Source organism: Pseudomonas sp. TMP9, assembly GCF_037943105.1.
GTDB lineage: Bacteria > Pseudomonadota > Gammaproteobacteria > Pseudomonadales > Pseudomonadaceae > Aquipseudomonas.
Genome location: NZ_CP149803.1, coordinates 3,520,604 through 3,633,993, shown reverse-complemented (window position 1 = coordinate 3,633,993; position 113,390 = coordinate 3,520,604). Strand labels below are relative to the sequence as shown.

Genomic DNA, 113,390 nt, shown 5'->3' with positions numbered 1-113,390 from the left:
CATCAACGCTGAAGACCCGAAGAACAACTTCCTGCCCAGCTTCGGCAAGATCACCCGCTACTACGCACCCGGCGGGCCCGGCGTGCGCACCGACACGGCGATCTACACCGGCTACACCATCCCGCCTTACTACGACTCGATGTGCCTGAAACTGGTGGTCTGGGCGCTAACCTGGGAAGAGGCCCTGGCCCGTGGCTTGCGCGCCTTGGATGACATGCGTGTGCAAGGGGTGAAAACCACCGCCGCGTATTATCAGGAAATTTTGCGCAACCCGGAGTTTCGCAGCGGTCAGTTCAACACCAGTTTTGTCGAGGCGCACCCTGAGTTGACCGAGTACTCGATTAAGCGCAACCCGTCGCACCTGGCCATCGCCATCGCCACCGCCATTGCCGCCCACGCCGGGCTATAACCATTCGTAGCCCGGAGCGATCCGGAGTGCTGCGGCCCGGAATGCATCCGGCAACAGGAGAGCAGAGAACATGAGCACGCCCGCTTCTAACAAAAAGATCACCGTCACCGACACCATCCTGCGCGATGCCCACCAGTCGATTATTGCCACGCGCATGCGCCTAGATGACATGCTGCCGATCTGCGCCAAGCTGGATCAGGTCGGTTACTGGTCACTGGAAGTCTGGGGCGGCGCAACCTTCGATGCCTGCATTCGCTTCCTCAAAGAAGACCCGTGGGAGCGCCTGCGCGCACTTAAGGCCGGCCTGCCCAACACCCGCTTGCAGATGCTTCTGCGCGGGCAGAACTTACTCGGCTATCGCCATTACAGCGATGACGTGGTGCGTGCTTTTGTGGCCAAGGCGGCGGTGAATGGCATCGACGTGTTCCGTATTTTTGATGCGATGAACGATGTGCGTAATCTGCGGGTGTCGATCGAGGCGGTGAAGGCCGCCGGCAAACATGCCCAGGGCACCATTGCCTACACCACAAGTCCGGTGCACACCGTCGCAGCGTTTGTGACGCAGGCCAAGGCCATGCAGGCCATGGGCATCGACTCCATCGCAATCAAGGACATGGCCGGCTTACTGACGCCCTATGCGGCGGCTGATTTGGTCAAAGCGCTGAAAGCGGAAGTGGATTTACCGGTATTTATTCACAGCCACGACACCGCCGGCATGGGCTCGATGTGTCAGCTCAAGGCGATTGAGGCTGGTGCCGACCATATCGACACGGCGATCTCCAGCTTCGCGTGGGGCACCAGCCATCCGGGTACCGAGTCGATGGTTGCTGCGCTTAAAGGCAGCCCGTATGACACAGGTCTGGACTTGGCGCTGATCCAAGAAATCGGTCTGTACTTCCATGCCGTGCGCAAGAAGTACCACCAGTTTGAAAGCGAATTCACTGCCGTCGATACCCGCGTGCAAGTTAATCAGGTGCCGGGTGGGATGATGTCCAACCTGGCCAACCAGCTCAAAGAGCAGGGCGCCCTGAGCCGTATCAATGAAGTGTTTGCGGAAATCCCTCGGGTACGCGAAGACCTCGGCTTCCCGCCGCTGGTCACGCCGACCTCGCAAATTGTCGGCACCCAGGCGGTGTTTAACGTGCTTGCCGGTGAGCGCTACAAAACCATCACCAACGAAGTGAAGCTTTACCTGCAGGGCCGTTATGGCTTGGCACCGGGCAAGATCAACGAGCAACTGCGCAAGCAAGCGATCGGCAGCGAGGACGTGATTGAAGTACGCCCGGCGGACCTGCTCAAACCGGAAATGGCCAAATTGCGCGAGGAAATCGGCAGCCTGGCTTCATGCGAAGAAGACGTGCTGACCTACGCCATGTTCCCTGACATCGGGCGCAAGTTCCTAGAAGAACGCAGCGCCGGCAACCTCACCCCAGAAGCCCTGTTACCGATCCCCGAAGCCGGTGGCGTAGCGCCAGTCAGCGGCGAAGGTGTGCCCACCGAGTTTGTGATTGATGTGCACGGCGAAAGCTACCGTGTGGATATCACCGGCGTTGGTGTGAAGAGCGACGGTAAGCGTCACTTTTACCTGTCCATCGACGGCATGCCGGAAGAAGTGGTGTTCGAGCCGCTGAATGATTTTGTCGCCGGCAGTTCGGGTAAACGCAAACAAGCCAGCGCACCGGGCGATGTCAGCACCAGCATGCCGGGCAATATCGTCGAAGTGCTGGTCAAGGTGGGCGATACGGTCAGGGCCGGTCAGGCGGTGCTGATCAGCGAGGCCATGAAGATGGAAACTGAAATCCAGGCACCGATTGCCGGCAGCGTGACAGCCGTGCACGTGGCCAAAGGCGACCGGGTTAACCCGGGTGATGTGCTGGTAGAAATCGAAGGCTGACCTCATACCTCCTCAGCGCGGCGTGCGTTGAGGGCGTTTTGCCCCGGACGGTTGAACAGGCATTCTTCCGCGTTTCGGGGCTTTTTATTCTGCGTGCGACCTGTTTTCAAAGATGCCCTCGCGCCGTAAACAGGAGCACAGGCCAAGCGGTACCACTGCCGAGCATTTACCCTAGCGAGGTGCAAGGCTGTGGTCTATGGTCGTGTCCGCGTTGCCTAAAGGGCTATTCAACGCAGCGTGCAGCGGGCTGCGGCTTTTTTGTGTGGCGAAGATGTGACGCGCCGGGCGTCTTAAGCTCAGAAATTATCAATGTGTGAGGTATGCGGTGAGTGTGGATCCGGTTGTGCTGTTTTTTGTCTTCGGGCTGACGGCTGGGCTGTTGAAAAGCGAGCTGAAACTGCCGCCGGCCTTGTATGAAACCCTGTCGATCATGTTGCTGCTGGCCATTGGTCTGCACGGCGGCGTGGAGCTGGCTGAGCAGGCCAGCTGGCAACTGCTCGGCCAGGCGGGGCTGGTGCTGCTCTTGGGCGTGCTGCTGCCGCTGATAGCCTTTGCCGTATTGCGCGGTTTGGGCTTTGACCGCGTCAACGCTGCGGCCGTGGCCGCGCATTATGGCTCGGTCAGCGCCGGTACCTTTGCCGTGGTGGTGGCCTATATGCTGGCCAAAGGCATCGAGTTCGAGAGCTATATGCCGCTGTTTGTGGCGATTCTGGAAATCCCTGCCATTTTGGTCGGCATCCTGCTGGCCAAGGGCATGGCGCGGGATACTGACTGGGGCGAACTGAGCCGGGAAATCTTTCTTGGCAAAAGCATCATGCTCCTGCTCGGCGGCCTGATCATCGGTGCGATTGCTGGTAAAGAGGGCATCAAACCACTTGAGCCGCTGTACACCAGCATGTTCAAGCCGGTGCTGGCGTTCTTTCTGCTGGAAATGGGCCTGATTGCCTCCAGCCAACTCGGCGCGCTGAAACAGTTTGGTGTGCGCCTGATCGGCTTCGCCTTGCTGATGCCATTGCTGGGCGCCCTGATTGGCGCCTTGCTTGGGCGTTTTATGGGCCTATCGCTGGGTGGGACCGCCGTGCTGGCGACGCTTGCCGCATCGGCCTCGTATATCGCCGTACCGGCGGCGTTGCGTCTGGCCTTGCCACAAGCCAACCCGTCGCTGTCGCTAACGGCCTCGTTGGGCATCACCTTTCCCTTCAACATTCTGCTCGGCATCCCGCTGTACCTGATGCTGGCCGAACAGCTCATTGCCTGGGGGCTCTGATATGAACGCACACATGCGTACCCTGCTGACGGTGATTTGTGAAGCCGCGCTGGAGAAAAAACTGGTGGCAGACTTACAGGTGCTCGGTGCGCCTGGCTGGACCATCTCCGACGCCCGTGGCCGCGGTGGCCGCGGCGTGCGCAGCGCCGGCTGGGACGCCGAAGGCAATATTCGCCTAGAGATCATCTGCACCCGCGACATCGCCGAACGCATCGCCGCCCACCTGCAAGCACGCTACTACGCCAACTTCGCCATGGTTTGCTACCTGGCCCAAGTGGAAGTGCTGCGCCCGGAGAAGTTCTAAACGGACAGACACCTCTCCAGCATCCCGGATTGCGCCGAGGCTTATCCGGGCTACGGTGAGTAATTGATGCAGCCCGAACAAGCGCCAGCGCAGTCCGGGGCATTCCCAACAAGGAGGTTGGCATGGTCAATTACCGACGTGCGCGTGTGGCCGGTGGCACTTACTTCTTCACGTTGACCTTGAAGGATCGCCGAAGCGATCTGTTGGTGCGGCGTATCGACCTGCTGCGTGAGGCGTTGCGCCATGTGAAACAACGTCGGCCATTCACCTTGCATGCGGTGGTGGTTATGCCTGACCACCTGCACCTGTTGCTGCAATTGCCTGAAGCAGACACTAATTACTCCGCCCGCCTAAGGGATTTCAAAGCCTTGTTCGTGAAAGCTTTACGTGCCGCTGGCGAACCCATCAAGCCGGGTCTAAGAGGCGCTGCGGGTATCTGGCAGGCGCGTTTCTGGGAGCATGTGATTCGTGATGAGTGCGACCTTGCGGCCCATATCAATTACATCCATTTCAACCCGGTCAAGCATGGGCATGTACAGCGCGTTATGGATTGGCCTTACTCAAGCTTTCACCGTTTTGTGCGTCAAGGAGTCCTGCCCGCTAATTGGGCGGGCTGCGAGGGGCTTGAATTAGCGGGTGACGATTGAGCTGCAATCCCGGATTGCGCCGAGGCTTATCCGGGCTACGGCGAGTAATTCACGTAGCCCGAACAAGCGCCAGCGCAGCCCGGGATAGTTATCTGGCTGGATGCGATGTTTAAGCGCAGCCACCGCGATGCTTCGGCCTCGACGCTGTCCCGGATTGCGCCAGGGCTTATCCGGGCTACGGTGAGTAATTGATGTAGCCCGAACAAGCGCCAGCGCAGTCCGGGATAGTTGTCTTTCTGGTCGCGATGGTTGTGCGCAGCTACCGCGATGCTTCGGCCTCGACGCTTCCCTTATTGCGCCAGGGCTTATCCGGGCTACGGTGAGTAATTGATGTAGCCCGAACAAGCGCCAGCGCAGTCCGGGATAGTTGTCTGTCTGGTCGCGATGGTTGTGCGCAGCCACCGCGATGCTTCGGCCTCGATGCTTCCCGGATTGCGCCGAGGCTGATCCGGGCTACGGTGAGTAATTGATGTAGCCCGAACAAGTGCCAGCGCAGTCCGGGGTAGTTATCTGGCCGGGCGTGACCCAAGCGATAGCCGTGCGGTGGCTAGGTGGCTAGGTGGCTAGGCGGCAAGCGGCGTAGGCTCTTTTTCTGGCCTTTAGATCAATGCCTAGGTCGGTTCAGAACACTTTACGGTATTGCACAAACCCCGAGCGCTCGGCGATGCGTTCATACAGCAGCATGGCGCGGCTGTTGCTTTCGTGGGTCAGCCAGTAAGTCCGTGAGCAGCCTTGTTCCTTGGCGTGCTGATAGACATGCTCAATCAGCTTGCGGCCAGCACCGCTGCTGCGAATGTCCTTGGCGATAAACAAGTCCTGCAGGTAGCAGTAATCGCCGGGCGTCCACGTTGAGCGGTGGTAAATCCAGTGCACTAAGCCAATGGCTTTACCCTCGTGCCATGCCAGCGCCGCGTGCATCGGCTCAGTTGGGTTGAGGAAGCGCTGCCACGTAATGTCGCTGGTGGCGGCGGCAATCTCGGTCATATAAAAGCGCTGATAGCTCTGCCATAGCGGCAGCCAAGCGGCATGATCGGCGTCGGTGATGGGGCGGATTTCAACAGCAATGCGAATCGACATGCGGGCACCTCTCTGACGGGGTAAAGCCCTTACAGCCTAGCTGTAAGTGCACAGGCTTCAATCGGCGCGTTCACCGCAAACATCCAAGGCAAACCAGTGTTCCACCTCGGCTTGGCTCAAGCCTGCACTGAGCAGGGCGAATAACTTACCCAGCGCTGCTTCTCGGGTCATGCCGCCGGCGGAAATCAGCCCGGCGCTGGCCAGTTGGCTGCCGGCCGCATACACGCCGAACTCGACATGGCCGTGCAGGCACTGGCTGATCGCCGCCAACACCACGCCGCGATCATGTGCAACCTTAAGTACGTGTATCAACTCAGCGTCATCCGCCGGGCCTGTGCCGCTGCCATAGCATTCCAGCAGCAGACCTTGCACGCCGCTGTCGAGCAAGGCGCGTAGATGATTGGCTTGGATGCCGGGGTAAAACGGCAGCACGGCCAGATTGACCGGCTGGCGTGGCTGGCGGTAGTCGATGCTGGCCGGGATGCGCTCTGCGCGTGGGCTCTGGCGCAGGCGCGGCAATACCGCGAATGCGTCGAAGGCATCAGTGCGCAGCTTGCTGACCCGCGCGCCATGCAGCAGCGCCCCGTTGAAATACAGGTGCACGCCCGGCGCAATGCCAGCCTGCAGCGTGCGCATGGCACCAAACAGGTTGCTCCAGGCATCGCTGCCCTCGGCACCGGCGGGCAGCATCGAGCCGCTCAGAACGACCGGCACGGGCAAACCCAGCAGCAGGAAGCTCAAAGCCGCCGCGCTGTAAGCCAAGGTATCAGTGCCGTGCAGCAGCAGCACGCCGTCGCAGCCGTCCTGCTCGATGCCAGCGCGAATCGCCGACACCATCGCCAACCAGTTGTGCTGGTTCATGTTGGCGCTGTCGATAGGCGGCAGCAGCTCGGCGAAGACCCACTCAGGCAATGGCTGAGCATCCAGCGCCTGCTGGCTGCGCAGGCGCGCCTCGAAGCCAGATGCCGGGGCCAAGCCTTTGGCGCTCATCTGCATGCCGACAGTGCCGCCGGTATAGAGCACCAGGAGTTTTCTACAACTCATCAGGATCTCCGTTGCTATTGTTCTTATATGAAAACAGGGGGCCAAGCCCCCTGTTTATTGCAGCGGTTGCAGCGGTTTAACGTTGGTGCACGCTGTTGCCAATTTCCGCATGGTTCGCCGGGGCATTGTGTGCGTTAGCTGCCCAGACGGCTGGATCGAGGTCCAAGTCAGCGAAGTTCTTCGCATCCAGTACCGGCGATACAACGCCTGCTTTGATCTGGTTGTCGTAATCGCGCATCAGACGTAAACCGACCTTAAACAGCAGCACCAAGGCCACTAGGTTGGTAATCGCCAGCAGGCCCATGGTCACGTCGGCAAAGGCGAACACGGTGCCCAAATCCTGCACCGAGCCCCAGAGTACCAGAGCCACTACCAGCACGCGGTAAACCATCACCGGCGCACGTTTCTGGCTGAAGAAGCCCAGCGCATTCTCGCCCAGGTAGTAGTTGTAAATCAGCGTGGTGAAAACAAACAGCAACAGCGCAACGGTGACGAACACTCGGCCCCATTCGCCGACCACACTGGCCACGGCGGTTTGGGTTAGCACCACGCCGGCCATGTCCATACCCGGCTGGTAAACGCCGGACAACAGAATGATCAACGCAGTGCAGCTGCACAGGATGATGGTGTCGATAAACACGCTGAGCGACTGCACGATGCCCTGTGCCACCGGGTGCTTAACCTCGGCCACGGCGGCGACGTTCGGCGCACTGCCCAAGCCGGCTTCGTTGGAAAACAGGCCGCGTTTCACTCCCATCAGGATCGCCGCGCCAATACCGCCGGCAAAGGCAGGTTCCAGGCCAAAGGCGCTGTTGAAGATCAACGCCAGCGTAGCGGGTACAGCCTCAACGTTGCTGCCGATCACGAACAACGCCATGGCGATATAGGAAAACGCCATGACCGGCACCAGCACGTCAGCGAACTTAGCGATGCGCTTGATGCCGCCGAAGATGATCAAGCCCATCACCCCAGTCAGGATCAGGCCGCTGACATAAGTCGGCAGGCCGAAAGTGTCGTGCAGCGAGCTGGCCACGGTAAATGACTGCACGGCGTTAAAGCCGAAGCCGAAGGTCACCAGCAGCAGAATCGACACCACAATGCCTAACCAGCGCTGACCGAGGCCGTGCTGAATGTAAAAGGCCGGGCCGCCACGGTAGGTGCCGTCGGCTTCGCGGCGCTTATACAGTTGCGCCAAGGAACACTCAAAATAGCTGGTGGCCATGCCGACCAACGCCACGACCCACATCCAGAAAATCGCACCGGGGCCACCGAGCATGATCGCCACCGACACGCCGGCAATATTGCCAGCACCCACACGACCTGCCACCGAGAGCATTAATGCTTGGAACGAACTGAGCTGGCCGGGCTGGCGCTGAAAGGCCTCGGCGAAGATACGGAACATGCTGCCGAAATAGCGGAACTGGACGAAACGTGAGGCGATGGTGAAGTACAGACCAAGGCCGATCAGCATTACGATCAGCAGCTTGCTCCAGATCAAGTCATTGAGAATATCGAGCATGGCGGTGCAGTCTCTCTTGTTGTTCTGTGAGGGAAATAGTGCGGGGGCCGAATAGTTGAGCAGACGCGCCTGCCGTGCAATTACGCAGGTGGCGGCGAATTGATGCGAGTTGATGCTAGAATCGCGTCGCTCGCATCATCAGGAACGGCGCCATGTCTGACTACTTAGGCCTTAACCTCAAGCTGTTGTGCAGCCACTACCGCTCAATCGCCGAGGTGTGCCGCAAGCTGGCGATCAACCGTGCGCAGTTCAATAAATACCTCAGCGGGCAAAGCCGGCCGACGGCCTACAACCTCAAGCGCATCTGTGATTTTTTCGGCGTTGAGGCCTATGAGCTAAGCCTGCCGGATGAGCAGTTTGCCGACTTAGTCGGTGCGCGCAGTGGCAGCCAAGAAACGCGAGCCGTCGCTGATCCGTTGTTGGAGTTATTGCAGCCGTTGGGTGAGTTCTCCAGCAGCCTGTCGCGCTACTGCGGTTACTACTTTGAATACTCCAACTGCATGTCGGTGCCTGGGCAGATTTTGCTGTCGCTGGTGCAGGTGCGCGAGGAGCGCGGCAGCTTTTTGTTTGAGCGCCAAGAACGCCAAGAACCTTCGCGTGCGGCCAGCGGCAAGGCCGAAGACTGGGTGCGCTGCCGCTATTTGGGTGCGGCGTTTTACCTGCAAGACCGGCTGTTTCTCATCGACTACGAGTCGCTGACCGGCAACGAGATGACCCAGACCATCCTCATCCCCAGCTACAAGAGCCGCATCACCCGCCTCAATGGCTTGAAAACCGGGGTGTCCAGTGGCGACCTGCGCACGCCCGCCTGCACTCGGGTGGTCTGGGAGTTTCTCGGCAGCGAGATCAACCGGGTCAATGCCTACCGCCAGGTGATGCTCTACAGCCCGGACGACCCACGCATCGACGCCGACATCCGTCAGCGCTTGGCGGGTGCGCAGATCCGCAACGGGTTGTTTGAAATTGAGTAAGGCTGTCTAGCTGCTCTCGCCTTGCACGCGTTATTCGTGGGGCACGTTTTTATCCAGCAGGTCACTGCCCCGGTCAGCTCGAATTTCGGCATCGACTTTCTGCTCCAAGTGGTTGTCAGGGGTTACATCCAGCACGGTGTCGCCGCGTTGAATGCGCGGTGCGTGTTCGGCGGCTTTGCTTTCACCGGGGCTTGGCTGAGGCGGCTGGGCTTTACCGTCCAGTGCGGTGAACAGCGCGGTATTGACCGCGGTGTCGAAGCGCAGCCGGTAAATCGGTTCAGGCAGGGTAAAACCTTGGGTTTCTAGGGCTTGCATGGCGGCGTGAATAGCTAAGCTGCGGGCTTTGGCGAAATTGGTTTCGCGTTGATCGATCCACGCATAAAAGGTCAGCACGATGTTGGAGTCGCCCACGGTGTTGATCAAGGCGTCGGGTTCAGGATCGCTAAGGATAAAGTCCAGGGAGCACAGGGCGTCTAATCCGGCTTTCATCCCGGCCACGGGGTCGTCCGCCGCATCAACACCGAGGTCGAACTCAAAACGTCGTTGCGGGTTGGTGGAGTAGTTAAGGATGATGCCCTTGAACACGGCGGCGTTGGGAATGCGCATGTGGTTGCCGTCGAGGGTCATCAGAATGGTGGCGCGTGAGGTCAGGCGTACCACGATGCCTTCGATGTCGTTGATGATCACGTGATCCTTGGCGCGAAACGGCTGGCGCAGGCTAAGCATGACGCTGGAAATGTAGTTTTCCACCGCGTCGCGCACGGCAAAGCCGATGGCCAGGCCGACCACCCCGGCGCCGCCGAGCAGGGTGGTGATCACCGCCGCAGCCCCCAGCAGGTTAAGGGCCAGAATAATCCCCAGCAACACCATGGTCACCCGTGTTGCCTGGGCCAGCAGGTCGGCGAGAAAGGCATTGGCAGCCATTTTCCGCCACAGCCGGGTGCGCCGCGCCAGAAAGTTGCCCAGCACGGTGAAGGCGACCACCAACAGCAGCGCCAGGCCGAGCAAAGGCAGGGCTTTTATGAAATTCACGCTCTGGCTGTGCAAGCGCTTGAGCACGGGACGCAGGTTATCGGCCACGGCCAGCGTGCGGCTTATCTCGTCCGTGACGGTGACCACGCCGGCGAGCCGGCCTGCCAGGCGCAGAGCTTGTTGCGCGGCCAGCTCGTTGGCGGTCTCGCCGCGCAAAATAACCACACCTTCACCCACATACACCGTGACGCTCTGCAGCGGCTCCAGCTCGGCAAAAATATTCTCGATGCGCGCTTGAATCTGCTCATCGCTTACCGACACGGCCGACTCGATCGCCGTGGTGTCGGCCGGGGTCTGCGGTTCGTCTTGGGCGAGTAGGCTGTGGCCCGGTAAACAGGCCAACAGCACGCCGACTGTGAAAACGGCGGTGCGCATGGCATGGGTTAAAAACGTCATCGCAGGCAGCTCCGGTTCAAACGCGGGTCACGCACGCGCGGCAGAGGGCGGTGTGCGCTGTGGTTCGCTTAACAGGGTACAACCTGTGGCCGGCATTGTGGGGGCTTTGCCTGAGCCGGGTATTGGTCCGGCTTACGCCTGCTTAAGCCGCAGGCAAAAAAAGGGATGACCGAAGTCATCCCTGAGGAGGTAGAGGCGCAGAGCCTCCTGGTCGATGTTTAACGCGTGCTCGGCTGTTGCGCGGGCGCCTTGTGCTGCGCCGCCGGTGTACTCAGGGGCAGGGTCTGGCAGTAAACCACCGGCATGCTGGGCCATAGGCGACGGGGCGGGTGAATGGCCAGAAAACCGGGAAGCGAAGGTTGCGTGTGCATGGGGGTTCTCCTGGCTCAGGGCTGCAGTGGGACGAGGCGCGGCGCAATCATGTTTTCCGGGCGCAAGATGTCAGCCAAGGTGACGTCATCCAGCAGCTTTTCCTCGCGCACCAGCTCCAGCACGCTGCGGCCGCTGTCCAGCGCCACTTTGGCGATGCGCGTGGCGTTTTCGTAACCGATGTAGGGGTTGAGGGCGGTAATCAGGCCGATGGAGTTTTCCATCAGTTCGCGGCAACGGGCTTCGTTGGCGGTGATGCCGTCGATGCACAGCTCGCGCAACATATCCATGGCGCGGGTCAGCAGGCGGATCGAGTCGAAAATCTTGTAGGCAATCAGCGGCTCCATGACGTTGAGCTGCAGCTGGCCCCCTTCGGCCGCCATGGTCAGCGCCAGGTCGTTGCCGATCACTTCAAACGCGACTTGGTTGACCGCTTCCGGGATAACCGGGTTGACCTTGCCGGGCATGATCGAGCTGCCTGGCTGGCGCGCCGGCAGGTTGATCTCGTTGATCCCGGTGCGTGGGCCGCTGGAGAGCAGGCGCAGGTCATTGCACATCTTCGACATTTTTACCGCGGTGCGCTTGAGCATGCCGGAGAACAGCACGAACGCGCCCATGTCCGAGGTGGCTTCGATCAGGTCAGCGGCAGGCGTTAGCGGCTGGCCGCTGATGATCGCCAGGCGTTTAACGGCCATCAGTTGGTACTGCGGGTCGGCGTTGATGCCGGTGCCGATGGCGGTGCCGCCTAGGTTCACTTCAGTGAGCAGGGTTGGCGCGAGCAGCTTGAGGTGGTGCAGGTCTTCACCGAGGGTGGTGGCGAAGGCGCGGAACTCCTGACCCAAGGTCATCGGCACCGCGTCTTGCAACTGAGTGCGGCCCATCTTTAATACGTGGCTGAACTCTAAGTGCTTTTTCGACAGCGACTGGATCAGCTTATCCAGTGCGGTCAGCAGGCTGTCGTGGCCCAGCAGCAGGCCAAGGCGAATGGCGGTGGGGTAGGCGTCGTTGGTCGATTGCGCCATGTTCACATCGTTGTTGGGGTGCAGGTGCTGGTAGTCGCCCTTCTCAAAGCCCATGGCTTCGAGGGCGATATTGGCAATCACCTCGTTGGCATTCATGTTGGTCGACGTGCCGGCGCCGCCTTGGATCATGTCGACCACGAACTGATCGTGGAACTCGCCCTGGATGATGCGTGCGCAAGCGGTGCTGATCGCCGTGTGCTTGGCGGCAGACAGGTGGCCCAGCTCGCGGTTGGCGTCGGCGGCGGCCTGCTTGACCATGGCCAATGCAATGACCAGTTTTGGGTAATGTGAAAGCGTGACACCGGACAGGCGGAAGTTCTGCACGGCACGCAGGGTCTGAATGCCGTAATAGGCTTCAGCGGGAACGTCGAGGGTGCCGAGTAGGTCTTTTTCGACGCGCGATGATGCAACAGGGGACATGATGATTACATTCTCGTGGGTGTGCGGAAGATGCCGCGATGTCCCATAGATTAAGGACTGCAGCCATGTTGTGGCCAATGCTGTTAAACGCTGGGTCATGCATAATCGGCATAATGTACGTGTGACGTTGGGCTGCGTCCGGGCGTAACCCACTAGGCGATCGACCGCGTTGCGCCGGTGGTGGGTTACGCCGCGTCTTGAGTCGTGCGGTGTTTAGCAATGGCGGCAAGCGACTAACCCACCCTACGCGCCCCCTACAGGCCGTAGGGTGGATGACGCTTTACCCATCCACCACAACCGAATGCCGGCTGGGCGGTGTATGAAAAGAGCGTCATCCGCCCTACACAACAGGAGTGACGATGAACCTTGAAAGTAAATGGCTAGACGATTTTGTCACTTTGGCTGCCACGCGCAGTTTTTCTCAGGCGGCGCAAAAGCGCTTTGTGACGCAGCCAGCCTTTAGCCGGCGCATTCGCAGCCTAGAAAATGCCTTGGGCCTGACCCTGGTAGACCGCAGCTGCACGCCGGTGGCGTTGACCGACTCCGGTCAGTTGTTTCTGGTCACGGCGCGTAGCATGGTCGAGCAACTCAGCGAGGTGCTGCGTCATCTGCACAACCTTGAAGGCCAGCAGGGCGAAGTGATGCAGATTGCTGCCGCGCATTCGCTGACGCTGGGTTTTTTCCCGGCGTGGATCGCCCGCTTACGTCGCGAGGGGTTGCCGTTAAGCACCCGCTTGGTGGCCACCAACGTCGGTGAGGCGATGCATGCCCTGCGTGAAGGGGCGTGCGACTTGATTCTGGCATATTACGACCCCGATGCCGCCATGCAGATGGACCCGCAAATTTTCCCGTCCCTACATCTGGGCCGCACCGAAATGTTGCCGGTGTGCGCGGTGGATGAACACGGTCAGCCGCTGTTTGATCTAGAGAGCGGGCAAAGTGTGCCGCTGCTGGCCTACAGCGCTGGCGCGTTTCTCGGGCGTTCGGTCAACCTGCTGCTGCGCCAACGCGCCTTACGTTCCACCACGGTGTACGAAACAGCGATGGCTGACAGCCTAAAAAGCATGGCGTTGCAGGGCATGGGCGTTGCCTGGGTGCCGCGCTTGTCGGTGACGGCTGAGCTGGCGCGCGGCGAGCTGATGGTCTGTGGCGGTGAGCAGTGGCAAGTGCCGCTGGAGATTCGCTTATACCGCTGCGCGTTGGTGCGCAAGGCGGCGGTGCGGTTGCTCTGGCGTAAGCTGGAAACCGGCGAGGTCGGCGGCTAAAGCCCTTGGCTGGATATCGCCGGCGCAGCAGACTAGCCACTGCGCCGGTGTGCCATCAGGTGCCGGACTTGATGGTGTTCCATGCCCGCGTGCGCAGACGCTCAATTTTTTGCGGCAGCGGTTGCAGCACATAGAGGGTTTTCTGGGTTTCGGCGGTTGGTGTTAGGCCGGGGTTATCGCGGATTTCTGGACCGACCAGCAGCATGCCGTCTTTATTTGGGTTGGGGTAACCGAGGAAGTCGCTGATCGGCGCCACCACTTTTGGATCGAGTAGGTTGTTCAGGAACTCATGGGCCTCAGCCACGTTTTGTGCGCTTTTCGGGATGGCGAAGGAGTCAAACCACAGGGGGGCACCTTCTTTCGGTAAGCGCCAATCCACCACCACGCCGTTGCCGGCTTCTTTAGCGCGGTTGGCGAACTGGTAGAAACTGCCCGAGTAGCCGATGGCCACGCAGATGTCGCCGTTGGCGATGTCGGTCATGTATTTGGCGGAATGGAAGTAGGCGATGTTGGGGCGGATTTTCAGCATCAGGTCGGTGGCTTTTTTGTAGTCATCCGGGTCGGTGCTGTTGGGGTCGAGACCTAAGTAATGCAGGGCTATTGGCAGAATGTCGCCGGGCGAATCAAGCATGGCCACGCCGCATTGCTTGAGCTTGCTGATGTTTTCTTCTTTGAAGATTAAGTCCCAGCTGTTTACCGGCGCGTCACTACCGAGCACGGCCTTAACCTTGTCCGGGTTAAAACCGATCAACACCGTGCCATACATATAAGGCATGGCGTATTGGTTGCCGGGATCGTTAGCGGTCATCAGTTCCAGCAGGCCGGGGTCGAGGTGTTGCCAGTTGGGCAGCTTGCTCTTGTCCAGTTTCTGGAACACGCCGGCCTTGATCTGCGTATCAAGGAAGGTATTACTCGGCACCACCAAGTCGTAACCTGAGTTGCCGGTAAGCAGCTTGGCTTCGAGCCCCTCGTTGGTGTCGAACACGTCCCAGGTCAGCTTAATGCCCGTGTTGTCGGCAAAGTCTTTGGGCACCGAGGGCAGGATGTAATCCGCCCAGTTGTACACGCGCAACTCACGCTGCTTGTCTGGTACGGGTGGTGCCGTTTGCGCTTGGGCCGCAGTGGCCAGCAGGGTTGCGCCGCAGAGGGCGCTGGTGAGCAGGTGCTTAATTGTTGTCATCGTTTTTCACCTTGATGTGATTGTGCGGTGTGTGTCGGCTAAACAGAGCGATGCCGTGTGCAGCCTGACGGTGCCGCGCGGTGGACAAGCCTTGGCCATGTTCACCCTACAAATGAGCGGCTTCGAATCCTTCCAGTACGTTGACGGCGTTAATGCCGATGGCCTCGACGGCATACCCGCCTTCCATGACAAACAGTGTTGGCTTACCGAGTGCCGCGATCCGCCGGCCCATGGCCAGATAATCCGGGCTGTCGAGTTTGAACTGGGAAATTGGATCATCTTTAAAGGTGTCTACGCCCAGCGACACGACGATGACCTCGGCATCAAATTCGCTAATGCGCTGGCAGGCTTGATCCAGCGCCTCACTCCATACCGCCCACGGGCTGCCCATGGCCAGTGGGTAGTTAAAGTTGCAGCCTTCACCGGCACCGATGCCGCATTCATCGCTGTAGCCAAGGAAGAACGGGAACTCATCAGCCGGGTCGCCGTGGATGGAGGTAAACAGGACATCATTGCGTGAGTAAAAAATATCCTGGGTGCCGTTGCCATGGTGGTAGTCAACATCAAGGATGGCCACGCGGCGTTTGCCTTGATCAAGAAACGCCTGCGCGGCAATGGCGGCGTTGTTCAGGTAGCAATAGCCCCCCATTAGTTCACCGGCAGCGTGATGGCCGGGTGGGCGGCACAGGGCAAACGCGCTGTGCGCGCCTGCAGTGATGGCTGCCTGAGCACTGAGCGCCACCTGCGCGGCGCTGTAAGCCGCCTGCCAAGTGCCAGCAGTAATGGGTGCGCCACCGTCAAAGCTGTAATAGCCGAGTTGGCCGTGTAGGTCGCGGGGGATGACCGCACGCAGGGTCCGCGCCGGCCAAGTAAAGGGCAGCAAGTCACCATGACCGTTCTGCGCCTGCCAGCGCGCCCACGCACCGTGGAAGAAATCCAGATAGGCGGCACTGTGAATGCGCTCAATTGGTGCGCGACCAAAATCGGTGGGCGCTTGCACGTCGCCCAGTTGCCGATCGTTAACCCGCTGCAAAATATGGTCAGCCCGTTGCGGCTTCTCAAAACACGGCAGCAGTTGGCCATCAATCAGCTCGCAGCTGCCGTGATGCAGGTGATGGTCGTCGCTGTAAAAGGTCAGCATGCAAACGGCTCCTAGGGATTTTTGTTCTGTTGACCATTGTTCGCAGTTAACGGGCCGGGTAAGAACGCTGACAACGGCCAAAAGGGGATCGAAGTGGCCAAATTGTGCGGCCAGCACCTAAAGCCTCAACCGTTAGGGGTGCAGCGCAAGGCCTCGCAAACTGTAACAAGCGATGAACCTATCGTTTCAATTGCCTCGAGGGGTGGCACTATGCCTGCCGCCGGGCAGTGCCCTTTTTGCGTGTGTGAGGATGCAGAGCATGTTTGATCAAGCCCGTAGCGTGCTGCGTAAATGGCTGCCTTTGGCCCTTGTTTGCCTTGCCACACCGGCGCTGGCCGAGGTGCAGTGCTCAAACGCCGAGCGCTCGACCTGGATGGATGAATCAGATTTCCGCCAGCAAATGAAAAGTCAGGGTGTGAAAATCACCAAATTCTTGATCACCCCAGGCAATTGCTACGAGATTTACGGGTTCGACAAAGCCGGCAAGAGGGTTGAAATCTATTACAGCCCGGTCGATGCCTCGCCGGTGGCTGAAATTGTCACGGCTGTAGCGGTAAAACCATGATCAAGGCGCGCGCAGTTCCTGCATTACTTAGCGCTGCAGCGGTGGTATTTGCCTTCGCTTGGTACAGCGCGCCGCCGCAACCATTAGCTGCATTTGTGCCGCTAACAAGCCCCCCGCTAGCCGCCACAGAACCGCTATTTGCTGCCCGTTTTGCATCCTCCAATATGCAAGACTTTGTTCATTCTGCATCCATCACTGGCCTCACCGGTGGTAATCAAATGGCCGTCTGGTTCGCCGGTACCCGTGAGGGCTCCGCCGATGTGCAGATTCGCGCTGCACGCTTTGACGCCGCTAAAGGCCAGTGGGGTGCGGAGCGCGTTTTAGCCACCCGCAAAGGCACAGAGCGCGCGGTGGGTAAGCGCATCCGTAAACTGGGTAACCCGGTTATTAGCCTGGCTCCAGACAACCGCCTCTGGCTGTTTTATGTCTCGGTATCGATTGGCGGCTGGGCCGGCAGCGCGGTCAACGCCATGGTTTCTGATGACTTGGGCGAAACCTGGTCAGCGCCATGGCAACTGGTCACCAGTCCTTTTCTCAATATCAGTACGTTGGTGCGCGGCGCGCCGGTGTTTCATGCCGACGGCAGCATCGGCCTGCCGGTGTATCACGAGTTTCTTGGCAAATTTCCGGAGTACCTGCACCTGAGTAAAAACGGTCAGGTGCAAGGCAAATACCGCATTGGTAAGGCCCGCTATTCGCTGCAGCCAAGCGTGGTGCCGCTGGACGAGCACCGCGCCGTGGCGTTGCTGCGGTATGCCGGGGAGACCCATCATCGGGTATTGGCCAGTCGCACCGAGGACAACGGGCGAACGTGGAGCCAACCGCAGCCGTTGGAGCCAAGCAACCCTAACTCATCGGTGTCGGCAGTGGGCCGCCCAGACGGCAGCTTGCTGGTGGCGATGAATGATCTTGAGGACGGACGCTTCCGGCTGACCCTCTACACCACCGACAGTAACCTGGATAACTGGCGCACTTTGGGTGACTTGGATGAGAGCCCCAACCCTTGGGGCGAGCCCATCCCACAAGCGGATTTCCCCGCTGTTATTCGCGAGAAATTCCGCGCCAGTGGCGGTGATCGGTTTGCCGAGCACGAGTCGCTATTCCTTGAGCGGGTCACGGCGCGGATGTGCACCACCAATGGCTGCGACTTCGATTACGAATACCCCTATTTCAGCCGCGACGCGGATGGTAACTACCACCTGGTCTACTCGTGGAACGACATGTTTATCAAACACCTAACCTTCAATGAAGCGTGGCTCGCGGAGCGTCGTCCATGACCGATTTCTGGTTGGCGCACATAGCCTTTGGCCTGCTGGCCTTCTTGCTGCTGGCACGTTTTGGCACTGGCATGCGGCTGCAAAGTGCCAAGTTGCTGCTGTGCCTGTTGCTAAGTCTGGTGCCGTTGCAAGGCATGAGCTTGGCCCTGCAACTGCGCACCTACATGGGTGACCTGTCCATTAGCAGCCTGGTGCTGCTGAGCTGGGTGGCGTTCAGCCGCTTCGGCCTCCCAGCGCTTGCCACTCAAGGCCGTTTGCTCGGGCTGGGGCTGTTTGCTGCCTTGGCGATGTTGCTCTACCCCGCGGCGCTGGGCCTCAGTTACAGCGACCCCTACCAGCTTGGCTTTGAGCCGCGCTCGATGCTGCTGGTCATCGGCCTGCTGTGCGTAATCCTGATTGTGTTGCGCAGCTGGTTCAGTGCATTGGCGCTGGTACTGGCCACCTTGGCGTTTGCCCTGCGGCTCAATGCGTCAGAAAACTACTGGGATTACTTGATAGACCCTTACCTCGCCCTTTACAGCCTCGGCGCACTGGTGGCTGCCGGCCTGCGTTGGCTGCAGGCGCGGCGTCGGCGCCCCTTGTTGGTTGACGCGAGGAGCCGCGCATGAGTTGGCTGAGATCGCGCCGTCTGCATTACCTCGTCGGCCTCACCGTCTTACTCTTTGCCCTGTTCGCCGGCCTGCGCGGGTTGTTTTTGTTGGGCTTCTCTGGGCTGCAGGATGTCACTGATTCAGATGTGCTGCGCACCCTCGGCATTGGCTTGCGATTCGACCTGCGCCTCGCGCTGTTGCTGATGTTGCCGGTTGGCTTGCTGCTGGCTCTGCCGAAATTACGGCTGACGCGGTTTCGCCCGTTTCGCTGGCTGCTGCGTGGCTACCTTGGGTTGGCCATTGCCGGATTAGGCCTGCTGTACATCGTCGATTTTGGCCATTACGCCTACCTCGGTGTGCGCCTGAATGCCACCGTGCTGCGGTTTGCCGGTGATGCGCAAACGTCTGCCGGCATGCTGTGGCAGACCTACCCCGTTATATGGATCACCCTGGCTTGGTTTACCGGCGTGGCGCTGTGGCTGTATGCCCTGCTGCGTTTGGAGCGCGCCACCCTGGATCGCCCGCTGACGCATCCGGTCGGCGTGTTGCCGGCACTGGGTGGCGCGGCGCTGGTCGGCGTGTTGGTGGTATTCGGCCTGCTCGGTCGTGCGGCCGCACTGAACCTAGAGAACCCGGTACCGCTGCGCTGGAGTGATGCTTTTTACAGTGGCAACAGCCAAGTCGCAGCCGTGGGCCTCAACCCAGCGCTGTTCTTGTTTGACACCCTAAAACTTGAGCCCAGCGCTTACGATGAAGCCGCCACTCGCGAGCACTACGAGGCGGTAGCTGATTACTTGGGCGTGACCCAGCGCGACCGTGAAGCGCTGAACTTCTTCCGTGAGCAAGCGCCGCAAGCGCACCGCATCACAGCTGAGCGGCCACCCAATATTGTGTTTGTCATGCTGGAGTCTCTCGGCACCAGCGCTGTGGGGGCCTACGGCAATCCGCTTAACCCAACGCCCAACTTGGATCGCTTAGCCAAGGAGAGCTGGTTCTTCCGTCACTTCTACGTACCCGTCACGGGCACCGCCAAAACGGTGTGGGCGAGCATCACCGGCATACCTGATGTATCGCGTCAGGAGACGGCCACGCGTAACCCGCTGATCGCCCGTCAGCACACCCTAATCAACAACCTTAAGGGTTACGAGAAGTTCTACATGATCGGCGGTAACGCCGGCTGGGCCAACATCAACGGGCTGATCCGCCAAAGCATCGACGATGTGCAACTCTATGAAGAGCGCCATTGGCAATCGCCGCAGGTGGATGTATGGGGCATCTCCGACCTCGACTTCTTTAAAGAGAGCAGCCGCATCCTCGGCGCATTGCCCAAGGACAAGCCCTTCTTTGCTTACTTGCAAACCTCGGGTAACCATCGCCCATTCACCATCCCCACCGACAACGATGGCTTTGAGCCCCTCGATTTGACGCTGGAGCAGGTGCAGCAAGCCGGCTCGCGCAGTGTTGAACAGTACAACGCGGTGCGTTTACTCGACTTCAACATAGGTCGCTTGATGGACCTGGCCAAAGAGCAGGGCTTCTACGACAACAGCATTTTTGTGTTCTTCGGCGACCACAACACCCGCATCAGCCAGATCCCGCACATGGCGCCAGCCTTCGAGCAATTGGGGCTGGAAAGCAACAACGTGCCGCTGTTGATTCACGCACCCAAGTGGCTGCCGCCCCGCGAGTTTGACGAAGCTGTAGGGCTGGCTGATTTAATGCCGACCATGGCAGGCATGCTGGGCTTGGCGTTCACCAACGGTGGTCTGGGACGCGACATCCAACTGCCGGCGCCAGAAGGCGAGCGGGCAGTGCCGCTGGTGCTGCAAGAAGGCAGCTTCCCGGTGATTGGTGCGGTGACCCGCGACTTCCTTTTGCAAATGCAACACGACGGCGCATCGCCGACCCTGCATGACCTGCATTCGGCCACGCCGCGGGACGACGTGGCCGCTGCTCATCCGCAAGAATTTCAGCGGCTGTATGGGCTGAGTCGCGGCCTGCACGAAGCCTCACGTCTGCAGATGTACCGCAACGTACGCCCTGAAGAGTGACGCCAGCCCAGTGGATGACGCATGCGTCATTCATCGGGGTTAAGCCGAATCGCCGTATTGGTGCCGTTTTGTAGGGTGGATGACGCTGTGTTCATCCACCGTTATTCAGCGAGCGGTGCGGGCGAAAATCTCTGATTGCCCTACGCGCGAAAGCGGCTTGGCGGCACACCGCTCCAGCGCTGAAAAGCATGGCGAAAGCTCGCCGTTTCGCTAAAGCCTAAGTGCTCAGCAATCCGGCAGATCGGCCAGTCGGCTTCGCCCAGCAGGGTTTTCGCCCGCTCAAAACGTAGCTCATCGAGCAATTCCTGATAATGCGTACCCAATGCCTGCAGGTGGCGGCGCAGCGTGCGCGGGGAGCAGTGCATCTGCTGCGCCAGTTGCTCCACGCCGGGCGGCGCGGTCAGTTGTTCAGCCAATAACTGGCGTACGCGGCCAAGCCAAGCCTGCCGGGTATTGAACTCACTGTTTTGCTTGCGGCAGCGCGCCAGCATCTCGCGGTGGGTCACCGCATCAGCCAACGGCAGCGGCCGTTGCAACCAGCTGGCGGGGAAGGCGAACGCATTACGCGCCGCGTTAAATTGCAGCGGGCAGGCAAAGTTATGCGGGTAACGGGCGCTGTAAGCAGGTTCGGCATAGCGAAACTGCGCGGCGCTGAGCGGCAGAGGCTGACCGAGCAAATCATCACTGATCAGTTTGAGCGAGGCCAAACACATTTCCAGGTTGAACACCTGCAACTCCGGGCTGTGCTGGTAGTCGCTGGCGCAGACCCAGGCCAGCTCACCTTCGAGGTGCATTGCCAGCTTAAAGTAAGTCCCGAGCAGCGCCGGGTAGTGCAGCATCAGCTGCCAAGCGTCACCAAAGGTGGCACTCGACAGCGCCGCGTAACCGACCATGCCATAGGCCGACACATGCATGCGCCGGCCTAACTCAAGACCCAAGTCACTGCGTAACCGCAGCGCATTGGCGCACACCTGCAACTCTTGGGTACGGGTGATGCGCGTGTCCGCGCAGGCCAAATCAGCCACGGTAATGCCGCTGCCCGCCAGCAAAGGCTCGGTCAGCTCGGGCTGTGCGGCAAAGATTTCGAGAATCTGTGAAACCACATGCAGGGTGGTCAGGTGGGCATGCAACATCGGGGCAACCGCAACAATTTAGACCACCCAAACAACGCAAGAACTATGCCGCGCCCTGCCGATCAGAGGCGCACAGGGCTTAGCCTTGAACGTTATTGAGTTACAGGTTACGCAGTAACTCACAGGCTTGTGCCCAGCTCAGCGCACCTGACGGCGGGGTTGTCTCAAAGACCATGCGATAACGATAGTTGCGCCCTGCCGCCGCTTCCCATTGTTGGCCAAGTTCTATTTTCGCAGCGCTGTCAGAGTTATCGCGGTCACCACCCTTGGTTTCCAGCAGCACGATCACCCCCGATTGCAGGCACAGTATGAAGTCCGGGTAGTGCTTGATCGCCCCATTAAGAGCAAAACCCTTGCCGCTCTGGTTGCGGTGCCACCAACGCACATTGGCGCAATCGGCGAGGAAGTCGCTCATCCGCTCTTCCAAGCCGTTACCGCGCTCTTCCCGTTGATAGAGGCTGTTGTCGGCAGCGTAGGCAGCTTTTTGCCTTGGGCTGATTTCAGTGGGCAGTGCAAAGCTGGCACGCAGCTCAATCTTGCCCAAGCCCAAACCATCGCGGAAACGCTGACGGGCAAACCGCTGCATTTCCTGGCGTACCCGTTGGCGGATGCTCTCCACATAGGCGTGCTGTTGTTCGACCACCTGATCCAGCTCGGCGGGGCTTAGGCGCGCCAGCAGTTTGTCGATGTAAGCGCGTAGGTCGCTGTCGGCCAGTGGCGGCATTTTGCCCAGCCAGTTGTTTACCAAGCCGCTCAACTGCCGGCGTTTGGCGTCACCGTCGAGGTTGCTCAGGTAGTCGCGCAACTTGCGGATTTCCGGCTCTTTCAGGCGGATGCGAGTTGGCTCGTAATCACCGCCGGTTTCACCGATACGCAGCAGATCAAGTTTGACCAGATCACCGCTGGTGGGTGCCAGGGCGAAGTTATTGACGTCGCAGTCGGCGATCTGGAAGCCCGCCAGCAAGGCCTCTTTCTCGAGAAAAACCTGACCATCTTCGCTGCCGAACAGTAGGTTGGCGGGCGCCGCCTGGAAGAATTGCGGTAAGCGCAGGCGCGCCAGTTCATCGGCAAACTGCGCTCTAACGGGGCACACATCCATGGCGGCTCTGACTTCCTGTGCTTGGTAACGACCTTGCAGTGCCGTACTGGCCTGCTCCAGTTCGGCATTGGCTTGCAGGGCAAAGGCCAAGGTGGCCTCCACCGCTGTCGGCTCGGCTGCGCTGCTGTGCAGCGAGATGGCCGCAGCAACTGGCGAATGGCCTTGGGGCGGATTGAACAGTGGCAAATCCGCCTGAGTGACGCCGCTCGGTGGCGCTAACCCAGGGCTAGCGGGCGCTATCAGCTCGTCGGGGGTGCGGAAATCGCGCCGGCTAAAGCCCGCACGATTGAGTCCGGCAACGATGCTTGCCAAGGTCGCGCTGAATACGCTGGAGGCGGTCAGTACATAGCTCATGTTCAGCGGCTCTTGCCCATGTTTACGCACATAGGGTTGGCGCAGAATGCGGCCGAGAATCTGCTCGACATCCACCGGTGCCGAGCGGTCGGCCAGCGTCGCTAGAATATAGGCGAAGGGGCAATCCCAGCCTTCCTTGAGCGCATTGACGGTGATGATAAAGCGCACCGGGCAATCGGCTGCCAACAAGTCGATGCCTTTGAGTTCATCATGCTCGGCGGTTTTCAGCTTGATCCATTCGGCTGGAATGCCGCGCTCCAGCAGGTCAGCTTTGGCTCGCTCGAAACTGCGCGCGCCCTCTTTGCTTTTGCTCTCGGCCTGCACCAGCACGATCGGCCGTATGCGGCAGCCACCTTGGGCTAGTTCGGCATTGGCCTCGGCCTCCAGGCGGGCGCGCAGGTCGATGGCGTGGCTAAGCACCGCGTCTTGGTCCGGCAGGTTACGCACGATCACCGGCAGTTTGACCATGTGCTGATCACGCAGCGCCATGGCATCCACGAAGCTGATGATATTGGCCCCGGCACGCGGCGTAGCGGTCAGCTCTAGAACGAAAGCCGGGTTCAGGTTGCAGAGCATTTCCTGCGACAAGCCGCTGGTGACGTTGTGGCTCTCATCGACTATCACCAGCGGATTCAGCCCGGCCATGGCCGCCACCAGCGAGGCCGGGTCGGTGCCTTCGGCGAGCGCCAGTGCCTGTGCGGCGAAGTCATCCAGCGCGCTGTTTTCTTGGTACAGCTTGCGGTTCTCTTTGTTCGTGGCGCGCAGGCTGTCGTAGCTGAGTATCGTCAGCACCAAGCCATCGCGTACCTCGTCGAGGCTGAACTGGCCACCGGCCAACAGCTCACTCTTGTCCAGCACCGTGACCCGGCCCTCGAACAGCCGGTTAAGGGTTTGCCGATAAGGGTGCTCGGGGTTGCGCAGGGCCGTGAGTACCTGCTGCAAGATCGACAGCGACGGCACCAGCCAGATGCACAACCGCGCATCGCCCTGCCGGCGTTGCAGTTGCTCGAAGATGCAGGCCATAGCGTGCAGGCCAATAAAGGTTTTGCCACCGGCCGTCGGCACCTTGGCGCACACCTGCGGCGCACCGTGACGGGCGGCTTGGTAACCGGGCATTTGCAGCGCGCCCTGAGCGTCCCAGTGAGCGCGGTAGGCCAATACGGCATCGTCGCAGGCCCGCCAGCGTTGCAGATACAGGCGCAAGTCGCTGAGCACCTGGCCTTGATAGGCATTCAGTTCCATGAATTGTGGTTCCTTACAGGCGGCTAATGTCACGCGGGATTTTCTTAAAGCGCAGCTTGTGCTGGCGCATAAAGTCTTCGCCCAGCGCTAATTGGTCGGCATAAAACAGGGTTGGGCCGGGGCTTTGAATCAGTTCGGCGAGCAGCTCGAGATCGAGGCAAGTGATGCGCTGCGGCTCGTAGCAAAAGAACACCTGCTGACCGTTGGCCTCGCCCAACCAGTAGCGATGCCGTGGATTGTCCAGCGCTGCCAGCGCCGCGCGGCTGATGCACTCTTGCCAGGCGATATATTCGCGCACGGCCTGTAGCGCCACGGCGGGGTTGAGTTGCTGCTCGGCATCAAACAACGGCTCGCCGAGGTGCTGATAGACAAAACCGCCGCCCAGCCCGGCCACCGCCTTGGCCCCCTCGCCATATCCGCTTATGACCCGGCGCACGCGCTCGGCGGTCAGGCTTTCGGCGTAGTCCATTACCTCGATCAGGATAAAACGCCGCTGGCCGCCGTCCTGGGCATTCAGTTTTAGTACTGCATGAGCCGTGGTGCCGGAGCCGGCGAAGGAGTCGAGGATGATGGAGTCTTTATCGGAGGCTAGGTGTAAGACGCGCTCAATCAAGCTACTGGGCTTGGGTGTGATAAAAACGTCTTCAGAATTTTCAAAGTCGATAATCGATAGCAGCTCTTTCTTTGCGTCTTGGGTATGGCCAACTTCGCTGTAGGGCCAAAGGGTTTGTGGCACTACGCCCTGTTTAACTGCTGAGAGAAAGCGCTTGAGCCGTGGCATACCGTTGCCATCAGGCCCCCACCATATCCGCTTGTCGGCATCCATTTCCTTCAGCTTTTGTTCAGCGTAACGCCAGTACGTACCTTTTGGCGGGCCGGATATTTCACGACCGCCCGGGCATTGAATGGCGTAGGTCCCAAGGCTGTAATAGTTTCTTGCCGATAGATCACCAGATGTCCATGGACCTCTTGCGTCGTGATCCGGATTTTTATATCGATCATTTTGAGTTTCTGAACGCGGCATAGGATGCGGCGTCCATTGCTCAGCCTTTTTCGCATACACCAACACGAAGTCATGATCTTCCGAGAAATGACGCGCACTATTCTTCGGGGAAAAAACTTTCTGCCAGATGACAGTAGTTACAAAGTTGGCGCGGCCGAATATTTCATCCATCAGCAAGCGCAGCGTCGCCACTTCGTTGTCATCGATGGAAACGAAGATGGCACCATCTTCCGCCAACAAGCGATGCAGCAACTTCAAACGCGGATACATCATGCACAGCCACTTATCGTGGCGGCTCATGTCTTCGCCTTCTTTACCGACCACTTGCCCGAGCCACTTTTTGATGCGCGGGTCGTTGACGTTGTCGTTGTACACCCAGCTCTCATTGCCGGTGTTGTACGGCGGGTCGATATAGATGCACTTCACCTTGCCCTCAAACTCGGGCAGCAGGCTTTTCAGCGCTTCTAGGTTGTCGCCGTGGATGATGCGGTTGGCGCTGCTGTTGTCTGGGCTGCCGACCGGCGCCTGATAGCGATAATCGTCCACCAGCACGCGGTAAGGCACGTCGCGGTGGTGGTGCTTGACCTTGTCTTTCCCTACCCAATGCAGCGTTGGCATGCGGTTGCGCCCTGTCCTGAAATTGCCTGGCGTTCAAAGAACGGCCCTAATATTGCCATAGTGGCAATATTCTAAGGCAAATTGACATGGCGGTTTTGCCTGTATGGCAAGCGACGCGAACAATCGCGCCATGCATATCGGACAAGTTATCTACGCACTGCGGCGGGAAAAGGGGCTCACTCAAGAGGCCCTGGCGCTGGAAGCCGAAACGGCCACCAGCAACCTGTCGCGCATTGAAAAAGGCCAGCGACGCCCTTCCGGTGCGTTACTCGAACGTTTGGCAGAGGCCCTGGGCACCAGCGTTACGGCTATTTATGCAGGTGCCGAAGGTGTGCCACTCACAGCCGCCGAACACGCCCGTCAGGCTGAAACCGAGAGCGCCGATTTCTCCCGCGAGGCGGTGCAATTGCGCCAGGACTTTCGCGACCTCAGCCTGAGCAACAAGCGCCTGACTCTGGAGTTTGTACGTATGCTCGCCCGCCTACAGAAAGCAGACGCTAAAAATTGAGAAGTGCTTGGTGGTCGTAGGCGAGGGCGGAAGCGGTGCGACCTGTCCTTTACCATGCTGCAAGCATTATTGCGGACAGCTCAAAGAGGCGGCCCTCGACCCAGATGCGGGGTGGGGCTGAAATGGCGGTGTGCAGGCTCCATCAGTCCGGAGCCTGCACCTGTTCGGTGCTGTTTAGAACTGCAACACCGTGCGCCCTTCGATCTGGCCGTTGCGCATCTGCTCAAAGATGCCGTTGATGTTGTCCAGCGAGTCGCTGTGCACCGTGGCTTTGACCTTGCCCTCAGCGGCGAACTCCAGCGCTTCTTGTAAGTCGGCGCGAGTGCCGACGATGGAGCCGGTGATGCTGATTGCCTTGAGCACTACATCAAATATCGGTGTGGGGAAGTCGCCCGGCGGCAAGCCGACGAGGGCCACGGTGCCGTGTCGCCGGGCCATGCCGATGGCTTGGCTAAACGCGGAGTTAGACACTGCGGTCACCAGCACACCGTGCGCGCCGCCGATGTCGCGCTGGATCACCTCAACCGGGTTTTCCTTGCGCGCGTTGATGGTCAGGCTGGCCCCGAGCTTGCGCGCCAGTTCCAGCTTGGCATCGTCCACATCCACGGCTGCAACGTGCAAGCCCATGGCTTTTGCGTATTGCACGGCTACGTGGCCAAGCCCGCCGATGCCGGAAATCACCACCCACTGGCCCGGCCTTGCGCCGGTGACTTTCAGGCCTTTGTAAACGGTGAGGCCTGCGCAGAGGATGGGCGCAATTTCCAGGAAGCCGATGTTTTTGGGCAAAATACCGACGTAGTCAGGGTCGGCGATGACGTATTCGGCAAAACCACCGTTGATCGAGTAGCCGGTGTTTTGCTGGGTTTCGCAGAGTGTTTCCCAGCCGGTCAGGCAGTGCTCACAGCAACCGCAGGCGCTGTATAGCCAAGGCACGCCAACCCGGTCGCCTTCTTTTACCCGGGTTACTCCGCTGCCCACGGCGGCCACATAGCCCACGCCTTCGTGGCCGGGGATAAAGGGCAGACTGGGTTTGACCGGCCAATCACCTTCAACGGCGTGTAAATCGGTGTGGCACACCCCGCAGGCTTCGATCTTCACCAGAATTTGTCCCGGCCCCGGTAAGGGCGTGTTTACTTCCTCGATGCGCAGTGGCTCGCCAAAGGCGTGGACCACCGCTGCTTTCATGGTCGTGTTCATGGGCAACTCCTGTTTGATGAACTGTTTGGACCAGCGTGCGGGCCAAAAGTGGCGAAATAGTATTCCGGGGCAATGTTTACGAGGTTTGTCAGGCGCTTGCCGCGCCTGGGTGACAAACGGTTGGCATGGGTGCGCGCCTCCTCGGGCTTTCCGGTATACTGCGCGGCCTTTGGCCGGTCGCACCGGCTGGAAATCGCACACAAGCCACGCCGGGTTTCCCGCGTGGCTTGTTGGTTTTTGCAGCGCCTGCGGGCGCAATTGAGAAGAGGCACTTCGATGAGCGCACTGGTTGGCGTGATCATGGGCTCCAAGTCCGATTGGTCCACCCTTAGCCACACCGCCGATATGCTGGACAAGCTGGGCATTCCGTATGAAGTGAAGGTGGTTTCCGCGCACCGCACCCCGGATTTGCTGTTCCAGTACGCCGAGCAAGCCGACGCGCGTGGCATTCAGGTGATCATCGCCGGTGCTGGCGGCGCGGCGCATTTGCCGGGCATGTGTGCCGCCAAGACGCACCTGCCGGTATTGGGTGTGCCGGTGCAATCGGCCGTGCTCTCGGGCGTTGATTCGCTGTTATCGATTGTGCAAATGCCGGCCGGTATTCCGGTTGCCACGCTGGCTATCGGTAAAGCGGGCGCGGTGAACGCGGCGCTTTTGGCAGCGAGCATTCTCGGCCACCAACACCCGCAGTTCCATGCCGCGCTTAAGCAGTTCCGTCAGGAACAAACCGAAACCGTGCTGGAAAACCCTGACCCGCGTGAGGCCTAACCCATGAAGATCGGCGTGATCGGTGGCGGCCAACTGGGCCGTATGTTGGCTCTGGCAGGCACTCCGCTGGGGATGAATTTCGCGTTCCTCGACCCTGCGCCAGATGCGTGTGCGCAGGCCTTGGGTGAGCACATTCGCGCCGATTACAGCGATCAGGACCACCTGCGCCAGTTGGCGGATGAAGTGGACTTGGTGACCTTCGAATTCGAAAGCGTCCCAGCAGAAACCGTGGCGTTTTTGTCGCAGTTTGTGCCGGTCTACCCGAGCGCTGAAGCCTTGCGCATCGCCCGCGATCGCTGGTTTGAGAAGTCCATGTTCAAGGACCTCGGCATTCCCACCCCAGATTTTGCCGATATCCAGTCGCAAGCCGATTTGGACGCCGCCGTGGCTTCGATTGGCTTGCCGGCGGTGCTGAAGACTCGCACGTTGGGGTACGACGGCAAAGGCCAGAAGGTGCTGCGTAAAGCCGAAGACGTTAGCGGTGCTTTTGCTGAGCTGGGCAGCGTGTCGTGCCTGCTTGAGGGCTTTGTGCCGTTCAGCGGTGAAGTGTCGTTGGTGGCGGTGCGGGCCCGTGATGGTGAAACGCGTTTCTACCCGTTGGTGCATAACCGCCATGACAGCGGTGTGTTGGCGCTGTCGATTGCCAGCACCGATCATCCGTTGCAGGCGCTGGCTGAGGATTATGTCGGTCGGGTGCTGAGCAAGCTCGACTACGTCGGCGTGCTGGCCTTTGAGTTTTTCGAGGTTGATGGCGGCCTTAAAGCCAATGAAATTGCCCCGCGCGTGCACAATTCAGGGCACTGGACGATTGAAGGCGCCGAGTGCAGCCAGTTTGAAAACCACCTGCGCGCTGTCGCGGGTCTGCCGCTAGGCTCGACCGCCAAAATCGGTGAGAGCGCGATGCTCAACTTCCTCGGCGTGGTGCCACCTATTGAGCAGGTAATGGCCATTGATGACTGCCGCTTGCACCATTACGGCAAAGCTTTTAAGGCCGGCCGCAAGGTTGGCCATGCGACCCTGCGCTGCGTCGACCGGGCCACGCTGGATAAGCAGATTGCCGCGGTTGAAGCGCTGATCGCTGCGCGATAAATACAGCCTGCTGCCGCCCGTTTGGCGGCGGCAGATGGAACCTCCTCAGGCGATTACGCTCTTATTGCCGAGCCCCACTGACGCTGACCTGTAATTGACTCGGAGCGATTCGCCATGAATATTCTCGGCATCATCTTTATCGGCCTGATCGTCGGCCTGATTGCCCGTCTTATCAAACCGGGCAAAGACAGCATGGGCTGGATTATGACCATCCTCCTCGGCGTGTGCGGCTCTATCGCCGCCACCTATGGTGGCCAGGCGCTGGGTATTTACGCGGTGGGTGAGTCCGCTGGTTTTATCGGGGCGGTGATTGGCGCTGTGGTGCTGCTGGTTATCTACGGCGCCGTTAAAAAGAGCTGAGAGAGTGTTGCTTCGCCGACCTGTGAGCCCGCCAATGCGCTTCATGCTTTTACCGTTGCTGCCCCTGTTGTTACTCAGCGCCTTAGCGCGGGCCGAGTTGCCAGAAACGGACTGGCTCGAACTTATGCCGCCCGAAGATCGCCAGGCGTTGGAAGACATGCCGGAGATCAGCCATCAGGGCATTGAGCAAGACAGCGCTTTCTACAACCCCGGCGGGCTCAAGCAGCAGGCGCAAAACCTCCCGGCGGTGATGTATTCGACCAAGACCGTTGCCGCGTTTGACGGCAAAGCGATCCGCCTCGGCGGCTACCCGGTGCCGCTGGAAACCGACAGCAAAGGCCGCAGCACGCTGTTCTTCTTGGTGCCCTATCCGGGCGCCTGCATCCACGTACCACCGCCGCCGCCGAACCAGCTGGTGTTGGTGCGCTACCCCAAAGGTATTGAGCTGGAAGACATCTACGCGCCGCTGTGGATCAGCGGCACGCTGCAGGTCGAACAGGTTAACAACGAGCTGGCGGATGCCGCGTATGCCATGCAGGCCGACATTGTTAGGCTGGTCACCGATGAAGACTTCTAAGGCTGCAGTGGTCTCCCACTAAGTCGCGCGCCTTTACTGCCTTATGCCAACCCGCACTCAGCAAGGCGATCAGCTGCGAACTAGGGCTGTTGCACGTTGCCCCAGCTGAGCAGGCGATCGGCCGTGGGCAGTGCGTGCGCGCTATGGCCCAGCAGCAACACGGTGCGGCCCTGTAGCCATGCATCAATGCCCGGTTTGATGCGTTCGCGGGTGGCCAGATCAAGCCCGGAGAAGGGTTCATCGAGTATCACCAGCGGCGCGTTACGCAGCAGTACGCGCGCCAGTGCCAAGCGCCGACCTTCGCCGCCAGAAAGCTGTTTACCGGTTTCGCCCACCCAGGTATTCAGGCCGTTGGCCGTGCCTTCCACTGTGTCGGCGAGGTCGACCATGGCCAGTGCCCACCACAGTTGCTCATCGCTGGCATCGGGCTGGCCGAGCAACAGGTTGTCGGCGATGCTGCCATGCAGCAGTTCGGTTTCTTGGGTCAGGTAAGCCAACTGGCTGCGCCACGCGTCGAGGTCCAGCGTCGGTAACGCCACATCCGCCACGCACACCTCACCGCTGTCGGGGTCGATCAGGCGGGCAGCCAGCGCCGCCAAGGTTGATTTGCCGCAGCCGGAGGGGCCAACCAGCGCCAACCGCTCACCGGGTGCGATGTGCACATTCAGTTGGCGAATACCGGCATGCGCCACGTTTACCGCCTGCCAACTCAGGGCCATGACCGCAGGCACCGGTAGCGGCGTTGTTGCGCGGGGTAAGCGTGCAGCCATCGCCACCTGTTGGTTCAGCCGGGCGGCGGCGGCGCAGGTTGCACCCCACTGGGCGAAGGCGGCGGGTAACGCGCTAAAGGCTTCGTTAAGGCCCATCAGCGCCAAGGCGATCATCACCATCAGCGGCCCGCTGAGCAGCCCCTGCTGGTAGGCGAATACGCCGGCAAACAGGCCGAGTAGGCTGGCCCCCAATACGCCGAATAATCCCAGCGTTTGCAACAGCACCAAACGGCCTTGCAAGCTCAGTTGCTCAGTCAATAACTGTTGGCTGCGGCTAAGCAGGGCGTGCTGATGCACGGTCAGGCTGCCGGCAGCAGACAGCTCAGCCAAGCCTTGCAGTTGCTCGATGCACTGCACGCGCAAACCGTCCAACTGCTCGACACGGTTAGCACTCAAGCGCAAACCGGCGGCGGCCATGCCGGCGGTTACCAGCAGCAACAGCGCCAACAGAAGCAACAGCAACACCAGTGCCAGCATCGGGTGAAACAGCGCGACCAGCCCGCACACCAGCACAATCGCCAGTAAAGCCACGGCCGGTGGGGCCAGCAGGCGCAAGTAGAGCGTATCCAGCGCATCAATATCGGCGGTCAGGCGGTTGAGCCACTGGGCTGCGCGCAGCCGCCCCAGGGTGGCGCCGTCCAGTTGTGCCAAGGCGCTGAAGTGACGTACGCGCAGGTCGGCCAGCAACCCAAGCACGGTGTTGTGGTTAAACACCCGCTCGGCATAGCGCGCCACCGTGCGCGACAGGGCAAAAAAACGGATGCCGCTGCCCGGCACATAAATATCAAAAAACACCTTTTGCCCCGCTGCCCAGAGCAATGCGGTGACGCCGGTGGCGGTAATAAACCACCCTGATAAGGCCAGCAAGCCGATGGCGCTGAGCACAGTTAGCAGCATCAGCAATGCGCCGACTAGCAGGCGACCGCGCCAATGGCGCATATCGCGCAGCCAGGGCAATAACTCAGTCATCGACCAATGCTCCATCGCTCAGGCGTACAACGCGATCAGCCATGTGCATCAGGGCTGGGTGGTGGGTGGCGATGATTACGGTTCGACCGGCCGCAGCCAGCGCCTGTAAGGCTTCGACCACGTCGGCTTCGCTCTCTTCATCCAAGCTGGCGGTGGGTTCATCCAGCAGCACCAAGGCGGCGTCGCTCAGCCACACCCGCGCTAACGCCAAACGCTGCGCTTGGCCGCCGGAAAGTCCGCGACCGCCTTCGTCCAGCAGGCTGTCGAGGCCCTGTGGTTGAGCAGCCAGCAGCTTACTCAAGCCCACCGCCGCCAACGCCCGCTGCATGGCGGCCGCGTCTGCATGCGGCGCCGTGAGGCGCAGGTTATCGGCCCAACTGCCCTTAATCAGAAACGGCCGCTGGCCCATCCAGGCCAGTGCTTGTTCACCGGGTGGCCGGCCAAACAGGCTGATATGGCCGGCATCTGGCTGGATAAAACCGGCTAAGCCATGCAGCAGGCTCGATTTGCCCGACCCGGAAGGGCCGACCAGAGCAACCACTTCACCGGCCTGAATGTTCAGGTTTACGCCACGCAGGATTAAGCCGCGCCCGGCATAGCCAAGCTGCAGATTCTGCACGGTGATGCTTTGGGCGTCGCCGCTTAGCGGTTGCGCGCTTGGCGTAGGTTGCTCAGGGATGCTGCTGCCCAGCGCTTCCAGCTCCGCCAGTGCATCCGCCGCTGCCAGCGCCGCTGCCCGGTCGTGATAATGCTGAGCCAAGCTGCGCAGCGGTTGGAAGAACTCCGGTGCCAGCAGCAGGATAAACAAGCCACTAAACAGGCTCAGCGCAGGCGATGGGCCGTAGCTGATATAGCCGAGCAAGCCAAAGCCGATGTACATGGCCACCACCGCAATGGCCACTGAAGCAAAAAACTCCAGCACTGCCGACGAGAGAAACGCCACCCGCAGCGTCTCCATCGTCACCTTACGGTAAGCCTGAGTGGCCTCTTCGATACGACTGATTGAGCGGCCGACCTGACCAAATAACTGCAAGCTGGTGAGGTTGCGCACCCGGTCGAGAAATTGTCCAGCCATGCGCCCGGCTTGCAGCACGTGGCGCTGACTGATGCGTTCGGCCTGCATGCCCACCAGGGCCATAAAGAGTGGGATCAGTGGCGCGGCTAACAGCAGGAAAATCGCCGCCAGCCAATCGAGATAAATCACCACCGCCAGCATCATCAAGGGCACCAACAGGGCTAACCATTGTTGTGGCAAGTAGCGGGCGTAAAAGCCATCCAGCGCATCCACCTGCTCAACCCACTGGTTGGTCAAACTGGCGCTGGGCAGCTCAGCCAAACGCACCGGCCCAAGCGTGGCCCACAAGGCGCTTAACTCGACCCGCACCTGTTGGCGAATGGTGGCGCTGGCATGCTGGCCGAGGCGCTCTTGCGCGCCTTGGGCCAGCACACGGATAACCACCGCCAGCACCAGCCCGAGCATGACCGGCAAGAGGCTGGCAGGCGATGCTGCGTTGATCAGCAGAGCGTGGATCAACCACGCCATCAAGCCTAATTGGGCAATGATCGCCACCGCCCCCACCAGCCCGGCCGCCACCGCCGCCAACAGCAAAGGCCTTACCGCGCGCTGGCGGCGGGCCAGCCACTGGCGGCTGCGCTGTTTACGCCGTGTGTCAGTGATAGCCTGCACCGACCCTCACTTTGCCGCGGAACACCCAGTACGTCCACGCGGTGTAGGTCAGCACGATGGGGATGACAAACAGCAGGCCCAATAGCAGGAACAATTGCGACTCAGGCGCCGAGGCAGCGTCCCAGATGGTGTGGTTAGGCGGGATGATGTAGGGCCATTTGGTCATCAACAACCCTAGGTAGGTGAAGATAAACAGGCCCATGGTGGCCATAAACGGCATGGCTTCACGACGCTTGAGCAGGCTACGGAAAATCTGCAGCGCGCACAGTCCAGCCAAGATCGGGAAGGCCCAGATCAGGCTAATCGAGGAGAACCAGCGGGCATAGGCATTCGGGTCGACCGAGGGTGTCCAGACGCTGATGGCAACAAACACCACCAACACCGCCGCCAACAGTTTTGGTGCCAGCTTGAAGGCCCAATCCTGAATGTAGCCTTCGGACTTCATGATCAACCACGTGCAACCGAGCAGGGCATAACCGGCCAGCAAGCCGATGCCGGTGAGGACGGTAAAGGGCGTCAGCCAATCCAACGGGCCGCCGACATACACCATGCCCTCGGTGTTGAAGCCTTGGATATACGCGCCGACCACCGCCCCTTGAGCAAAGGAGGCGAGAATCGAGCCGCCCGCGAAGGCCCAGTTCCACAGGTAGCGTGAGGTGTTGGCTTTAAAGCGAAACTCAAAGGCTACACCGCGAAAAATCAGCCCTGCCAGCAGCAGGAATACGCCGATGTACATGGCCGGCAGCAGCACTGAGTAAACCAGCGGGAAAGCCGCCAGCAGCCCAGTACCGCCCAGTACCAGCCAGGTCTCGTTACCGTCCCAGACTGGTGCCACTGAGTTCATCATCACATCGCGGGCCGGCTCGTCTGGGGCGAAGGGGAAGAGAATGCCCACACCCAGATCGAAGCCGTCCATCAACACGTACATGATGATGCCGAAGGCAATAATCCCAGCCCAAATAAGCGAAAGGTCAAAAGGCACCATTTTAATTGCCTCCCTGTTCTAGACGTACATGGGTTGCCGACAGCGGACGTGCTGCCCGCTCCACTTCGTGGGTTTCCTCGGCGCTTAAGTCTTCTTCAAGGCCGTCCTGCAACACGCGGAACAGGTAATACAGACCGGCGCTAAACACGGCGGCGTACACCAGCATGTAACCAATCAGGGTAAACAGCGCCATGCCGCCGGTGAGTGACGGCGTCAGTCCCTGAGCGTGGGTCATCACCCCGTAAATCAGCCATGGCGCACGCCCCGCTTCAGTCACTATCCAACCCGCCAGCACGGCCAGGAAGGGGGTGACGCTCATCCAGCGCATGCCATTTAGGAACCACGGCGTTTGCCAGTAGCGGCCACCGCGGCGCAACACCAGCCCGGTGAGGCCAAAGGCGATCATCAGCAAACCGATGGCAACCATTACCCGGAACGCCCAGAACACGATCCACACGGTTGGCTGCTCTTCACGAGGCACGTCGGTGACGCCCGGTAGCTCGCCCTGCCAATCATGGGTCAGGACAAAGCTAGCCAGATTTGGAATGCCGATTTCAAACCGATTGGCCTGCGCGTCTTGGTCGGGCCAGGCGAACAGCAGCAGCGGTACACCCGAACCACGCTCCCAATTACCCTCCATCGCCGCCACTTTGATCGGTTGGTGTTCAAGGGTGTTGAGGCCGTGGAAGTCGCCCACCACCGCTTGGGTCGGGGCAATAATCATGATCATCCACAGGCTGACCGACAGTGCTTTGCGGTTCAACTCCACTTCACGCTTGCGCAGCAAGTACCAAGCGCTGACGCCGGCCACCACAAATGCGCCGGTGAGGAACGAGGCCAAGCCCATGTGCAGGAAGCGGTAGGGGAAGGAGGGGTTAAACAGCGCCTCTGACCACGAGGTGACATGAATCATGCCGTCGCGCAGCTCCGTGCCTACCGGTGTCTGCATCCAGCTGTTTGCTGAGAGAATCCAGAACGAGGAAATAAAGGTGCCCAGCGCCACCATGCAGGCAGCCAACAGGTGCACGCCCGGCGGTACTTTGTCGCGACCAAACAGCAGCACACCGAGGAACGCCGCTTCAAGGAAGAACGCGGTGATCACTTCATAACTCAGCACTGGGCCGAGGAAGTTTGACGCCGCGTAGGAGAAGTTGCTCCAGTTGGTACCGAACTGGAAGGCCATGACGATGCCCGACACCACCCCCATGCCGAACACCACGGCAAACACCTGCGTCCAGAACTTCGACAGCCTTACCCAAACGAGATCACCCGTTCGGAAAGCCATGGTTTCAAGAAAGGCGATGAATGAGGCCAAGCCGATGGTGAACACCGGGAAGATGGCGTGAAAGCAGACCACAAAGGCAAATTGCAGTCGCGAGAGGAAGAGCGGGTCTAATTCCATCTGAGTCGATCCTGTGTTTCGAACTGACTGAAAAGCCGGCTAAGCGCATGGCTTTTTCGGCAAGATGAAGCTTAACCGAGAACACCCTAGGGGGTATGTGGGCGAAATGCCGCACCGTCGCCATCAACCTTCTTGCTGCCATGTTTTAGACGCTACGTTAGACGGATAAAAAACCGATGATTTGCATGCGAACGTTGAGTGATGACTGCGTTGGGCCAGTAAATACGCAGGTATCAGCCGTGGTTACAGCGCGACGACATGCCTAGCCAGAGGCAACGCCATACACAACCATCTGCATTCGCGCTGGGTGTTTTTCTCAAGTCGAAGCTATACTCCCATGGGTATGTAGGGTACGTGTTTATGTGGAGGCGGTATGCGATTGACTACGGCAGTTCTTTTAGGTTCGTTGAGCACGGCGGCTTATGCCGAAGATTTTCAGGCGCTCAAGGCAGAGGGTGCAGCGCTAATACCGCCTTTCGGGCAGCATTTGATGTCTACCGTCAAGTCTGCGATGGAGTCCGGCGGGCCGGTTAAGGCGGTGGAGGCGTGTCAATTACTGGCCCCGGAGATTGCTGTGCAGCACAGCCAACACCCTTGGAAAGTGGGCCGTACCTCACTCAAGGTACGTAACCCGGCGAACACCGCTGATGCCTGGGAAACGCAGGTGCTTGAACAATTTGCCCAGCGTGCCGCCGCCGGTGAGCCCATCGCTGAACTCAGCCATGCTGAAATAGTCGGCGGCGAGTTTCGCATGATGAAGGCCATTGCCACTGGCGAGCCGTGCTTAGCCTGCCACGGCAAGAACGTTGAGCCGTCTCTGGCGGCGGTGATTGATGTACGCTACCCGCAGGATCAGGCGCGTGGATTTGCCTTGGGTGAATTACGCGGCGCCTTCACTTTGCGCCGAACTGTAGACGTTGAGAATGACTGAACTAACCCAGTTACAACACCGCGATTCCCTGCTCAAGCGTTTGGCCCGCGTCGAGGGCCAGGTGCGTGGCATTCAAGCCATGATCAAGCGCGGCGATGAATGCGAGTCCATCGCCCAGCAATTCAGCGCCGCCCGTAAGGCCTTGGATAAGGCTTATCAGGAAATGCTGATTTGCCTGGCTGAAGAAGCCATTCTCACCCCGGACCACAGTAACCAAGAGAAGCTGGCGCAAGTCAGGGCCATCTTCACCAAGTACACCTGACGGCTAAACAGTTGCGCACGCCAAGGCTGGCAAAGCTTCCGTGACGCTTCACTCTTCGGCTACCAACCCGAGGGGCAGCCCTTGAGGGTCGGGGAAGTGTTTGCCGATTTCTTTCAGCGCGGTGGCCAGCAACTCTTCCACCACCGGGTGGTAAAACGGCATTTGCAGCAGGCTTTGCGCCGTTTCACCGCGCTGGATGGCCCACGCTAATTGATGCGCCACGTGTTCGCCGTCGATGCTGAGAAGCGAGGCGCCTAGCAGTAAACCGCTGGTGCTATCGGCGTAAACGTTCAGCAGGCTGCGTTCACCGCCCACGATGCGCAAACGGCCATTGGCTTCACCCGACGCACTGCCCACGATAATCCGGCTGGGGTCTAGCTCGCTCAAGCGTTTACCAATGGCCGCGACATCGGGTTTAGCGAAGGCGATGGACAGCGAAGTTTTTTGCCGGAAGCGCGTGGGAGTGGTCCGCGATGCGTTATAGCCGGCTATCGCGCCTTCGTCAGCCGCTTCGTGCATCAACGCGCGCTGCCCGTTAGCGTCACCGGCGATGTACACCGGCCAATCGCCCAGCTGCAGCGTGGCCGGTTCGAACAGCGGTTCGCCACGTTCTTGCAGGGTAAAACCGGCCGCCTGCAGATTCAGACCATCGGTGTTCGCGCGCCGGCCGGTTGCCACCAGCAGCAGGTCAACCGTTGCGCAGCGTTCACCTGAGCGCAGCACCAGCCCTTGCTCTGCACGCTCAACGCGGGCGGGTTGGCCGAGCCAAATTGGCATCTCTTGCGAGAAAACCTCGACTGCACGGGCGGCCACCTGTGGGTCATCAATACCGGCCAGGCTTGAACCGCCAGCCGCTGTGACCTCAATGCCGAGCCGGCTGAGCGCCAGACCCATTTCTAGACCCAGCGCGCCCAAACCCAACACTCCGATGCGTGCCGGCAATTCTGCCAGCTCAAACAGCGTGTCCGTGGTGACAATCCGCTCTGCAAACGGGGCCAGCCAGTCGGGGATAAACGGGCGTGAGCCGGTGGCGATAATCACCGCGCCTGCGCGGATGACGTGCTTACCTTCAGCACCTTCAACCTCCAGCAAGGTGGGTTCAAGAAAGCGTGCGCGACCCTCGATCAGCTGTTTGCCCGCCGCGGCGCGGGCCTTGTTAGCGGCGCTGTTAGAGAAGAAATCACGCTGCTCACGCAGGGCCGCCCAAGTGATGGCGTTATCAAGCTGCAGCGCCTCGCTATTCGCCACGCCGATGGCCGGCATGGCCAGACGTGAATGCCACAGATCGGCTGCATGCAGCGCCAACTTGGAGGGCATGCAACCCACTCTGGCGCAGGTGGTGCCGAGCGGGCCGTGGTCGATAAGGACAAAACTTCGCCCGGCTCGCCGCACCTCGCGCAGTGCATAAAGCCCGGCTGTACCGGCACCAATAATCGCAACGTCGACGGTGATTTCTGTGGGCATAACCGGTGAATCCTTTTCGGCGTGAGATGCAGAAAACCGCTGCAGGTACTCAGCTACAGGCAGCGGCTTTACGGACAGTTAAGCGTCCAGCAGTAGGCCAATGTCCCTAATCGAATGCAGGCAGTTGCGGGGTGTCGATGGCTTTGTTAGCGGCGCTCCACGCGTCGAAGCCACCTTCTATCGAAAGCACGTGCAGGTAGCCCATGTCTTTTAATGAGCAGGCAGCCAATGCCGCGCGGCCGCTGGTTTTGCAATAGAGCACTAGCTTCTGGTCGCGTTGCGCCAGCTCGGGTTGATTGCTCAGTTTGAATTCCAGCAGGCCACGGGGGATGTTGATGGCGCCGGGGATGTGCCCAGCGTGAAACTCATCGGTTTCGCGCACGTCGATCAACAGGTCAGCTTCGCTAATGGCAGCGTCGGCGTCCTGCAGGTTAATTTCATGGATACGCGTTTTAGCGGCGGTCACCAAGTCATGGGCAGTTTTCATCAGAATGTCCTTAGGCATGGGGGTGGGTGTTGGCGCGCAGATTGCCCGGCAGTAAGGTTTGCTGAGTAAGCTGCGGCGCTAGCGTTTTCAGGGCCTCGAACTGGCTGATAAACACCTGGCCACCAAAGTGCTGGAGAAAGCTGGAGCGACGCAGCTGATCCATCACTGGGCCTTTAACTTCGGACAGGTGCAATTGAATATTGGCGGTTTTTAGGCGCTCAACAACCGCCTCCAGCGAATCAAGGGCGCTGGCGTCAATCAGGTTGACGCCCGAACACATCAGCACCAAATGGCGCACGTGGGGTCGGTTAGCGATCAGCTCGCTAATCCGATCTTCCAGGTAGCGGGCGTTGGGGAAGTACAGGCTTTCATCGACCCGCAGCGACAGCACGTTGGGCGACTCGATAACGGCAAAGCGCTCGATATTGCGAAAGTGCTCGCTGCCTGGCACCTGGCCGACGACCGCCATGTGCGGCTGGCTGGTGCGCCAGAGAAACAGCAACAGCGAGAGGCCGACGCCGATCAGGATGCCGGCCTCAACGCCAATCAACAGCACACCGATAATCGTCGCGAGTTGCGCGACACCATCAGGACGCGAGTAGCGCCATGTGCGACTCAGCGAGCCGAGATCAACCAAGCTCAGCACCGCGACGATGATTGTGGCGGCCAATACGGCTTGCGGCAGGTTATGCAGCAGCGGGGTCAGCAGCATGACGCTGAGGCCGATACCCACGGCGGTAAACACCCCAGCCATAGGGGTTTGCGCGCCAGCGTCATAGTTGACCACCGAGCGAGAAAAACCACCGGTGACCGGGAAGCCACCGCTAAAGGCTGCGCTAAGGTTGGCTGTACCCAGGCCGAGTAATTCATTATTGGGCTCGATACGTTGGCGGCGTTTTGCCGCGAGCGTCTGGCCCACCGACACCGACTCAACAAACCCCACCAAGCTGATCAGCAACGCGGCGGGCAACAGTTGCATGGCTAACGTGATATCCAGCGTGGGCAGCATCAGCCCCGGTAAACCCTGCGGGATGACCCCGACTACTTTCACCCCGGCGCGCTCCAGCTGCAGCAGCGACACCGCAACAATGGCGGCAATAATCGCCAGCACCGGACCGGCTTTGGCTAAGTTGCCCGCCATTTGCACAGACAGCCCCAGCCGTTGCAGAACAGGTTTTAGGCGCGCCCGCGCCCACCACAGCCAGATAAGGCTGAACACACCGATTAGCACGGTTTGCCAGTGCGCACTCGGCAGCCCTAGCCACAGCTGCGGGATTATCTGCCGCAGGCTCTCACCCGAGGCGCTGATGCCCAACAGGTGCTTAAGCTGACCCACGGCGATAAGGATACCGGAGGCACTGATAAAACCAGACACGACAGGGTGGCTGAGAAAATTCGCTAAAAAGCCCAGCCGCAACATCGCCATGCTACTGAGCAGCAGCCCAGACAGCAGCGCCAGCAGCATCGCCGCGCCGATATACGCTTCGCTGCCCGCAGGGAACAGTGGCGCAAGCGCCGCTGCGGTCATCAGCGACACCACCGCCACTGGGCCTACCGCCAAGGTGCGGCTGGAGCCAAAAATGGCGTAGGCCAGCAGCGGTAAGATGCTCGCATACAGGCCCGTCACCGGCGGCAAACCGGCCAGCATGGCGTAGGCCAGGCTCTGCGGTATTAGCATCAGCGTTACGATCAGCGCGGCTAAGCCGTCTTGGGCCGCGCTGCTGCGGTCATAGCGGCGCCCCCACTCGAGGCAGGGCAGCCAGCGGCTCAGTTTCATTTGGCCTGATCCTTTCCAAAATCACAGGCCGCTGATGCTTGTACGGCAGCGGGTTCATGCTGCAAACGTTTGGGCGCGGCCAGCCATTCACGGCCGTGCAGCATCATGTCGAAGTAGATGCTGGGCATCAGCTTAACTTTCAGTTCCCAAGCCAAGCGGCGCGGTATGGCGGGGTCCAGCGGGAAGGTCGGCAGCAGCTTGCCGCCGTAGCCAAACTCCGCCAGCACCACTTTGCCGCGCTCAACCGTCAGCGGGCATGAGCCGTAACCGTCGTACAGCGCGCGTGGGCCTTTGCCTGCGAGCATGGAGATCACATTTTCCGCGACCACTGGGGCCTGCTTGCGCACAGCTGCAGCCGTTTTAGCGTTGGGTGATGCACACACGTCACCCAAGCTGAAGATATTGCCGAAGCGCGGATGGCGCAGGGTTTCAGCGTCTGCTTCAACCCAGCCTTCGGCATTGGCCAGCGAGCTTTGGCGAATAAACTCAGGCGCGCGTTGGGACGGCACGGCGTGCAGCATGTCGAAGGTTTTTTCGATCGTTTGGCTGTTGCCTGCCGTATCAACCTGTTTAAACCATGCCTTGCGCGCCGGGCCGTCAACCGCCGTCAGGGTAGTGTTGAAGTGAAGCTGGGCGTTGTAGCGTTCGATGTACTTCATCAGCGGCGGAACGAAGGTCGGCACACCAAATAACACCGCACCGGCAGTGCAAAACTCGACATCAATGTCAGGCAATACGCCGTGTTTCTGCCACCAGTCACACGACAGGTACAGCGCCTTCTGCGGCGCGCCGGCGCACTTGATCGGCATTGGCGGCTGGGTAAATAGGGCGCGGCCTTTGCGTAAGTTTTGCACCAGCTGCCAAGTGTAAGGCGCCAGCTCAAATTGGTAGTTGGAGGTGACACCGTTATGCCCCAGCGTCTCTTTGAGGCCTTCGATGGCATCCCAATGCAGGCTTAAACCGGGGCAGACAATCAGGGCGCGGTAGCCAATCCGGTTTCCGTCTTCGAGTACCGCACATTGCTGCTCGGGCTCAAAGCCGGCCACTGCGGCGCGAATCCAGTGCGCACCTTGGGGAATACAACGGGCCATGGGTCGTTCGGTGCGGGCGCGGTCAAAAATACCGGCGCCAACCAGCGTCCAGCCCGGCTGGTAATAGTGATGTTCACTGGGCTCGATTATGGCGATACGTAAGTGCGGATCGCGCCGCAGCAGGCTGGCCGTCACCGCGCAACCCGCGGCACCACCGCCAACTACCACCACGTCATAACGCTGGGTGGGCGGCATACTGCGTTGCGCAGTGGTGGCTGGCGCACTCTGCCAACGCTGCTCTAGGCGTGGGGCTAGGCCGCTGAGGTCATAGCCGTTGTTTTGCGCAGTCTTAAGCAGCGCTTGCGGGTCTAGGTGGTGCGCTTCACTCAGCGCCCACAGTGTGGTGGAGCGTGTGCCGGTGCGGCAGAACGCCAGCACCGGGCCGCGTACGTGGTTGAGCAGCTCGGTAAAAGCCACAACCTGTTCATCGCTAATCTGTCCCGCCGTTACTGGCAGGAAGAAGTATTCAAGGCCACTCGCCAGCGCCGCCGTCTGCATCTCGGCTGAGCTGGGTTGGCCTTCACCTTCTCCGTCGGGGCGGTTATTGATCACGCTGCGAAAGCCGGCAGCGGCCAGGGTGCCCATGTCCGCAGGTTGCAACTGCCCAGCGACGGCGATAAACGGGCTCAGGTGTTTTAGCGCATCCATGGTCAGTACCTCAGAGCACGTCGAGGGGGATTTTCAAGTAGCGCGTACCGTTGTCTTCGGCGGGCGGCAGTTGCCCTGCGCGCATGTTTATTTGCACCGCCGGCAGAATCAGCGTGGGCATGCCCAGCGTCGCATCACGGCTGCTGCGCATGGCGACAAAGCTGGCCTCATCAATGCCTTCATGCACATGGACATTGTGTGCGCGCTCTTCGGCAACAGTGGTTTGGTTGCGGAAATCATCGCGCCCCGGCGCCTTGTAGTCGTGGCACATAAACAGGCGAGTGTTACCCGGTAAGGTGAACAGCTTGCGAATGGATTGGAACAAGGTGCGCGCATCGCCGCCGGGGAAGTCGCAACGCGCCGTGCCGTAATCCGGCATAAACAGGGTGTCACCGACAAAGCCGGCATCGCCGATCAGGTAGGTCATGCAGGCGGGCGTGTGCCCCGGGGTATGCATGGCTTGGGCGGCTATGTTGCCTATTTGGAAGGTGTCGCCATCTTTAAATAGACGGTCGAACTGACGGCCATCGGTGGCGAACTCGGAGCCGGCGTTGAACAACTTGCCGAAGGTGTCTTGCACCACGGTGATGTGTTCACCAATCGCCAACTGGCCACCCAGTTCACGCTGCAGGTAGGGCGCAGCCGAGAGATGGTCGGCATGCACGTGAGTTTCCAGCAGCCAATCCACCTTTAAATCATGCGCTTTAACAAACGCGATCAGCCGATCAGCGCTGGCAAAGGAGGTGCGCCCGGAAGCCGGGTCGTAGTCCAACACTGAATCAATAATGGCGCAGCGTTGGCTACTGGGGTCGGTTACTACGTAGCTGTAGGTGAACGTGGCAGGGTCAAAAAATGCTTCGACGTTGGCGTGCATGACGGTCTCCTCAAGATACCCCGAGGGGTATTTATTTAAGGATCAGTGTAACTATTATTCAGTTCTATCTATAGATTTAAAAAGCATAAGTAGCGACGGCTTTACGCGACCCAGCCAGCCGTTAGATTTAGGCGTTGAGAACAAGGGCGTTATGCCGTGCTTTAGGCGTGGTTAACCCGCTGGATAAAAGCAAGCGGGGCCATTCAGTGCATGAGCGTTGCAGCGCAGAGGCATTTAAAGATGCGTGGGGATGATCAAGCCTTTGCTGCGGTAGGTGTCGATATGCACGCCGAAGGCTCCGCTGCTGTGCACTTCTTGGATGCGATAAGGTTTGCCGCTGGGGTCGCGAGCGGCGCTGGCGAGGTCGATGACGCTTTCCTTGCAAGGCTGTTTCTGTGCGTCCAGCACCCGCAAGATCCTTGGTTTGAGCTTGTTGCCCGGCGGGCAGCCGATGATGATGCCAACGTCGCCGTTGCTCAGTTCGACGATTTCCCCAGGCGGGTAGATGCCGACCATGCGGATAAAACAGCCGACTATGGCCTCATCAAAATGACTCTCGGTGGCGTCAAGCAGGATGCGCAGCGCTTCGAGGCTGGACTTACCTTTGCTGTACACGCGGTCACTGTTGATGGCGTCATAGCTGTCGGCCACAGCAATAATTTTCGCGAAGTAGGGGATTTTGCTGGCAACCAAACCGCGCGGGTAGCCCTTGCCATCTAAGCGCTCGTGGTGCGAGTAGGCGACGTCGACCGTGGCGGGCGTGATCTGTTGGTTGCTCATCAGCAGTTTGCGCCCTTCATCGGCGTGGCTCTGCATGATGCGCAGCTCATCGACGGTGAGTGCGCCAGGCTTGTTGAGGATCTCGTTGGGCACCTTGATCTTGCCAACATCATGGAGCATGCCGCACACACCGATCTGCTCCAGCTGGTAGGTGGGCAGGCCCAACTCTTTGGCCAAGGCAATCGAGAGGATGGACACCCGCAGCGAATGTTCGGCAGTGTATTCGTCGCTGTTCTTGATGCGCGCCAGCCAGAGCATCGCGGCCGGGTTGCGCAAAATGCTGTCAACGCACTCTTTGATCACCGCTTTGACCGCGCTGACGTCCAGCTCCTGCCCCAGTTTGACCGCTTGCAAAATACGCAGGGATTCTTCCCGTGCGCTATGCCAAACGGGGGCGGCTTGGTTAATTTCTAGGTTGAAATCGACCTTGGCAATCACCGGCTGCAGGCTGTTGGGATGGGCGATGTTTTCCGCCAGCTGGTCACCCACGCCGATGGAGCGACGAGCGTCGACCCAGGCGTAACTGCAAACTTCTTGCAGCAGGCGGATTTCCTGCTGCTGGCGAATGCGAAAGCCTTGAAAAAGAAAGGTGGTGTCCGTCCATGGGCGATCCAGCTCCACCACATACATGCCGATGGTCAGCTTAGCTGCCTCGACTTTGATGCGGTCTGTGTCGGCGTTATCGGCCATGGAGATTGTCCTAAGAGCGTTTAAGCGGTGGCCATTAGCTACTACTGATGGGAAGGCGGCAAATTACTTTTGTCTATGGGGCGACGTGGGCTGACGTGGACGTTGGACAGGGCAAGCATAGTCAGATCGCAGTGGCCGTGCGAGTCGGCAGATTGATTTACGCTCGCACCTCCAGCCCCAGGCGTTTAGCCAGGCGGATCAAGTTAGCGCGGTCGATCCCCAGCTCACGGGCGGCAGCAGCCCACTGGTAGTGATGGCGGCTAAGGGCCTGGCTGATCAGCTGTTTTTGATAAGCATCGACGGCTTCGCGCAGCGGCACATGGCTGGGTGGCGCAACTGTGGCCGGCGGCGCTTGGGCAATGCGCATGGCTGCTGGCGGCAGGTCAAGGTGTGCACTGTCGATGCTGAGTATGCGCGGCCGCACACTGTGGCCGGCTAAGGCCTTGAGTGCGGCACGGCTGACCAAGTGCTCCAGTTCGCGCACGTTGCCTGGCCATTGATAGCTTTGCAGGCTGGCCTGCGCAGCGTGGGTCAGGCGCAGGCTACGCAGGCCCAAGCGCGCGCGGTTTTCTTCGAGGAAGTAGCCAGCCAGCAACAGCACATCGCGGCCGCGTTCGCGCAGTGCCGGCACTTTGAGCGGGTAAACACTGAGGCGATGGTAAAGGTCCGCGCGAAAGCGTCCGACGCGCACTTCTTCGGCGAGGTCGCGGTTGCTCGCGGCCAGTACCCGCACATTGACCCGTCGCTCTTGGTCAGCGCCCACGCGTTGCAGTTGGCCGCTTTGCAGTACACGCAGCAGTTTGGCTTGAACGGCGAGCGGCAGTTCGCCGACTTCATCAAGAAACAAACTGCCGCCATCAGCTAGCTCGAATTTGCCCCGGCGCTCGTTGTGCGCGCCAGTAAAGGCGCCGCGCACGTGGCCGAACAGTTCACTCTCCACCAAGTTGTCGGGTAGCGCGGCGCAGTTAAGGCTGATCAACGGTTTGCCGGCGCGCGGTGAGTGGGCGTGCAACGCTTCGGCGACCAACTCTTTGCCCACCCCGGTTTCGCCGCTGATCAGCACATTCAGCTCGCTGTTACCCACCAGGGTGATTTCCTGCAGCAGTTGTTTGTACGCCGCACTCTGGCCGATCAGTTCGCGCGGGCGTTGCTGGCCGGCAGCCTGTTTATAGGCTTCGGCCAGTTGTTGCTGGTCTTCGGCGTTTTGCAGCAGGGCGCTGATCCGTTCGCTGGCCATCACCGTAGCGGCCGCCAGGCTGGCGAAGGCGTGCAGGTTGTCCAAATCAACCTTACCGAAGCTGGCGGGGTCAAGGGCGTCGAGGGTTAACAGGCCCCAGGGTTGCTCCTGCACATACAGCGGGCAACCCAGGCAGTCGTGCACGGGCAGGTGGCCGCGGTGGCCATCGACCAAGCCGTCATAGGGGTCGGGCATGTCGCAGTCGGTGGCAAAACGGGTGGGCCCGCGTTGCGCCAGCAGCGCTTGAAAGCGCGGTTGCTCGCTGAGCTTAAAGCGCCGACCAAGGGTGTCGATGCTTAAGCCCTCGACCGCCAGCGGCACCAGCGTGTCGCCCTCCAGTTTGAGCAGGGCAACGGCGTCACACGGCAGCAGTTGCCGTAACGCCTGCAGCAAGCGCCGGTAGCGCTCGGCTTCCGGCAGCTCACGGGACAGGTCGGCGACCAATGGGATCAGGGCGGTGAGCAGTGGATTTGCTGTCATAAGGACACGTTAGTTGTCATTAAGACTCAAAACGCTCGCTGTCATAAAGACACTAGTATTTTTAAGTCTATGATTTATATGAATAAAATAATTGGCACGCTTCCTGTAATAGTCAGGGTGATATGAACCGAACCGCTGCGCAAGTACAGCGCGTCGCCCGAATGAGGAAGCTTGCATGTTGACCCCCGAACAAACTGCTCTGATTAAAGCCACTGTGCCGTTACTGGAAAGCGGCGGCGAAGCGCTGACACGGCATTTTTATGCGCTGATGCTCGGCGAGTACCCCGAGGTGCGTGTCCTGTTCAACCAGGCGCACCAGGCCAGTGGTGGCCAGCAGCGTGCGCTGGCCAATGCGGTGTTGATGTATGCCCGGCACATCGATCGGCTTGAAGCGCTGGGGCCTTTGGTCGGGCAGATCGTCAATAAGCATGTGTCACTGCAGATCCTGCCTGAGCATTACCCGATTGTGGGCAGCTGCTTGTTGCGTGCTATTCGCGAGGTGCTGGGCGCTGAGATTGCCACCGATGCGGTAATTGACGCTTGGGCGGTGGCCTATGGGCAGCTGGCGGACATCTTGATAGGCGCTGAAGAGGCCGCCTATGTCACTAACGCTAGTGCCGAAGGCGGCTGGCGCGGCGCGCGGGAATTCCGCTTGAGTCGCAAAGTGGTGGAGAGCGAGGAGATCGTCTCACTCTATCTGGCCCCGGTTGACGGTGGCACGGTGGTGGATTTCCAGCCCGGCCAATATATCGGCCTGTGTTTGCTTTTAGACGGTGAAGAGCAGCGCCGCAATTACTCGCTGTCAGCCCTGAGTAATGGCCGTGAATACCGCATCAGCGTTAAGCGCGAAGCGGGCGGCAAGGTGTCGACCTATCTGCACGACCACCTGCATGTCGGTGACAGCTTGGAGCTGTTCGCCCCGGCTGGTGATTTTGTCTTGCGTGAGTCAAACAAGCCGCTGGTGCTGATCAGTGCTGGCGTCGGTATTACGCCGGCGCTGAGCATGCTGGAAGCGGCGCGCGACAGTGGCCGCGCTATCCACTTTATCCACTGTGCGCGGCACGCCGGTGTGCATGCCTTCCGTGATTGGGTCGAGGCGCAGCGCAGCGAACGCCCACACGTGCGCCATTACGTTTGCTACAGCGAGCCTCGCGCCGGTGATGCAGGCGATGGCGAAGGCTTGCTCAGCGTGCAGCACTTGGAGCAATGGCTGCCGGAGCAGCGCGATTTGGATGCGTATTTTCTAGGTCCTAAGCCGTTTATGGCGCAGGTCAAACGGCACCTGCAGCACCTCGGTGTGCCGGCGGCGCAAAGCCATTACGAATTCTTCGGTCCGGCCAGCGCGCTGGACAGCTGAAGTTAATGCGGCAATTGGGGAGGTCACCATGTTGAGCTTATTTTCATGCCCACAGCGGGCCTTGCAACTGGCGCAGCACATGCTTTGGGCTGGGCTAGTGCTGCTGATAAGTGGGGTGCTGGGCGCGTATGTGTTGGCGGCACACCTGAGCATCGGCAGTCAGGTGGCAGCACACAGCCTGACCATCGTCGGCCCGGCATTGCTTAAGTTAAGTTATGTGCTGCGCTTGGCCGCGCAGCAGCATATGCCTAAGCAGTCTATGCCGTGCTGCGTGGCTTAAAGCACGCCGGCTTCGCGCAGGGTGCTGATCTGTTCTGGGCTTAGGCCCAGATGCCGACTCAGCACCTGCTCGGTGTGTTCGCCCAGGAGCGGTGGCGCGTTGCGGTAAGTGACCGGCGTCGCGGATAAACGCAGCGGGCTGGCCACTTGCGGCGTGGTGCTGCCCAAGCTGTTGGGCAGATCAATACGCAGGCCACGCGCCACAACTTGAGGGTCGGCAAATACCTGGGCCAGATCATTGATCGGCCCACACGGCACGCCGGCAGCTTCTAACAGCGCCACCCAGTCGGCGGTGCTTTTAAACACCGTGGCTTGGCGCAGCAACGGGATCAGTTCGGCGCGATGAGCAACGCGGGCTTTGTTGCTGGCAAAGCGTGGGTCGTCAGCCAGCGCCGTAAGGCCGGCCACTTCGCAGAGTTTGCGGAACTGCCCATCGTTACCCACCGCAATGATGAAGTTGCCATCGGCTGAGGGGAAATCCTGATAAGGCACGATATTGGGGTGGGCGTTGCCCAAGCGTTGCGGCGATTCGCCGGTGTTGAGGTAATTCATCGCTTGGTTGGCCAAGCAGGCTACCTGCACATCCAGCAATGCCACATCAATGTGTTGGCCAAGCCCCGATTGCTCACGCTGATTGAGCGCCGCCAGCACGCCGACCGTGGCATACAGGCCGGTGAGAATATCGGTAAGGGCGACGCCGACTTTCATTGGACCGGCACCTTCTTCGCCGTCGGGTTTGCCGGTCAGGCTCATCAGCCCGCCGAGGCCTTGGATCATAAAGTCATAACCGGCGCGTTTAGCGTAAGGACCGTCTTGGCCGAAACCGGTAATGGAGCAGTAGATCAGTCGTGGGTTAAGAGCCTTAAGGGTGTCGTAATCAAGGCCATACGCGGCAAGACCGCCGACCTTAAAATTTTCCAGCAGTACATCGCAGTTCTGCACCAGCTCGCGCACTAAGCGCTGGCCTTCGAGTTGGGTGAAATCCACCGTGACCGATTGTTTGTTGCGGTTGGCGCTCTGGAAGTAGGCCGCCTCGCGCGAGTCATTGCCCGCGGCATCCTTCACGTAGGGCGGGCCCCAGTGACGGGTGTCATCGCCGCTGCCTGGGCGCTCGACTTTAATCACCTCGGCACCTAAATCACCAAAAATCTGCCCCGCCCACGGCCCGGCGAGCACGCGGGACAGGTCGAGAACACGGATGTGCGACAGGGCACCGGGCATGGTGAGCCTCGTAAAGAATGAAAGGGTGTGAATCGGTTTAAGATCGTCGCGAGCGCAGGTCAGGCAAGGCGAAAACAGGTGAGGAAGCGGAGTTGACTGCAGTCAATGAGCATTCCGAACCTGTTTTCAACGCAGCATTACCAAGCGCAGCAGATATTCAACCGATTCTAGAAGAACGCCTGAATGCCGGTCTGCGCACGGCCAAGGATCAGCGCGTGGACGTCGTGGGTGCCTTCATAGGTGTTCACCACTTCCAGATTGACCAGATGACGGGCCACGCCGAACTCGTCGCTGATACCGTTGCCGCCGAGCATGTCGCGGGCCAGACGCGCTACATCCAGCGCTTTGCCGCAGCTGTTGCGCTTCATGATTGAGGTGATTTCCACCGCCGCTGTACCTTCATCCTTCATCCGGCCGAGGCGCAGGCAGCCTTGTAGGGCTAAGGTGATTTCGGTTTGCATGTCGGCCAGCTTCTTCTGAATCAGCTGATTAGCCGCCAAAGGGCGACCAAACTGTTTGCGGTCCAAGGTGTACTGGCGAGCGGTGTGCCAGCAGTCTTCGGCAGCGCCCAGTGCGCCCCAGCTGATGCCATAACGGGCGGAGTTGAGGCAGGTGAACGGGCCTTTCAGGCCGCGTACATCCGGGAAGGAGTTTTCTTCTGGGCAGAACACGTTGTCCATCACGATTTCGCCGGTCACAGAGGCGCGCAAACCAACCTTGCCGTGAATCGTTGGGGTGCTCAGGCCTTGCCAGCCTTTCTCCAGAACGAAACCACGAATCTCACCAGCATCATCTTTGGCCCACACCACAAACACATCGGCAATTGGGCTGTTGGTGATCCACATCTTGGCCCCGGTCAGGCGATAGCCGCCGTCGACCTTCTTAGCACGGGTGATCATGCTGCCTGGGTCGGAGCCATGGTCTGGTTCAGTCAGGCCGAAGCAGCCGATGTATTCGCCGCTGGCCAGTTTGGGCAGATACTTCTGCTTGGTCGCTTCGTTGCCAAATTCGTTGATGGGCACCATTACCAAGGAAGACTGCACGCTCATCATCGAGCGATAGCCGGAGTCGACACGCTCCACTTCACGGGCGATCAGGCCGTAACACACATAGTTCAGGCCGCTGCCGCCGTATTGTTCAGGGATGGTGGCGCCGAGCAGGCCGGTTTCGCCCATCTCGCGGAAAATTTTCGGGTCGGTTTGCTCGTGGCGGAAGGCTTCAATCACCCGTGGCTTGAGCTTGTCAGCCGCGAACTGCTGGGCGCTGTCACGCACCATGCGCTCTTCTTCAGTCAGCTGCTGGTCCAGCAACAGCGGGTCGATCCAGTTGAAGCTTGCCTTGCCGGCCATAAGCGAAACCCTCGGTCAACGTGTGTGGGCTCTTGAAGGAAGAGCGATGGGCTGATCCTAGGCGGCTTCCGCCGGGCCCGCAAACGAGTAATATGCAAGCTGCTGTGCAAAACACTCACTTCGAGATAGTTTTAACCGGCCCATTTACCCGATGAAAGTGAGAGCGCTGCACAGATGCGTCGAAAAATCCCCAGCACCGCGGCCCTAATCGCCTTTGAGTCTGCCGCGCGGCACCAAAGTTTCACCAAGGCTGCGCAGGAGCTGAGTTTGACCCAAGGCGCGATCTGCCGGCAGATCGCCGGGTTGGAGGCCTTCCTTAATATTGAGTTGTTTCGCCGTTCACGGCGTGGCGTGCTGCTCACTGAAGCCGGGCAGTCCTACGCGCGCCGGGTCGCCGGCCAACTCGATGCAGTGGAGCGCGATACCTTGGCGGTGATGGGCCAGCAGGGTGCGATGAGCATCGAGCTGGCAGTGGTGCCAACGTTTGGTACGCAATGGCTGCTACCGCGCCTGAAAGATTTTCAGCGCTTGCACCCGCAAATCACCGTTAACCTGACCAACCGCACGCGACCTTTTTTGTTTGCCGATACTGAGTTCGATGCGGCGGTGCATGTCGGTGATGGCGAATGGTCCGGCACCCAAGCCCATTTGCTGATGGGCGAAAACCCGATGCCGGTGTGCAGCCCGGCGCTGCTCGGCGGGCAAACCGCGCTCAGCGTCGAGCAGATTACCGACCTGCCGCTGCTGCAACAAACCACCCGGCCTTACGCGTGGCGCCAATGGTTTAACGGCCAAGGGTTGAGCACCGCACGGGATATGGCCGGGCCGCGTTATGAGCTGTTCTCGATGCTGGCGCAAGCGGCCATGCACGAGATGGGGGTGGCGCTGATCCCGCCGTTTCTAATCCGCCGTGAGCTGGATGAGGGGCGGCTGGTCATCGCCTTCGATAAGCCTTTACCGGATAACGGCCGCGCTTATTACCTGATCGTGCCGGAGCGTAAGGTGGAGTCGGCGGCGCTCGCTGCGTTTCGTGACTGGTTGGTGAGCGAGGCGGCGCAGTACCGCGATCAATAAGCACTAATTCGCAACAGGCGCTCTGCGCCGGGGCTAAATCTAGGCATAAGTACCAACAGGGCCGCGCGGCTGCGCTGGTTTACCCGTTAGGTAGTGACGGTATTCATTAACTACACAGAATAACGGCTCAAAAAGCCGCAAACGCCTATAGGCTCTAGTGTGTAGGCTATTTTTTACAGCGCGTTCGCAACCTTCTACACATCAGACGATTCGATCAGCCGTCATCCACCTTGCGTATGGCTTTTCTCTCTACAAGGGCCGGGAATCAAGGCTTAGGCCAGAAAGCACGGGGCTTGTGGTCGGTATGAAAAGTAGTCATGGCCCTATAACTTGTAGTAATGCAATTTTCTTACTCCATAACTTCTTGAATGGTCTGCCGTTCGCCTGCAAAATGCCGCGCCCGCCACTTTGGCGCGGGATTGTGCTGATCCTCCCTAATGCCCGCGCGCCATCCGCAGCGCGCCGGTTCACCAAAAAGATCACGCAGGAGAATTGAAGTGCACATCGGTGTCCCTCTCGAAACCCATGCTGGTGAGACGCGCGTTGCCGCAACTCCCGAAACCATCAAGAAGCTGATTGGCCAAGGTCATCAGGTGACTGTACAGAGCGGTGCTGGCGTTAGCGCCAGCATTCCAGACAGCGCCTATGAAGCGGCCGGCGCTGCCATTGGCAGCGACACGGCGGCATTTGCGGCCGATCTGGTGCTGAAAGTGGTTGCCCCAAGCGACGCTGAATTGGCCCATATGAAGGCGGGTGCGGTATTGGTTGGCATGCTCAGCCCGTTCTGCAACGAAACCATCGCGCGCCTGAACAGCCGTGGCATCACCGCGTTTGCCTTGGAGGCCGCGCCGCGCACCTCCCGCGCGCAGAGCCTGGATGTGCTCAGCTCACAAGCCAACATCGCCGGCTATAAGTCTGTGCTGCTGGCCGCGCATCACTACCCGCGCTTTATGCCGATGCTGATGACCGCCGCCGGTACTGTTAAGGCGGCGCGCATCCTGATTTTGGGTGCCGGTGTGGCCGGTTTGCAGGCCATCGCTACTGCCAAACGCCTGGGTGCGGTGATCGAGGCCTCGGACGTGCGTCCGGCGGTTAAAGAGCAGATCGAATCGCTCGGCGCCAAGTTCGTCGATGTGCCGTTCGAGACCGATGAAGAGCGCGAATGCGCCCAAGGCGTGGGCGGCTACGCTCGGCCAATGCCGGCTTCGTGGATGGAGCGTCAGGCCAAGGCCGTGCACGAGAAGGCCAAGCAGGCCGATATCGTCATCACCACCGCTCTGATCCCCGGCCGCAAAGCGCCAACCTTGCTGCATGCCGCCACCGTGGCGGAAATGAAGCCTGGCTCGGTGATCATTGACCTCGCGGCGGCACAAGGCGGCAACTGCCCGCTGACTGAAGCCGAGCAGGTGGTGATCAAGCATGGCGTGACCATCGTCGGCCACAGCAACCTGGCGGCCATGGTGCCAGCCGATGCGTCGGCGCTGTACGCACGCAATTTGCTGGACTTCCTCAAGCTGGTTATCGACGGCGAAGGCAAGTTCCACCTCAACCTTGAAGACGACATCGTCGCCGCGTGCCTGATGTGCCGTGACGGCAACGTCGTGCGCACCAACGGCTAAGGGGAGTAACGCACATGGATATGATTTCCGACGGCATCTACAACCTGATCATTTTTGCGCTGGCCATTTACGTGGGCTACCACGTGGTCTGGAACGTGACACCGGCTCTGCACACGCCACTGATGGCGGTGACTAACGCGATTTCCGCCATCGTCATCGTCGGCGCCATGCTGGCTGCCGCGTTGACCGTCACCCCGCTGGGTAAAACCATGGGTACGCTGGCCGTTGCGCTGGCGGCGGTCAACGTCTTTGGTGGCTTCTTGGTCACCCGCCGCATGCTGGAAATGTTCAAGAAAAAAGCGCCGAAAGTCGCGGCTTCCAAGGGAGAGAAGAACTGATGAGCATGAATCTGATCACGGTTCTCTACCTCGTTGCCTCGATCTGTTTTATTCAGGCGCTTAAAGGCCTGTCGCACCCAACTACCTCCCGTCGCGGCAACTTGTTCGGCATGCTCGGCATGGGCTTGGCGGTACTGACCACCGTTGGCTTGATCTACAAGCTCGGCGCTGAGCTGGCCACGGCCGGTATCGGTTACGTGATTGTCGGCTTGCTAGTCGGCGGCACGGTCGGCACGGTGATGGCTAAACGCGTCGAAATGACCAAGATGCCCGAGCTGGTTGCCTTTATGCACAGCATGATTGGCTTGGCCGCGGTGTTTATCGCCATTGCCGCCGTGGTTGAGCCGCAGTCCTTGGGTATTGTTGCAGCGTTGGGTGATGCCATCCCTGCTGGCAACCGTCTGGAGTTGTTCCTCGGTGCAGCTATCGGCGCCATCACCTTCTCCGGTTCGGTGATCGCTTTCGGCAAACTGTCGGGCAAGTACAAGTTCCGCCTGTTCCAAGGCGCACCGGTACAGTTCAAGGGCCAGCACTGGATCAACCTGGCCATTGGCTTGGCGATTCTTGGTCTCGGCCTGATGTACACCTTCACTGGTGACCTTACCGCGTTCGCCATCTTGGTCGCGCTGGCTTTCGTGATTGGCGTGCTGATCATCATCCCGATTGGCGGTGCCGACATGCCGGTGGTGGTGTCGATGCTCAACAGCTACTCAGGCTGGGCGGCGGCCGGTATCGGCTTCTCGCTGAATAACTCGATGCTGATTATCGCCGGCTCCTTGGTGGGCTCGAGCGGCGCGATCCTCTCGTACATCATGTGTAAGGCGATGAACCGCTCGTTCTTCAACGTGATCCTCGGTGGTTTCGGTGGTGCTCCGGCAGAAGCTGGCCCAGCGGGCGCGCAGGAGGCGCGGCCGGTTAAATCCGGTTCAGCCGATGACGCTGCGTTCCTGCTGACCAACGCCGACACCGTGATCATCGTCCCGGGTTACGGCCTGGCAGTGGCCCGTGCCCAGCACGCGCTGATGGAGCTGGTTGAGAAGTTGACTCACCGTGGCGTCACCGTAAAGTACGCCATCCACCCGGTTGCCGGTCGTATGCCAGGGCATATGAACGTATTGCTGGCTGAGGCCGAAGTGCCTTACGAGCAAGTGTTCGAGATGGACGACATCAACTCCGAGTTCGGCCAAGCCGACGTGGTATTGGTGCTGGGTGCCAACGACGTGGTCAACCCGGCCGCGAAGACCGATCCAAAGTCGGTGATCGCCGGCATGCCTATTCTGGATGCTTACAAAGCCAAGACCGTGATCGTCAACAAGCGCTCGATGGCCAGCGGTTACGCCGGCCTAGACAATGAACTGTTCTACATGGATAAGACCATGATGGTCTTCGGCGACGCCAAGAAAGTCATCGAAGATATGGTTAAAGCGGTCGATTAATAATCGCAGCGACGCTGTTGAAAAAGCCCGGCTTTTAGAAGTCGGGCTTTTTTCTGTCCTCTCGATCAGGAAAAGGTCTCGTTCGAGGAAAAATCTGAGAAACAGGTCAACTATGATTGCGGTGCAATCTGTAACTGTACCTGAATAAAATCACTGCCATTAAGCAATTTACTAAGCTGTTTTACCTGCATAAATACATATTTTAGGCTAAAGCACTTATAGCCAGTACAGCTGATAGAAAAAATACCGAACAGTTACAAAGCAAGCTATCTATTTTGGCTGTAATTTCATCCAGCTGTGGCTATGGTGAATCGGGAGCAGTGGGGATAATTATACAAAGCAATACACCACTGACCCGCCACAAGCGGAAGGATGAACACCATGGAACGTACCCTCAGTTCCGATCTGTTTTTTGATCACAGCCAAGCCACCGGCTCCAGCACTCTGCCGCTGCGTATGTTTACCTCTGTTCTGCAATGGCAGCGTCGCATTGTGAGTCGTCGCCAGCTTGCCCGCTTAGACTCCCGCCTGCTCGCGGACGCCGGTATCAGCGAAGCCCAGCGTCAGACCGAATTGAGCAAGCCTTTCTGGCGTTAATTACCACCAGACACCGATTTCTGCTCCTCCCTTTATGGGATTTTTTGAAGCTCCAGCGCCCTGCGTTGGGGCTTTCTTTTTGTGGGCGGCAGAAAGGTATCCGTCCAGGGTTTAGCCAAACAGCCTGCTGGGCTCTAAGCGGTACAGTGGGCATAAAAAGTTAATGTGCCATAACAATTTTGAGCTGCTGTTTCTGGCATCAGCGCACCCTAAAAGTGCTCTTTTCGGTCTTTCATGGGTGATTGCGCCACAGAGCGTGGGAGTAGTCACTGCGGTGCAGCGACATGCCGGGCTGGAAATACTGCTTGGGTGTTGAGCCACTCGGCAACCATCCTGCAAGGCCAGGGTCTACACTGGCCTTGCCTGATGTCGATCTTTTCTGGAGTAAGAACATGAATGCAATGAAGACTGTTGCCTTTGCAGCAACCTTGGCGTTTGCCAGTACGGCGGGTGCCACTAGTTTTGTGGTGACCACCGATTCGGTCGTCGGTGCAGTGGCTGCGACCTCAGACGCGAGTTCCGATGCGTCTTCGTCTTTTACTGATGACAAGGTCGTAATGGCCGCACGCGATGACGCGGCCGCCTTTGTTGCCAGCCAAGGCAGCATTCGCGGGGCGCGCTTAGAGGCTGCGCTACAGCATATTCGTCAGCAGATTCCATCGCTGCGTAACGATGATATGCAGCTAGCGGCGGCTATTCTCAGCCTCTAATGTCTGTACTTCTGACGCAGGCAGGTTTTGCCTGAGCACCTCGGCACCCCCTCGCGCTAGAATGTGGCCTAGGCAACCTCATCGGGTTGATCGCTGTTTTTGGAGATACGTATGCGTCCTGTTTTACTCAGCGCTGTAGTCGCGGCGGTTCTTTTTAGTGCCACTGTTCACGCGCAGACCCTTGTTGCGACCAGTAATATCATTGTGCGCGCGCTGGATCGCACCTTCGATTTCTCTTCGGACACCACCACCTCGATTCGTGATTCGAAAATCGTCTTGGCAGCACGCGATGACGCGGCAAGTTTCGTCGCGACCGAGGGACAAATCCGTGGTGCGCAACTGGAAGCAGCCATTACTGTCATCCGCAGCCATGTTGCTGAAGCGCAAGGCGTCTCCGACCTAGTATTGGCCGAAGCTATCTTGGCGCTGTGAGCTGGTCACGTGTCTGGCTATTGGCGCTGGCGCTGCTGGCCAGCACCAGCAGCCAGGCCGAATTGCGCCTGCACTTGCACCACGCTGCGCTCAGCGTTAGCGAGCGCCAAGCCAGCCAGCTCCTGTTGGAAGATGCCCTTGCCGCCTTGCCGCCGCGTTTCAAACACCAGCTTGATCGCCGCGTAAGCGTGCGTTGGCGCGATTTGCCGGCGCAGGTCTATGGCCGTGCGGGACGCTTCAGTGGGATTGAGCTGAATGCCTCGCTGCTACCGGCGCTGAGCGATGGCAGCAGCGCCACAACCCCTACGCAACGTCCTCATGGCACTGTGCGCCGCGAGTTGCTGGCAACCGTTCTGCACGAGCTTACCCATCTGTATGACCGTGCCCAGCTTTGGTCACAAGCAGATAAACAACAGCAACACCAGTGTCGCCAACGCGAGCAGAGCCTAGGTGCTGTGGGCCTTCCGGACCATTGCCGCGGCCAGACGGCGCGGCGTTTCAGCTTAAGCGATGACCCACAGTGGCTTGACCTTGCCGGCTGGCCACAACAGGTCGGTCGACGGGGTGCGCGTGAGCGGGAGAACCACCAGGTCGAGCGCAGCCCAGACCGTTATGAGCTGAGCAACCCGCGCGAGTTTCTCGCGGTGAATATGGAGTACTTCCTTCTCGACCCCAGCTACGCTTGTCGCCGGCCCTCGTTGGCGCGCTACCTGAGCGCGCATTTTGCCTGGGCACCGCCGAACCAGCAGCCTTGCGCCGAAGGTTTGGCCTACCTCAATGCCGGGCGCGACTTCGCTCGCCAGCCGCTGGGCCGCATTGATCCGCGGCGGGTCTACCAAGTGGATTACCTGCTGGCCGAGGCCAACGACGCGCTGGCCAGTCGCTGGGGCCATAGCATGCTGCGTTTGGTGATCTGCGCGCCGGGTCGACCGTTGGGGCCTGCCTGCCGGCTGGATCTACAAGAGCATCTGGTGCTGTCTTACCGTGCCTTTGTTGGCGACGTGCAGCTGTCCAGTTGGGATGGGTTGACGGGTGTTTATCCCTCGCGGCTGTTTGTTTTGCCGTTGGCTCAGGTGATCGAGGAATACACCAAGGTTGAATTACGCAGCCTGGCCTCGGTGCCGCTCAAACTGGATCGCACGCAGCTTGAACAACTGGTTACCCGCGCCGTCGAGCAGCACTGGAGTTATGACGGCGATTATTGGTTTATCTCCAATAACTGCGCGGTGGAAACCCTCAAGCTGCTGCGCAGTGGCAGCCAACATCCTAGCCTGCATGCGCTCGACAGCATCATGCCTAATGGTTTACTGGACACCTTGGTGGCCCGCGACCTGGCCGACCACAGTGTGCTGGACGATGCCGCTGAGGCGCTGCGCCTGGGTTATCGCTTTGACTCGTTTCGTGATCGCTACCAGGCCATGTTCAGCGTGTTGCAGGCGCATTTGCCGATTGAGCAGGTACAGGTTGAGGACTGGCTAAATCTGCCGGCTGAACAGCGCCAGCCGTGGTTCGCTCGCGCTGATCTGCGCACCAGCGCTGCTCTGCTGCTGCTCGAGCAGGCAGCGCTTCGCCGGCAATTATTACTGGCGCAGGATGAACTCAAGCGTCGCTATTTGAGCGGCCGTGATGACGGTGACCCAACGCTGGGCAAGGCGGGTGGCGCGCTGCAGCAGATACTCGCTAACAGTGGTTTTCTCAGTCGTCCAGCCGAGTTGCTTGAGGGCGGTTATGGTCTGCCGCAGCGTGCCGAATGGCAGCGTCTGGAAAGCGAAAGCCAAACGCGTCAGCAGCAACTGCGGCAGTTCAGCGACAACCTCGACCACGAAGTGCGTACCCTGTTGGAGCCCGCGCGCTTGGCCGAATTGCAGGTTGCAGAAGCTAATTTGGCGCAGCTGGGCCAGCATCTGCGTGCTTTGCACAAAGCCGCAGGCGGTCTGCAACTGCCCTAGCTGGGCCTCTTAATATCACTGGCGAGCTTGCGCCGCACATTACGGCTGACCAAGATGGCGGCTTGCTTGTGGCCGGAGGTTGCTGTGCTTGAGTTGTTATTGGCCTTGTGGCCACTGTTTGCCCTGATTGTGGCGGGCTATTACCTGCGCCGCTGGGCATTCCCCAGTGAAGCGTTTTGGCCCGGCGCTGAGCGGCTCAATTACTTTATTTTGTTCCCGGCGCTGCTGTTTAGCAGCTTGGCCAAAGCGCCGTTGGACAACCCTGCGTTGCCGCGCTTGGCGTTGGCGGTCTTGCTGGCGCTGGGTATTGCCTGGCTGGCGTTACTGCTGATACGGCGTTTACGTGGTTGGCCGGCGGGGCGTTTCGGGGCCTTCACGCAGGGTGTTTTGCGTTTCAACACCTACCTTGGTTTAGCCGCTGTAGGCAGCCTGTTTGGTCAGCCCGGGCTGACATTGGCGGCGTTGCTGCTGGCTTTGATGGTGCCGACGGTGAATGTGCTGTCGGTCTGGTCGCTGACAGCCGAGCGTAGCGTCAGCGCACGCAGCCTGTTGTTACCCATCGCCAAGAACCCGTTGATCCTTGCCTGCCTAGGCGGCGCGCTGGTTAATTTCAGTGGTTTTGGCTTGCCGGGCGGCACTGATCGTTTACTCAGTTTGTTGGCCGCCGCCAGCCTGCCGCTGGGTTTGCTGTGTGTTGGCGCTGCCTTAAAACCTGAACAGCTCGGTGGAGAGGTGCCAGCGTTAGTCAGCAACAGCTTGCTGCGCTTGCTGGCCATGCCGCTGCTGGCGTGGGCAGTTGCCTACGGCCTGCAGTTGCCAGCCATGGAACGGACTGTGCTGGTGTTGTTCTTTGCTTTGCCGACGGCCCCAACGGCTTATGTGCTGACCCGCCAACTGGGTGGTGACAGTCATTTGATGGCGGGGATTATCACGCTGCAAACCTTGCTGGCGGCAGCTAGCTTGCCACTGCTGTTACTGCTAGTCGCGGCCTGACTTAAGCGTTGACGGGCGTTTTATCCAGCTGCAACTCGACCCCAAGCTGACACGGCAGACACGACCAACGTTGCCGTGCAGCTTCGGTCTGCGGGCTGTCCAGGCGCTCGCGGCAGGCCTGCACTCAATTCCGGGTAAAACGGGCAGGTCGCATGCCGTGGACGGCGTGGTATGCCGTTTCATCGAGCTGATCAGATTGACCATCGTGGTATCCAGCGCAATCAACAGTGCGCCGAGGTGGATGATAGACCGGTCATTCATCTCTTCAACTAAACGATGGGCCCAATAGGCCTCATCCCTCCAACCCCCCATAGCCAGTCATCAGCTAAGACCTAATTGTCATAATTATCAGGTAGTTATGCGTGATGGTTATATGCATGCGTGATCCTCTTGTTCTGCCTCGCGCCATCCGTGCGCTCAGGTGGTTAGCGCAGGGCGTTGCTCATTTTGGTTTTCGCGTTGCCAGGTGCAAGTCCGTGTCTATACTCGAACTCGCAAGGCAGTACCTGATAACTCCGAAGCAGCTGCGGCGCTGACCGTTCACACAACGATGTTCACCTGTGTGAGGGCAAGCCGCTGACCGATTCGGCGGGATAACAAGAATAATTAAGGGGAACCCGCAATGATGCGACATCCACGAGTCTGGATGGGCCTCCTGTTGTGGTTGGTATTCAGCACGGCGCACGCCAGCTGGGGCTTCAACATGACACCCGGTGCCACCGAGGTCAGCCGTTCAGTATTTGATTTGCACATGACCATTTTCTGGATCTGCGTCGTCATTGGCGTGATCGTGTTTGGTGCCATGTTCTGGTCGATGCTCGTCCACCGCCGCTCCACCGGTCATAAACCGGCACACTTCCATGAAAGCACCACAGTCGAGATCCTCTGGACGGTGGTGCCGTTGGCCATCCTGATCGTCATGGCAGTACCTGCCACCAAGGTGCTGATCGACATATATGACAGCTCCGAATCTGAGTTGGATATTCAGATAACGGGCTACCAGTGGAAGTGGCACTACAAATACCTGGGTGAAGATGTCGAGTTCTTCAGCAACCTGACCACCCCCAAAGAGCAAATTAATAACAAGGCGACCAAAGGCGAGCACTACTTGCTTGAGGTCGATGAGCCCTTAGTGGTGCCGGTTGGCACTAAGGTGCGCTTTCTGATCACTGCTGCCGATGTGATTCACTCCTGGTGGGTCCCGGCTCTGGCGGTGAAGAAGGACGCCATTCCTGGGTTTATCAACGAATCATGGACGCGTATCGACGAGCCCGGCATCTACCGGGGTCAGTGCACCGAGCTGTGCGGCAAGGATCATGGTTTTATGCCTGTGGTGGTCGAGGCCAAGTCGAAAGAGGACTACGCCACCTGGCTGGCTGAGCGCAAGCAACTGGCCGCTGCCGAAAAGGAACTCACCAGTAAAGAATGGACCATGGATGAGCTGATGGTGCGGGGCGAGAAAGCCTACAACACCGCCTGCGCAGCCTGCCATCAGCCAAGCGGTGAAGGCCTGCCGCCGATGTTCCCGGCGCTGAAAGGCTCTGCCATCGCCAAGGGGCCTGCTAAAGGTCATATCGATGTCGTGATCAATGGCAAGCCAGGCACCTCGATGGCCGCCTTCGGTAAGCAACTCTCGGAAGTCGACATCGCCGCGATCATCACCTACGAACGTAATGCCTGGGGCAATGCGGTAGGGGACATGGTTACGCCGAAAGACATCCTCGCGTTCAAACAGGCTCAGGAGTAAGGACATGAGTGCAGTGATCGATCCGGGCCATGCTGGCCACGGTCATGCCGGACATGACCATCACCACGGCCCAGCCAAAGGCCTGATGCGTTGGGTGTTGACCACCAACCATAAAGACATCGGCACCATGTATCTGTGGTTCAGCTTCGCCATGTTTTTGCTCGGCGGCAGTATGGCCATGGTGATCCGTGCTGAGTTGTTCCAGCCGGGCCTGCAGATTGTGCAGCCGGAATTCTTTAACCAAATGACCACCATGCACGGCCTGATCATGGTGTTTGGTGCGGTGATGCCGGCTTTTGTTGGCCTGGCCAACTGGATGATCCCGCTGATGATTGGCGCGCCGGATATGGCCCTGCCGCGCATGAACAACTTCAGCTTTTGGCTCTTGCCTGCCGCATTTGGTCTGTTGATCAGCACCTTATTTATGGAAGGCGGCGGGCCGAACTTCGGTTGGACTTTTTACGCACCGTTATCGACCACCTACGGACCCGAAAGCACCACCTTCTTTATCTTCGCTGTGCACCTGATGGGCATCAGTTCGATCATGGGTGCGATCAACGTAGTCGCCACCATCCTTAATCTGCGCGCGCCCGGCATGACCTTGATGAAGATGCCGTTGTTCGTCTGGACATGGCTGATCACTGCCTTTTTGTTGATTGCGGTGATGCCAGTGCTGGCAGGTTGCGTGACCATGATGCTGATGGATATTCACTTTGGCACCAGCTTCTTCAGTGCTGCTGGCGGTGGTGACCCGGTGTTGTTCCAGCATGTGTTCTGGTTCTTCGGCCACCCCGAGGTGTACATCATGATCTTGCCGGCATTCGGCGCGGTCAGTGCAATCATCCCAGCCTTTGCGCGTAAGCCCCTGTTCGGCTACACCTCGATGGTATATGCAACGGCGTCCATCGCCTTCTTGTCGTTTATCGTCTGGGCGCACCATATGTTTACCGTCGGCATACCGCTGACCGGCGAGCTGTTCTTTATGTATGCCACGTTGCTAATCGCCGTGCCTACTGGAGTCAAGGTATTCAACTGGGCGACCACCATGTGGCGCGGCTCAATGACCTTCGAAACGCCCATGTTGTTTGCAGTAGCGTTCGTCATTCTGTTCACCATTGGCGGGTTTTCCGGTTTGATGCTGGCCATCGCTCCGGCAGACTTCCAGTACCACGACACCTACTTTGTGGTGGCGCACTTCCACTACGTGCTGGTGCCAGGGGCGATTTTCGGCATCTTTGCGTCGGCCTATTTCTGGTTGCCGAAGTGGACCGGCCATATGTACGACGAAACCCTCGGCAAACTGCATTTTTGGATGAGTTTTGTCGGCATGAACCTAGCGTTTTTCCCGATGCACTTTGTTGGGTTGGCTGGCATGCCACGGCGTATTCCCGACTACAACATGATGTTCGCCAACTTCAACATGATCTCGAGCATTGGCGCCTTTATGTTCGGCGCTACCCAGTTGCTGTTCCTGTTTATCGTCATCAAATGCATCCGTGGCGGTAAACCTGCTGCCGCCAAACCTTGGGATGGTGCAGAAGGGCTGGAGTGGAGTGTGCCGTCGCCAGCGCCCTATCACACCTTCACAACACCACCCGATATGAGTGATGAGCACGAGCACCGTAAAGGACTGGCTCATGACTGAGGAGCGCCTGACTCGCCGCTTGGTTATCCGCCTGTCATTCGTGGTGGTGGGTATGTTTGCCTTCGGCTTCGCCTTGGTGCCGATCTATGACGTGATGTGCCAAGCCTTTGGTATTAACGGCAAGACAGCCGGCGCCTATGAAGCAGGCCTACAAACTACCGATGAGTCGCGCCAAGTGCGGGTGCAGTTTCTCGCTACGAACTCCGCCGAGATGGTCTGGGAGTTCGGCCCCCAAGCGGACGAAGTGGTGGTGCATCCAGGCGACAGCACGCAAATGCTGTTTGTAGCTTACAACCCTACAGACAAGCCGATGACCGCTCAGGCAATCCCCAGCGTGGCCCCGTCGAAAGCGGCGGCTTACTTCCACAAAACCGAATGCTTTTGCTTTACCCAGCAGGTACTGCAACCTGGCGAGCGTGTCGAAATGCCAGTGCGCTTTATCGTCGATAGAGATCTACCGGCGGATGTTCGTCACCTGACCTTGGCTTACACCTTGTTTGATGTCACCGCGAGCAAACCGCCGGTGGCGCAAGTGACCCTTACTCGGGCGTCTCAATAAGGAGAACAATAAATGTCGAGTCCCGACGTTCACGAGAACTACTACGTTCCGAGCCAGAGCAAGTGGCCCATTATCGCGACCTTGGGCATGCTTATTTCGGTTTACGGCGTAGGCACCTGGTTCAACGACATGAAGGCTGATCGAGCCGACTCTAATGGCCCGCTGATCTTTTTTATCGGCGGTTTATTTCTCGCTTATATGCTGTTTGGTTGGTTCGGTAATGTGATTAAAGAGAGTCGCTCCGGCCTGTATAGCCCGCAAATGGATCGCTCATTCCGCTGGGGTATGAGCTGGTTTATTTTCTCCGAAGTGATGTTTTTTGCGGCTTTCTTCGGGGTGCTGTTTTACGTGCGCACGTGGGCTGGGCCATGGCTGGGTGGCGAAGGCGATAAGGGTATTGCCAACATGCTTTGGCCGGGCTTCGAATACAGCTGGCCGCTGCTCAATACCCCGGACCCTAAACTTTTCCCGGCGCCGAGTGGCACCATCAGCGCGTGGGGCTTGCCGCTGATCAACACTATTTTGCTGGTGACCTCTAGCGTCACGCTGACCTTCGCCCACCACGCGCTGCGCAAAAACCACCGTAAGCCGCTGACGCTATGGCTGGCGCTGACAGTGATTCTGGGTATCGCTTTTCTGGTGTTACAGGTTGAGGAATACATCCATGCCTATACCGAGCTGGGCCTGACCCTTGGCTCGGGCATCTACGGCGCTACCTTCTTTATGCTTACCGGCTTTCACGGTGCCCACGTCACGCTGGGTACGTTGATGCTGGGGGTCATACTGGTTCGGGTAATCCGCGGCCACTTTAGCCCCGAGCAGCATTTCGGTTTCGAGGCGGCGGCCTGGTATTGGCACTTTGTGGATGTGGTGTGGATCGGCTTGTTCGTGTTCGTCTATGTGATTTAACGGCGCTACCAGGTTACGTGTGAAACCAGTTGGCCGCTGAAAAAGCCCCAGGTAATCAGGGCTACAGTCAGGCCGGTCAAGGTCACGCGGACCGTCAGTGCATTGACTACCCGAGAGGTTTGGCCTTCATCCTTAACTAAAAAGAACAGACCACTGAATAGGCTGGCCACAGTGGCCAGTAGCAGCAGGACGATCGCGGCCTTGAGCATGCGTAACTTCCATAAGTAGTGATGGGGAAAGGCAAATGCGCTTCAGCTGCAGTATAGCCAGCTTGTTCAGAGCACCAAGGCGGGTGATATGAAAACCTTCCGGCCTGGCCTGCTGCCCAGCGTGCTGGTCCTGCTGCTGTTCCCCTGTTTAATCACTTTGGGCTTTTGGCAATTGGCGCGGGCGGAAGAAAAGCGCTTGCTAGTGATCACTCACCACGCCCAGCAGTTATCCACGCCAATCAGCATTGATGAGCTGGAGCAGCATTCCAACCCCGCTTATAAGCGCGTGCACGTGCAAGGTTTCTTCGATGTGGGCCACACCCTGCTGCTGGATAACCGCACCCGTGACGGCAAAGTAGGCGTCGAGGTGCTGCAACCCTTTTATGACCAAGCCAGCGGTCTGTGGCTGTTGCTCAACCGTGGTTGGTTGCCATGGCCGGATCGGCGTATTCCACCTTCGTTTGCCACCCCAGATACGCCACTGCGCTTGCAGGCCACGGTGTATGTGCCGCTCGGTGAGGGGTTTCAGCTCCAGGCTGCAGAACCTGCAAGTGGCTGGCCACGGCTGATCAGCGAGGTCAAGCCAGATGCCCTTTGGCAGCAACTGGGGCGCGGCGGCCTGAGCTATGAGGTACGCCTTGAACCAGGCCCGGCATCATTTCAGAGCGACTGGCCGATTATCGCCATGAGCCCTGATAAGCACCTTGGCTATGCCGTGCAGTGGTTCGCTTTGGCGGCAGCCTTACTCGGTTTGTTTATCTATTTAGGTTTATTCAACGCGCGGGAGACTCGCCATGAACCCAGCCATCACATTGCCTGACGTGTCGTCCAGCCAGCGAAGCAGGGGGCGTTTGCAGCTGATCCTGATTTTAGCTGTGGTCATCGGCCCGATGATTCTCGCCACGGCCATGTACCAGTGGCGTTTTTGGGTGCCGGAAACACGCAGTTATCACGGCGAACTGATCGGCACCGGGCAGAGCCGGGCTGATCTCGGCGTAATCGGTGCCGACGAACAACGCTGGCAATTACTGGTCACCGTGCCGCAGGTTTGTGACGCCGGCTGCAAAGAGTTGGTGTTTCTCGCCCGTCAGGTGCACATCGGTCTGAATCGTGACGTTAGCCGTGCGGCGCATGGGCTGGCCATTGCCCAACCCTTGAGTGATGACTACGACGCCCAGCTGCGCCGTGAATACCCGCAGTTAGCGCGCTATCAGTTGCAGCTGGAGGCCTATGCTAAAACTGCAAGCCAGGTAGAAGGCGCGCAACTGTGGATCGTCGACCCACGAGGCAACTTGGTGCTGCGTTATGACGCGACCAGCAAGGGTAAGTCGATTCTTAATGACCTGCGGCACCTGCTGAAAATCTCGCAAATTGATTAATGCGGCCAGTTGTTAAGGACTGATGATGAGCAAACCCGGTTACCGCCTCGCGCTGTTCGCCACCCTACTCGCTGTGGTTGTGGTGCTACTGGGCGCCTATACCCGTTTGACCCATGCCGGTTTAGGCTGCCCGGATTGGCCTGGGTGCTACGGCTTTATCGGCGTACCGATGAGCGAGCATAAGCAAACACTGGCCGAAGTTCGCTTTCCTGAAGCGCCAGTGGAGGTCGCTAAAGGCTGGTATGAAATGATCCATCGCTATTTTGCCGGTGCGCTCGGTCTGGTGATTCTCGGCTTGGCCGTGCAGGCGGTGCGCCGTCGTCATGAGCACGTGCAGCCACTAAAACTGCCGCTGCTTTTGCTGGGTTTGGTGACCCTGCAGGCCGCCTTTGGTATGTGGACGGTAACCCTCAAGCTGTGGCCGCAAGTGGTGACGGCGCACCTGCTCGGCGGGTTCGCCACCCTCAGCCTGCTATTTCTGCTGACCTTGCGTTTGTCCGGTGCGGTGCCGGCGTTACCGAAGCTGCCCGGACGAGTACGCAGTTTGGCGGTGGTGGCACTGTTGGCGGTAATCGGGCAGATCGCCCTTGGTGGGTGGGTCAGTAGCAACTATGCAGCGGTGGCCTGCGTCGACTTGCCGACCTGCCATGGCGAATGGTGGCCGGCGATGGACTTTGCCAACGGTTTTCACCTGACCCAACACATCGGCCCTAATTACCTAGGCGGCCAACTCGACAGCGATGCACGCACCGCCATTCATATGACCCATCGCTTAGGCGCAGTAATCGTGACCCTCGTGCTGTTGCTGCTAGCCTGGCAACTTAAACGCCACGGCTTGTCGCGGCTCGCCGGTTTGCTGGTGCTGGCACTGGGTGTACAGATCAGCCTAGGCATCAGCAATGTAGTGTTTCATCTGCCGCTACTGGTGGCTGTGGCGCATAACCTGGGCGGTGCAGCCCTGTTGTTAAGCCTGGTTCTGATCAATTATCAGCTACGTAGCGCGGCATCCCTGGTATCACCGGCAGCACACGTGCACGCTGGCTTTGCTGTGTTGCCGAGCAAATAACAAAAACAATCGAGGAGAGACCGTATGGCTACTCTAGCGCGCGAACAACATGCCCACGCCAGCTGGCGCGATTATTTGGAGCTGACCAAGCCACGGGTGGTGGTGCTGATGCTGATCACCTCGCTGGTCGGCATGTTTCTCGCCACCCGCGCTGGGGTGGCGTGGCAGGTCCTGATTTTCGGCAACCTGGGTATCGGCTTGTGCGCCGGTGCGGCGGCGGCGGTTAACCATGTGGTGGACCGGCGCATCGACTCGATCATGGCCCGCACCCTTAAACGCCCGGTGACCTCGGGGCGGATTTCACCCACTGCCGCGTTGGGCTTTGCCCTGTTGCTGGCAGTCGCAGGGATGGCGCTGCTGCTGACCTTTACCAACGAGCTGGCGGCGTGGCTGACCTTGGCCTCTTTGCTCGGTTATGCGGTGCTCTACACCGGCTTTCTAAAGCGCGCTACCCCGCAGAACATCGTCATTGGCGGCCTTGCTGGCGCGGCGCCGCCGCTGCTGGGATGGGTCGCGGTAACGGGCCATGTGAGTGCAGAGCCGTTGCTGCTGGTGTTGATCATCTTTGCGTGGACGCCGCCCCATTTCTGGGCGCTGGCCATTCACCGCAAGGAGGAGTACGCCAAAGCCAATATTCCGATGCTGCCGGTCACCCATGGCGAGCATTACACCAAAGTCCATATCCTGCTTTACACCTTGATGATGTTCGCCGTGACGTTGCTGCCCTATGCCATTCATATGAGCGGGCTGCTTTATTTGGTCTGCGCGGTGGTCTTGGGCGGGCGCTTCCTGCATTGGGCAGTGGTGCTGTACCGTGACAGCAAACCTCATGCAGCGATCAACACGTTCAAATACAGCATCTGGTATCTTTTCGCGCTGTTCATCGCGCTGCTGGTGGACCACTACTTGCTGCTCAATATCTGAGGCCCCATGACCCGAACCCACACCACCGTTTTTGTTCTCATTGCCATCGTTGCGTTGGTATTGGGTCTGACCGTTAACAAAGTGCTGAATAACAAAAGCCAAGGTGACCCTACCGTGTTGCTGGATGCTGGCATCGTCTTGCTGCCGCAAAGCCGCAGTCTGCCAGCATTGAGTTTGCTCGATCAGGATGGCCAGGCCGTGGCGGTTGATCAACTCACGGGGCAGTGGAGCTTGTTGTTCTTCGGCTACACCTTCTGCCCGGACATTTGCCCCGCGACCCTCGCTCAACTGCGTCAGTTGCAGGGTCAGCTTCCAGCGCAAACCTTGGCCAAGCTGCGTATCGTCTTGGTCACGGTTGATCCAGGCCGCGACACACCGGAACAATTGAAGAAGTACCTAGACTATTTCGACGCCGGCTTTATCGGCTGGACGGGTGAGCAAGCGACCATTCAGAAGCTGGCGAACAGCGTTAGCATTCCGTTTATCCCGGCGGACACCAGCAAGGAAAATTACACCGTCGACCACAGCGGCAACTTGGTGTTGATCGGCCCTGACGGCAAGCAACATGGCTTTATCCGCGCGCCCATTAATAACGACAAGCTCGCGGCACAGCTGCCTGGGTTGTTCGACAGGGCAAATTGATTGCCCAAGCCGGCGGCTATCGCTTTAGCTAGGCATCCAACATCTTCTCGCCATAAACGACAAACCCCGCACAGGGCGGGGTTTGGCAGTGGGTGCAGCGGCGCTGTTGGTTAGAACGCCGGCACGACGGCACCTTGGTACTTCTCTTGAATAAACGCCTTCACTTCAGCACTGTTGAGCGCTTTGGCCAGCTTCTGCATGGCGGCGCTGTCTTTGTTGTCAGCGCGGGCGACCAGCTGGTTGACGTACGGCGAGTCATTGCCTTCGATCACCAGCGCATCCTTGATGGGGTTGAGCTTGGCTTCTAGGGCGTAATTGGTATTGATCAACGCCAGGTCAACCTGGGTCAACACGCGCGGCAGGGTGGCCGCTTCCAGTTCACGCACCTTGATGGCTTTCGGGTTCTCAAGGATGTCTTTTGGCGTTGCGAGGATGCCCGCTTCCGGCTTGAGGGTGATCACCCCGGCCTTCTGCAGCAGCAGCAGGGCACGGCCACCGTTGGTGGCGTCGTTGGGGATCACCACGTTGGCGCCTTGCGGCAGGTCGGCCAAGCTCTTGTGTTGGCTGGAGTAAGCGCCGAAGGGCTCGACGTGCACACCGACAACGCTGACCAGTTTCGTGCCACGGCTCTTGTTGAACTCATCTAGGTACGGCTGGTGCTGAAAGAAGTTGGCGTCCAGGCGCTTTTCAGCCACCTGTACGTTCGGCTGCACATAGTCGGTAAAGACTTTGATGTCCAGCTCAACGCCTTCTTTGGCCAGAGCCGGTTTAATAAATTCGAGAATTTCCGCATGCGGTACCGCAGTTGCCGCGATGCTCAGGCTTTCGGCTTGAGCGGAAAAAGCGGCCAGGGCCGCGATTGCAACAATCAGTTTTTTCATCATAAAGCGCCTTGTGGGATTGGTTTTGGCGGCGGGTAGCCGCGCTGCGTAAAACTATTTCCTAGAAAAGTGCACCACCAGCTTGTCGCCGGCGGTTTGTAGAACCTGTACCAGCACCAACAGCAGAATGACCGTCACCGCCATCACGTCTGGCTGGTAGCGCTGGTAGCCATAACGCACTGCCAAATCGCCGAGCCCGCCACCGCCAATCAGGCCGCTCATGGCCGTGTAAGACACCAGCGTAATGGCCGTGACGGTGATAGCTGCAATGATGCCGGGCAACGCTTCGGGCAGCAGCGCGTTGACGACGATCTGCCGGGTGGTGGCGCCCATGGCTTGGGTGGCTTCGATAATGCCGCGGTCCACTTCACGCAGCGCCGTTTCCACCAGGCGCGCGAAGAATGGCGTGGCGCCGACCACCAGCGGCGGAATGGCGCCAGCAACACCGAGCGAGGTGCCGGTGACGATCACGGTGAAGGGAATCATCACAATCAACAGGATCACAAACGGCACTGAGCGCAGGATGTTCACCAGCAGCGACAACACGCCATACAGCGCCGTTTGCTCAAACATCTGCCGTGGGCTGGTGAGAAACAGCAGCACGCCCAGCGGTAACCCCAGCAGCACGGTAAACACAATGGATCCACCGAGCATGCTCAGGGTGTCTAGGCTGGCATAGCCGATTTCCGCCCAATCGACATTCGGTAGCAGGCGAGTCAGTAAGGCGTCCATCAGCGCAGCACCTCCAAGTGCACGTCGGCGGCTGCAAAGCGCGCCAGTGCGGCGTCCATGTCGCCGCCGGTCAGAGCCAAGGTTAACTGGCCATAAGGGGTGTCTTTGATACGGTCGATGCGCCCGGCGAGGATGCTGTAATCCACGCCCGTTTCCCTAGCAACAGTGCCCAGCAGCGGCGCGTAGGTGGCGTCGCCCTGAAACGTCAGGCGCAGGATGCGTCCAGCAACATGGGCAAAATCATCGCGCTGCTCGTTTTCTGCAACCTGCTCATCTTCTTGCACAAAGCGTTTGGTAGTGGCGTGTTGCGGGTGCAAAAACACCTCGGCCACCGAGCCGCACTCAACGATGAAGCCAGCATCCATCACCGCTACGCGGTCGCACACGCGGCGAATTACATCCATTTCATGGGTGATCAGCACGATGGTCAGGTTCAGTTCGCGGTTGATCTCAGCCAGCAGTTGCAGCACCGAGGCGGTGGTCTGTGGGTCAAGGGCGCTGGTGGCTTCGTCACAAAGCAAAATCTTCGGCTCGGTGGCCAGGGCGCGGGCAATGCCCACCCGCTGTTTCTGCCCGCCGGAGAGCTGCGCCGGGTATTTGTTGGCATGCTCTTGCAGGCCAACGCGCGCCAACAACTCAGCGACGCGCGCCTCGATGGCGCTGCGTGATAGCTCACCCGCAAGCTTCAGCGGCAAGGCGACGTTGTCGGCCACCGTCTTGGAGGAGAGCAGGTTGAAATGCTGAAAGATCATCCCGACCCGTTGACGGAAGCGCCGCAAACCGGCCGCGTCGAGTGCGGTAACGTCTTCGCCGTCAACGTCTATACGTCCGCCGGTGGGCTCTTCTAAGCGATTGATCAAGCGCAGCAGGGTGCTCTTGCCGGCACCGGAGTGGCCGATGATGCCGAACACTTCACCGCGGTCGATGTGCAGATCGCTTGGCTGTAAAGCGGGAATGTCCTGACCACTGACGCGATACGCCTTGTGGACCTGATGAAAATTGATCACGCGCTAAACCTTTTGGGTTTCAGGGTTGCCGGGTAGGCATTAACGGCCGACTAGTCTACTCGGCACTGCTTAGGTCGCAAAAATCTTTATAGACCTATACTTATAGCTAAATTGTATTAAGTGCTGGGCTGTTGAGCCGGGGCACACGCGCGCTCGTGCAAGCGGCTACTGGGCTTAACGAGCCGGACTGAGTACCAGCTGCGGTACTTGCGCGGGTTTAACCACATGGCTGATGCGCGGGCTGAAACCTGGGTCTAAGCGTTTGATGCGCGCATTAAGCAGCGAGGCAACCCACGGAAAGTCTTTGGCTTGACGCACGTCGATGCGCACGGCGCAGCGGAACGCCACTACATCGGCCGCGACCGCATCGAGCAAGCTGCGCAGGCGTTGATTGTCCTGGTTGTCCAGCATCGGCAGGCTGATGACGCTGCTCGCCGCTGACGGGTCAATTAGCTTGGCCTTTGGCTCAGTTGGAGCCGGCGTCGGTGTTTCAGCCTGTGGAGTATTGGCCAGTTGAGCGGCCTCAGTTGCAGTCGCTCGGCGTTCAGCCGCCAGGCGCACTTGCCGAACTTGCTCTAAGCGCGTGGCCTCGCTGCGAGCGGCGGCCAATTGCTCGGCTTGGCGCTGCTGTTCTGCGGCGGCCAGTTCGGTTTCTCGCGCCTGGGCGATAGCACCATCTAGGCCGGTGGTCAGCGCAGGCGCCTGCGGCATTAGGTTGCGCGCACGGCTGAGGGCTTTGGTGGCGCTGTTCAAATCACCGTTTTGCAGGGCTTTTTGCCCTTGCTGCAGGTGCGCTTCGGCGAGTTGACGCTGGAATTGCTCTAGGCGCGTATCGCCTACAGCGCGTTGTTGCAGGGTGTTCAGCTGGTTTTCGGCGCCAATTAAGTCACCGCTGATGAGGCTTTGATCGAGTTGGCGAAAGGCGCTGACCAAGTCATCCACCGGCAGGTTGGCCGGCTGTGGCGCGCTCTGGCAGCCGGCTAACAACAGAACCAGCGTCAGGGTAAAACCACGGAAAGCGAACGATTTCATTGCTGCGCGTCTCGGATTGTGCAAAAAACGCGCAAGCTTACACTGCGCCCGGCGGCATCACCAACAGTTCAAGCGGTGCGGCGGGGCAGGGCGAAGCTCAGCAAAAATAGACCGGCGGCCGTCACCACAATCGAGGGGCCGGCCGGTGTGTCTTGGAACCACGACAAACTCAGCCCGCCACACACCGCGACAATGCCCAGCAGGCTGGCACCCAGCGCCATCTGCTCGGGAGTGCGCGCATGGCGTTGGGCCGCTGCCGCAGGGATGATCAGCAAGGAGGTAATCAGCAGCACGCCGACAATTTTCATCGCCACGGCAATCACCACCGCGATCAGCAGCATCAGGCTCAAACGAATCGCCGCCACCGGCAGGCCTTCGACCTTGGCCAGTTCCTCGTGCACGGTAATCGCCAACAAGGGCCGCCACAGCAGCGCCAGCAGTACCAGTACCAGCGCGCTGCCGCCGACGATCCAGGCTAAATCAGTTGGGCCAACGGCCAGCAAATCGCCGAACAGATAACCCATCAAATCGATGCGCACATCCTGCATAAAACTCAGTACCACCAAGCCTAGGGACAAGGTGCTGTGCGCCAAGATGCCCAGCAGCGTGTCGGCGGCCAGTGGTTGGCGGCTTTGCAGGGTCACCAGCAATACTGCAAGCAGTACGCAGCCAACCGTCACCGCCAGCATCGGGTTGACGTCCAGCATCAAGCCCAGCGCCACGCCGAGCAGCGCCGCATGCGACAGGGTGTCCCCAAAGTAAGCCATACGCCGCCACACCACGAACGAACCGAGCGGGCCAGCCACTATCGCAAGGGCCAAGCCGGCGAGCAGGGCGTTGAGGAGGAAATCAGCCATGGGTGCAGTCGTCCCCGTGGATGTGTGGTTTGACGCGGCCTTTGATGCTCAGGCCGGCTGCGTTTTCGCTGATCACCGCGCCGTGCAAATCGTGCTCATGGTCGTGGCGATGGGTGTAGATGGCCAGGCTCTGGGCGTCCTGGCCGAACAGTTCGACGAAGGCGGGATCAAAACTGACCTGCTCAGGATGCCCAGAGCAGCACACATGGCGATTCAGGCAAACCACCTGATCGGTGGTGCTCATGACCAAGTGCAGGTCGTGCGAGACCATCAGCACACCGCAGCCATAGCGGTCGCGCAATTGGGTAATCAGCCGGTACAGCTCGGCTTGGCCGGCGACGTCGACACCCTGCACCGGCTCATCCAGCACCAGCAATTCGGGTTCGCGCAGCAAGGCACGGGCCAACAGCACCCGCTGCAACTCACCGCCGGAGATGCTTTGCAGCGGGCTGTCGATCACCTGAGTGGCACCCACTTCAGTCAATGCAGCCAGCGCACGCCGGCGATCAACCCCCGGCACCAAGCGCAGAAAGCGCAGCACCGAGAGCGGCAAGGTGGCATCGACGTGGAGTTTTTGCGGCATATAGCCGATGCGCAACTTGGCTTTGCGCCAAACGCTGCCGCTGTTTGGCTTGAGCAGGCCCAGCACAACCCGCACCAAGGTGGTTTTGCCAGCGCCGTTAGGGCCGATCAGGGTAACAATCTCGCCCGGGTTTACGCTCAGCTGCACATCCTGCAGCACCTGCTGGCCGGCGAAGGTCACGCTCACCCCATCGAGACGGATCAGCGCATCACTCATGCCGGCTCCCGGCAGCCAGCACACAGGCCGACCACTTCCACCATTTGGCTTTCCACGGCAAAACCGACCTCAGCTGCCGCATTGACGATGGCATTGCTGATTGTCGTCTGCTCCAATTCAATGGCCGCGTTGCAGCCTTGGCAGATCAGAAACTGGCCTTGGTGAGCGTGCTCTGGGTGGCTACAGCCAACAAAGGCGTTAAGCGAGGCGATGCGGTGCACCAAACCGTTTTCCAAGAGGAAATCCAGCGCGCGATACACCGTGGGAGGCGCTGCGCGACGACCGTCGGCCTCGCTCAATACGCCAAGAATGTCATACGCGCCCAATGGCTTGTGGCTCTGCCAAACCAGTTCCAGCACGCGTTTGCGCAGGACTGTCAGGCGCAAGCCTTGGCGCGTGCAGATACTTTCAGCTTCAGCCAGGGCATGGCTGACGCAGTGAGAATGGTCATGCGGGCGGGAGGCCAGAGGTGCTTGGGTCATGGGCGACGACGAATTATGCGAGAGACGTTATTATATTACCTGTTCCTTTACGGTTGAGTGCTCCTTGTGCCGCGTCTTTTTCCGACTTTATCGCTGTTGATCAGTATTTTTTTAGTGAGCTTCGCCGCCCGTGCGCAGCCTCAAGACCCCGTGCGCGTGCTGACCAGCATCAAGCCGCTGCAACTGATTGCGGCTGCCGTGCAAGACGGCGTTGGACAGCCAGGCGTGCTGCTGCCACCGGGGGCGTCGCCGCATCATTACGCGCTGCGGCCCTCCGATGTACGCCGCGTGCGCGATGCCGACCTGCTTTACTGGATTGGCCCTGACCTCGAGAGTTTCTTGCCGCGCGTCTTGGCCGGCCGCGACAAAACCAGCGTGGCGGTGCAGGGTTTGCCGGGCTTGAGCTTGCGTCATTTCGGCGACAGCCGCGCGCCAGCCGCCGAGCATAAGGATGATCACACCGATGAGCATGATCACGCGCATCGCTCCGGCAGTTTGGACGCGCACCTGTGGTTATTGCCGGCCAATGCCAACGTAATCGCCGATAAAATGGCTGCTGATTTAGCCCTGGCTGACCCGACTAATGCTGCGCGTTATCAGGCCAATGCCAAGGCTTTTGCCGGCCGCCTCAACGCACTCGACCAGCGACTGACAGCCCAGTTAAGCGGCCTGAGTGGAAAACCCTATTTTGTTTTCCACGAAGCTTATGACTACTTTGAATCCGCTTACGGTCTGAGTCACGCCGGTGTACTCAGTGTGCTCGGTGAGGTGCAGCCAGGTGCGCAGCATGTGGCGGCCATGCGTGAACGCCTGCAGCAAGCCGGGCCGACCTGCCTGTTCAGCGAACCCCCGTTTCGCCCGCGCCTGGCGCAAACCCTCAGCGCCGGGCTACCGGTCACCCTGGCCGAACTGGACGCCATGGGCGCAGACCTAACAGTCGATGCGCAAGGGTATGAAACTCTGCTGACTAACCTTGCTGATGAACTGGCGGGCTGTTTGCAAGCGCTGAAATAGCCCGCGCTGATCAGAACGCGAATGGCAGCGCCAGCCCAACGTGCTGGCGCTGGGCTAGGCGGCGCTGAAACTCGTCTGGATCGTGGATCAGCACTTCTTGCCCGGCGAATGACTCGGCCGCGATCAGCCGCGACAGCCAGAAACGCACGCAGGCGATACGCAGCATGGCGGGCCACAGCTCGGCCTCTGTCGCCGTGAAGGGCCGCAAGTTGGCGTACGCGCCCAGCAGTGCTTGCGCGCGTTTGCTGTCGAGGCTGCCGTCCTCCTGCGAGCACCAGTCATTCAGGGTAATCGCCAGGTCGTAAAGCATCGGGCCCGAGCAGGCGTTATAAAAGTCGATCACGCCGGCCAGATGGTTGCCGTCAAACAGCACGTTGTCGCGGAACAAATCACCATGCAGGTTGGCTTGCGGCAGGGCGAAGATGCGCGGCTTTAGCGCGTGGATCTCCGCCAGCGCATCGCTTAACAAGGGCAGTTGTTCATCGGGCAGTTGCAAGGCCAGGCTTGGCCCTTCGGTCAGCATCCAGTCCAAGCCGCGATCACTTTTGCGCGGCAGCGGCTGCGCCCGCGTCGCCAGGTGGATACGCGCCAACAGAGCGCCCACTTCTTGGCAGTGATGCGAATTAGCCTCGGCTATGTGCTTGCCGCACAGGCGCGGCTGCAACAGCGCGGGTTTCTCCGCCAGGCTGCGCAATGCTTCACCGCGTGCAGTACGCAGGGCGTAAGGCACCGGCAAGCCGGCGTTATGCAGCACGTCGAGCAGTTCAATAAAGAACGGCAGATCGGCACTCGGGCCGCGCTCAATCAGGGTGAGTACGAACTCGCCCTGTTCTAGGCTGACAAAGAAATTGCTGTTCTCGCTGCCAGCGGCAATGCCCTGAAAGTCGAGTAAGCGACCCAAGCCGTATGGCGCGAGGAATTCTTCGAGCTCATGACGTTCAAGCGGAGTGAACACGGACATCGCAGAACTGCCTTATTTACCAGCTGAAAATTTCCCAGGCCGGAATCAACATATCCGGGCTGTCCGAACGGACGAAGTTGCCATCGCTGCCATCGGCGCGCACCAGAAAGTACGGCACGCCGCCTTTGGGGGTGACCTTAACGGCGTAGAGAAAACCATTAACTCGGTATTCTTGGATTGTACGGTCACCGTCCTGGCGAATGGTTACATCTGGGTCAGCCGAGACGGGATCTTCAGCATGAACAGCCAGGGCAGTGAATGCCAGCAGGCTGGCCAGCAACAGGCGGTTGAGTGTGCGCATGGTAACCTTGTCCTTTTGATTTTAATGGTGCGGCCATTCTACCGCCGCCCCCGCCGAAAAGGTTGATCCTGCTCATGAGCCAAACTCCCTTAGTCCTGGTTGACGGTTCGTCTTACCTTTACCGCGCCTTTCATGCCCTGCCGCCGTTGACCACCTCCAAGGGCTTGCCCACCGGTGCGGTAAAAGGTGTGCTGAATATGCTCAAGAGCCTGCGCAAGCAGTATCCGGGCAGCCCGTTTGCCGTGGTGTTTGATGCCAAGGGCGGGACGTTTCGCGATGAGATGTATGCCGAGTACAAAGCTAATCGGCCGTCGATGCCAGACGATCTGCGCGTACAGGTAGAGCCGTTGCACGCCAGCGTTAAGGCCATGGGTTATCCGCTGCTGTGCGTTGACGGCGTCGAAGCCGATGACGTGATTGGCACGCTCGCCCGGCAATGCGCCAGCGAGGACCGCGATGTGGTGATTTCCACCGGCGATAAGGACATGGCTCAGCTGGTTTGCCCGCACGTTACCTTGGTCAATACCATGACCGGCAGTGTTTATGACATCGAGGGCGTGAAAACGAAATTTGGGGTCGGGCCTGAGCTGATCATCGATTATTTAGCGCTGATGGGTGACAAGGTCGACAACATTCCGGGTGTTCCGGGTGTTGGCGAAAAGACCGCGCTGGGCTTGCTGGTCGGTATCGGCGGCGGGCTGGATGTGGTTTATGCCAACCTTGATAAGGTGCCGGAGTTGCCAATCCGTGGGGCCAAAACCCTGGCGGCCAAGCTGGCTGAGCACCGCGACATGGCTTACCTGTCTTATGCCCTGGCGACTATTAAGTTGGATGTGCCGCTGAATATTGCCATCGAGTCGCTGCACCCAGGTGAGATGGACGTGCCGGCGTTGCTTGAGCTGTACGCTGAGCTGGAGTTTAAAAGTTGGCGTGATGATTTGCTGCGCAGCCATTCGCCTGCAGTGGCCAAGCCTGCTGCAAAGCCGGCGGCTGATGACCTGTTTGCGCTGGCCCCCAGCGAAAGCGCTGCGGCAAAGCCCGCTGCAGTTGCGCGGCCTGCTGAATCAGCAGTTGCTGAGCCTGCTGTTGCCGCCACTGCGGGTGACTACCAGTGCATCCTTGAGCAGGGGCAATTCGATGCTTGGCTGGAGAAGCTGAACAACGCCGAATTGATCGCCTTTGACACCGAGACCACCGGTTTGGACGCCCAGCAGGCGCAGTTGGTTGGTTTATCGTTTGCGATCAAGGCGGGGGAGGCGGTTTATATCCCCGTCGCCCATTCTTATATGGGTGTGCCCACGCAACTCGACCGCGATGCGGTGTTGCGGGCGTTGAAGCCGATTTTGCAAGACCCAAATAAGGCTAAGGTCGGCCAGCACGCCAAGTACGACATCAATATTCTCGCCAATGCCAGCACGCCGATCCACGTGCAGGGGGTGAAGTTCGACACCATGCTCGAATCCTATGTGCTCGATTCCATCGCCACTCGGCACAACATGGACAGCTTGGCGCTGAAGTACTTGGATCACAGCACCATCCGCTTTGAGGACATTGCGGGCAAAGGCGCCAAGCAGCTGACCTTCGACCAGATTGATTTGGCCCAAGCCGCCCCCTATGCCGCCGAAGACGCTGATATCACCCTGCGCCTGCACCAGCATTTATGGGCCAAGCTGCAAGCCGAACCCAGCCTGGCTGAAGTGCTGTGCGAAATTGAAATGCCGCTGGTGCCGGTGCTGGCACGCATCGAACGGCAAGGCGCGCTGGTGGATGCCAACCTGCTCGGCCTGCAAAGCAACGAGCTTGGCGAAAAGCTGGTGGCGCTGGAGCGCCAAGCGTTTGAGATGGCCGGTGAGGAATTCAACTTGGCTTCACCCAAGCAGCTTGGGGTGATTCTTTATGAGAAACTCGGGTTGCCGGTGATCAGCAAGACCGCCAAAGGTCAGGCGTCCACCGCCGAGGCGGTGTTGGCGGAGCTGGCCGAACAGGATTATGAGCTGCCCAAGGTGTTGATGCAGTATCGCTCCCTGAGCAAACTGAAAAGCACCTACACCGACCGCCTGCCAGAGCAGATCAACCCGCGTACCGGGCGCATTCACACCAGCTATCACCAAGCGGTGGCGGCGACCGGGCGGTTGTCATCGACCGACCCGAACCTGCAGAACATTCCAATCCGCACCGCTGAAGGTCGGCGCATTCGTCAGGCATTTGTCGCGCCCCAAGGCTACAAGCTGCTGGCGGCGGATTATTCGCAGATCGAGCTGCGCATCATGGCCCACTTGGCCAAGGACGAAAGCCTGCTGGATGCTTTCCGCCATGGTCGTGATGTGCATAAAGCCACTGCTGCTGAGGTATTTGGTGTAGCGCTGGAGGCGGTGAGTGGTGATCAGCGTCGCAGCGCCAAGGCGATCAACTTTGGCCTGATTTATGGCATGAGCGCCTTCGGTTTGGCCAAGCAAATTGGCTGCGACCGCAAGCAGGCACAGGCGTATATCGACGTGTATTTCGCTCGCTACCCCGGCGTGCTGGCCTATATGGAGCGCACCCGTGAGCAAGCCTCCGAGCAAGGTTATGTCGAAACGTTATTCGGCCGCCGGTTGTACTTGCCAGATATTCACGCGAAGAATCAGGCGCTGCGTAAAGGCGCCGAGCGAACCGCGATCAACGCACCGATGCAAGGCACGGCGGCGGACATCATCAAGCGCGCGATGGTGGCGGTGGATAACTGGCTGAGTGAATCCGCTCTGGATGCCAAGGTCATCTTGCAGGTGCACGATGAACTGGTGCTGGAGGTGCGCGAGGATCTGGTTGAGCAGGTCCGCGAGCAGATCAAATCGCTGATGAGCAGTGCCGCCAGTCTCGATGTACCGCTGTTGGTGGAAGTGGGCGTGGGCAACAATTGGGATGAAGCCCACTGATGCAGGGATTCGCGGTCGCACGAGACCCTGTGCGGTTAGCGCTTGGGCCTGAAGCTCACCGGCAAAGGCTCCGGCGAGCGGATTAATTTTCTCGCGGGCCTGAACTTTGTTTCGCGTCGACCACTCAGAGTTTATGAATGGCCTAGACAACCATTCGTTGCTCCTTGTGTGTTAAGTGTTGGCAAATTCTGAGCCCCGCCCTAGCGGTTCAGATGTTGAACCCCGAACTTCCCTCCCCATAGAAGTTTGGGGTTTTTTTTGCGCCATTTTTAGCCTGTATTTGTGAGGTCTTCACTGCGAGCCGTTAAAAGTAGCCGCGCCTTCGAGAGCGCGGCATGCTTTAGGCTTGAGTTTCTTGATCATCCGGCAGGGCAAACTCACCCAGTTGCATCCACTCGGCCAGCACGGCTTGGGCGTCTTCAATGCCCATGCGCTTGGGGGCGGAGAACAGTTGAATGCTGACGCGGTCGCCCCAGCGTGCCTCAATCGTCTTGCGGACTTCCAACAAGACGGTTTTGGCAGCGCCAAAGGCCAGTTTGTCGGCTTTGGTTAGGAGGATGTGCATGGGCATTTCGCTGGCAGCCGTCCAGTCCAGCATCAGCACGTCGAACTCGGTCAGCGGCTTGCGGATGTCCATCATCAACATCAGCCCGCGCAGGCATTCACGGCTACCTAAGTAGGCTTCTAGGTGCTTTTGCCAATGCAGTTTCAGCGGTATTGGCACCTTGGCGTAACCGTAACCTGGCAGGTCGACCAAGCGCCGCTCTTCGTCCAATTTGAAGAAGTTGAGCAGCTGAGTACGCCCTGGGGTCTTCGAGGTGCGTGCCAGGCTGGCGTGGGTCAAAGTGTTGAGGGCGCTGGATTTGCCGGCGTTGGAGCGCCCGGCAAAGGCTACTTCATGGCCGAAATCTTCCGGGCATTGGTCGACCTTAGCGGCGCTTATAAAAAAAGTGGCTTGCTGGCACAGGCCGATAATTGGGTTTTTAGCTTGCATCTGGGTATCCGTGAGGGCGAGCGTAGAGTGGCGTTGCAGGCGCGATGCCCTTGCGACAATTGCGCACAGCCTGCCTATCGGTGCGAAGTGCGGCAAGCTGCGTCGTTTCCGTTTCAATGGCGTCAGTATATAATGGCGTAGAATTTGTGTGCGCTTTCTACCCGCAGCCGGATAAGTGTCCACGGGAACGATTCAGATAATCTGCCTAAAGAAGCAGTACGTTCCCCCCCTGAGAGGTCTGTTTGATGGAAAAACTACTAATTGCAAGCGCTGCACTTCTGTTGTCGTTGAGTGCTCATGCAGCGCAAGACCCGGAAGCCGTGTACGCGCGCTCCTGTGGCGTATGCCACAACGGACAGTTGCCGATGGCGCCTAAGCGTGGCGATAAAGCTGCTTGGGAGCCACGTTTAGCCAAGGGTATGGACGCGCTGGTACTCAGCGTTAACAACGGTCTGAATGCCATGCCGCCTCGCGGTTTGTGTATGGATTGCACGGCCGAGGACTACCAAGCGGTCATCACGTTGATGACCGAGTAAGTTCGGCTTATAAACTCTTTCTCTTAGTCGCAAATTGGATTAGCTGATGAACAAAGTACTCGTGAGTCTGCTGTTGACCCTGAGCATGACCAGCCTGGCACAGGCTGCAGGCAATGCCGAAGCCGGTCAGGGTAAGGTCATTGTATGTGGTGCCTGTCACAGTCCTGACGGTAACAGTGCAGTCCCAACCTTCCCGAAACTGGCTGGGCAGGGCGAACGTTACTTGCTCAAGCAGTTGTATGACATCAAGACCGGCGCACGTCCTATTGTGGAAATGACCGGCTTGCTGGACAACATGAGCGACCAAGACCTAAAAGATATCTCCGCTTACTACGCCAGCCAGAAAATGACTGTTGGTGCTGCCGATCCGAAACTCGCCGCCCGTGGGGCTGAGCTGTTCCGTGGCGGCAAGCTGGAAGAAGGCATGCCGGCTTGTATCGGTTGCCATGCACCTAATGGTGCCGGCCTAGCGGCTGCGGGTTACCCAAAACTGGGTGGCCAGCACGCGGCGTACATCGCTAAGCAGTTGACTGACTTCCGCGAAGGCAACCGCACCAATGACGGCGACAGCATGATCATGCGCTCGATCGCTGCCAAGCTCAGCAACAAGGATATGGAAGCAGTAGCCAGCTATATCCAAGGTCTGCATTGATCCGTTAATACAGCGACATTGCGTAATGAAATAGGGTGGCCCAGGCCGCCCTTTTTCGTTGTGGGGATCGTTACAATGCACGGAACCCCTATTTGCCTCGCGGGTCGAACTCAGTTCGCCAACACGTCCCGGTTTTAGCCAAGGAGTAACGCATGCGTAACCTGATTCTCAGTGCCACTCTCGTCACCGCCAGCCTGTTTGGCCTGAGCGCCCATGCCGAGCCGATTGAAGCAGGCAAGCAATATGTTGAACTGAACAACCCAGTCGCGGTGTCCAAGCCTGGCAAGATCGAAGTGGTCGAGCTGTTCTGGTATGGCTGCGGCCATTGCTACAAGTTTGAAGAAACCATCAACCCATGGGTTGAAACCTTGCCTGACGATGTCAATTTCGTGCGCATCCCGGCCATGTTTGGCGGCATGTGGAACGTCCATGGCCAGCTGTTTATTACCCTTGAGGCCATGAAGGTCGAGCATAAGGTACACACGGCGGTATTCGACGCCATCCATGTGCAGGGTAAGAAGCTCGCCACGCCAGAGGAAATGGCTGACTTCTTAGTTATAGAAGGCATCGACAAAGAAGCCTTTCTCAAGACCTATAACTCTTTTGGCGTGAAGAGCCAGCTGGAAAAAGCTAAGAAGTTGGGCATGGCTTACCAGATCACCGGCGTGCCGGTCATTATCGTGGGCGGCAAATACCGGTTCGATATCGGTAGCTCCGGTGGCCCTCAGCAAGCGCTGCAAGTGGCTGATCATCTGATCGCCAAAGAACGCGCCGCGCAGTAATCGGCCCGCGCGGATAACGCGTAAATGCTCAGGCGCTGGCCGGCAAAGCGCACGATGGACCTGTGCGATGCGCGGGTCAATTCGGGATGCGTTCCAGCCAATGACTGGCCGCAAAACGGCAGCCTGCGCCTGCTCAGTTTTAATATCCAGGTGGGTATCAGCACCCAGCGCTACCACCATTATTTGACGCGTAGCTGGCAGCATTTGCTGCCGCATGCGGGGCGCAGCGGTAATCTGCAACGGATTGGCGATCTGCTCGGTGATTTTGACCTGGTTGCGCTGCAGGAAGTCGACGGCGGCAGCCTGCGTTCAGGCTACATCAATCAGGTTGAGCACCTGGCTCATCTAGGTGCCTTCCCCTACTGGTACCAGCAACTCAATCGCAACCTCGGCCGCTTAGCGCAGCACAGTAATGGTGTGCTCAGCCGGTTGCGCCCCAGCCTGCTGGAAAACCATCCGCTGCCTGGTCCGCCCGGTCGCGGTGCGATGTTGCTGCGTATTGGTGAAGGCCCAGATGCACTGGCGGTGGTGATGATGCACCTGTCATTGGGCGCGCGCACCCGCACCCGGCAGCTGGCCTATATCCGTGAGCTGTTAAGCGACTATCGGCATCACGTGCTGATGGGCGACATGAACACCCATGCCAATGATCTGTTGCTGCATTCACCGCTACGGGATCTTGATTTGTATGCACCGCAAATTGAGGCGACGTTTCCCAGTTGGCGGCCGCAGCGCTGCCTCGACCATATATTGCTCAGTTCGGGCTTAGCCTTGGAGCGCTGTGAGGTGTTGTCGCAGCCGATTTCTGATCACCTGCCGGTAGCGGTACAAATTCGCTTACCCACTTCACTGTTTACCCCCGCAACGCCTATGCTGATCGAGCCTTAAACGTGGATCGCGACTATGACCGATGACGCCCAGCGCTGGAAAAACAAATACCTAGAAAGCCTGGAACAGCAAGAAAAGCTCGAGCGCCGCTGGGATGCCCGGCTCGACCTGCTCAGGCGCGGGCTGGTACGCAGTTCGCTGGCGGCGGAGGGCAGCGACAAATCGGTCGACCAGTGCATGCAGGAACTGCGCGATATTCTGCGCCGTGACGATATCGACGTCGGCCTGTCGGCATTGATTCCGCGGTTAGAGCGAGCGGTGCTGGATTCGGAGAAGAGTCGTCAGGATCGGCTTGACCTGAACGTTTCCGGCGTTACCAGCCTGACGGATCAACTACTTGCCCTTGAACCGCCGCGCGAGGTGCGCAAAGCCCTCAAGCAGTTTGCCAAGCACATCGAAGAGCGTGCTAGCCAACCGCGAGAGTTGCCGTTACTGCTCTCTGAGTTAAGCCGTTTGCAGCAGCAGGCGTTAGCGGCGTTGGATTGCGAGGCGGCTGCGATACGCCCTGGTTTGCTGCAGCGTTTATTTGGTAGCAAAGAAGCTGGCACCAGCCAACCTGAAAGTGAGCTCGCGTCGGCCGAAAAGGCCGCAGCGCCAGCATCCGGTGCCCTTGCAGCAACACAAGCGAGCAGCCCGTTAGCTGTTATTGCAACGTTACCGAACCCTATTCATGAAGCGCCTATCGCTGCGCCACCAGTAATAGCCGCGTTGAATGCTGGAGCAGAACAGCAGCCAGTGACGCAACCAATCAGCCCGCAACCCACCCCCACTGTGCAGGTCGAGCTGCAAGAAGCATTACCCACAACCACTTCAGCACCGCTTGAGTCCTCTTTGCCTCTGCCTTCGGTGACACCCGCGCTCACACCCGCTGACGGTGATCCCGCTTACGCATTGCCAGAAGTGCCCGAGCCGGGTTATAGCGCTGTGGCAACGCATATTAGCGACAGCTTGATGGGTTTGCTTGATGAGCTGACGCTGCCGGAGCGGCACCAACCCCAAGGCGAAGCGCTGCGTCAGCGCGTGCAGGGCGGCTTGAACTGGTATGAACTAGTCTCGGTGCTGGATGACTTGGCGGTGCTGGTGCTGGCGGTGACCGATAACGGCCAGCGCGAGTTTGCCAGTTACCTCAAGCAGCTCAATGAGCGGTTGGAAGGATTTCTCGGCACCCTGAGCGAGGCGCATGAAGGCTATAACGAATCTGTTGAGAGCGCCCGTAGCTTTAATCAAGAGCTGCGTGAGCAGGTCAGTGGCTTGCAGGCCAGCGTGCAAGAAGCAGTGGACCTGCCGACCCTAAAACAATCACTGGAAGCACGTTTGGATGGTCTGCTCAGCACCGTCAGCGCCAATCAAAAACTGCGTGATGGCCATGAAGAGCAAGTGGGGCAGCGCCTGCAAAGCCTGACTCAAAAAGTTGCCGACATGGAGCAGGAAGCACAAGTGTTCCGCGATCACCTAGAAGAGCAGCGGCAGAAGGCGCTGCTCGACCCGCTCACTGGGCTGCCCAATCGAGCGGGTTGGAGCGAGCGGTTGGAGTTGGAGGTGGCGCGCTGGAAGCGCTATGGCGGCGAGTTGCTGCTGGCGGTGCTGGACATCGACCACTTCAAGCGCATCAATGATGGGTACGGCCACTTAGCCGGCGACAAAGTGCTGAAGATCATCGCGGGTGAATTGGCCAAGCGCCTGCGCAAAACTGATTTTATCGCCCGTTTTGGCGGCGAAGAGTTCGTTCTGCTCATTCCTTCCACGCCTTTGGAAGGTGGTCATCAGCTGCTGCAGACCATCTTGCAAGGGGTTGAGCAGTGCCCGTTTCACTTTCGTGGTGAGCGCGTGACCATCACCATCTCGGCCGGACTGACGGCCTTTGCTCAAGATGAAAGCAGTGAGCAGGTCTTCGAACGAGCCGACCAGGCGTTATACCGAGCCAAGGGCGGTGGGCGTAACCAAGTCGTCGTCAGTTGACCCCGCCCTGTTCAGGCTACCGCGTGCAGGTAAGGCTTCCAACTGTCCGGGATTTTATTCAGCTGTGGGTAACCGATGCTGCGTAAATGCCCGCCCGCAAGCAAGAACGGTGTATGCCGGAGTCCCTGTGGAACATCGCGCAGCTCTGGTAGCCATAGGCTCACGTAGTGGGCGTCTGGGTCATACGCGCGGGCTTGGCGCAGGGCATTAAACACCCGGTTTTGCCTGGGATCATTGCCTACACCGGCTAGATAAGCCCAGTTGCCCCAATTGCTGGCCGGGTCGTAGTCGATCAAGTGTTCCTCAAACCAGGCCGCGCCATGGCGCCAATCCTGTTGCAGATCATTGATTAAGTAGCTGGCCACCACCTGCCGGCCACGGTTAGACATAAAGCCGGTGGCAGCTAATTCACGCATATTGGCATCCACCAGCGGCATGCCGGTGAGGCCGCGTGACCATTCCTGAAAGCGTTGGTCCACCTGCAGCGGTGCATATTCGTGAGCCTGCAGGCCACCGGCTTTGAACAGCGCGCTGCCATGACGCAATAAGGTCCAGCGAAAGAAGTCTCGCCAGAGCATTTCAACCCACAGCCATTCGGTCGAATCATTGCGTTTGAATTGTGCCTCATGGCGACGTAGTTCGGCGATTACGCGGCGTGCAGAGAGGCTACCGTTGGCCAACCACGGTGAGAATTTTGACGAATACTCACTGCCGATCATGCCATTGCGAGTGTCTTTGTATTGGCGCACGCCTTGGCTTTGCCACAAATAATCACGCAGGCGGGCGAGGGCGGCAGGCTCACCACCGGAAAACGGGAAAGCGCTGGCGGGCACGCTGAGCGGCTCACCCAGGCCCAGTTGCGACAGCGTCGGCAACGGTTGCAGTAAAGCCAGTGCGCCCTCGGGCAGGCAGGGTAAATGATCGGGGGCTTGGCGCGGCTGGAACACCTGCACGCGCTTCTCAATCAGGGTGCGGAAGCGGCTGAATACATGGGGTATTTGATCGAGGCTAAAGGGCAGGTCTTCGCTGCGCAGCAAGTGATTGGCAGGTGCTTGTTGCAGCACAACGTGACCGAGGCTGGTGGCGACGCGGGCTATCTGAGCCTGCTCGTCAGGCGCGATTTCTTCTAACGTCAGCACGCGATCGAGCTTAAGTTGCGCCACCAGCTGTGGAATGACCTGCTCCGGTGTGCCGATGTGGACCAGCAGCCGCGAGCCGCGCTGGCGCAGTTGGCTGTCCAGCGCCATCAGGCTTTCCAGCAAAAAGCGCATGCGCTGCACGCCCATGCGGCGCATGCCGAATGGGTTAAGTTGCAGCTGGACGGGGTCCAGCACATACACCGGCAACAAGCATTCAGCTGCTAGGCCTGCCTGCAGCGCAAGGTGATCATCAAGGCGAAGATCCTGTTTGAACCACAGCAGTGCGCGCATGATGGAGGCTCCGGATCAATACAAGAGTTATACAAGTAGGTGTTGGTGTACAACATAAGTCTAGCAGTATCACATGCAGCCTGCCCATGCCGCCGGCTCGCCTGATGCTTTTGGCCGATCAAAGGCGTTTTCTCCTGCGGGAGGCACTAAACTCTGCCGGTCTGCTAAGGAGTCACTATGGAAATTTTCGGCATTGCCGCGTTGATCTTTCTGGTCACCGACCCATTCGGCAACATCGCCATCTTTATTGCCGCGCTGAAAAACGTACCGACCAAACGCCGTTTATGGATAGCCGGACGTGAGCTGTTGTTTGCTCTGGCCTTGTTGCTCTTGTTCCTGACCTTCGGCGACAAAGTGCTCAGCGCCCTCGGCTTGTCACGGGAGGCCACGGCCATTGCCGGCGGCATCATCCTGTTTGTGATCGCCATGCGCCTGATCTTCCCTGGTCCGCAAGGCGTGCTGGGCGATGTGCCGGATGGCGAGCCGATGTTGGTGCCGCTGGCCACCCCGGCAGTGGCCGGGCCTTCGGCGCTGGCGGTGTTGATGACCTTACGTAACACCCACGAAGGGCCGCTTTGGGAGCTCTACGTCGCGGTGCTGCTGGCCTGGGCGGCCACTGCATTTATTCTGTTGCAGGCCTCGTTTCTGCAGCGTTTTCTTGGCCCCCGCGGCTTAACCGCAGTGGAGCGACTGATGGGCATGCTGTTGATCATGCTCAGCGTCGACATGCTGTTGGATAACCTGCAAAGCGTGTTGCATATCAGCCCATGAAATTTTTTTACCTAAGCATGTTCGCCCTGCTGCTGGTCGGTTGCAGCAGTGGCCCACGGTTCGATGACAGCTACACCGCCATCGGCCAGAATAGCCGCGTGCAGTACATCGTGTTGCACTACACCTCCACCGATTTAGCGCGTTCGCTGCACCTGCTTACTGAAGAGGAAGTCAGCAGCCATTATTTGATTGGCGAGACGCCGGCGACTATTTATCGCTTGGTTGATGAGAATCGCCGCGCTTGGCATGCCGGTGACAGCCAATGGCAGGGCCGCACCTGGCTGAATGGCACCACCATTGGCATTGAGCTGGTTAATCAGGGCTTTTCTGACACACCCACGGGCCGCCAGTGGCAGCCGTTCGCCCCTGCGCAGATCGATGCGCTGATCGTCTTGCTTAAAGACATCATGCAACGTCATCAGCTGGCGCCTGGCAGCATCCTTGCCCACAGCGACATTGCCCCGCAGCGCAAGGTTGACCCAGGCCCATTATTCCCTTGGCAGCGTCTGGCCGATGCTGGCCTGGTGCCGTGGCCGGACCCGACCGAGGTGGCGCGTCAACAGGCGCTGTTCAGTGCCAGCCTGCCGACGGTGCACTGGTTTCAAGAACAGCTGCTGCGCCACGGCTATGCAGTGCCCGTGCATGGTGAGTTGGACCTGGCCACGCGTAACGTGATCGCCGCTCTGCAGATGAAGTACCGCCCGGCCCGCTATGACGGTGAACCGGACGCCGAGACGGCGGCCTTGCTCATGGTGCTTAACCGCTAGGCGTAACCCACTCACACCGGCAATGCGACATAGAACTGTGCGCCTTGGCCGACGCGTGAGTGCACGCCGATTTGCCCGCCATGCAGCTGGACGATTTCTTTGCACAGGGCCAGGCCAAGCCCGGCGCCACCTTTCTTGCGGCTGATTTGCACAAAGGGTTCAAAGATCCGTGTTTGCTGGCTGTAAGGAATGCCATCGCCATTGTCGGCCACGCTAAGCACCACCCGCTGGTCTTGATGCCGCGCCTGCAGGCGGATTTGCCCACCGAGCGGGCAGTGGCGCAGGGCGTTGGCGATCAGGTTATCCAGCACTCGCTCAATCTGCAGCCGGTCAATCTGTATGTCCGGCAGTTCGTTGTGCACCTCGCACTCCAAGCCCACCATTAACTCTGCTGCTTGCCCGCTAAAGCGCTGCTGAGTTTGCAGCAGCAGGGGCTCTAGCGCGCAGGCGGACAACTCCAAAGTTTGCAGGCCGTTCTGGTAGCGGGAGAAATTTAGCAGGTCGTTGATCAGCTTTAGCAGGCGGTGCATTTCTTCATCCACGGTATTCAGCAGATCCGTTTCGCGCGATTCGGCGGCGAACTGCACACGCTCCTGCAGCAGTGAAAACGCCATTAGCATGCCAGTGACCGGGGTGCGCAGCTCATGCGAGGCGCGCAGCACAAACTCGCTGCGCACGCGCTCAAAGGCGCGTTGCTCAGTCACATCGCGCAGCACCATTACGGCGCACATTAAGCGCCCCTCGCTGTGGCTCACCCCGGACAGGCTGTACGCCAACAAACGGTTTTCGCCGTCGATCTGCACCTGCAGATCAGGCAGGGTTTCGTCGATATTTGCACCCTGCAAAATATGCCGCACCTGATCAGCTAAGTCAGCGCGCTGCAGAGCCACATCCAAGGTTTGCCCGAGCTGTTCCTGGCCCCAGTCCAGCTGGCGTTGCGCCACCGGGTTAACGTGCTCAACGCGGCCGGCGCAATCGAAGATCAGCAAGCCATCATCAATGCTATCGAGTACCGCCTGTAGGCGCCGCTGCTCAGCCTGCAACGCCGCCATATCACTGTTTTTAAATTCACGTAAGGATTCGGCCATCAGGCCGAACCGCTGGCTCAGGGCCGATATTTCCGCTACCGGGGTCAGGGGCAGAGTGACTTGAAAATCACCCTGGCCGATCTGGTCGGCGGCCTGTGCCAGCGCCTCAATTGGCCGGCCAAAACGTTGGGCGATGCTGTTGGCGGTGACAAAGCCAATCACCAGCACGGCCAGGCCGATCAGCCCGATCAGCCCGGCGATCAACCACGCGCGTTCGCGGGTGCGCACCTCCTCCAACTCCACGGCATCGATATAGCGACTTTGCAGGGCGTTGAGGCGATTGCGCAGGTCATCGATGGCGCTGCCGAAGCGGTCATTATTGAGCAACTCGCTGCGTACATTCGTTGGGTTGGCCAGCAGGTCATCGAAGGTGGCGTAGCTGCGCTCGACCTCAGCAATCGTTTGGTGGTCGCTTTCATCGGTGGCGCTTTCGGCGGCGCGTTGCAGCCAATAGTTGAATTGCTGATCGGAGATTTTCAGCGCCTCGCGGTCGAGGTTTTCAGCGAGCAGCAAACTCACCTGCTTACCCAGCTCCTGACGCAAGCCTAGGCTTGCATCAATAATCTGCAGGTTGCGCGTCATCGCTTGGCTCTGCACTTGAGTCAGCTGCAGCACGCTGAACATGCCCAAGAGCAACCCGACCAAGGCGACGGTCACCAGCGCACTGCTGCTGATAAACAGTCGGCTGCGCAAGTTCATAAGCTGAGCTGCTTGCGTTTGCGGTACAGGGTTGAGGCATCAATACCAAGGGTTTTTGCCGCTTGGTCGAGGCTCTCGCTGCTGGCCATCACCGCGCTGATGTGGGCTCTTTCCAGTGCTTCCAAGCTCAGCAGATCACCGACTTGCGGCGCATTCAGGCCGGCCTGCGGGCACAAGCCTAAATGGCTGGGCTGGACGTGCTCCTCAGTGCAGATGATGCTGGCGCGCTCGATCACATTGCGCAGCTCACGGATATTGCCCGGCCAGGCGTAGCTGAGCAGCGCGTCGCGCGCTTCATCACTGAACTGGCGCGCTGGGCGTGTGTAATCCACTACAAAGCGCGCGAGGAAGCGCTCGGCTAAATCAACAATATCCTCGCGGCGCTCGCGCAGGGGCGGCAGGGTCAGGGTGATGACGTTCAGGCGATAGAGCAGGTCTTCGCGAAAGCGCCCGTCTTGGACCATCTCACCCAGATTCAGGTTAGTGGCCGCAAGGATGCGCACATCGGCCTGACGCGTCACCGGGTCGCCAATACGTTCGTATTCTTTGTCTTGGATAAAGCGCAGCAGCTTGGGCTGCAAGATCAGCGGGAAGTCGCCAATTTCATCGAGGAACAATGTGCCGCCATCGGCCTGGTTAACCCGGCCCAAGGTGCTTTCACTGGCGCCAGTAAATGCGCCGCGGTTATGCCCGAACAACTCACTTTCCATCAGCTCGGCAGTCAACGACGGGCAGTTGATGGTGATGCAGGATTTTTTTGCGCGCTTGCTCCAACGATGAATAGCTTGCGCCAACTCGCCCTTGCCGGTGCCGGACTCGCCGAGAATCAGAATATTGGCATCGGTGTCAGCCACCTGTTTGGCCGTTTGCAGCACTGCCATCAATGCTGGGCTCTGTGAGTCGAGGCCGTCGCCGGGTTTGCGCACGTACCCTTCTAAACGCTCCAAGCGCTCGCTTAACTGACGGGCTTCCAGCTGTTTGGCAGCGGCCAAGCGCAGCAGTTCGGGGCTGCAAGGTTTAACCAAATAATCTGCAGCGCCCGCTTGGATGGCATCAACCGCACTGTCGACCGCTGAGTGCGCGGTGACGATGACCACACGCATCCATGGCGCTTGTAAGCGCATCTGCGCCAGCACCTCCAAGCCATCATCCGCGCCCAAACGCAGGTCGAGAAAGCACAGGTCGAACACGTGGCGCAGCAATAGGCTATCGGCTTGGGTTGCGCTATTAGCGGTGCTGACATGGTAGCCCGCGTCTTCTAGGCAATAACGGAAGGTACGCAGGATTGCGGGTTCGTCATCGACCAGCAGGATACGTCCGAGGCTGTGTTCCTCTGTGCGTGTGTGCATGTGCATCTCCTTGAGCCATTCGGCAGTACGTCGTGCTCAAGGTTAGTCCACGTTGTGTCGTGCAAGTTGCACGGCTGCTTTGTACAGACCATGCAAGCTGCACGTCCAGAGTGGTTCTGATTATTGGTTAACTAATTGATATGTATAGGTTAATTTTAATTTTAAAGGCTGGCATGGTGCTTGCGATGTAAGGGTAGGTGCGGCGAAAACAGCCGCTTGAGCACTATCCATTGGAGGAACTGCCATGCACACATTTAAAAAGCTGACCTTGGCCATGGCGACAGCCGGCTTGATCGGTCTGACGCCCATCAGTGCGTTTGCCGCTGAAAGCTCTACCCGCAGCGACCTCACCGAAGCGCGCCAAGAAGGCTCAATCTGGACTGCATTTGCGCTCAACCGCCACCTCAACCCCTTCACCATTGATGTGGACGTGGAAAGCGGTAGCGCCAAGCTGACCGGTAAGGTTGAAACCGATGTGGAGCGCGACCTGGCTGAACAAATTGCGCTGGGCATCGAGGGGGTCACCAAGGTGGATAACCAGCTGACCCTCGACCCTGACTTTGAAGCCAAAGCCGGCAGCGAGCCATCCATGTCGCAGCGTTTTGATGACGCGACGCTGGTGGCCACGGTGAAATCCAAACTGCTGTGGAACAGCAATACCGAAGGCCTGGATATTGATGTCAGTGCGGTCAACGGCATGGTCAGCCTCAACGGCAGCGCGCAAACCGCCGAGGCCAAGGAGCTGGCCGGTCGACTGGCGGCCAACACGGACGGTGTGCGTGAGGTGAATAACCTGCTCAGCGTCAGCGCTGGCAACACCGCTGCCGCCAAAGCGCAGAACGCAGCGGATGACACCGGTGTGGCGATCAGTGATGCCTGGATCAGCAGCAAGGTGAAATCCAGCCTGATCTACAGCCGCAACCTTGATGGCTTGGACATCACGGTGGAAACCGTGAAGGGCATGGTCAGCCTGAGCGGCAATGTATTGAGCGACGCTGAAAAGCAGCTGGCCGTAGAAACGGCCCGCAATATCCGTGGCGTTCGCGGTGTAGATGCTGACGCGCTGCGCATCAAAAGCTAAGCCATTCGGGCTGCCTGTTACCCAGTGCAGCCTACTTTTAAGGCGGTTATCGCCGCTGTTACAGCCAGAGGAGAGTCACCATGACTGACAAAATCCAGCAACTGAACGAGCTAATCGAAATCACTCGTGATGGTCAGCGCTTTTATCAGCACGCCCACGATGAAGTGAAAGATGTGCGCCTAAAAGTGCTGTTCCGCGACATGTCGCAGAGCAAGAAAGAGCTGATCAGTGCCTTGGCCGTAAAGGTCAGCGCTAACAATGAAAAGCCAGCGGATGGCGGCACCATGGTGGGCAAGCTGCGTCAGGTATACGCCGACACTAAGGCCGCCTTGGTCAGCGATGAAGCGGCCACGTACGTGGCGCAGTTGGAGGAGGCCGAAGATCGCATCCTGCACGCGTTTGAAGATGTACTGAAAGACGCTGATCCGGATGTGCAGGCGCTGCTTGCCCTGCAAATGCCGACTGTGCGCGCCAACCATGACCGCATGCGTGACCTCAAGCAGTCTATGCAATAAGGCATCAGGGGCGCGGCGTGTGCTGTGCTCCTCACCTGCTGCACGTCGTGCCGCCGTTTCATCGCAAAGGGTTTTTTACCCAAGGAGAATCACCATGTTGAGTTGGGCTATTACCTTTTTGATTATTGCCATCATCGCCGCGGTACTGGGCTTTGGCGGCATCGCTGGCACCGCCACCGGGATCGCGAAAATCCTATTCTTGGTGTTTTTGGTGCTGTTTATTGTCTCGTTCATCATGGGCCGTCGCCCAAAGGTGTAGGAGCGCACAGCATGCATTGTGTTAAGACGCTGCTTGTCGCCCTGATGCTGGGCGGCAGTGCGGCGGCTTTGGCCGCCGACAACCCACAGCCTTTGGCTGTTGAACCTGCTTACGCACCCGTTTTGACCCAAGGATGGCCCGCCATCCGTCACGTTGAACATGCGTGGCCGCAGTGGATGCGCAACCTGACGGGTACGGTGCTGGTGCTTGAGCAAGAGCGACCTTGGGCAGGGATGTGCGCACAACTGCAATGCGCCCGGGTGCCGGGGCTTAACTCCTACTCGCCGTCTTTTGCTGACGACTATGAACACGCTGCGCAACAGCCTAATGGCTTAGCGCAGGTCCGCCACACTTCGTTGCCGCGGTCTGCTCAGCCTGACGCCGCCACAGCGCAGCGGTTTAGTTTTTAGCTTTAGCTGCATTGCCTGAGCACGGTAGAGCGTGCAGGCTGCCGAAACACCGCGTCGCTCTGCTGCAAGCGTTTCTCATGCACTGAACATTCCTCGCCCGGCCCCGCACTGCGTGGTTTTTACGGCGCCCGACTTTCTCTATTCATCTCATCTCATCTCATCTTCTCTTCTCAGCGAATGCCTGGCTTGGGCAGCGCGACCTGTCGCTTCTTAATTTATCCACACGCGCATTCGTGCCAAAGACTCAGCCAGATGCACCTGCGTAACACCGCCGTGCAAGTTGCACGGTGAAAAGCTGGCGATCATGCAGCATGCACGTATTAACATTTGCAGATTCGCAGTAAGTAACTGAAATATAACAATTTTAAAGTTATTAAAAGCTGGCACGAGCCCTGCAATAACCCTAATAAGGTTGCTCCGGCAGCCCGCTAAAACGGTTGAGGGCGTATTTAAGCGCCTTCGTTCTACAGCAGCACAGCCGTTGCAGTTCGATTTATATAAGGAGAATCACCATGTTGAGTTGGGCTATTACCTTTCTGATTATTGCCATCATCGCCGCCGTATTGGGCTTCGGTGGTATCGCTGGCACCGCCACCGGGATCGCGAAAATTCTGTTCCTGGTGTTTCTGGTGCTGTTCATCGTCTCGTTCATCATGGGCCGTCGCCCCAAAGGCTAAGGAGCTGTCATGCGTGCTCTCAAGACTCTGCTGGCAGCCTGGGTGCTAAGCGGCAGCGCGGCAGCTCTAGCGGCCGATACCGATGCGCAATTCCACCTCAATGAATTGCTCTCCAGCGACGTGGCATACCAAGAAACGTGGCAAGAACTGCTGGAAGGCGAGAGCCGCCTGCCGGATTGGGTGATGAACCTGAGCGGCGTCGCCAGCCCGATGCAGGGTTTAGAAGATGATGGCGATAACTACTTGGTGGGCGAGCTATGCCCAGCGCAAAACTGCTTTGATCAGCGCCTGTACGTCGCATTCACGTGGGACAAAGACAACGCTTACGCACTGTATGTGCAACTGCCGGCCGGTTTGCCAGCCGATCGCGCGCCCAGCCAGCACGCCACGCTGCGTTGGTTAGGCGAGCCGGATGAAGCGGTCCAACAGTTGCTGCTTGAGCAACTGCAGAAAGACCCGAACTGGTATTGATGACTGCTGCAACGCTCCTTGGGCGGCCTTGAGCTGCCCCTTTACACCCCAGCTTCACCAGCCGCGCTATCATCCAGCCCATTAACAGGGGGATCGGTATGCTCAACGGCTTGTGGCTGGGTTTTTTTGTGGTGGCGGCGATTGCCGGCCTGTCGCGCTGGTTGCTGGGCGATGACCCCACCGTGTTTGCCGCGATGGTCGAAAGTCTGTTCGCCATGGCCAAGCTGTCGGTTGAGGTGATGGTATTGCTGTTCGGCACCCTGACGCTTTGGCTGGGCTTGCTGCGCATCGCTGAGAAAGCTGGATTGGTCGACGCCTTAGCGCGGGTCCTCGGCCCGCTGTTTGCGCGCTTGATGCCCGAGGTGCCACGCGGCCATCCAGCACTCGGTTTTATCACCATGAACTTCGCGGCCAATGGCCTTGGCCTTGACAACGCGGCTACGCCAATCGGCCTAAAAGCCATGCGGGCGCTGCAGGAGCTCAACCCCAGCAGCACTGTGGCGAGTAATGCACAAATCCTCTTTTTAGTGCTGAACGCCTCGTCGCTGACCCTGTTGCCCGTGACCATTTTTATGTACCGCGCGCAGCAAGGTGCGGCGGACCCAACCTTGGTGTTTCTGCCCATTCTGCTGGCCACCAGTGCATCGACCTTGGTCGGCTTGCTTTCGGTCGCGATTATGCAGCGCCTGCGCTTGTGGGACCCGGTGGTATTGGCGTACCTGATCCCTGGTGCGTTGGCGTTAGGGGCGTTTATGGCGCTGCTGGCGACTATGTCAGCCACGGCATTGGCGGCACTTTCCTCGCTGGCCGGTAACCTCACACTGTTCGGTATTGTGCTGATGTTTTTGCTAGTCGGCGCGCTGAAAAAAGTCGCGGTGTATGAGGAATTTATTGAAGGCGCGAAGGAAGGCTTTGATGTAGCCAAAAGCCTGCTGCCCTATCTGGTCGCCATGCTCTGCGCGATTGGCGTGCTGCGTGCCTCCGGCGCATTAGCCTTTGGCCTCGACGGGATTCGCTGGCTGGTTGAGTGGGTCGGGTGGGACACGCGCTTTGTCGAAGCCTTGCCCACGGCCATGGTCAAGCCGTTTTCTGGCAGCGCAGCGCGCGCCATGATGATCGAAACCATGCAGACCCATGGCGTCGACAGCTTTGCAGCGCTGGTGGCGGCCACCATCCAAGGCAGCACGGAAACCACCTTTTACGTGCTGGCAGTGTACTTCGGCGCGGTGGGTATTTACCGCGTGCGCCATGCCGTGGGCTGTGCGCTGCTGGCGGAATTTGCTGGCGTGGTGGCAGCCATTTACGTGTGCTACTGGTTCTTCGGCTAAGCGTTCGGCAACGATCTGCTGCGCGTCGGCCCTGCATCTTTCGTGACGCGTTTAGCCCCCCTCTCCCATGCGTGGAAGAGGGTTAGGCTGCAACGCTATTGCACGACCTGAAAGCGCAGCACGCCAATCATTTGCCCCGCTTCGGTCAGCACCTGCACCTGCCAGCGGCCTACCGCGTCGGCCGGGAAGTTTTGCTTGTGGGTCCAGGCGCGATAGCCCTTTTTGCGCCCGCCGTGAATATCCAGGGCGATGCGTTCGATCTCACGGCCGTTATGCCGCCAGACGTGATAGATCCGCTCATTCAATCCGCGCGGCGCATTGATCGCGGCGTAGGCGTACAGCCCTTGTTGGTGCAGTTGCGTGTCGCTGATGGTTTTGAGCGGGTTCACCGGTGCGCGTTGCGCATCGTTCATTTCAGTGCTGACGGCCACCTCGTTCAGCCACAGCGTGGCTGGCGGCACCCAAATACGCGCCAGCCAGCCACCGCCGCCGAGCAAGGTCATCAGCCCGACCAGCACCAGCCAGCGCCACCAACGCTTTGCGCTAATCACCGTGTACAGCGACGGAAACGACAGCACCACCGCAGCCGCCAGTGCCAGCGGATAACTCTGCGCGGTGGTCAGCTTAAAGATGATCGGCAACGCCGTGAGCAGCAACGCGAACAATGCCAGCGTGTGAAAAGCGAGAAACAGCCAGCGCCTGGGCGCCAGCCATTTGTAATACAGCGGGTCGATGATCGAAATAAGCGCCGCGCTCGCCAGCAGGCCGCTGAACAGCAGTTGGCCGCTGTTCCAGGTGGTGGTGATAAAAAAGAACGGCAGGACGAAGAACAGGCTCTCTTGGTGGATCATCTGCGTGGCATAGCGCAGCAGCGGCGGCGGTAATTCAAAGCCGAACCAATGAGCAATACGTTCACGCAACACGTTTTCGAGAATCAGCCATAACCAACTGACCAGCATCACCAACGCCAGCACCTGAGCCAACTCGGCCTGACGCTCGACCAGCAGAAAGCTCGCTAGCCCCGAAACGAAGCCAAAAATTGCGACCACGCCAGGATGGCGCTGCACCAGCGCGATTAGCCTAAAGACTTGTTGTTTCAACACGGGCATAGCATGAACTCGATGGCGGCGTGGCGTGAGCGATGCGCGCTGGCTTTGCGCGCGCACACAGGTTTTGACCGGGCGCAGAGCATATCGTGCCTAGCGGCCAAGGACGCACGGCTGGTCGCCTTTGGCTTAGGTATTTGCTCGCTGCAGCGCCCGGCTTCGTGCTGCTTTGCAGCAGAGGCTTACACGTGTTGTCGGTATTACGTCGTGCAACCTGCGGCTGAGCGGTTAGACTCTTGGCCTCCGGGCGCACTCAAAAAGAGCGTTTGGCTCAACAATAAACAGAAAAGGAGAACTCCCATGAAAGGCACATCCCTTGCGTGGGCCCTGTCCGCTGCACTTGCAGGTATCACCCTGAGCAGCGCCGTACAGGCCGAAGAAAAATTTGTCACCATCGGCACCGGTGGCCAGACCGGCGTTTATTACGTGGCCGGTCAATCGATTTGTCGCTTCCTTAATCGTGGCGCAGATGAACACGGCATCAAGTGCAACGCGCCCGCCAGCGGCGGCGGCGTAGCCAACGTCAATGGCATCCGCAGTGGCGAATTCAACTTCGGCATCATGCAGTCGGACCACCAGTACAAAGCCTTGAAAGGCGCGGCGCCGTTTGCGAATGAAGGTGCGATGGAGGATATCCGTGCGGTGTTCTCGCTGCAGAGCGAAGTGTTCACCATTCTTGCCCGCCGTGACGCCAACATCAGCAGTTTCGATGACCTCAAAGGTAAGCGCGTTAACATCGGCAACCCCGGTTCCGGTCAGCGCGACACCTTAGATGAGATCATGCAGGTCAAAGGCTGGGACCGCTCTGTGTTCTCCCTGGCCGCTGAGTTGAAGCCGGCTGAGCAGGCATCGGCACTGGGTGATAACAACATTGATGCGATGACCTATTTCGTGGGCCATCCAAATGGCGCGATTCAAGAAGCCACCACCACCACGGATGCGGTGCTGGTGCCGGTGACCGGCGCCGAAATCGACAAGCTGCTAGCGGAGAAGAGCTACTACACCACCGCTGAAATTCCAGGCGGCATGTACAAAGGTAACGACAAGCCCACCCCGTCCATCGGTGGCAAGGCCGTGCTGTCCACCTCGGCTAAGGCCAGCCCGGAAGTTGTCTATCAGCTGGTTAAGTCGGTGTTCGACAACATTGATCGCTTCAAGCGTCTGCACCCTGCATTTGCTGACCTTAAAGAAGAAGACATGATCAAAGTCGGCCTGAGTGCGCCGCTGCACGAAGGTGCCGTGCGTTATTACAAAGAGCGTGGCTGGCTGTAAGCCTGTGATGCAGCCCGGATAAGCACAGTCTGCGGTCGCGTTACCCGGATTGCGCCTAGGCTTATCCGGGCTACGTGGCGGCCCATACACCGGGCTCGTGTCTTTAAATACGTGACGTAGCCCGGATAAGCGCCAGCGCAATCCGGGGCCGCGTTACCCGGATTAGGCTTAGGCTTATCCGGGCGATGAGGCGGCTCATGCAACGGGCTCGTGTCTCCAGATAAGCAAACCCGTAGCTATTCAAGCTGCGGGTTTTGCTGTTTTCGTCATCTCAAATGCAGGTTCGGCCCATGCATGACAAGCAACTGACCACCGAAGAATTGATCGCCCAAGATGTCGGCGCGCGTCTACCCAAGAGTGCCATGGCGCACGTGATTACGGGCCTGGCGCTGCTCTGGTCGCTGTTCCAGTTATGGATCGCCTCGCCGCTGCCATTTATCATCGGCATGGGTGTGTTCAACGACACCGAAACCCGTTCTATCCACTTGGCGTTCGCCCTGTTGCTGGCCTTTCTCGCTTACCCGGCGTTTAAGCAATCGCCGCGCGATCGGGTGCCCCTGCTGGATATCGCTTTGGGCTTGGTCGCTGCCGCCAGCGCCGCCTACCTGTTTATTTTCTATCAGCAACTGGCGTTACGCCCCGGCAGCCTGACTACGGCGGACATGCTCACCGCGTGTATCGGCATACCGCTGTTGCTGGAAGCGACGCGCCGGGTGCTTGGCCCACCGCTGGCGATTATTGCCCTGTTGTTTCTTATTTACAGCCTAGCCGGGCCCTATATGCCGGGCATGCTGGCGCACCGTGGGGTCAGTTTTAATGCCATGGCCAACCACCAGTGGATCACCACCGAAGGGGTGTTCGGCATCGCCCTTGGCGTATCCACCAGCTTCGTCTTCCTATTTGTGCTGTTCGGTGCGCTGCTTGAGCGCGCCGGCGCCGGCCATTACTTTATTCAGTTGGCCTTTAGCCTGCTCGGTCACTACCGCGGCGGCCCGGCCAAGGCCGCTGTGGTGGCCTCCGGTTTGACTGGGCTGATTTCTGGTTCATCGATTGCCAATGTGGTGACCACCGGCACCTTCACCATCCCGATGATGAAGCGCACTGGCTTCTCGGCGGAAAAAGCCGGGGCAGTGGAGGTGGCGTCTTCGGTCAACGGCCAGATCATGCCGCCGGTAATGGGCGCGGCGGCCTTTTTGATGGTTGAGTACATCGGCATGCCCTATGTCGAGATCATCAAGCATGCATTTTTGCCGGCGGCGATTTCCTATATCGCGCTGCTGTATATCGTCCACTTGGAGTCACTCAAGCTGGGTCTTCAACCCATTGGCGGCCACCAGCCTAAGCCTTGGCTGCGGCGCCTGACCGGCTTTGCCTTCGGTGCTGCGATGATCAGCGGCCTGTCGCTGGCGGTGTACTACGGCCTTGGTTGGCTCAAACCGGCGCTGGGCGATTTCGCGTTGCCGGGCATCGGCGCGCTGCTGGCACTGGTCTATTTGGGCCTGCTTAAAATTGCTGCCAGCGTGCCGGTACTGCCCGCGGAAGACCCCGATGCGCCGCTCGATAAGTTGCCGCAAACCCGCGCCGTATTGCTGTCCGGGCTGCACTTCTTACTGCCGGTGGTGGTGCTGGTCTGGTGCCTGATGATCGAGCGCTTGTCTCCCGGTCTGTCGGCCTTCTGGGGCAGCGTGATGTTGGTGATTATCCTGCTCACGCAGCGTCCGCTTTTGAGTTGGCTGCGCACCGATGGCAGTCATAGCCACGGCTCGTTTAAAGACGGTGCGATCGACTTGCGTGAAGGCTTGATCGCCGGTGCGCGCAATATGATCGGCATCGGTATTGCCACAGCCGCCGCCGGGGTGATTGTGGGTGCGGTGTCGCAAACTGGGGTGGGCTTAGTCTTGGCCGACTTGGTCGAGCTGCTGTCGATGGGCAACCTGCTGCTGATGCTGGTGCTCACCGCCATTTTCAGCTTGGTGCTGGGCATGGGTTTACCAACCACTGCCAACTACATCGTGGTGTCCAGTTTGCTGGTGCCGGTGATCGTCACCCTTGGCCAACAAAATGGCCTGATCGTGCCGCTGATTGCCGTGCACCTGTTCGTCTTCTACTTCGGCATCATGGCCGACGTGACGCCACCCGTTGGGCTGGCCTCATTTGCGGCGGCAGCGGTGTCCAAGGGCGACCCGATCAAGACCGGCATCGCGGCGTTTTACTACAGCCTGCGCACAGCGATCTTGCCGTTCCTGTTTATCTTCAACACCGACCTGCTGCTGATTGACGTGGATTTCTGGCACGGCGTGCTGATCTTTATCATCGCCACCACGGCCATGCTGATCTTCGCTGCCGGCACTCAGGGTTATTTCCTTGTGCGCAGCCGCTGGTATGAAAACCTGATGCTGCTGCTGGTGGCGTTCACCCTGTTCCGCCCCGGTTTCTGGATGGACATGGCGCACGACCCATACCGCGACATCCCGCCCGCGCAACTGGCGCAAGCGCTAGGTGAGGTGGAGGCCGGCAGCCAGCTGCGTCTGCGCATTCAGGGTGAAGATGCCGTGGGCGATGCCCGTGAGTTCAGCCTGCTGCTGCCTGTGCCTGAAGGTGCCAATGGCGAGGAGCGCCTGCAAAAGCTCGGCCTGCTCACCTACGAGGACGGCGATAAGGTGCTGGTCGATAGCGTGACCTTTGGCAGCCCTGCCGCTGAGGCGGGCTTGGAATTTGATCAGCACATTCTCAAAGTGCGCGCGCCAACGGATCGCTTGACCAAGGAGCTGATGTGGATCCCCGGCTTCCTGCTCTTTGGTCTGGTGGTCTGGTTGCAGCGCAGGCGGCGGACTCGCGAGGCTTGAGTGATCTCAACGGGCTGCGCACAGTGTGGCGCTGCCCTGTGCGTTAAGCGCGGGGCATGTCACCTTAGCGCTGGCGGTATTAGTTTGTGGCCGAACCGTTGCACCCATTGATTAATGCGCGGGTTCACGCCGGCTCAGGAGGCACTTGATGTGCTAGATGTACAGAATGTGAAAAAAGCCTATAGCGGGCCGCAAGGCCAGCTTGCGGTGCTGGATGGCGTTAGTTTGCGCTTGGAAGCCGGGCAGAGTCTGGCGTTGATGGGTGAGTCTGGCAGCGGCAAAAGCACGCTGCTGCACGTGGTGGCCGGCCTCGATCAGGCCGACAGTGGTGATATCCATGTTGGCGGCCAATCGCTAGCCGGGCTGGATGAAGCAGCCCGTGCAACCTTCCGGCGCAGCCAAGTCGCGGTGATTTTTCAGCAATTCAATCTGATTCCTTCCTTGCGCGTGGTCGACAACTTGGCGTTTCAGGCACGCCTCGCCGGGCGGTTAGATGAAGCCTGGCTAAGCCAGCTGGCCCAGCAATTGGGTCTGAGTGAGCTGTTGCAGCGCTACCCGGAGCAACTCTCCGGCGGACAACAGCAGCGGGTTGCCGTCGGCCGTGCACTGGCTGTGCGTGCGCCGCTGATCTTGGCTGACGAGCCGACCGGTAACCTTGATGAAAACACGGCTGACGAGGTGATGGCCCTGTTGCTCGATCTGGTGCAGCAGGCCGGCGCGAGTTTGCTAATGGTCACCCACAGCGCCCGCCTGGCCGCCCGGCTGGATCGGCAGATGGTGCTCAAAGCAGGCCGCGTGCACGGACGTGAGCGGTGATTCGCCATTGTGGGTGGGTGTTGCATACGCTGCTCAGCCATTGGCGTCGGCACCCCTTACAGGCCGCCTGCCTGCTGGTCGGCTTGTGGCTGGCCACCGCGCTGTGGACGGGCGTGCAGGCGCTCAACAGTCAGGCGCGGGACAGCTATGACCGTGCTGCCGAGCTGTTTGCCGGTGGTGCGCAGACCGTGTTGCTCGCCCCCGCAGGGCAGGTATTTACACAAGACCACTTCGTCACCCTGCGACGTGTGGGCTGGCCAGTATCGCCCATGCTGCGAGGCACGGTGGCGCTGGCGGGTGCCACGGATGCGCGGCGTTTGCAGCTCACCGGTATAGAGCCGTTGACCCTGCCTGCCGGCGGCACCGTCGAGGCCCAGATAGCGGATCAAGACAACCTGCGCGCCTTTATGCTGTCGCCTGGGATGACGTGGATTGCGGCCGACACCTTGGCCGAATTCGGCTTTGAGCCCGGGGCAATCCCGACCCTGTTTGACGGCAAACACCTGCCGCCATTGCAGGTGGTGCCGGGCTTGCCGCCGGGCATGTTGCTGGTGGATATCAGCCAGGCCCAGCGCCTCCTCGACCAGCCAGGCATGCTCAGCCAACTCCTGGTTGAGCCGGCTTTTGCCGCCGACCTGCCGTCGCTGCCGGATAACGTGCCGCTGGTCTGGCAAGAGGGTGGTGAAGCCGATTTGGCGCGCCTGACGGACAGCTTTCATCTCAACCTCACGGCGCTCGGCTTGCTGGCCTTCGTGGTCGGCCTGTTTATCGTTCACGCTGCTGCCGGGTTGGCTATGGAGCAACGGCGTGGGTTGTTGCAGACATTGCGTGCCTGCGGCGTCAGCCTAAAAACCTTGCTCGCGGTTCTGCTGCTGGAGCTGCTGGTGCTGGCATTGCTCGGCGGCAGCCTCGGTGTGCTCAGTGGCTTTGCCTTGGCCGCGTTGCTGATGGGTGATATCGCCGCCAGCCTGCGTGGGCTCTATGGCGCGCAGGTGGCGGGTCAGTTGGCGCTGGACGCCAGCTGGTGGTTAACCGGGCTGGGCATGAGTTTGCTCGGCACCCTGATTGCGGGCGGTAGCAGTGTGCTGGCGGCCATGCGCCTGCCGGTATTGGCTTGGGCTCGGCCACAGGCGTGGCGTGAAGCGCAGGGCCGTGCCATCAGGCTGCAGTCGCTGCTCGGTGTGACACTACTGGCATTGGCCGGTGCGCTGGTGGTATGGGGTGACTCGCTGCTCAGCGGCTTTGCATTGCTCGCCAGCCTGCTGCTGGGGGCGGCCTTGCTGCTGCCGTTGTGTCTGCAAACAGTCTTGCGCCTTGCCCAGAGGCGCCCCGCAGGCCCAATACGGCAATGGTTCTGGGCTGACAGTCAGCAGCAAGTTTCGGGCCTTGGTATCGCGCTGATGGCGCTGCTGCTGGCGCTGTCGGCCAATATCGGCGTCGGCAGCATGACTGAGGGCTTCCGCCAGACCTTTATCGGCTGGCTGGATCAGCGTCTGTCGGCCGATATTTACGTGCGCCCGCAAGACGCTGCCCAGGCTGAAGCGATTAATCACTGGTTGGCTCAGCGCCCGGAGGTCAGCGCGCAGTTGCCCACATGGGAGTTAGAGATCCGCGTTGAGGGTGGGCCTACGCAGCTGAGTGGCGTCATCGACCACCCCCTGTATGCGCAGACCTGGCCGTTGCTTGAAGCAATCAGCGATCCTTGGCCGCCGCTGGCGGCAGGCGAGGGTGCGCTGGTCAGCGAGCAACTGGCCTTTCGCCTGAAGCTGTCACTGGGAGATACGTTGACGCTGGATACACCCGCTGGGCCTTGGCCGCTGAAAATACTCGGGCGTTATGCCGACTACGGTAACCCCAAGGGGCAACTACTGGTTTCTGCTGCAGGCCTGCAGCAACGCTGGCCCGATCAGCCGGTGAGCGGTATCGGCATTTTGGCCAGTCAACACAATGCTCCGCAACTGGCGGCGGCGCTGCGTAACGCATTCGGTCTGGGCGACAGTCGCGTCATCGATCAGGCAGCCCTCAAGGCCTATTCGCAAACTGTATTCGAGCAGACCTTTGCCGCCACCGCCGCGCTCAACACCCTCACGCTGGCTGTGGCGGCTGTGGCGCTTTTTACCAGCCTGCTGGGGCTGGCAGACAGCCGGCTGAGCCAGCTTGCGCCGCTCTGGGCCATGGGGCTGCGGCCCGCTCAGTTGGCCGCGTTGAGTCTGGCGCAAATGCTAATGCTGGCGGCGTTCACCTGCTTACTGGCGATCCCTTTGGGCCTGGTACTGGCCTGGTGTTTGGTCGAGGTGGTTAACGTCCAAGCCTTTGGCTGGCGCCTGCCTTGGCACTGGTTTCCGCGGCAGTGGCTGACCCTGGTGCTGCTGGCGTTGCTGGCGGTGTTATTGGCGAGCATCGGCCCTGCTTGGCGCATCCTGCGTACCGGGCCAACCCGTTTACTCAGGAGCTTTGCCCATGATGCTTAGGTGGCTGGTTGTCTTGGTCTTTACCGCATTGCTGGGTTGCGACAGCACAGAGGCGCCTGTGCCGGCTGGTTTTGCTGGCCTGGGCAGCGAGGCGCAGGGTTTCAGCACAGTGACTCGGGGTCAGCCTCTGGTCTTCCCTGACGATTTTGGCGCACACCCCGATTACCGTATTGAGTGGTGGTACGTGACCGCTAACTTGACCGACGAGAGCGGAGAGCAGTGGGGCGCGCAATGGACCCTATTCCGCCAGGCCATGGCGCCACAAAGCAGCGATGAGGCACAGGCTGGCTGGCAGAGCGCTCAGGTGTGGTTAGGTCACGCTGCGCTGACGCGCGCAGACGGTCATCAGCATGCTGACCGCTTGGCTCGGGGTGGTATTGGTCAGGCCGGCGTGCACGCGCAGCCTTTTCGGGCGTGGATCGATGATTGGTCGCTCGCAAGCGACGCCGCCCAACAACGCCGTCCATTGCAACTCAGCCCCTTGCAGGTCAGCGCTACAGGTAAGGGTTTTCGCTATGACTTGAGGCTGCGCTCGGATGCTCCGCTGGTGCTGCACGGCGATCGCGGCTTCAGTCAAAAATCCACCCGAGGTCAGGCATCTTGGTATTACAGCCAACCATTTTTTCAGGTCGACGGCGAGATCCAATGGCAGGGTGAGACGCGTCGAGTCAGCGGCATGGGGTGGTTGGATAGAGAATGGAGCAGCCAGCCGCTGGCGGCGGACCAGCAAGGTTGGGACTGGTTTTCGCTGCACCTGCAGGACGGCAGCAAGCTGATGCTGTTCCGCCTGCGCAGCAATGACGACAGCCACTTCTATTCGGGCACCTGGATCACCCCCGATGGGGTTGCCGAACCGCTGGACGCGGCAGCGATCAACATGACGCCGTTAGTGCAGAGCAAGGTGGCGGGTCGAAGCCTGCCGACTGAGTGGCGGCTACAGATTGCCCATAAAAAATTCGATGTCACCGCCCGTGCACTTAACCCAAACGCGTGGATGGGTACGGGCATCCCTTATTGGGAAGGGCCGGTCAATGTCACAGGAAGCCACACAGCTGTCGGCTACCTTGAAATGACCGGTTATTGAAATAACGACCCAGAAAAAGGAGCATGAGATGGCCACAACTGCCAAAAATGTATTGGGCACTGCGCTAGAGCCATGCTGTAGCCAGGCGCGCACCGGCTTCTACCGTGATGGCTTTTGCCATACCGGCGACGCAGACAGAGGTCGGCATGTAGTGTGCGCGGTGGTCACCGATGCTTTCCTGGAATACAGCTTGGTGCAGGGCAATGACCTGATTACGCCAAGACCTGAGTGGGATTTTCCGGGCCTCAAAACGGGTGACAGATGGTGCCTGTGCGCCAGCCGTTGGAAGGAGGCCCATGAAGCAGGCGTAGCCCCGCCGGTGCTGCTCGATGCCTGCCATGAAAAAGCCACTGAAATCGTCAGTTTGGACGTGCTGCAAGCGTATGAGTGAGCCCATGCAAACCCATGGTCCTGCCTTACGTGCGGAGCAGCGGGTGGATATTTACCGTGCTGATGAGGCGCTGGTGTCGCCTTGGGCTGTGATCAGTGATCAGGTCATGGGCGGTGTTTCCACGGCCACTGCGCACCAATGTGAGCGCAATGGCGCGCGTTGCACCTGTTTGACGGGGCGCACCCGCCTCGATAATAACGGTGGTTTTGTGCAGATGAAGCTGGATATCGAGGCTGATTGCGCGCGATTCCGTGGCCTATTTATCGAGCTGTGTGGCACCGCCCATGAATACAACCTGCATGTCAAAACCAGCCAACTGGAAAGGCCTTGGCAGTCCTTTCGCTGCGCCCTGCAAGTGAGTGCGCAATGGACCCGTTTTGTCGTGCCATTCGCGCAGTTGCATGCGCACCGCACGGCTGCTGAGTTTACGCCCGCAGCGATCAAGAGTGTCGCCGTGGTCGCCATCGGCGCCGCTTTTGAGGTCGATGTATGTGTGCGCCGGTTCGGTTTTTTTCTCTAAGCACGGCGCAAGCTGAGGCTGGAGCTAGAGATACCGGTGGGTAAAGATCACGATGTATAGACGTGCTTGTTGCGCGCACAACCGCCACTCAGCACTGATTGAGTGCTCACTGCTGACGAGCACAACAGCTCGTCAGCAGTAAGAGAACGGCAGGCGGTTACCCCGCTGCGGTCGGGCTTATTCGATAACCAGAATAGCGTCCATTTCCACTGCCGCACCGCGTGGCAGTGCCGCTACACCAATGGCCGCACGGGCTGGGTAGGGCTGCACAAAGTAACGGCCCATGACGTCATTGACGGTGGCGAAGTGCGACAGGTCAGTGAGGAAGATGTTCAGTTTGACGATGTCTTTGAACGAACCGCCGGCGGCTTCCGCTACGGCCTTGAGGTTTTCGAACACCTGCACGGTCTGAGCTTCAAAGCCTTCCACCAGTTCCATGGTTTTGGGGTCCAGTGGGATCTGCCCAGACATGTATACGGTATTACCCGCTTTGATCGCTTGTGAGTAGGGACCGATGGCGGCCGGGGCCTTGTCGCTGCTGATAACGCTCTTGCTCATGGAGAAACTCCTGGAAGTTGTATTGGAAAAGTACGGCGATGGGTACGAGCACCCTGCCAGTTAGATTGCCTAGGGTGGGTGAAAGCCACGGCAGCTGTCAAAGTACCGCTGGCGGGTGATTGGCGGGGCTGTGTTGGGGTGGTTAGCCGCGGGCACGGGTGATGCGGATGACCCCAATCAGGCTGCGCAGCTTTCTGATTACGCGCGCCAGGTGCACGCGGTCATGCACGCTGACCACCAACTGCACCACGCTGATGCGGCCGTCACGTTCATCCATGCTTATCTTCTCGATATTGCCATCGGCCGCGTTGACGCTGCCAGCCAGCAGGGCGATCAGGCCGCGCTGATGTTCCAGTTCAACACGCAACTCGACATTGAACTCGCCGGTAATGTCTTTTGACCACGACAGCTGGATGCATTTTTCCGGGTTGTGGCGGATTTCGCCGATGTTCTTGCAGCTGTCCAAGTGCACCACCATGCCTTTACCGGCCGACAGGTGGCCAACAATCGGGTCGCCCGGAATCGGCGTACAGCACTTGGCATAGCTCAGCACCAACCCTTCGGTGCCACGAATTGCCAGCGGGCCTTCGCTGCTTGGCAGGGCTTCGTTACTGTCGCTGAGTAAGCGTCGCGCCACTACATAGGCCATGCGATTGCCCAGGCCAATATCCTCAAGCAGGTCTTCGAGGACCTCTTGATGGTATTCGGCGAGCACTGCCTGAACGCGCTCGGGCGCCAGCTTGTCGACGTGGCTGTCGAAGCTGTCGAGGACTTTATTCAGCAGGCGCTCGCCAAGGCTGATGGATTCGGAGCGGCGCTGCAGTTTTAGCGCATGGCGGATGTGCGTGCGCGCCTTACCCGTGACCACAAAGCTCAGCCACGCCGGGTTCGGTCGCGCGCCGGGAGCGCTGACAATTTCCACCGTCGAGCCACTTTCCAATGCTTGCGACAGCGGTGCAAGGCGACGGTTGATGCGGCACGCTATGCAGGTATTGCCCACGTCGGTGTGCACCGCATAAGCGAAGTCAACGGCCGTGGAGCCTTTGGGCAGTTCCATGATGCGGCCCTTGGGCGTGAACACATAAACTTCGTCCGGGAACAGATCGATTTTTACGCTTTCAATAAACTCCAGCGAATTGCCGGCGCGTTGCTGCATTTCCAGCACGCCTTTGACCCACTGACGCGCGCGCGCGTGGCTGCCCTTGGGTTGGTCTTCTTCATTGGATTTATACAGCCAGTGGGCGGCGATACCGTTATTAGCCAGCTCTTCCATCTCGCGGGTGCGGATTTGAATTTCAATCGGCACACCGTGCATACCGAACAGCGTGGTGTGCAGCGATTGGTAGCCGTTGGCCTTGGGGATTGCGATGTAATCCTTGAAGCGCCCCGGCAGCGGTTTGTACAGGTTATGCACGGCGCCAAGCACGCGGTAACAGGTGTCTACTTTGTCAACGACGATGCGGAAGGCGTAGACGTCCATGATTTCATTGAATGCCCGACGCTTGCCGCGCATCTTTTGGTAGATGCCGTAAATATGTTTCTCGCGACCTGACACTTCACCTTCCATGCCCTCGCGCGACAGGCAGTGGATGATCGACTCTTCAATCTTATTAACGATTTCTTTGCGGTTGCCCCGAGCACGCTTGACTGCTGCGCGAATACGCTCCGAGCGCATCGGGTACATGGCCTTAAAGCCCAAGTCCTCAAACTCGATGCGCATGCTGTGCATGCCCAGGCGATTGGCAATGGGGGCGTAGATTTCCAGAGTTTCTTTGGCGATGCGCCGGCGTTTTTCGCCAGACAGCACTTCCAAGGTGCGCATGTTGTGCAGGCGGTCGGCCAGTTTGACCAAGATCACGCGAATGTCGCGTGCCATGGCCATAGCCATTTTCTGGAAGTTTTCTGCTTGAGCTTCAGCTTTGGTCTCAAAGTTCATCTGGGTCAGTTTGCTGACCCCATCGACCAACTCCGCCACGGACTCCCCGAACTGCGCGTCCAGAGCTTCCTTAGCAATGCCGGTATCTTCGATTACGTCATGCAGCATGGCGGCCATCAGGCTCTGATGGTCCATGTGCATGTCAGCCAAGATGTTTGCCACCGCCAGAGGATGGGTGACATAGGCTTCGCCGCTGCGTCGGCGTTGGCCATCGTGGGCTTGTTCAGCGTAGAAGTAAGCTCGACGGACCAAGTTGACTTGGTCGGCGTCAAGGTAGGTCGAAAGTCTGTCGGCGAGCGTCTCTATATTTGGCATGAGTGCTCCTCGCGCCAAGTTAGTTGGCTCTGCGCCTGACGACGTCGACCCGGCATAGGCTTACAGAGGCTCGTTAGCCTCATCCTCGAATGCAGCAAACAGAGGTTCTTCTTCAACGATGTCATCTTGTGCGATGACTTCATAGCTCATCAGGCCCGCCGCGATTTCGCGCAGGGCAACGACGGTGGGCTTGTCATTTTCCCACGCCAGCTTCGGCTCTTTGCCACCGGTAGCCAGTTGGCGCGAACGCTTGGTGGCGAGCATGACCAGCTCAAAGCGGTTCTCAACGTGATCCAGGCAATCTTCGACGGTAACGCGGGCCATGGTGTTCCTCGTAGCAAATGCGTAATAGAGCTAGGCCCAAATGGGCGAGCGGACTGAGTAGTCTAAAAAATCACCAGCGTTAAGGGAAGCTTTGATTTGCTGGCGAGCGATAAGTCAGACCAGTAACTCGCTAAGCAGGCCGCTGTGGCGTTGCTGTTGCGGGGCTTGTAGCAGTTGATTGGCGCGGAAAATCGCCTTCAGATCACTGAGCGCGTGCGCAAAGTCATCATTGATCAATAAATAGTCATATTCGACGTAGTGGCTCATCTCGCTGACCGCATCACGCATGCGCCGCTCGATGATCTCACCGCTGTCTTGGCCGCGATTGGTCAGACGATGGCGCAGCGCTTCTTGAGTCGGCGGCAGAATAAACACCGATTTCGCTTCCGGCATCAGCCGGCGAACCTGTTGCGCGCCCTGCCAGTCGATCTCCAGAATCAGGTCGAAGCCTTCGCGCAGAGTCTGTTTGACCCATTCTTGCGAGGTGCCGTAGAGGTTGCCGAAAACTTCTGCGTGTTCGAGGAACTCGGTCTTGTCGAGCATGGTGTGAAACTGCTCGCGGTTGACAAAGTGGTAGTTCACCCCGTCCACCTCGCCTGTACGCATGGCGCGGGTGGTGTGTGAGACGGAGACGCGAATCTGTGCTTCGCTGTCGATCAGGGCTTTGACCAGGCTGGTCTTGCCCGCGCCGGAGGGGGCGGAAATGATGTACAGGGTGCCTGTGGTAATGCTCATGGGTCAGTCCTGGAACACGTTGTTCGAAGAGTAGCAGCAGCGGTTTGGCTTATTCGATGTTCTGCACTTGTTCGCGCATCTGCTCAATCAATACTTTGAGGTTGACCGCCGCCTGGGTGCTGCGGGTATCAAAGGCCTTGGAGCCGAGGGTATTGGCTTCGCGATTGAGTTCCTGCATCAGGAAGTCTAGGCGCCGACCTGCTTGGCCGCCGGTTTTCAGCACGCGGCGTACTTCGCTGACGTGGGTGCTGAGGCGGTCGAGTTCTTCGGCCACATCGCTTTTTTGCGCGAGCAGTACCATCTCTTGCTCCAAGCGCTGCGGGTCAAGCTCGGCCTGCATCTCGGCGCAGCGCTCGAGAATCTTTTGGCGTTGCCCGGCGAGCATCTGCGGCACCAATTCGCGCAATTCGGTTATTTGCACAAGAATGCTGTCGAGGCGCTCGTTGAGCAGCTTGGCCAGTTCGGCGCCTTCGCGCGCACGGCCGCTTTTCATATCATTTAAGGCCTGGGTAAACAGGCTCAAAGCACACTGATTCAGCGCTTGTGGGTCGGCAGCATCAGCCACCAGCACGCCGGGCCAGCCGAGCACTTCCAGCGGGTTGAGCGCGGCGGGCTGTTTGATCAGGCTGGCGACACTTTCGGCGGCGGCGATCAGTTGGGCGGCGCGTGTCAAATCAACTTGCAGGGCTTTGCCGGTGCTGTCATCGCTAAAGCGCAGGGTGCATTCGACTTTGCCGCGTGACAACCCATTGCGCAGCGCTTCGCGTACCGCCCCTTCGAGGTCGCGGAAGGCTTCTGGCAGGCGCAGATGCGGCTCCAAGTAGCGATGGTTAACTGAACGCAGCTCCCAGCTCAGGGTGCCGATGACGCCCGCCTGCTCGGCGCGGGCGAAGGCAGTCATGCTATGGATCATGGGGCGAACCTCGCGAACAAATCGTAAATCAAGGCGCGGGATTGTAGCGCAGTGCGTCGGTCGCTCCCAATTCGGCATGCCGCAGCCGGCTTAGGGCCCTATAATGGCCGGCAGATTTTTATTCAGAGCAGGTATTCCTAGATGAAACGTCCCAGTGGCCGCGCCGCCGATCAGTTGCGCTCAATCCGTATCACCCGTAACTACACCAAGCATGCCGAGGGTTCGGTGCTGGTGGAGTTTGGTGATACCAAGGTGATTTGCACCGTCAGCGTTGAGTCGGGCGTGCCGCGCTTCTTGAAAGGCCAAGGCCAGGGTTGGTTGACGGCTGAGTACGGCATGTTGCCGCGCGCCACCGGTGACCGTAACCAGCGCGAGGCCAGCCGCGGTAAGCAGGGTGGTCGTACCTTGGAAATTCAACGCCTGATCGGCCGTTCGTTGCGCGCCGCTTTAGACATGTCGAAGTTGGGTGAAATCACGCTGTACGTCGATTGCGACGTTATTCAAGCTGACGGCGGTACGCGGACCGCGTCCATCACAGGTGCCATGGTCGCCTTGGTCGATGCGCTCAAAGTGATCAAAAAGCGTGGTGGTCTTAAAGGCGGCGACCCACTCAAGCAGATGATCGCCGCTGTATCGGTGGGCATGTACCAGGGTGAGCCGGTATTGGATTTGGACTACCTAGAAGATTCCGCCGCTGAGACAGATCTCAACGTGGTGATGACCAGCACGGGTGGCTTTATCGAAGTGCAAGGCACCGCAGAAGGTGCGCCATTCCAGCCGGCGGAGTTGAACGCTATGCTGGCGCTGGCTCAAAAAGGCATGACCGAGTTGTTTGAGCTGCAGCAAGCCGCCTTGGCTGACTGATTGAGCAGTAATCCACGTCCGTAACGCAGGGAGAAGCATGATGATCGACGAGTCCCAAGTGCCACAGCCGCTTCCAGGTCCTGAGGCCCGCCAGTGGGCTATGTTTTGCCACTTCGCCGCCTTTCTCGGGCTGGTGATCCCCTTCGGTAATCTGCTTGGGCCGCTGATCATTTGGCAAATCAAGAAAGATCTTGATCCGTTCGTCGATGCTCAGGGCAAGGAAGCCCTGAACTTCCAGATCAGCGT

The 113,390-nt window shown here is 59.2% G+C and carries 108 protein-coding genes (2 of these 108 running past the window's edge); 63 read left to right on the top strand and 45 right to left on the bottom strand.

What is annotated here, in order from left to right; translation table 11 throughout:
• From WF513_RS17055 to WF513_RS17035, 5 genes are all read left to right on the top strand, one after another.
• On the top strand, positions 1-409 hold the end of the coding sequence (locus WF513_RS17055; protein ID WP_339080603.1) for an acetyl-CoA carboxylase biotin carboxylase subunit. Its footprint begins 1,010 nt before the window's first position; the window shows 409 of its 1,419 coding nt (coding positions 1,011-1,419); the start codon falls outside the window, past its left edge; the stop codon is at positions 407-409.
• Between the two features lie 70 nt (positions 410-479).
• Positions 480-2,303 (top strand): sodium-extruding oxaloacetate decarboxylase subunit alpha, encoded by a 1,824-nt coding sequence (oadA, locus tag WF513_RS17050; protein WP_339080602.1) that lies wholly within the window; start codon positions 480-482, stop codon positions 2,301-2,303.
• 325 nt (positions 2,304-2,628) lie between these two features.
• Positions 2,629-3,570, top strand: coding sequence for a sodium-dependent bicarbonate transport family permease (locus WF513_RS17045; RefSeq protein ID WP_339080601.1), 942 nt, complete (start codon positions 2,629-2,631; stop codon positions 3,568-3,570).
• Between the two features lies 1 nt (position 3,571).
• Positions 3,572-3,874 carry a transcriptional regulator gene (locus WF513_RS17040; RefSeq protein ID WP_339080600.1) on the top strand — a complete coding sequence of 101 codons (303 nt, stop codon included), beginning with the start codon at positions 3,572-3,574 and terminating at the stop codon, positions 3,872-3,874.
• Between the two features lie 122 nt (positions 3,875-3,996).
• The gene (locus tag WF513_RS17035) at positions 3,997-4,521 is read left to right on the top strand and encodes a transposase (RefSeq protein WP_339080599.1); all 525 of its coding nucleotides are present in this window, start codon (positions 3,997-3,999) and stop codon (positions 4,519-4,521) included.
• Between the two features lie 621 nt (positions 4,522-5,142).
• Here WF513_RS17035 and WF513_RS17030 read toward each other — a convergent pair.
• The 3 genes from WF513_RS17030 to WF513_RS17020 all read right to left on the bottom strand — a co-directional run bounded on the left by WF513_RS17030 (position 5,143) and on the right by WF513_RS17020 (position 8,161).
• Positions 5,143-5,598 carry a GNAT family N-acetyltransferase gene (locus tag WF513_RS17030; RefSeq protein ID WP_339080598.1) on the bottom strand — a complete coding sequence of 152 codons (456 nt, stop codon included), beginning with the start codon at positions 5,596-5,598 and terminating at the stop codon, positions 5,143-5,145.
• 57 nt (positions 5,599-5,655) lie between these two features.
• The gene (locus WF513_RS17025) at positions 5,656-6,645 is read right to left on the bottom strand and encodes an asparaginase (RefSeq protein WP_339083641.1); all 990 of its coding nucleotides are present in this window, start codon (positions 6,643-6,645) and stop codon (positions 5,656-5,658) included.
• 73 nt (positions 6,646-6,718) lie between these two features.
• Positions 6,719-8,161, bottom strand: a complete 1,443-nt coding sequence (locus tag WF513_RS17020) for an alanine/glycine:cation symporter family protein (RefSeq protein ID WP_339080597.1) — start codon at positions 8,159-8,161, stop codon at positions 6,719-6,721.
• Between the two features lie 152 nt (positions 8,162-8,313).
• On the opposite strand from WF513_RS17020, the gene WF513_RS17015 reads away from it, so the two are divergent.
• On the top strand, positions 8,314-9,132 hold the full coding sequence (locus tag WF513_RS17015) for a helix-turn-helix transcriptional regulator (RefSeq protein WP_339080596.1): 819 nt from the start codon (positions 8,314-8,316) through the stop codon (positions 9,130-9,132).
• 30 nt (positions 9,133-9,162) lie between these two features.
• Here the strand turns inward: WF513_RS17015 and WF513_RS17010 are convergent, their stop codons facing one another.
• From WF513_RS17010 to WF513_RS17000, 3 genes are all read right to left on the bottom strand, one after another.
• A complete protein-coding gene (locus tag WF513_RS17010; protein ID WP_339080595.1) occupies positions 9,163-10,560 on the bottom strand; it encodes a mechanosensitive ion channel domain-containing protein in 1,398 nt (465 codons plus the stop codon).
• Between the two features lie 218 nt (positions 10,561-10,778).
• The gene (locus tag WF513_RS17005) at positions 10,779-10,931 is read right to left on the bottom strand and encodes a hypothetical protein (RefSeq protein ID WP_339080594.1); all 153 of its coding nucleotides are present in this window, start codon (positions 10,929-10,931) and stop codon (positions 10,779-10,781) included.
• Between the two features lie 15 nt (positions 10,932-10,946).
• Positions 10,947-12,371 (bottom strand): aspartate ammonia-lyase, encoded by a 1,425-nt coding sequence (locus WF513_RS17000; RefSeq protein ID WP_339080593.1) that lies wholly within the window; start codon positions 12,369-12,371, stop codon positions 10,947-10,949.
• Positions 12,372-12,730: 359 nt separating this feature from the next.
• Between WF513_RS17000 and WF513_RS16995 the strand changes: the two genes are divergently transcribed.
• Complete coding sequence (locus WF513_RS16995; RefSeq protein ID WP_339080592.1) at positions 12,731-13,636, top strand: LysR substrate-binding domain-containing protein; 906 nt, start codon at positions 12,731-12,733, stop codon at positions 13,634-13,636.
• A 55-nt stretch (positions 13,637-13,691) separates the two neighbouring features.
• On the opposite strand, the gene WF513_RS16990 is transcribed toward WF513_RS16995, so the two are convergent.
• Positions 13,692-14,816, bottom strand: coding sequence for a polyamine ABC transporter substrate-binding protein (locus WF513_RS16990; protein WP_339080591.1), 1,125 nt, complete (start codon positions 14,814-14,816; stop codon positions 13,692-13,694).
• Between the two features lie 106 nt (positions 14,817-14,922).
• Positions 14,923-15,957: a histone deacetylase family protein gene (locus tag WF513_RS16985; protein ID WP_339080590.1), complete on the bottom strand. Its 1,035-nt coding sequence runs from the start codon at positions 15,955-15,957 to the stop codon at positions 14,923-14,925.
• Positions 15,958-16,240: 283 nt separating this feature from the next.
• On the opposite strand from WF513_RS16985, the gene WF513_RS16980 reads away from it, so the two are divergent.
• Genes WF513_RS16980 through WF513_RS16965 form a run of 4 tightly spaced genes read left to right on the top strand, consistent with a single transcriptional unit; the run spans position 16,241 to position 20,440 of the window.
• Positions 16,241-16,522, top strand: a complete 282-nt coding sequence (locus WF513_RS16980) for a PepSY domain-containing protein (RefSeq protein WP_339083639.1) — start codon at positions 16,241-16,243, stop codon at positions 16,520-16,522.
• Positions 16,519-17,799, top strand: coding sequence for a sialidase family protein (locus WF513_RS16975; protein WP_339080589.1), 1,281 nt, complete (start codon positions 16,519-16,521; stop codon positions 17,797-17,799). The genes WF513_RS16980 and WF513_RS16975 overlap by 4 nt, the downstream gene beginning before the upstream one ends.
• Positions 17,796-18,407, top strand: a complete 612-nt coding sequence (locus tag WF513_RS16970; RefSeq protein ID WP_339080588.1) for a hypothetical protein — start codon at positions 17,796-17,798, stop codon at positions 18,405-18,407. Before WF513_RS16975 ends, WF513_RS16970 begins: the two co-directional genes overlap by 4 nt.
• Complete coding sequence (locus WF513_RS16965) at positions 18,404-20,440, top strand: LTA synthase family protein (protein WP_339080587.1); 2,037 nt, start codon at positions 18,404-18,406, stop codon at positions 20,438-20,440. Before WF513_RS16970 ends, WF513_RS16965 begins: the two co-directional genes overlap by 4 nt.
• Positions 20,441-20,580: 140 nt before the next feature.
• Here WF513_RS16965 and WF513_RS16960 read toward each other — a convergent pair whose 3' ends face one another.
• The 3 genes from WF513_RS16960 to WF513_RS16950 all read right to left on the bottom strand — a co-directional run bounded on the left by WF513_RS16960 (position 20,581) and on the right by WF513_RS16950 (position 25,889).
• On the bottom strand, positions 20,581-21,573 hold the full coding sequence (locus tag WF513_RS16960) for an AraC family transcriptional regulator (RefSeq protein WP_339080586.1): 993 nt from the start codon (positions 21,571-21,573) through the stop codon (positions 20,581-20,583).
• Positions 21,574-21,673: 100 nt separating this feature from the next.
• On the bottom strand, positions 21,674-24,268 hold the full coding sequence (locus tag WF513_RS16955; protein WP_339080585.1) for a DEAD/DEAH box helicase family protein: 2,595 nt from the start codon (positions 24,266-24,268) through the stop codon (positions 21,674-21,676).
• A 13-nt stretch (positions 24,269-24,281) separates the two neighbouring features.
• Entirely contained in the window at positions 24,282-25,889 is a 1,608-nt protein-coding gene (locus WF513_RS16950; protein WP_339080584.1) for a site-specific DNA-methyltransferase, read from the bottom strand.
• Positions 25,890-26,019: 130 nt separating this feature from the next.
• On the opposite strand from WF513_RS16950, the gene WF513_RS16945 reads away from it, so the two are divergent.
• Positions 26,020-26,397: a helix-turn-helix transcriptional regulator gene (locus WF513_RS16945; protein WP_339080583.1), complete on the top strand. Its 378-nt coding sequence runs from the start codon at positions 26,020-26,022 to the stop codon at positions 26,395-26,397.
• A gap of 174 nt (positions 26,398-26,571) precedes the next feature.
• Here the strand turns inward: WF513_RS16945 and adhP are convergent, their stop codons facing one another.
• On the bottom strand, positions 26,572-27,600 hold the full coding sequence (adhP, locus tag WF513_RS16940) for an alcohol dehydrogenase AdhP (protein WP_339080582.1): 1,029 nt from the start codon (positions 27,598-27,600) through the stop codon (positions 26,572-26,574).
• A 270-nt stretch (positions 27,601-27,870) separates the two neighbouring features.
• Between adhP and purE the strand changes: the two genes are divergently transcribed.
• From purE to WF513_RS16920, 4 genes are all read left to right on the top strand, one after another.
• On the top strand, positions 27,871-28,362 hold the full coding sequence (gene purE / locus WF513_RS16935) for a 5-(carboxyamino)imidazole ribonucleotide mutase (protein WP_339080581.1): 492 nt from the start codon (positions 27,871-27,873) through the stop codon (positions 28,360-28,362).
• 3 nt (positions 28,363-28,365) lie between these two features.
• Positions 28,366-29,451 carry a 5-(carboxyamino)imidazole ribonucleotide synthase gene (locus tag WF513_RS16930; RefSeq protein WP_339080580.1) on the top strand — a complete coding sequence of 362 codons (1,086 nt, stop codon included), beginning with the start codon at positions 28,366-28,368 and terminating at the stop codon, positions 29,449-29,451.
• A 114-nt stretch (positions 29,452-29,565) separates the two neighbouring features.
• Positions 29,566-29,811 (top strand): GlsB/YeaQ/YmgE family stress response membrane protein, encoded by a 246-nt coding sequence (locus WF513_RS16925; protein WP_339080579.1) that lies wholly within the window; start codon positions 29,566-29,568, stop codon positions 29,809-29,811.
• A gap of 34 nt (positions 29,812-29,845) precedes the next feature.
• Positions 29,846-30,388 carry a DUF3299 domain-containing protein gene (locus WF513_RS16920; protein WP_339080577.1) on the top strand — a complete coding sequence of 181 codons (543 nt, stop codon included), beginning with the start codon at positions 29,846-29,848 and terminating at the stop codon, positions 30,386-30,388.
• An 80-nt stretch (positions 30,389-30,468) separates the two neighbouring features.
• Here WF513_RS16920 and cydC read toward each other — a convergent pair whose 3' ends face one another.
• Genes cydC through WF513_RS16900 form a run of 4 tightly spaced genes read right to left on the bottom strand, consistent with a single transcriptional unit; the run spans position 30,469 to position 36,201 of the window.
• The gene (gene cydC, locus WF513_RS16915) at positions 30,469-32,127 is read right to left on the bottom strand and encodes a thiol reductant ABC exporter subunit CydC (RefSeq protein WP_339080576.1); all 1,659 of its coding nucleotides are present in this window, start codon (positions 32,125-32,127) and stop codon (positions 30,469-30,471) included.
• Positions 32,120-33,814: a thiol reductant ABC exporter subunit CydD gene (gene cydD, locus WF513_RS16910; protein ID WP_339080575.1), complete on the bottom strand. Its 1,695-nt coding sequence runs from the start codon at positions 33,812-33,814 to the stop codon at positions 32,120-32,122. Before cydD ends, cydC begins: the two co-directional genes overlap by 8 nt.
• Positions 33,798-34,799 (bottom strand): cytochrome d ubiquinol oxidase subunit II, encoded by a 1,002-nt coding sequence (cydB, locus tag WF513_RS16905; protein ID WP_339080574.1) that lies wholly within the window; start codon positions 34,797-34,799, stop codon positions 33,798-33,800. The genes cydD and cydB overlap by 17 nt, the downstream gene beginning before the upstream one ends.
• Before the next feature lies 1 nt (position 34,800).
• Positions 34,801-36,201 (bottom strand): cytochrome ubiquinol oxidase subunit I, encoded by a 1,401-nt coding sequence (locus WF513_RS16900; RefSeq protein ID WP_339080572.1) that lies wholly within the window; start codon positions 36,199-36,201, stop codon positions 34,801-34,803.
• Positions 36,202-36,574: 373 nt separating this feature from the next.
• On the opposite strand from WF513_RS16900, the gene WF513_RS16895 reads away from it, so the two are divergent.
• Together WF513_RS16895 and WF513_RS16890 are read left to right on the top strand one after the other, a co-directional pair.
• On the top strand, positions 36,575-37,132 hold the full coding sequence (locus WF513_RS16895) for a DUF3365 domain-containing protein (protein WP_339080571.1): 558 nt from the start codon (positions 36,575-36,577) through the stop codon (positions 37,130-37,132).
• Positions 37,125-37,394, top strand: coding sequence for a metal-sensing transcriptional repressor (locus tag WF513_RS16890; RefSeq protein ID WP_339080570.1), 270 nt, complete (start codon positions 37,125-37,127; stop codon positions 37,392-37,394). Before WF513_RS16895 ends, WF513_RS16890 begins: the two co-directional genes overlap by 8 nt.
• Positions 37,395-37,442: 48 nt before the next feature.
• On the opposite strand, the gene WF513_RS16885 is transcribed toward WF513_RS16890, so the two are convergent.
• The 7 genes from WF513_RS16885 to norR all read right to left on the bottom strand — a co-directional run bounded on the left by WF513_RS16885 (position 37,443) and on the right by norR (position 46,922).
• Positions 37,443-38,858 carry a dihydrolipoyl dehydrogenase gene (locus tag WF513_RS16885; RefSeq protein WP_339080569.1) on the bottom strand — a complete coding sequence of 472 codons (1,416 nt, stop codon included), beginning with the start codon at positions 38,856-38,858 and terminating at the stop codon, positions 37,443-37,445.
• Between the two features lie 106 nt (positions 38,859-38,964).
• On the bottom strand, positions 38,965-39,345 hold the full coding sequence (locus WF513_RS16880) for a rhodanese-like domain-containing protein (protein WP_339080568.1): 381 nt from the start codon (positions 39,343-39,345) through the stop codon (positions 38,965-38,967).
• A 10-nt stretch (positions 39,346-39,355) separates the two neighbouring features.
• On the bottom strand, positions 39,356-41,122 hold the full coding sequence (gene sulP / locus WF513_RS16875) for a sulfate permease (RefSeq protein WP_339080566.1): 1,767 nt from the start codon (positions 41,120-41,122) through the stop codon (positions 39,356-39,358).
• A complete protein-coding gene (locus WF513_RS16870; RefSeq protein WP_339080565.1) occupies positions 41,119-42,861 on the bottom strand; it encodes a bifunctional protein tyrosine phosphatase family protein/NAD(P)/FAD-dependent oxidoreductase in 1,743 nt (580 codons plus the stop codon). Before WF513_RS16870 ends, sulP begins: the two co-directional genes overlap by 4 nt.
• 10 nt (positions 42,862-42,871) lie before the next feature.
• Complete coding sequence (locus WF513_RS16865; protein ID WP_339080564.1) at positions 42,872-43,735, bottom strand: MBL fold metallo-hydrolase; 864 nt, start codon at positions 43,733-43,735, stop codon at positions 42,872-42,874.
• A 234-nt stretch (positions 43,736-43,969) separates the two neighbouring features.
• Entirely contained in the window at positions 43,970-45,205 is a 1,236-nt protein-coding gene (locus tag WF513_RS16860; protein WP_339080562.1) for an HD-GYP domain-containing protein, read from the bottom strand.
• A gap of 157 nt (positions 45,206-45,362) precedes the next feature.
• On the bottom strand, positions 45,363-46,922 hold the full coding sequence (norR, locus tag WF513_RS16855) for a nitric oxide reductase transcriptional regulator NorR (protein ID WP_339080561.1): 1,560 nt from the start codon (positions 46,920-46,922) through the stop codon (positions 45,363-45,365).
• A 175-nt stretch (positions 46,923-47,097) separates the two neighbouring features.
• On the opposite strand from norR, the gene hmpA reads away from it, so the two are divergent.
• Together hmpA and WF513_RS16845 are read left to right on the top strand one after the other, a co-directional pair.
• Complete coding sequence (gene hmpA, locus WF513_RS16850; protein WP_339080559.1) at positions 47,098-48,279, top strand: NO-inducible flavohemoprotein; 1,182 nt, start codon at positions 47,098-47,100, stop codon at positions 48,277-48,279.
• A 28-nt stretch (positions 48,280-48,307) separates the two neighbouring features.
• Positions 48,308-48,559, top strand: a complete 252-nt coding sequence (locus WF513_RS16845) for a transmembrane sensor/regulator PpyR (protein WP_339080556.1) — start codon at positions 48,308-48,310, stop codon at positions 48,557-48,559.
• Here the strand turns inward: WF513_RS16845 and WF513_RS16840 are convergent.
• Positions 48,556-49,779, bottom strand: coding sequence for a CaiB/BaiF CoA-transferase family protein (locus WF513_RS16840; protein WP_339080554.1), 1,224 nt, complete (start codon positions 49,777-49,779; stop codon positions 48,556-48,558). The genes WF513_RS16845 and WF513_RS16840 overlap by 4 nt on opposite strands.
• 167 nt (positions 49,780-49,946) lie before the next feature.
• Positions 49,947-51,128: an acyl-CoA dehydrogenase gene (locus tag WF513_RS16835; RefSeq protein WP_339080553.1), complete on the bottom strand. Its 1,182-nt coding sequence runs from the start codon at positions 51,126-51,128 to the stop codon at positions 49,947-49,949.
• 174 nt (positions 51,129-51,302) lie between these two features.
• On the opposite strand from WF513_RS16835, the gene WF513_RS16830 reads away from it, so the two are divergent.
• The 13 genes from WF513_RS16830 (at position 51,303) to WF513_RS16770 (ending at position 65,136) form a co-directional block, all read left to right on the top strand.
• Positions 51,303-52,202, top strand: a complete 900-nt coding sequence (locus WF513_RS16830; protein WP_339080552.1) for a LysR family transcriptional regulator — start codon at positions 51,303-51,305, stop codon at positions 52,200-52,202.
• 497 nt (positions 52,203-52,699) lie between these two features.
• Positions 52,700-53,821 carry a Re/Si-specific NAD(P)(+) transhydrogenase subunit alpha gene (locus tag WF513_RS16825; protein WP_339080551.1) on the top strand — a complete coding sequence of 374 codons (1,122 nt, stop codon included), beginning with the start codon at positions 52,700-52,702 and terminating at the stop codon, positions 53,819-53,821.
• A gap of 14 nt (positions 53,822-53,835) precedes the next feature.
• The gene (locus tag WF513_RS16820; protein WP_339080550.1) at positions 53,836-54,159 is read left to right on the top strand and encodes an NAD(P) transhydrogenase subunit alpha; all 324 of its coding nucleotides are present in this window, start codon (positions 53,836-53,838) and stop codon (positions 54,157-54,159) included.
• Positions 54,159-55,595: an NAD(P)(+) transhydrogenase (Re/Si-specific) subunit beta gene (locus tag WF513_RS16815; protein WP_339080549.1), complete on the top strand. Its 1,437-nt coding sequence runs from the start codon at positions 54,159-54,161 to the stop codon at positions 55,593-55,595. The genes WF513_RS16820 and WF513_RS16815 overlap by 1 nt, the downstream gene beginning before the upstream one ends.
• Positions 55,596-55,976: 381 nt before the next feature.
• On the top strand, positions 55,977-56,192 hold the full coding sequence (locus WF513_RS16810; protein ID WP_339080548.1) for a DUF1127 domain-containing protein: 216 nt from the start codon (positions 55,977-55,979) through the stop codon (positions 56,190-56,192).
• 392 nt (positions 56,193-56,584) lie between these two features.
• Positions 56,585-56,902 carry a DUF2388 domain-containing protein gene (locus tag WF513_RS16805; RefSeq protein WP_339080546.1) on the top strand — a complete coding sequence of 106 codons (318 nt, stop codon included), beginning with the start codon at positions 56,585-56,587 and terminating at the stop codon, positions 56,900-56,902.
• A gap of 111 nt (positions 56,903-57,013) precedes the next feature.
• Positions 57,014-57,334 carry a DUF2388 domain-containing protein gene (locus WF513_RS16800; protein WP_339080545.1) on the top strand — a complete coding sequence of 107 codons (321 nt, stop codon included), beginning with the start codon at positions 57,014-57,016 and terminating at the stop codon, positions 57,332-57,334.
• Entirely contained in the window at positions 57,331-59,283 is a 1,953-nt protein-coding gene (locus WF513_RS16795) for a DUF4105 domain-containing protein (protein ID WP_339080543.1), read from the top strand. Before WF513_RS16800 ends, WF513_RS16795 begins: the two co-directional genes overlap by 4 nt.
• A gap of 54 nt (positions 59,284-59,337) precedes the next feature.
• The gene (locus WF513_RS16790) at positions 59,338-60,276 is read left to right on the top strand and encodes an AEC family transporter (RefSeq protein ID WP_339080542.1); all 939 of its coding nucleotides are present in this window, start codon (positions 59,338-59,340) and stop codon (positions 60,274-60,276) included.
• A gap of 622 nt (positions 60,277-60,898) precedes the next feature.
• Entirely contained in the window at positions 60,899-62,023 is a 1,125-nt protein-coding gene (gene coxB / locus WF513_RS16785) for a cytochrome c oxidase subunit II (protein ID WP_339080541.1), read from the top strand.
• Positions 62,024-62,027: 4 nt separating this feature from the next.
• Positions 62,028-63,668 carry a cytochrome c oxidase subunit I gene (gene ctaD / locus WF513_RS16780; RefSeq protein ID WP_339080540.1) on the top strand — a complete coding sequence of 547 codons (1,641 nt, stop codon included), beginning with the start codon at positions 62,028-62,030 and terminating at the stop codon, positions 63,666-63,668.
• Positions 63,661-64,227, top strand: a complete 567-nt coding sequence (locus WF513_RS16775; RefSeq protein ID WP_339080539.1) for a cytochrome c oxidase assembly protein — start codon at positions 63,661-63,663, stop codon at positions 64,225-64,227. The genes ctaD and WF513_RS16775 overlap by 8 nt, the downstream gene beginning before the upstream one ends.
• A gap of 12 nt (positions 64,228-64,239) precedes the next feature.
• Positions 64,240-65,136 carry a cytochrome c oxidase subunit 3 gene (locus WF513_RS16770; protein ID WP_339080537.1) on the top strand — a complete coding sequence of 299 codons (897 nt, stop codon included), beginning with the start codon at positions 64,240-64,242 and terminating at the stop codon, positions 65,134-65,136.
• 5 nt (positions 65,137-65,141) lie between these two features.
• On the opposite strand, the gene WF513_RS16765 is transcribed toward WF513_RS16770, so the two are convergent.
• On the bottom strand, positions 65,142-65,345 hold the full coding sequence (locus WF513_RS16765; protein ID WP_339080536.1) for a twin transmembrane helix small protein: 204 nt from the start codon (positions 65,343-65,345) through the stop codon (positions 65,142-65,144).
• A gap of 88 nt (positions 65,346-65,433) precedes the next feature.
• Here WF513_RS16765 and WF513_RS16760 point away from each other — a divergent pair, with 88 nt between their 5' ends.
• The 5 genes from WF513_RS16760 to WF513_RS16740 are packed head-to-tail and all read left to right on the top strand — an operon-like array spanning position 65,434 to position 69,356.
• The gene (locus WF513_RS16760) at positions 65,434-66,165 is read left to right on the top strand and encodes an SURF1 family protein (protein ID WP_339080535.1); all 732 of its coding nucleotides are present in this window, start codon (positions 65,434-65,436) and stop codon (positions 66,163-66,165) included.
• Positions 66,140-66,724, top strand: a complete 585-nt coding sequence (locus WF513_RS16755; RefSeq protein WP_339080534.1) for a hypothetical protein — start codon at positions 66,140-66,142, stop codon at positions 66,722-66,724. Before WF513_RS16760 ends, WF513_RS16755 begins: the two co-directional genes overlap by 26 nt.
• Positions 66,725-66,749: 25 nt before the next feature.
• Positions 66,750-67,790 (top strand): COX15/CtaA family protein, encoded by a 1,041-nt coding sequence (locus WF513_RS16750; protein WP_339080533.1) that lies wholly within the window; start codon positions 66,750-66,752, stop codon positions 67,788-67,790.
• 24 nt (positions 67,791-67,814) lie between these two features.
• Positions 67,815-68,714: a heme o synthase gene (gene cyoE, locus WF513_RS16745; RefSeq protein ID WP_339080532.1), complete on the top strand. Its 900-nt coding sequence runs from the start codon at positions 67,815-67,817 to the stop codon at positions 68,712-68,714.
• 6 nt (positions 68,715-68,720) lie between these two features.
• Positions 68,721-69,356, top strand: coding sequence for an SCO family protein (locus WF513_RS16740; protein WP_339080531.1), 636 nt, complete (start codon positions 68,721-68,723; stop codon positions 69,354-69,356).
• 110 nt (positions 69,357-69,466) lie between these two features.
• Here the strand turns inward: WF513_RS16740 and WF513_RS16735 are convergent, their stop codons facing one another.
• The 7 genes from WF513_RS16735 to WF513_RS16705 all read right to left on the bottom strand — a co-directional run bounded on the left by WF513_RS16735 (position 69,467) and on the right by WF513_RS16705 (position 75,146).
• Positions 69,467-70,237: a MetQ/NlpA family ABC transporter substrate-binding protein gene (locus tag WF513_RS16735; RefSeq protein ID WP_339080530.1), complete on the bottom strand. Its 771-nt coding sequence runs from the start codon at positions 70,235-70,237 to the stop codon at positions 69,467-69,469.
• A gap of 54 nt (positions 70,238-70,291) precedes the next feature.
• Positions 70,292-70,969: a methionine ABC transporter permease gene (locus WF513_RS16730; RefSeq protein WP_339080529.1), complete on the bottom strand. Its 678-nt coding sequence runs from the start codon at positions 70,967-70,969 to the stop codon at positions 70,292-70,294.
• Positions 70,969-71,976 carry a methionine ABC transporter ATP-binding protein gene (locus tag WF513_RS16725; RefSeq protein ID WP_339080528.1) on the bottom strand — a complete coding sequence of 336 codons (1,008 nt, stop codon included), beginning with the start codon at positions 71,974-71,976 and terminating at the stop codon, positions 70,969-70,971. Before WF513_RS16725 ends, WF513_RS16730 begins: the two co-directional genes overlap by 1 nt.
• Positions 71,977-72,150: 174 nt before the next feature.
• A complete protein-coding gene (locus WF513_RS16720; RefSeq protein ID WP_339080527.1) occupies positions 72,151-73,008 on the bottom strand; it encodes a PA5502 family lipoprotein in 858 nt (285 codons plus the stop codon).
• Positions 73,009-73,076: 68 nt separating this feature from the next.
• Positions 73,077-73,865, bottom strand: a complete 789-nt coding sequence (znuB, locus tag WF513_RS16715; RefSeq protein ID WP_339080526.1) for a zinc ABC transporter permease subunit ZnuB — start codon at positions 73,863-73,865, stop codon at positions 73,077-73,079.
• Complete coding sequence (znuC, locus tag WF513_RS16710; protein WP_339080525.1) at positions 73,858-74,664, bottom strand: zinc ABC transporter ATP-binding protein ZnuC; 807 nt, start codon at positions 74,662-74,664, stop codon at positions 73,858-73,860. Before znuC ends, znuB begins: the two co-directional genes overlap by 8 nt.
• Positions 74,661-75,146 (bottom strand): Fur family transcriptional regulator, encoded by a 486-nt coding sequence (locus tag WF513_RS16705; protein WP_339080524.1) that lies wholly within the window; start codon positions 75,144-75,146, stop codon positions 74,661-74,663. The genes znuC and WF513_RS16705 overlap by 4 nt, the downstream gene beginning before the upstream one ends.
• Before the next feature lie 93 nt (positions 75,147-75,239).
• On the opposite strand from WF513_RS16705, the gene WF513_RS16700 reads away from it, so the two are divergent.
• On the top strand, positions 75,240-76,160 hold the full coding sequence (locus WF513_RS16700) for a zinc ABC transporter substrate-binding protein (RefSeq protein WP_339083637.1): 921 nt from the start codon (positions 75,240-75,242) through the stop codon (positions 76,158-76,160).
• A gap of 10 nt (positions 76,161-76,170) precedes the next feature.
• Here WF513_RS16700 and WF513_RS16695 read toward each other — a convergent pair whose 3' ends face one another.
• Both WF513_RS16695 and WF513_RS16690 read right to left on the bottom strand, forming a co-directional pair.
• Positions 76,171-77,121: a homoserine kinase gene (locus tag WF513_RS16695; protein WP_339080523.1), complete on the bottom strand. Its 951-nt coding sequence runs from the start codon at positions 77,119-77,121 to the stop codon at positions 76,171-76,173.
• Positions 77,122-77,137: 16 nt separating this feature from the next.
• Positions 77,138-77,422: a DUF2782 domain-containing protein gene (locus tag WF513_RS16690; protein WP_339080522.1), complete on the bottom strand. Its 285-nt coding sequence runs from the start codon at positions 77,420-77,422 to the stop codon at positions 77,138-77,140.
• Positions 77,423-77,496: 74 nt separating this feature from the next.
• Between WF513_RS16690 and polA the strand changes: the two genes are divergently transcribed.
• On the top strand, positions 77,497-80,337 hold the full coding sequence (gene polA / locus WF513_RS16685; protein ID WP_339080521.1) for a DNA polymerase I: 2,841 nt from the start codon (positions 77,497-77,499) through the stop codon (positions 80,335-80,337).
• A 340-nt stretch (positions 80,338-80,677) separates the two neighbouring features.
• Here polA and yihA read toward each other — a convergent pair whose 3' ends face one another.
• On the bottom strand, positions 80,678-81,331 hold the full coding sequence (gene yihA / locus WF513_RS16680; RefSeq protein ID WP_339080520.1) for a ribosome biogenesis GTP-binding protein YihA/YsxC: 654 nt from the start codon (positions 81,329-81,331) through the stop codon (positions 80,678-80,680).
• A 245-nt stretch (positions 81,332-81,576) separates the two neighbouring features.
• On the opposite strand from yihA, the gene WF513_RS16675 reads away from it, so the two are divergent.
• The 5 genes from WF513_RS16675 (at position 81,577) to WF513_RS16655 (ending at position 86,148) form a co-directional block, all read left to right on the top strand.
• Positions 81,577-81,867, top strand: a complete 291-nt coding sequence (locus WF513_RS16675) for a c-type cytochrome (protein ID WP_339080519.1) — start codon at positions 81,577-81,579, stop codon at positions 81,865-81,867.
• 46 nt (positions 81,868-81,913) lie between these two features.
• Positions 81,914-82,519, top strand: a complete 606-nt coding sequence (locus WF513_RS16670; protein ID WP_339080518.1) for a c-type cytochrome — start codon at positions 81,914-81,916, stop codon at positions 82,517-82,519.
• Between the two features lie 152 nt (positions 82,520-82,671).
• The gene (locus tag WF513_RS16665; RefSeq protein WP_339080517.1) at positions 82,672-83,301 is read left to right on the top strand and encodes a thiol:disulfide interchange protein DsbA/DsbL; all 630 of its coding nucleotides are present in this window, start codon (positions 82,672-82,674) and stop codon (positions 83,299-83,301) included.
• A gap of 24 nt (positions 83,302-83,325) precedes the next feature.
• Positions 83,326-84,189 (top strand): endonuclease/exonuclease/phosphatase family protein, encoded by an 864-nt coding sequence (locus tag WF513_RS16660; RefSeq protein ID WP_339080516.1) that lies wholly within the window; start codon positions 83,326-83,328, stop codon positions 84,187-84,189.
• Positions 84,190-84,204: 15 nt separating this feature from the next.
• Complete coding sequence (locus tag WF513_RS16655) at positions 84,205-86,148, top strand: diguanylate cyclase (protein WP_339080515.1); 1,944 nt, start codon at positions 84,205-84,207, stop codon at positions 86,146-86,148.
• An 11-nt stretch (positions 86,149-86,159) separates the two neighbouring features.
• On the opposite strand, the gene WF513_RS16650 is transcribed toward WF513_RS16655, so the two are convergent.
• On the bottom strand, positions 86,160-87,578 hold the full coding sequence (locus WF513_RS16650) for a DASH family cryptochrome (protein WP_339080514.1): 1,419 nt from the start codon (positions 87,576-87,578) through the stop codon (positions 86,160-86,162).
• Between the two features lie 177 nt (positions 87,579-87,755).
• Here WF513_RS16650 and WF513_RS16645 point away from each other — a divergent pair, with 177 nt between their 5' ends.
• Positions 87,756-88,349 (top strand): MarC family protein, encoded by a 594-nt coding sequence (locus WF513_RS16645; RefSeq protein ID WP_339080513.1) that lies wholly within the window; start codon positions 87,756-87,758, stop codon positions 88,347-88,349.
• The gene (locus WF513_RS16640; protein ID WP_339080512.1) at positions 88,346-89,116 is read left to right on the top strand and encodes an N-acetylmuramoyl-L-alanine amidase; all 771 of its coding nucleotides are present in this window, start codon (positions 88,346-88,348) and stop codon (positions 89,114-89,116) included. Before WF513_RS16645 ends, WF513_RS16640 begins: the two co-directional genes overlap by 4 nt.
• 11 nt (positions 89,117-89,127) lie before the next feature.
• On the opposite strand, the gene WF513_RS16635 is transcribed toward WF513_RS16640, so the two are convergent.
• Both WF513_RS16635 and algB read right to left on the bottom strand, forming a co-directional pair.
• Positions 89,128-90,903 carry a KinB sensor domain-containing domain gene (locus tag WF513_RS16635; RefSeq protein WP_339080511.1) on the bottom strand — a complete coding sequence of 592 codons (1,776 nt, stop codon included), beginning with the start codon at positions 90,901-90,903 and terminating at the stop codon, positions 89,128-89,130.
• The gene (gene algB / locus WF513_RS16630; RefSeq protein ID WP_339080510.1) at positions 90,900-92,252 is read right to left on the bottom strand and encodes a sigma-54-dependent response regulator transcription factor AlgB; all 1,353 of its coding nucleotides are present in this window, start codon (positions 92,250-92,252) and stop codon (positions 90,900-90,902) included. The genes WF513_RS16635 and algB overlap by 4 nt, the downstream gene beginning before the upstream one ends.
• A 244-nt stretch (positions 92,253-92,496) precedes the next feature.
• Between algB and WF513_RS16625 the strand changes: the two genes are divergently transcribed.
• The 7 genes from WF513_RS16625 (at position 92,497) to WF513_RS16595 (ending at position 96,993) form a co-directional block, all read left to right on the top strand.
• Complete coding sequence (locus tag WF513_RS16625; RefSeq protein WP_339080509.1) at positions 92,497-93,333, top strand: BON domain-containing protein; 837 nt, start codon at positions 92,497-92,499, stop codon at positions 93,331-93,333.
• An 80-nt stretch (positions 93,334-93,413) separates the two neighbouring features.
• Positions 93,414-93,848 (top strand): PA2169 family four-helix-bundle protein, encoded by a 435-nt coding sequence (locus WF513_RS16620; RefSeq protein ID WP_339080508.1) that lies wholly within the window; start codon positions 93,414-93,416, stop codon positions 93,846-93,848.
• 94 nt (positions 93,849-93,942) lie between these two features.
• Positions 93,943-94,107 (top strand): DUF1328 domain-containing protein, encoded by a 165-nt coding sequence (locus tag WF513_RS16615; protein WP_090241246.1) that lies wholly within the window; start codon positions 93,943-93,945, stop codon positions 94,105-94,107.
• Between the two features lie 11 nt (positions 94,108-94,118).
• Positions 94,119-94,517 carry a hypothetical protein gene (locus WF513_RS16610; protein WP_339080507.1) on the top strand — a complete coding sequence of 133 codons (399 nt, stop codon included), beginning with the start codon at positions 94,119-94,121 and terminating at the stop codon, positions 94,515-94,517.
• Positions 94,518-95,029: 512 nt separating this feature from the next.
• Positions 95,030-95,194 (top strand): DUF1328 domain-containing protein, encoded by a 165-nt coding sequence (locus WF513_RS16605; RefSeq protein WP_339080506.1) that lies wholly within the window; start codon positions 95,030-95,032, stop codon positions 95,192-95,194.
• A gap of 9 nt (positions 95,195-95,203) precedes the next feature.
• Positions 95,204-95,665, top strand: a complete 462-nt coding sequence (locus WF513_RS16600) for an inhibitor of vertebrate lysozyme family protein (protein ID WP_339080505.1) — start codon at positions 95,204-95,206, stop codon at positions 95,663-95,665.
• Positions 95,666-95,763: 98 nt separating this feature from the next.
• Positions 95,764-96,993, top strand: coding sequence for a nucleoside recognition domain-containing protein (locus tag WF513_RS16595; RefSeq protein ID WP_339080504.1), 1,230 nt, complete (start codon positions 95,764-95,766; stop codon positions 96,991-96,993).
• 95 nt (positions 96,994-97,088) lie between these two features.
• Here WF513_RS16595 and WF513_RS16590 read toward each other — a convergent pair whose 3' ends face one another.
• Positions 97,089-98,102, bottom strand: a complete 1,014-nt coding sequence (locus WF513_RS16590) for a DUF5924 family protein (protein WP_339080503.1) — start codon at positions 98,100-98,102, stop codon at positions 97,089-97,091.
• Between the two features lie 297 nt (positions 98,103-98,399).
• Here WF513_RS16590 and WF513_RS16585 point away from each other — a divergent pair, with 297 nt between their 5' ends.
• The 7 genes from WF513_RS16585 to WF513_RS16555 all read left to right on the top strand — a co-directional run bounded on the left by WF513_RS16585 (position 98,400) and on the right by WF513_RS16555 (position 107,499).
• Complete coding sequence (locus WF513_RS16585) at positions 98,400-99,371, top strand: TAXI family TRAP transporter solute-binding subunit (RefSeq protein ID WP_339080502.1); 972 nt, start codon at positions 98,400-98,402, stop codon at positions 99,369-99,371.
• Between the two features lie 290 nt (positions 99,372-99,661).
• Complete coding sequence (locus tag WF513_RS16580; protein ID WP_339080501.1) at positions 99,662-102,217, top strand: TRAP transporter permease; 2,556 nt, start codon at positions 99,662-99,664, stop codon at positions 102,215-102,217.
• Positions 102,218-102,367: 150 nt separating this feature from the next.
• Positions 102,368-103,033: an ABC transporter ATP-binding protein gene (locus WF513_RS16575; protein WP_339080500.1), complete on the top strand. Its 666-nt coding sequence runs from the start codon at positions 102,368-102,370 to the stop codon at positions 103,031-103,033.
• Positions 103,034-103,050: 17 nt separating this feature from the next.
• Positions 103,051-105,504: an FtsX-like permease family protein gene (locus tag WF513_RS16570; protein WP_339080499.1), complete on the top strand. Its 2,454-nt coding sequence runs from the start codon at positions 103,051-103,053 to the stop codon at positions 105,502-105,504.
• Positions 105,494-106,588, top strand: coding sequence for a lipocalin-like domain-containing protein (locus tag WF513_RS16565; protein ID WP_339080498.1), 1,095 nt, complete (start codon positions 105,494-105,496; stop codon positions 106,586-106,588). The genes WF513_RS16570 and WF513_RS16565 overlap by 11 nt, the downstream gene beginning before the upstream one ends.
• Before the next feature lie 28 nt (positions 106,589-106,616).
• A complete protein-coding gene (locus tag WF513_RS16560) occupies positions 106,617-106,979 on the top strand; it encodes a DUF2237 domain-containing protein (RefSeq protein WP_339080497.1) in 363 nt (120 codons plus the stop codon).
• A 4-nt stretch (positions 106,980-106,983) separates the two neighbouring features.
• Positions 106,984-107,499, top strand: coding sequence for a CIA30 family protein (locus tag WF513_RS16555; RefSeq protein WP_339080496.1), 516 nt, complete (start codon positions 106,984-106,986; stop codon positions 107,497-107,499).
• A gap of 177 nt (positions 107,500-107,676) precedes the next feature.
• Here the strand turns inward: WF513_RS16555 and WF513_RS16550 are convergent, their stop codons facing one another.
• The 5 genes from WF513_RS16550 to WF513_RS16530 all read right to left on the bottom strand — a co-directional run bounded on the left by WF513_RS16550 (position 107,677) and on the right by WF513_RS16530 (position 112,280).
• Entirely contained in the window at positions 107,677-108,057 is a 381-nt protein-coding gene (locus WF513_RS16550; protein ID WP_339080495.1) for a RidA family protein, read from the bottom strand.
• Between the two features lie 142 nt (positions 108,058-108,199).
• Entirely contained in the window at positions 108,200-110,308 is a 2,109-nt protein-coding gene (gene spoT / locus WF513_RS16545) for a bifunctional GTP diphosphokinase/guanosine-3',5'-bis pyrophosphate 3'-pyrophosphohydrolase (RefSeq protein ID WP_339080494.1), read from the bottom strand.
• A 60-nt stretch (positions 110,309-110,368) separates the two neighbouring features.
• Positions 110,369-110,632: a DNA-directed RNA polymerase subunit omega gene (gene rpoZ / locus WF513_RS16540; protein ID WP_339080493.1), complete on the bottom strand. Its 264-nt coding sequence runs from the start codon at positions 110,630-110,632 to the stop codon at positions 110,369-110,371.
• Positions 110,633-110,746: 114 nt separating this feature from the next.
• Positions 110,747-111,367: a guanylate kinase gene (gmk, locus tag WF513_RS16535; RefSeq protein WP_339080492.1), complete on the bottom strand. Its 621-nt coding sequence runs from the start codon at positions 111,365-111,367 to the stop codon at positions 110,747-110,749.
• Positions 111,368-111,416: 49 nt separating this feature from the next.
• Positions 111,417-112,280, bottom strand: a complete 864-nt coding sequence (locus WF513_RS16530; protein ID WP_339080491.1) for a YicC/YloC family endoribonuclease — start codon at positions 112,278-112,280, stop codon at positions 111,417-111,419.
• A gap of 141 nt (positions 112,281-112,421) precedes the next feature.
• Between WF513_RS16530 and rph the strand changes: the two genes are divergently transcribed.
• Positions 112,422-113,144, top strand: coding sequence for a ribonuclease PH (gene rph, locus WF513_RS16525; protein ID WP_339080490.1), 723 nt, complete (start codon positions 112,422-112,424; stop codon positions 113,142-113,144).
• A 40-nt stretch (positions 113,145-113,184) separates the two neighbouring features.
• Positions 113,185-113,390: the 5' portion of a DUF4870 domain-containing protein gene (locus WF513_RS16520; RefSeq protein ID WP_339080489.1), read on the top strand. 166 nt of this gene lie beyond the right edge of the window; the window shows 206 of its 372 coding nt (coding positions 1-206); it begins with the start codon at positions 113,185-113,187; its stop codon lies beyond the right edge, outside the window.

Bases quoted from the DNA above. Each gene is read 5' to 3' on its own strand.
- WF513_RS16625 (WP_339080509.1), top strand. From the start codon at position 92,497: ATGCACACATTTAAAAAGCTGACCTTGGCCATGGCGACAGCCGGCTTG.
- WF513_RS16860 (WP_339080562.1), bottom strand. From the start codon at position 45,205: ATGGCCGATAACGCCGACACAGACCGCATCAAAGTCGAGGCAGCTAAG.
- gmk (WP_339080492.1), bottom strand. From the start codon at position 111,367: ATGAGCATTACCACAGGCACCCTGTACATCATTTCCGCCCCCTCCGGC.
- WF513_RS16835 (WP_339080553.1), bottom strand. From the start codon at position 51,128: ATGGCCGGCAAGGCAAGCTTCAACTGGATCGACCCGCTGTTGCTGGAC.
- norR (WP_339080561.1), bottom strand. From the start codon at position 46,922: ATGACAGCAAATCCACTGCTCACCGCCCTGATCCCATTGGTCGCCGAC.
- WF513_RS16765 (WP_339080536.1), bottom strand. From the start codon at position 65,345: ATGCTCAAGGCCGCGATCGTCCTGCTGCTACTGGCCACTGTGGCCAGC.
- WF513_RS16720 (WP_339080527.1), bottom strand. From the start codon at position 73,008: ATGAAATCGTTCGCTTTCCGTGGTTTTACCCTGACGCTGGTTCTGTTG.
- WF513_RS16660 (WP_339080516.1), top strand. From the start codon at position 83,326: ATGCTCAGGCGCTGGCCGGCAAAGCGCACGATGGACCTGTGCGATGCG.
- WF513_RS16920 (WP_339080577.1), top strand. From the start codon at position 29,846: ATGCGCTTCATGCTTTTACCGTTGCTGCCCCTGTTGTTACTCAGCGCC.
- WF513_RS16675 (WP_339080519.1), top strand. From the start codon at position 81,577: ATGGAAAAACTACTAATTGCAAGCGCTGCACTTCTGTTGTCGTTGAGT.
- WF513_RS16735 (WP_339080530.1), bottom strand. From the start codon at position 70,237: ATGAAAAAACTGATTGTTGCAATCGCGGCCCTGGCCGCTTTTTCCGCT.
- WF513_RS16815 (WP_339080549.1), top strand. From the start codon at position 54,159: ATGAGCATGAATCTGATCACGGTTCTCTACCTCGTTGCCTCGATCTGT.
- WF513_RS16605 (WP_339080506.1), top strand. From the start codon at position 95,030: ATGTTGAGTTGGGCTATTACCTTTCTGATTATTGCCATCATCGCCGCC.
- WF513_RS16925 (WP_339080579.1), top strand. From the start codon at position 29,566: ATGAATATTCTCGGCATCATCTTTATCGGCCTGATCGTCGGCCTGATT.
- WF513_RS16740 (WP_339080531.1), top strand. From the start codon at position 68,721: ATGACCCGAACCCACACCACCGTTTTTGTTCTCATTGCCATCGTTGCG.
- WF513_RS17005 (WP_339080594.1), bottom strand. From the start codon at position 10,931: ATGCACACGCAACCTTCGCTTCCCGGTTTTCTGGCCATTCACCCGCCC.
- WF513_RS16590 (WP_339080503.1), bottom strand. From the start codon at position 98,102: ATGCCCGTGTTGAAACAACAAGTCTTTAGGCTAATCGCGCTGGTGCAG.
- WF513_RS16650 (WP_339080514.1), bottom strand. From the start codon at position 87,578: ATGCGCGCACTGCTGTGGTTCAAACAGGATCTTCGCCTTGATGATCAC.
- sulP (WP_339080566.1), bottom strand. From the start codon at position 41,122: ATGAAACTGAGCCGCTGGCTGCCCTGCCTCGAGTGGGGGCGCCGCTAT.
- cyoE (WP_339080532.1), top strand. From the start codon at position 67,815: ATGGCTACTCTAGCGCGCGAACAACATGCCCACGCCAGCTGGCGCGAT.
- cydC (WP_339080576.1), bottom strand. From the start codon at position 32,127: ATGACTGAGTTATTGCCCTGGCTGCGCGATATGCGCCATTGGCGCGGT.
- WF513_RS16670 (WP_339080518.1), top strand. From the start codon at position 81,914: ATGAACAAAGTACTCGTGAGTCTGCTGTTGACCCTGAGCATGACCAGC.
- WF513_RS16645 (WP_339080513.1), top strand. From the start codon at position 87,756: ATGGAAATTTTCGGCATTGCCGCGTTGATCTTTCTGGTCACCGACCCA.
- purE (WP_339080581.1), top strand. From the start codon at position 27,871: ATGAGCGCACTGGTTGGCGTGATCATGGGCTCCAAGTCCGATTGGTCC.
- WF513_RS17030 (WP_339080598.1), bottom strand. From the start codon at position 5,598: ATGTCGATTCGCATTGCTGTTGAAATCCGCCCCATCACCGACGCCGAT.
- WF513_RS16990 (WP_339080591.1), bottom strand. From the start codon at position 14,816: ATGACAACAATTAAGCACCTGCTCACCAGCGCCCTCTGCGGCGCAACC.
- WF513_RS16895 (WP_339080571.1), top strand. From the start codon at position 36,575: ATGCGATTGACTACGGCAGTTCTTTTAGGTTCGTTGAGCACGGCGGCT.
- WF513_RS16665 (WP_339080517.1), top strand. From the start codon at position 82,672: ATGCGTAACCTGATTCTCAGTGCCACTCTCGTCACCGCCAGCCTGTTT.
- WF513_RS17015 (WP_339080596.1), top strand. From the start codon at position 8,314: ATGTCTGACTACTTAGGCCTTAACCTCAAGCTGTTGTGCAGCCACTAC.
- rpoZ (WP_339080493.1), bottom strand. From the start codon at position 110,632: ATGGCCCGCGTTACCGTCGAAGATTGCCTGGATCACGTTGAGAACCGC.
- WF513_RS16885 (WP_339080569.1), bottom strand. From the start codon at position 38,858: ATGCCCACAGAAATCACCGTCGACGTTGCGATTATTGGTGCCGGTACA.
- WF513_RS16770 (WP_339080537.1), top strand. From the start codon at position 64,240: ATGTCGAGTCCCGACGTTCACGAGAACTACTACGTTCCGAGCCAGAGC.
- cydB (WP_339080574.1), bottom strand. From the start codon at position 34,799: ATGGTGCCTTTTGACCTTTCGCTTATTTGGGCTGGGATTATTGCCTTC.
- WF513_RS16755 (WP_339080534.1), top strand. From the start codon at position 66,140: ATGAACCCAGCCATCACATTGCCTGACGTGTCGTCCAGCCAGCGAAGC.
- WF513_RS16635 (WP_339080511.1), bottom strand. From the start codon at position 90,903: ATGAACTTGCGCAGCCGACTGTTTATCAGCAGCAGTGCGCTGGTGACC.
- WF513_RS16845 (WP_339080556.1), top strand. From the start codon at position 48,308: ATGTTGAGCTTATTTTCATGCCCACAGCGGGCCTTGCAACTGGCGCAG.
- WF513_RS16595 (WP_339080504.1), top strand. From the start codon at position 95,764: ATGCTCAACGGCTTGTGGCTGGGTTTTTTTGTGGTGGCGGCGATTGCC.
- WF513_RS16585 (WP_339080502.1), top strand. From the start codon at position 98,400: ATGAAAGGCACATCCCTTGCGTGGGCCCTGTCCGCTGCACTTGCAGGT.
- WF513_RS16760 (WP_339080535.1), top strand. From the start codon at position 65,434: ATGAAAACCTTCCGGCCTGGCCTGCTGCCCAGCGTGCTGGTCCTGCTG.
- WF513_RS16975 (WP_339080589.1), top strand. From the start codon at position 16,519: ATGATCAAGGCGCGCGCAGTTCCTGCATTACTTAGCGCTGCAGCGGTG.
- WF513_RS16950 (WP_339080584.1), bottom strand. From the start codon at position 25,889: ATGCCAACGCTGCATTGGGTAGGGAAAGACAAGGTCAAGCACCACCAC.
- WF513_RS16890 (WP_339080570.1), top strand. From the start codon at position 37,125: ATGACTGAACTAACCCAGTTACAACACCGCGATTCCCTGCTCAAGCGT.
- WF513_RS16805 (WP_339080546.1), top strand. From the start codon at position 56,585: ATGAATGCAATGAAGACTGTTGCCTTTGCAGCAACCTTGGCGTTTGCC.
- spoT (WP_339080494.1), bottom strand. From the start codon at position 110,308: ATGCCAAATATAGAGACGCTCGCCGACAGACTTTCGACCTACCTTGAC.
- WF513_RS16810 (WP_339080548.1), top strand. From the start codon at position 55,977: ATGGAACGTACCCTCAGTTCCGATCTGTTTTTTGATCACAGCCAAGCC.
- WF513_RS16705 (WP_339080524.1), bottom strand. From the start codon at position 75,146: ATGACCCAAGCACCTCTGGCCTCCCGCCCGCATGACCATTCTCACTGC.
- WF513_RS17020 (WP_339080597.1), bottom strand. From the start codon at position 8,161: ATGCTCGATATTCTCAATGACTTGATCTGGAGCAAGCTGCTGATCGTA.
- WF513_RS16995 (WP_339080592.1), top strand. From the start codon at position 12,731: ATGAACCTTGAAAGTAAATGGCTAGACGATTTTGTCACTTTGGCTGCC.
- WF513_RS16610 (WP_339080507.1), top strand. From the start codon at position 94,119: ATGCATTGTGTTAAGACGCTGCTTGTCGCCCTGATGCTGGGCGGCAGT.
- WF513_RS16870 (WP_339080565.1), bottom strand. From the start codon at position 42,861: ATGGATGCGCTAAAACACCTGAGCCCGTTTATCGCCGTCGCTGGGCAG.
- WF513_RS16655 (WP_339080515.1), top strand. From the start codon at position 84,205: ATGACCGATGACGCCCAGCGCTGGAAAAACAAATACCTAGAAAGCCTG.
- znuC (WP_339080525.1), bottom strand. From the start codon at position 74,664: ATGAGTGATGCGCTGATCCGTCTCGATGGGGTGAGCGTGACCTTCGCC.
- WF513_RS16945 (WP_339080583.1), top strand. From the start codon at position 26,020: ATGCATATCGGACAAGTTATCTACGCACTGCGGCGGGAAAAGGGGCTC.
- rph (WP_339080490.1), top strand. From the start codon at position 112,422: ATGAAACGTCCCAGTGGCCGCGCCGCCGATCAGTTGCGCTCAATCCGT.
- WF513_RS16900 (WP_339080572.1), bottom strand. From the start codon at position 36,201: ATGGAATTAGACCCGCTCTTCCTCTCGCGACTGCAATTTGCCTTTGTG.
- WF513_RS16865 (WP_339080564.1), bottom strand. From the start codon at position 43,735: ATGCACGCCAACGTCGAAGCATTTTTTGACCCTGCCACGTTCACCTAC.
- polA (WP_339080521.1), top strand. From the start codon at position 77,497: ATGAGCCAAACTCCCTTAGTCCTGGTTGACGGTTCGTCTTACCTTTAC.
- WF513_RS16750 (WP_339080533.1), top strand. From the start codon at position 66,750: ATGAGCAAACCCGGTTACCGCCTCGCGCTGTTCGCCACCCTACTCGCT.
- WF513_RS16820 (WP_339080550.1), top strand. From the start codon at position 53,836: ATGGATATGATTTCCGACGGCATCTACAACCTGATCATTTTTGCGCTG.
- WF513_RS16775 (WP_339080539.1), top strand. From the start codon at position 63,661: ATGACTGAGGAGCGCCTGACTCGCCGCTTGGTTATCCGCCTGTCATTC.
- hmpA (WP_339080559.1), top strand. From the start codon at position 47,098: ATGTTGACCCCCGAACAAACTGCTCTGATTAAAGCCACTGTGCCGTTA.
- WF513_RS16730 (WP_339080529.1), bottom strand. From the start codon at position 70,969: ATGGACGCCTTACTGACTCGCCTGCTACCGAATGTCGATTGGGCGGAA.
- WF513_RS16965 (WP_339080587.1), top strand. From the start codon at position 18,404: ATGAGTTGGCTGAGATCGCGCCGTCTGCATTACCTCGTCGGCCTCACC.
- WF513_RS16880 (WP_339080568.1), bottom strand. From the start codon at position 39,345: ATGAAAACTGCCCATGACTTGGTGACCGCCGCTAAAACGCGTATCCAT.
- WF513_RS16690 (WP_339080522.1), bottom strand. From the start codon at position 77,422: ATGCGCACACTCAACCGCCTGTTGCTGGCCAGCCTGCTGGCATTCACT.
- WF513_RS16620 (WP_339080508.1), top strand. From the start codon at position 93,414: ATGACTGACAAAATCCAGCAACTGAACGAGCTAATCGAAATCACTCGT.
- oadA (WP_339080602.1), top strand. From the start codon at position 480: ATGAGCACGCCCGCTTCTAACAAAAAGATCACCGTCACCGACACCATC.
- WF513_RS16695 (WP_339080523.1), bottom strand. From the start codon at position 77,121: ATGTCCGTGTTCACTCCGCTTGAACGTCATGAGCTCGAAGAATTCCTC.
- znuB (WP_339080526.1), bottom strand. From the start codon at position 73,865: ATGGCTGATTTCCTCCTCAACGCCCTGCTCGCCGGCTTGGCCCTTGCG.
- WF513_RS16555 (WP_339080496.1), top strand. From the start codon at position 106,984: ATGCAAACCCATGGTCCTGCCTTACGTGCGGAGCAGCGGGTGGATATT.
- WF513_RS16800 (WP_339080545.1), top strand. From the start codon at position 57,014: ATGCGTCCTGTTTTACTCAGCGCTGTAGTCGCGGCGGTTCTTTTTAGT.
- WF513_RS17040 (WP_339080600.1), top strand. From the start codon at position 3,572: ATGAACGCACACATGCGTACCCTGCTGACGGTGATTTGTGAAGCCGCG.
- WF513_RS16580 (WP_339080501.1), top strand. From the start codon at position 99,662: ATGCATGACAAGCAACTGACCACCGAAGAATTGATCGCCCAAGATGTC.
- algB (WP_339080510.1), bottom strand. From the start codon at position 92,252: ATGCACACACGCACAGAGGAACACAGCCTCGGACGTATCCTGCTGGTC.
- WF513_RS16530 (WP_339080491.1), bottom strand. From the start codon at position 112,280: ATGATCCATAGCATGACTGCCTTCGCCCGCGCCGAGCAGGCGGGCGTC.
- WF513_RS16985 (WP_339080590.1), bottom strand. From the start codon at position 15,957: ATGCTGACCTTTTACAGCGACGACCATCACCTGCATCACGGCAGCTGC.
- WF513_RS16830 (WP_339080552.1), top strand. From the start codon at position 51,303: ATGCGTCGAAAAATCCCCAGCACCGCGGCCCTAATCGCCTTTGAGTCT.
- ctaD (WP_339080540.1), top strand. From the start codon at position 62,028: ATGAGTGCAGTGATCGATCCGGGCCATGCTGGCCACGGTCATGCCGGA.
- WF513_RS17010 (WP_339080595.1), bottom strand. From the start codon at position 10,560: ATGACGTTTTTAACCCATGCCATGCGCACCGCCGTTTTCACAGTCGGC.
- WF513_RS16600 (WP_339080505.1), top strand. From the start codon at position 95,204: ATGCGTGCTCTCAAGACTCTGCTGGCAGCCTGGGTGCTAAGCGGCAGC.
- WF513_RS16970 (WP_339080588.1), top strand. From the start codon at position 17,796: ATGACCGATTTCTGGTTGGCGCACATAGCCTTTGGCCTGCTGGCCTTC.
- WF513_RS16565 (WP_339080498.1), top strand. From the start codon at position 105,494: ATGATGCTTAGGTGGCTGGTTGTCTTGGTCTTTACCGCATTGCTGGGT.
- WF513_RS16640 (WP_339080512.1), top strand. From the start codon at position 88,346: ATGAAATTTTTTTACCTAAGCATGTTCGCCCTGCTGCTGGTCGGTTGC.
- yihA (WP_339080520.1), bottom strand. From the start codon at position 81,331: ATGCAAGCTAAAAACCCAATTATCGGCCTGTGCCAGCAAGCCACTTTT.
- WF513_RS16960 (WP_339080586.1), bottom strand. From the start codon at position 21,573: ATGTTGCATGCCCACCTGACCACCCTGCATGTGGTTTCACAGATTCTC.
- WF513_RS16790 (WP_339080542.1), top strand. From the start codon at position 59,338: ATGGCGGCTTGCTTGTGGCCGGAGGTTGCTGTGCTTGAGTTGTTATTG.
- WF513_RS16930 (WP_339080580.1), top strand. From the start codon at position 28,366: ATGAAGATCGGCGTGATCGGTGGCGGCCAACTGGGCCGTATGTTGGCT.
- WF513_RS16560 (WP_339080497.1), top strand. From the start codon at position 106,617: ATGGCCACAACTGCCAAAAATGTATTGGGCACTGCGCTAGAGCCATGC.
- WF513_RS16840 (WP_339080554.1), bottom strand. From the start codon at position 49,779: ATGCCCGGTGCCCTGTCGCACATCCGTGTTCTCGACCTGTCCCGCGTG.
- WF513_RS17035 (WP_339080599.1), top strand. From the start codon at position 3,997: ATGGTCAATTACCGACGTGCGCGTGTGGCCGGTGGCACTTACTTCTTC.
- WF513_RS17000 (WP_339080593.1), bottom strand. From the start codon at position 12,371: ATGTCCCCTGTTGCATCATCGCGCGTCGAAAAAGACCTACTCGGCACC.
- coxB (WP_339080541.1), top strand. From the start codon at position 60,899: ATGATGCGACATCCACGAGTCTGGATGGGCCTCCTGTTGTGGTTGGTA.
- WF513_RS16955 (WP_339080585.1), bottom strand. From the start codon at position 24,268: ATGGAACTGAATGCCTATCAAGGCCAGGTGCTCAGCGACTTGCGCCTG.
- WF513_RS16550 (WP_339080495.1), bottom strand. From the start codon at position 108,057: ATGAGCAAGAGCGTTATCAGCAGCGACAAGGCCCCGGCCGCCATCGGT.
- WF513_RS16615 (WP_090241246.1), top strand. From the start codon at position 93,943: ATGTTGAGTTGGGCTATTACCTTTTTGATTATTGCCATCATCGCCGCG.